Genomic DNA, 86400 nt, shown 5'->3' on the forward strand with positions numbered 1-86400 from the left:
GCGAATACCTCTGACTGCTTCGCCCGCTCTTATCTGGATGCGCGGCAAAAATTTCTTGGCGCTGCCAGCACTGCCGGTGCGCAACTGGAAGCGATCCGCTTGCCCGGATATCAGGGCCGCGATGGCGAAGCGCTGTATCTCGATGTGGCGCTGCTCGGCAATGCCGACGCCGCGCGCCTGCTGCTGGTGACGTCGGCCACGCACGGTGCCGAAGGTTATTGCGGTTCCGGCGGTCAGGTCAGTCTGCTGGCCGACGACAGTATCCGCGCGCGGCTGGCGCAAGCCGATACGGCGATGCTGCTGGTGCATGCGGTCAACCCTTACGGCTTTTCGCATTGTCATCGGACCAACGAAGACAACATTGATCTCAATCGCAATTGCATTGATTTCAGCGCCGCCAGAAAGGCCAATCCCGGTTATGCCGGGTTGCATCCGCTGTTGTTGCCGGCGAGCTGGCCGCCGACGCCGGCCAACGTGGCGCAGTTGCAGGATTGGATTGCCGCCCATGGCGAGTTGACCTATCAGGCCACGGTGGTCGGCGGCCAATATGATTTTCCGGATGGCCTGTTCTATGGCGGCACGCAAGCCAGTTGGAGCAGCAATACCTTGCTCGATGTGATGACACGCTACAGTGCCGGGCGCGAACAACTGGCGTGGATCGATATCCACACCGGCCTCGGCGCGCGCGGCCATGGCGAAAAAATCTATGCCGGCCGGCAAGATGCGGCAGAGCTGGCGCGTGCCAAGGCATGGTGGGGCGCGGATGTATTCGCGCCGTTCGACCCCGGCTCCGGTTCCAGCTCGACCGAGATCGCCGGGCCGGTCTCGGGTCTGGCGTATCGTTTGCCGCGCTGGCAAGCCGGGCAACTGGCCGTGACGTCGATGGCGCTGGAGTTCGGCACCGTACCGTTACCGGAGATGTTGCACGCCTTGCGCGGCGATAACTGGTTACGCCAATTTCCGGCCGCGGCCAGTGCGGCCGATGCCCACACCATCCGGGAAGCCATGCTGGCGGCATTTTATTGCGATCAGGAGGACTGGAAGGGCATGATCGTCGGCCAGCTCAAGACTTCGGTGGTGCAGGCGCTGGCCGGTTTGAAGGCCACGCCGGCGTCGCGCTGACGCGGCGCATTTCACGTCACTTATTTTATTTTTATCAAGACAAGGAAACACCATGCTGGAAAATCTGCAGCCCGCCGCCGGCGATGCGCTGATTGCGCTGATGGGCCAATTTCGTGCCGATGCGCGCAATGACAAGATCGATGTCGGCGTCGGCATCTATCGCGATGAGCACGGCCGCACGCCTGTCATGCAAGCCGTCAGGCAAGCCGAGCAACGCTTGTTCGATGAACAGCAAACCAAGGCTTACGTGGGGCTGGCCGGCGATCTGCGATTCAATGCGGCGACGGCCGATCTGGTATTCGGCGATGCCGTGGCACGCCAACAGGATCGGGTACGGGCGGTGCAAACCACTGGTGGTTGCGGTGCCTTGCGCGCGCTGCTGGATCTGGTCGCGGTCAGTCGCCCGGACGCCACCGTCTGGCTGAGTGACCCGACCTGGCTCAATCACTATCCGCTGGTCAATGCCGCGCGCCTGAAGGTAGCGGTCTATCCGTATTTTGACGCTGTTACGCAAACGGTGAATATCGATGCCATGCTGGCTTGCCTGTCCCAACTGGGACCAGCCGACGTGGTGTTACTGCACGGTGCTTGCCATAATCCGAGCGGGACCGATCTCAGCGATGAGCAATGGTTGCAGGTGGCAGAGCTGGCAGCGCAACGCGGTTTCCTGCCGTTCGTCGATCTGGCCTATCAGGGGTTGGGGCGCGGTCTGGATGCCGATGCATTCAGCGTGCGCAGTCTGGCGGCGCGAGTGCCGGAATTGCTGGTAGCAGTGTCGTGTTCAAAGAACTTCGGTTTGTATCGGGAGCGCGTCGGGTGCGCCATGATCGTGCATCAGCAGGCGGCGACGGCACAACTGGCGATGGAACATTTGCTGGTGGTCTTGCGCGGCAATTATTCGATGCCCCCCGATCACGGTGCGGCGGTGGTCGCCACGATACTGAGCGATCCGGCCTTGCGTCAGTCATGGGAGCAGGAATTGCACGGCATGCGCGCGCGCATCACGGATTTGCGGCAGGCAGTAACGGCAGGGTTTCAGCAACAGTTGGGGCACGACAAGTTTGCACACATTGGCCGTCAGCTCGGCATGTTTTCCTTGCTTGGATTGAGCAATGCCCAAGTGCAGGTACTGCGTGAACAACATGCGGTCTATATGCCGGGCGACAGCCGCACCAATATCGCCGGTTTGCAGCACAGCCAGATTGCGCGTTTTGTGGAAGCCGTGGCGGCGGTTGCCAGATAAGCATCGGCGTGTGTCATGCGCCACCTTCAATGGCCGGCGCATGACACCGCATCTGCCTTAAAAGCCTTTGCGTCAGAAGCCGGTATTGCTGGCGCCCTTCAGCTTCAGCATTTCACGCGCATCGTCCGGGGTTGCCACTTCCAGCGACAAGGCTTCGATCACGGTACGAATGCGCTTGACCTGGTCGGCATTGCTCTTGGCCAGTTGACCCGGACCATCCCACAGTGAATCTTCCAGGCCCACGCGCACGTGACCGCCGATGGCCGCCGACATGGTGGCGATCGGAATCTGACCACGGCCGGCACCCAGCACCGACCAGTAATAGTCTTCGCCGAACAGACGGTCGGCAGTGCGCTTCATGTGCATCACATCTTCCACGTCATTGCCGATACCGCCGCGCAGACCGAATACCGATTGAATCAGAAATGGTGGTTTGATCAGGCCGCGGTCGATGAAATGCGCCGCGGTGTACAGATGGCCGATGTCATAGCATTCGATTTCGAAACGCGTCTGATTGGCGCTGCACGATTCGAGGATGTAAGCGATGTCCTTGAACGTGTTGCGGAAAATACGGTCGTCGGATTCGGCCAGGTAGGGCTTTTCCCAGTCGTACTTGAAGTCCTTGAAACGGTTCAGCATTTCATACAGGCCGAAGTTCATCGAACCCATGTTGAGCGAAGCCACTTCCGGCTTCAGTTGCAGTGCCGGTTGCAGACGTTCTTCCACGCCCATGGTCGGCGCGCCGCCGGTAGTCAGGTTGATGACGACATTGGACGCGGCCTTGATCGCCGGCAGGAATTTGCGGAACTCGGCCGGGTCTTGCGTCGGTTTGCCGTTGACCGGATCGCGTGCGTGCAAGTGCACAATCGAAGCGCCGGCTGCGGCTGCGCCAAGGGCTGCATCGCGGATTTCATCGGGCGTGACCGGCAGGTACGGCGACATCGATGGGGTGTGGATGGCGCCGGTGACGGCGCAGGTAATGATGACTTTTTTGGGCTTGCTCATGCGGTTCTCCTGGTGATGATCTGGGTATGAATCGATAGTCGATATTTGTTATTCGTGAAACGTGAATGCTAGACCGGTTGCTTGCGCTTGTGGCCGACCAGCGCCATCAAGCGGTTATCGCGCCAGCGTGCGCGCGCTTCCAATTGACCGGCGCTTAGTACTTCCCGCCGCTCATTTTCAATCTTTTGCAAAGTTTCTGCTTGCCACGCGTTCGGCAACTGCGTTTTCGCGACATCGCGATAGGTGTGGCCATAACGTTTGGCATAATCGAGCACGCCATCCGGCGCGTTCAGATCAATGGTTTCGAACGGGCCCATGAACGACCAGCGCAAGCCGAGACCATCCTTGAGCACGGTATCCAGATCTGCCACCGAGGCATAGCCGTTTTCATACAGATTCAAGGCTTCGTTCAACACCGCGCCCTGAATCCGGTTCAGCAGGAAGCCGGTGATTTCTTTTTTCAGCAACACCGGCGACTGGCCGGCGCGGGCATAGATATCGCGTGCGCGCTCCACCACTTCAGGCGCAGTCCACGGCGCCGGCGCCAGTTCCACCAGCGGCACCAGATACGGCGGGTTGACCGGATGCGCCACCAGCATGCGATGGCGGCCGGGCAATTCAGCCGAGAAATCGGAAGTCGGAATCCACGAGGTGGAGCTGGTCAGGATGGTATCGGGGCCGGCCAGTTTATCCATCTCGGCAAAAATGGCGCGTTTGACTTCGACGGTTTCCTTGACGTTTTCCTGCACCAGCGCTGCGCCTTGCAAGGCTTCGGCCAGACTGCCGGCAGTGCTGATGCGCGCCAGCACCACCTCCGGCGTTTCGCTGATCAAACCTTGCTGCGCCAGATCGCTGATGTTTTCATGCAGCAGCTTGCGGCAATTGGCCAGCGCTTCCGGCAGCGCGTCGTAAATCGCTACGCTGCAACCGGCGCGGGCAAACACGATGGCCCAGGCGCGGCCAATCAGGCCGGCGCCGACCACTGCAATTTTTTCATTCATGGCTGGCATCTGTGCCTCCTATCCCAAGTGTTCGACATTACCGCAGACCGACAGGCTTTGGCCGCTGATGGCAGCGCCGGCCGGCGAGCAGATGAAAATGATCTGGTTGGCGATATCCTGCGCCGTCACCATTTGTCGCATCGATACCTTGGACAACAGGCGTTCGCGCATTGCTTCATGTTCGATGCCATACGATGCCGCCTTGGCGGCGATCACGCGTTCTTGCCGTTCACCGGCGACGATGCCGGGCAGGATGGCATTGACGCGAATCTTGTCCGGGCCGAGTTCCATGGCCCAGCTTTCGGTCAGGCCGATGACGCCGAATTTGGAAGCCGAGTAGGGCGTGCGCAGCGGGAAACCGAGCCGGCCGGCCGCCGATGAAATGTTGACGATGGCACCACCGCCGGCACTCTTGAGCAGCGGCACTGCACGGCGGGTGCACAGGAACGGGCCGGTCAGGTTGACGGCAATGGTCTGGTCCCACGCCGCGAGGTCGGTGTCTTCCACCTTGGCGGTCGGGCCGGCAATGCCGGCATTGTTGACCAGCACGTCAAGGCCGCCCCATTGTTGCTTGAGATCGGCAAACATGGCGTCCACTTCTTGCTCATTGGCGACATCGGTACGGCTGATGCTGACGCGGTCGGCAGGGAATTGCTTGCGGGCGCTGGCCAGAAAATCATCGCTGACGTCGCAGATATGCACCAGCGCGCCAGCTTCGACGAACGCAGTGGTGATTGCCAGGCCGATGCCTTGTGCGCCGGCAGTGACCACGACGCGTTTGTTTTTCAAACCGATATCCATGTTTCTGTGTCCTTATAAAAGTTCTGTAGAGAAGAAGGGCTGGTTACAGCCAGAGAATCTGTTTGCGATAGGTCAGGTCGGTCAGCAGCGGCTGTGCCGGTCCGGTATGGAATACCGCACCGCGTTCCAGCGCGAACACGCGGTCGGCCAGTGCCAGCACCAGATCCAGATTGTGTTCAACGATGATGATCGAGACTTCCTTGCGTAATTGATCGAAGACCGTGAACAGTTCTTGCACCACCGCTGGTGCCAGACCTTCGAACGGTTCATCCAGCAACAGCAGTTTGACGTTGCCGGACAGCGCGCGCGCCACTGCCACCATTTGCTGTTCGCCGCCGGACAGGAAATCGGCAGGCGTGTGCAGGCGTTCTTTCAGTCGCGGGAAGTAGTGCAGGATTTTTTCCTCACTCCACACGGTGCCGTTGCTGCCGTCGGTCTTGCGTGCCAGTCGTCCCAGCGACAGGTTTTCTGCCACGCTCATGCCGGCAAACAAACCGCGTCCTTGCGGCACATAACCGATGCCGAGGCGGGCGATATCCGGCGCACCCATGCCGGCGATGTCGCGGCCGCCATAAATAATGGTGCCGGAAGCCGGTTTCAGCAAGCCGGTCAATGCCTTCAGCAAGGTTGATTTGCCGGCGCCGTTGCGACCGAGCAGGGCGACGATTTCACCTTCGCGCACTTCCAGCGTGGCGTCGTTGAGAATGTGGCTCTTGCCGTAAAACGCATTGACCTTTTCGAACGACAGCAATTGTGGCCGGTCTTGCGCATCACCGGCGACGCGTCCGGTGACCGGCGGTGTGCCGGTGCCGGTATAGATTTCCTGCACGCGTTGATCGGCACGTGCCTGATCGGGCGTGCCGGCCATCAGCACGCTGCCCTGATTCATGACCGTGACTTGCTGCGAGAAGCCGAGCACGCGGTCGATATCATGCTCCACAATCAACACCGGAATGTTGCTGGCAATGGTCGTCACCAGCCGCGATACGCGTTCGCGTTCAGCCGCTGCCAGGCCGGCCAGCGGTTCATCCATCAGCAAGACGTGCGGTTTGGAACCGAGGGCGATGCCCAGATCCACCAGACGCTGACCGCCGTAAGACAAGGCGCCGCCTTCGATGTGGTCGATCCCTTCGAGACCGAGGAATTTCATCAGCTCGGCCGTTTCGGCGTGCACTTGCGGATAGCTGTCGATGTCGCGCCACATGTTGAATCGTCCGGCATGACGCGCCTGCAATGACAGCCGCAAATTTTCATAGATCGACAAGCCCTTGAACAGATTGGTGATCTGGAACGAGCGCGCCAGACCTTGCTGGCAAATCTGCGCCGGCGACATGCCCTGGATTTCCTTGCCGTTCAGCTTGACGGTGCCGCGCTGCGGTTTGAACATGCCGGAAATCAGATTGAAGGTGGTGGTCTTGCCGGCGCCGTTGGGGCCGATCAGGGCATGGATTTCACCGGCATGCAAATTCAGTTCAGCTTTTTGTACGGCCTGAATGCCGCCGAAGCTGATCGCCACATCCTTGACTTCCAGTACCAGGCCATCTTGCGTTGTCGGGCGCAGGAAAGCCGGCAGCGGCAAGCCGTCATAAATCTTGCGACCGCTCATGGCGGCACCGACTTCTTGCGGCGGTTGCAGGCGACGCTTGATTTGTTGCCAGATGCCGACCAGCCCGGTAGGCGAGAACAGGATGAAGCCGACGAACGCCAGACCGAACCACAGCAACCAGTTTTCGGTCCAGATCGACAGGCATTCGCGGAACAGGATGTAGAACAGCGCACCCAGCGCCGGCCCCAGGAAACTGCGCATGCCGCCGATCACCACGATTGCCAGCAATTCACCGGAGAACGCCACGGAAGTCGGTTCGGCTGAAGCGAAGCGATGATGGAATGCCAGCAAGCCGCCGGCCAGACCGGTGACGCTGGCCGACAGGATGAACATCGCCAGCTTGTACAACACCGTGCTGTACCCCTGGAAGCGGGCCCGTTGTTCATTTTCACGAATGGCAACGATAGTGTGGCCGAACGGGGAACGGATCACGCGCAGCAACACGAACAGCACCACCATCGCAATCACGCTGACAAAGCCGAGATAGGCCAGATCGCTGTCCAGCTTGATTGCGCCGATATCGGGACGGACGATGCCGCCCAGCCCGGATTCACCGCCGGTGAAATCGGTCCAGCGGTACGCGATGGCAAAGGTCAGCGCCGACAAGGCCAGCGTCAGCAGTGAGAAGTAGACCCCGCGCCGGCGCAGGATCAGAAAGCCGACCAGCGCCGCAACGAAGGCGATGAACACTACCGTGAACAGCAATGGCAAGACAATCTGATCCGGGAACCAGTACTTTTGTGACAGCGCTGCCGCATAGGCGCCGACACCGAACCAGGCGCCGTGACCGAAGGACGTCAGGCCGGTATAACCGACCATCAGATTCAGACCCATGGCGGCAATCGCGTAGATCACGACATCGGTGGAAGAAGTCAGCGTCAGGCCCAGCCCCTGCAACAGGAACGGCACCACCACCAGCGCCAGGGCGCCGATCCACAACGGTTGATATGAGGAATTGAATTTATTTTTCAGCACGATACATCCTTATTCGAAGCGCTCGATGCGTTCGCCCAGCAAACCGCGCGGACGGAAGATCAATACCAGCAACATCAGCAGATACATTGATGCTTCACCTGCCGGCGCATAGAACTGCACGGTGATGCCGCGCACCACGCCAACCAGCAAGGCGGCCAGTACCACTCCCCAGAAACTGCCGAGACCACCGATCACCACCACCACGAATGCGGCGGTCATGATTTCCGCACCCATTGCCGGATGCACGCCGGAGATCGGTGCGAACAACACGCCCGCCAAGCCGGCGAGGCCGACGCCGAGTACCACGATGGCGGTCATGTAGGGTTGCAGGCGAATCCCGAGCACTGCCACCATGTCCGGCTTTTGCACCCCGGCACGTACCACGCGGCCAAAGGCGGTCTTGTTGAGCAACAGCCAGATCGCGATCAGCGCCACGATCACGGTCGCCAGCATCAGCAAGCGATATTTGGAATACAGGAAATCACCGACCGCGATCTGTCCTTTGAAGGCAGTCGGGATCGATGCCGGCAGCGGCGACGCACCCCAGATGATGCGGATCACTTGTTCCGCCACCATCGCCAGGCCGAAGGTCAGCAACAGACCCAGAATCGGATCGGCCGAGTAGAAACGGCGCAGCAGAAAGCGTTCAAAGAAAATGCCGAGGATGCCGACCAGCAGCGGCGTGATGATCAGGGCGCCGGAGAAGCCGAGATGCTTGGTGATTTCGACGGCGATGTAGGCGCCGATGGCATAAAACGCACCATGCGCCAGATTGACGATGCCGCCGAGGCTGAAGATGAGTGACAGGCCGAGCGCGATCAGCAGGTAATAACCGCCGACCAGCAAGCCGTTCAGGATTTGTTCCAACAGGAAAACTATTTGCATTACTGCTCCAGAAGGGGCGGGAAGAAAACATGCCGGTGTCGTGGCTGCAACGCTGGCGGTGGCAGCCCCGGTTCAGGAACGCATCCTGAACCGGGAGCAGGGCTAAAGCTGAATGCTCAAGCCGGGCGCTACGGCACAGTAATGGTCAGGTGCTGGCGAAGGTGCAGGCGTTTTCTTCTTTGGTCGGCGCCAGCACTTCGAGCGACTCGTTGGGTCCGGGTACGGCCGGGCCGAGCAGCATGAAGTCCCACTTGTCCTTGATCTGGGCTTTGGGTTTCGGGGTAACGGTGTACATCTCTTGCAGCAATTGGTGATCCCAGGCGCGGTAAGTCCCTTTGCGGGCCTTGAGGATATCGAGCTGGGCACCCTTTTCGAAGTACTCGATCAGCTTGGCGGTATCGAGCGTCTTGGTTTCGGTGACGGCCTGCACGATTGAGCGGAATGCCACATATTCGCCCCATGCCTGATTTTCAGGCGGCTTGCCATACTTCTTGATGAAGTTGGCGACGAAGGCTTTCGACGACGGCGCATTGACGTCGTGGTGCCAGGTAGTCGGCCAGGTGCCGGCGAAGTTGTCGGCACCGGCACCCCATGCCACGGCGGTATCGAAACCGAAACCGGCAATCGGGTAGGGCAGACCGAACTCGGAATATTGCTTGATGAAGTTGGTGATCTGGTTACCGGCCAGATTGGAAATCACCAGATCCGGTTTGGCCTGGCGAATCTTCAGCAGGTACGGGCTGAAATCGGTGGCGTCGGTCGGCACCAGTTCATCGTTGGCGATGGTGCCGCCACCCGCGGTGACAAAGGATTTTGCCGCGCGCAGCAAGTCATGGCCGAACGCATAGTCAGCGCTCAAGGCGTACAGCTTCTTGCCCTTGATCAGTTTGTCATGCACCAGCGAACGGCCGCAGGCTTTGACGTAAGTCGAGTTGGCAGCTTCGATATGGAACATGAACTTGTTACAGCTCTTGCCGCGCAATTCATCGGAATTGCAGCCGGTATTCATGAACAGTTTGCGATTGCGGGCGGCGACCTGCGCGATACCGAGCGCCGAGGCGGAGGAAATTTCACCGATCAGGACGGCGGCACCGTCGCGTTCCAGCAAGCGTTGCGCCTTGGACGACGCGGTCGGCGGGTTGACCGAATCTTCCGAAATCAATGTCAGTTGACGCCCGAGCAAGCCGCCGGCCTTGTTCACTTCTTCCACAGCCATGGTGATGCTCATCACGGCATATTCGCCGAGCGGACCGAGAAAGCCGGTGCGCGGTGTCAGGTGACCGATGATGATCTTGTCCGACTGGGCGCGCACGATGGCGGGGAAACCGAGGGCCGAAGCGCCGGCCAGACCTGCTCCTGCTTTCAGAATGGTGCGGCGTTTGGATGATAGAACCTTGTCTTGCTCCATGGTGCAATTCCTCCTGATGTCCGGCGAACCGGATTGTCTCTGTCGTGAATGCCGCCTCGGGCCAGCAGGCGACCTGGGTGGCGAAAGGCTAGCTGGGTGCTGGCTCGGTCCGCCGGTCCGTTCTGCGAAGCAACACTTCGCGTTCGGTTTCTCATGCTTATTTTTGGTTCATGTCATTTATTTGACATGTGATCAAATGTATCCGATAGAATTGGAGCGTGTCAACCCACAACGCAATCGGATGAAAAGATCAGCCAGTCGCCAGCCAGGCATGTGTGCCGGCGGCAAGAGCGATCGCCCGGCTGCTATAATCCGCCACACTTTGGGTGCCTCTTCATTATGGAAAACGTCTTGTTAGCCGATCTCTCGCAGATGCGAAAAATCACGCACGCCACGCTGTCGCAGCGGGTGTATGAAGATTTGCGCGAATTACTGCTGGCCGGTCAGGTACGGCCCGGACAAAAGCTGACGCTCAAGAGTTTGTCGGAAGCGCTCGGCACCAGTCCGATGCCGGTCCGCGAAGCCATCCGCCAGTTATCGGCGGAAGGAGCGCTGGAAATTCTGCCGAACCGGGCGGTGCGGGTGCCGCTGATGACCAAGGACAAATTCCGCGAATTGCTCAAGATCCGGCTGGCGCTGGAAGGGCTGGCAGTCGAACATGCCGCCACCAACATCTCGCCCGCAGGGTTGCAGGAAGTCGCCGGTCTGCACAACACGCTGTGCGTGGAAATGCACCGCAAGAAACCGGATGTCGATCTGATCATCCGTCTCAACAAGCAATTGCACTTCGCCGCTTATCGCGGTTCCGGCATGGCCACCCTGATTGCGCTGATTGAAAGCCTGTGGTTGCAAGTCGGTCCGGTGATCAACCTCGATTTGCGGGCCGGCTCGCGCCGCTTGTCGGAAGCACCGGCGCTGGTGCACCATGCGGCCTTGCTCAAAGGGTTGCAAGAAGGTTCGGCGGAACAGGCGCGCGCCGGTTTGTCGGGCGACTTGCTCAGTGCGGCGCAAATGATCCTGGCCGGTGACGGTCTGCCGGATTGACTTTTTCTTTGCTGATCAATCTCGCCGGCAGCCCGCAACTTATCGTCAACCCAGCAAGATCGAGATCGGAATGATCACCAGGCCGACCAGCACCAGTGCCAGAATATAAAAACCGCTATAAATAAACCAGTCCAGTCTGTTCATGTTGTTCTCCCTTGATTGCATGAAGAGAGTATCGGCCACGAGACGCACCGACTTGCGGGCGGTTTCAGTAAAGAAACGTAAGTTTGTGTCAGGTGTTTTTTTGCAATATGCAGGGCGCCGCTGGCGGCCTTGGTACAATGCGCGTTTTATTCACTCAAGCGCGCGCCATGGATTTCATCCTGTTTCTGATTGATTTCGTCATTCACATCGACCGTCATCTGGCCGAGCTGGCAACAGCCTATGGTCCCTGGCTGTTCCTGATCCTGTTCCTGATCATTTTTTGCGAAACCGGCCTGGTGGTGACGCCAATCCTGCCGGGCGATTCATTGCTGTTCGTGACCGGTGCGATTGCCGCTACCGGTGCTTTCGATATCCATCTGATGGTGATCGCGCTGATCGTGGCGGCGATTCTCGGCGACAGCGTCAATTATCAGATCGGCAAGGCAGTCGGACTGAAAGTTTTCGACAATCCGAATTCGCGCATCTTCAAGCGCGAATACCTGGACAAGACCCATGCCTTCTATGAACGTCACGGCGGCAAGACCATCATCATCGCGCGCTTTGCGCCTATCGTGCGCACCTTCGCGCCATTCGTGGCCGGCGTCGGCGCCATGACCTATCCGAAGTTCTTTGCCTATAACGTGGTCGGCGGCGTGCTGTGGGTCGTGAGCTTTTCGTATGCCGGTTACTTCTTCGGCAACCTGCCCATCGTCAAACAAAACCTCAGCCTGCTGATCGTGGCGATTGTGGTGATTTCGATTTTGCCGGGCGTGATCGGCTTCATTCGCCAGAAACGCGGCGGCGCCGGCAAGTAAGCCAGCTACTTCTGCTGCACACGTAAAAATGCCAGTCCGCAGACTGGCATTTTTCATGGCCGATACCAAACGCGGGATCAATCCAGTTCGGTACCGTAATTGATATCTTCGCGCAGCGGTGTCTTGCTGGAAGCGGCACGCACATACTGCGGCGGCCATGGCGCCTCGTGCCGCAAGGTGGCGGCGGCATGCAGCGGCCAGTAAGGATCGCGCAACAGTTCGCGCGCCAGCAACACCAGATCGGCTTGCCCGGTGCGCAATACATGCTCGGCCTGCACGGCATCGGTAATCATGCCAACGGCGCCGCTGGCGACATCGGCTTCCTGTTTGACGCGGGCAGCAAAAGCGGTCTGATAGCCGGGACCGGTCGGGATCACCGCAGTCGCCGCATTGCCGCCGCTGGAAACGTCGATCAGATCGACCCCGAGGTCGCGCAACAGACGCGACAGCGCCACGGTTTCATCAGGCGTCCAGCCACCATCTACCCAGTCGGTCGCCGACAGCCGCACCAACAATGGCAATTCCTGCGGCCATGCGGCCCGCACGGCAGTCACGGTTTCCAGCAGGAAGCGCACGCGGTTGTCGAACGAACCGCCGTATTCATCGGTACGCTGATTGCTCAGCGGCGACAGGAATTCCTGCAACAGATAACCGTGGGCAGCATGCAGTTCGATGACTTTGAAACCGGCCTTCAGCGCCCGCTTGGCAGCGTCAACAAACGCCTGCACATGATCGGCGATCTGCGCCACGGTCAGCGGCACCGGGGTGGCAAAGCTGGCATCAAAGGCAATCGCCGACGGGCCGACGGTAGGCCAGCCACCCTGATCCGCCGGCACGGTGCCGGCCTCTTTATCCCATGGACGATGCACGCTGGCCTTGCGACCGGCATGCGCCAGCTGGATGCCGGCCACCGCGCCTTGTTGTTCGATGAAGCGGGTGATGCGCTTGAGCGGCGCGATATGCGCATCTTTCCAGATGCCGACGTCAGCCGGCGTGATGCGGCCTGCGGCCAGCACTGCCGCCGCTTCCACAATCACCAGCCCGGCGCCGCCGACGGCGCGGCTGCCCAGATGTACCAGATGCCAGTCATTGACGAAGCCGTCCTGGGCCGAGTACTGGCACATCGGCGATACCGCGATCCGGTTGGGCAAGGTCAGACCGCGCAAGGTCAACGGCGAAAACAGTTTGCTGCTCATCAGATAACTCCCGCTTGTTCAGGAAAAACAGCAGTCTATTTTATTTTTCAGTTTCGCGTGCGAGCACGCCGGATTCCGGGCCGGCAGCCTCAGGCCGGTTCCGCGATGGTATTGAATTGCAGCGCTGCCAGGCTGGCATACAAGCCGTTGGCGGCAATCAGCGATGCGTGGGTACCGGTTTCAACGATGCTGCCATGCTCCAGCACGATGATGCGATCGGCGCGCTGTACGGTCGCCAGGCGATGGGCGATCACCAGCGTGGTACGACCGACCATTGCCACTTCCAGTGCGCTTTGCACCAGTCGCTCGGATTCGGCATCCAGCGCGCTGGTGGCTTCATCGAGTAACAGCAGCGGCGGATTCTTGAGCAGGGCGCGGGCAATCGCAATGCGCTGACGCTGACCGCCGGACAAACGTACGCCGCGTTCGCCGAGGAAAGAGTGATACCCCTGCGGCAAGCGTTCGATGAATTCATGCGCGGCAGCCATTTTGGCGGCGGCGATCACTTCCTCATCGCTGGCGTCGGCACGGCCGAAGCGGATATTCTCCATCGCGTTTTCAGAAAAGATCACCGTATCTTGCGGCACGATGCCGATGGCGTTGCGCAATGTGCCAAGCTCCAGAAAACGGATATCGACGCCATCCAGAAAGATGCTGCCTTGCTGCGGATCATAAAAACGCAGCAGCAACTGAAACAGGGTAGTCTTGCCGGCGCCGGACGGACCGACCACGGCAATCGTTTCGCCGGCACGGATATCCAGTGAAAACTGCTTGAGCGATTGTGTGTCGGGACGCGACGGGTAATGAAACTCGACATCCTGCAAACGCAGCGCCGCGCCGTTTTCCGTCCGCGGCGGCAATTTCTCCGGCAGCAACACCGATTGCACCGGCGACCGCGCCGCCAGCAAATCCAGCAGGCGCTCGGTAGCGCCGGCAGCACGCTGGGCATCGCCCAATACTTCCGACAAGGCACCGACCGAACCGGCCACCAGCGTCGCATAAAGAATGAACTGACCCAAGGCACCGCCGCTCATCGTGCCCTGCACCACGGCATGGGCACCGAGCCACAGCACAAATACAATCGCACCGAACACCAGCAGGATCGCCATCATGGTCAAGATCGAACGGGCCCGGATGCGCTGCATCGCGGTGGCAAACGCCCGTTCCACGGTAGAACCGAAACGCCGCGCCTCGATCTCTTCATGGGTAAATGCCTGCACGGTGGGCATGGCATTGAGGATTTCCCCGGCCAGTGCCGATGCATCCGCCACCCGGTCCTGCGACTCGCGCGACAACGTGCGCACGCGGCGGCCATAAAACACGATAGGCAACACCACCGCCGCCAGCATCACGATGATGATCGACGACAGCTTGACGCTGGTCACGAACAACATCACCAGACCGCCGGCGAACAACAGCGCATTGCGCAAGGCCATCGAAATGCTGGTGCCGACCAGCGTCTGAATCAGCGTGGTATCGGTGGTCAGTCGCGACAAGACTTCGCCGGTCTTGGTGGTTTCAAAAAACTGCGGACTTTGCGTCACCACATGGGCATATACCGCGCTGCGCAAATCGGCGGTCACACGCTCGCCGAGCCACGACACCATATAAAAGCGCGCCGCCGTCGCCACGCCAAGAATGCAGGCGACCCCGAACAAGGCCAGGAAATACAGATCGATATGCGTGATGTTCTTGCCGCCGGCATCGCCGGTAAAGCCGAGATCGATCATTTGCCGGAACGCATAAGGAATCGCCAGCGTCGCGCCGGCCGCCACAATCAGCGCCAGCCCGGCCAGCAAGAACTGGCGTTTATAAGGACGTAAAAACGGAAACAGACCGAGCAGGGTGCTGAGACTGCCCTTGACGGGTTCTTTATCGGTGCTTGATGGCATGTGTCGATTTATTCAATGGAAAGCAGTGGGCATGAGTGTGCCGCGATGGGAGTGAAATGTTTCTTTACTGGCAACATCGGCTGGCGGTGACATGCAAGCGCATTAGTATAGGCGTTGTGGGGATTGGTTACCTGATAAGTGGTGTGGGATTGGGGGATTGGTGAATGTAGCGCCGGGACATGGTGTGATATTTCTGAAATTTTGTTTCCCGATTTGCCGGTACACAGAGGAGCTGACTTTCACTATATTTTCGTTGCCTGAGTCAATTGGCAAATTTACGATAAGGAAAGTCATGATGAACATCAATAAAAAAACAGTCCGGCAATCGAAGTCAACAGCGAAACCTCAGAGTACAGTTCTTCCTGGCAAAACCGTGAAAGAACCAAATGGTAATCCGTCACAGAAACCCAAGACGCCGTGGACAATCGATGCGCAAAAGCGAATTCATTCTCATGAGGCTATTGCAGGTGGTGGCAAGGTTGGTAAACACTCTCTGACAGCGCATGTTATGGCACGTGTTGCCGAAAAGAAGACGAAGACATAATTCCTGACCGACATCCAATGTATGAAATTCGAAAAAGAACAGTCTCTATGGGGCTATCCGTCAGTTGAATCCCTAATATTCGGTTTCATCAAAGTGAGCCAGCTGGTTCCAAAGGAAAGCACGCTTTACAGCGATGTAAAACAGCTTTCCGATGGAAGGCGGCGTCTTTTTAACCTGTCTCATTTAGACGACTCATCCTCAATGAAGGCACATGGCTTATCTGGTGTCTTGACGCAACTGGAAAAAAAATTGGGGGAGGAATGGGCGTCGCCTGAAATCGCATTCGCAATAAGAGAGCGGCTGGGAAAGATAATGGCTGACTATGTCGGATTCTATGTTCTTGAAATCTCTGCTGCCGTTCTCAAAAAAGATCAGGTTGTTTCAAACCTCCGATGCTTCTACTTTGCGCAGCGTATTGCGGTGACGTTAGCATGGTTAGAGCAGCGATGGGGCATTGGATTCTTGGGCAAATTCGCAAGCGAACCCGCGAAATCCAATCTTGTAGGGAGATGTCTTCGCTGGATTCGAAGATTGGAAGGGTTGGACGTACAGAGAGCGGCAATGAAAGTTGGTATAACCGAATTCGATGAATTCGGTAAACAAATGTATCGATGGGAAAGTGGAAGGCATGCGCCGCGCAGAGATTCCTATCCGCAAATTCGCCAGGCGTATGGATTGGATCAGAATCCGATTTATGGACTTTGGTTTTGGATTGCCATTGTTCTTGATAATTGCGATAGCGCGTTTAAGAAGGAAATCGCCGCGGGTGTAGGTAAGGGGTTCGATAAAGACGCGGCGCGGGAGACTTTCATTTCCATGAGCAATCAAGCCATCTTGGACCGGGAGGTTCCACAGTGCTATCTCATCTTGAATAGACTTTTGTGTACACAAGCCTCAAGGGAAGACGGTGACTACGAGCTGGCACTGAAATGTTTGCAAGAATTTGAAGAGCACGTGGACGCTCATGACGGGTGCGGGAAATATCACCTCTATTCGTTCCAGGCCAGAATGGCAGTATTCACGGGGCGGCCTAAGATAGCGCGAGACCTGTTCATGAAAGCCATCGAGTTGGCACGTTATTCAGAACATACAGCGGCAGAGAAATTCTTGCGTGCATTTGCAGCATTGTGTGCTTACGAAAAATTTGTTGTTCCGCTTAAAGATGTGACGGACAAACAGTGGTTATTCGGTATGCATCCGGTTCAGAAAAGAAAACCTGACATGTGGACAGATGAAACTGAGGAAATGGTCACCTCCGGTAAACGAGCTTTTGATTACTTCAGGTACTTTCCGCCGCAATCTTTTTTTGGAAAGCAGCGAGTCGTCGTCTTGACGCAAAAACTATAGTGCCCTCGCATGACAAGTTATGCCAACTGCATTGTAGTTTGTATCGTTCGAAAATTATTCTTTCAGAAGCCAGGCTCATTGAACCGGACTTAATCTCTGCCCGAAGATGCCAGGTGTCTGGTGTCTGGTGATGGCAGGATTAATATCTGATGCCACCATGTTCTCTGCTCTGATAGGTGCAGCAGAAGGTTGGGGTGTTGCAACCTTAGTTTTTCGTCTGCAATTCCCGCTCAACCCGATTCCGCCCGCCATGCTTGGCCTTGTACAACGCCGCATCAGCACGCGCATAGGCATCTTCAAAATCGCTGTGCATGGCGCTCCAGGAAACGCCGAAGCTGGCGGTGACCGGACGCGAGGGCAGGCAGGTGAACAGTTCTTCGGCGATGGCGGCTCTGACTTTTTCTGCCAGTGTCACGGCATCGGCGAGTGATACTTCGCGCAGCAGTATGGTGAATTCCTCGCCGCCGACGCGGCCGATTTCTCCCTTGCCGTTGAGCGATTTGCGCAAGCGATTGACCAGCTCGCGGATGACGGCGTCACCGGTCGGATGGCCGAACTCATCGTTGATGCGTTTGAAGAAGTCGATGTCGAGCACGATCAGTGACAGTGCCGAATCCTTCAGGAAATGATGCGCGCGTTCGAATACTGCGCCGCGATTGAGCGCGCCGGTGAGGTTGTCATGCCTGGCTTTATGGTCGAGTTCGTCACTGAGTTGTTGCAGTCGCGCGTTGAGCAGATTCAGTTCACGCTCGGTGCGGTCACTGCGCGCGATCAGGCGCCGGCTTTCGCGCATCAGGCGGCCATAGCTCTGCACCAGGTCGGCCAGCGCCAGGCGATATTGCGCGGGTTCGGCGGCTGCGCTGGATAAAACTTCGGTGCTGCGCGCCAGAATGGCGGTTTCGTCCTCAAACAGATCGACTTCGGTCATTGGTTTTTTACCGCTTGATCGTGGAACACGAGGTCAGGGAAGTCTTCTTGCAGCTCCTGACCGAACTCGAAAATGGTGTCGTCTTCTTCGTCGTGGTACCAGTTGAGAATGATCTCGCTGCCGGACCTGGCTTTTTCATTCAGGGCGCCGAACAGCGAAAACAGCATTTTGGTACTGGAACTGTTGAAATAGGAAAGCGCCACATTCACCGTGAGTGCAGCCGTGTCGCCATCGTGTGCCAGAAACTGGCGCAGGGAGCTGATGATGTCGCCCCAGAATTGCGCCGCGTTTTCCGGGTAGGATTCACCCTTGATGGATAGTTGCCGCTCGCTGAAGCGAAAATCCACTTCAGGAGAACTTGGGCTTGCCGCTATAAATAGATTATCCATATGCTCATTCTTGATATTCAGACAGACCATGCGGTGCTGCCGTGACGCGTTGTCAGATAGTCGCTCGCAGATAAAACATTGATGTGCCATCGGCGTTCGGGGGCGAGAATTCGAACTCCAGCGGTGCGCTTGCATCACGTGCCATGGTCAGGAATCCGAGGCCGGCGCCCTTGCTGTCGGCCGGCGTTTCGGCCCGCAGCGTCTCTTTGTATTCCAGCTTGATCTGTTCAATCGTCAGCGAGCGCAAATGCTCCAGCTTCTCGCGCAGCTTTTCGGCGACATCGGCATTCACCGGGTTGGCGCAGTAAAGATAATAGCGCTCGCCGGTGAGCGAAATGAATACCGCGCCATGCCGCATCGATGGCGCGGTGTGGCCTTCGCCGGCGTAGGAGTCGGCCGAGTAGTGCACGATGTTTTGCGCCATCTCGATAAACGAAGAAAACAGTTTGCGGCGCGTCTGCGCCACTGCGCCGACGTGTTCGACCCGCAACTTGACGGCGTCTGCCATCGCCGCAATGATGGTTTGCGAGAAATAACCGACATAATAAAAAATGACATCACGCCGCTCGACATAGCTGTGAAAATCATCCCATTGCCGCTGAATGCCATTCATATTCTGATTCATGCTCATTGGTCGCTGCTGTTGCTGGTTGATTGCTGTTGATCGTTGTTAATCAGTGTTAAGCGCTGCCTGCAGGCGGAAGCCGAAAAAAGTCAGGTCGTCGCGCCGTCGCTGCTGACCCTGATAGCGCTTTTGTTCTTCCATGATCTTTTTCCCCAGTGCCGGCATCGGCATATGCCGGTGTGCCAGCAGTGCCTGGCGCAGGCGCTGATTGCCGAAGGCAATGTTCTTCGGGCCGCCGATCTGGTCGATGATGCCGTCGGTGGCGATCAGCACGATGGCGTCCTCGGTCAATTGCACGCAGCGATTGGTCCATTGCATGTGGTCCGGGGTGTCGACGTAGCCGACGCCGGTGCGTTCGCCATTGAATGTCTGTACTTCGGCGCTGTCGGGCAGCAAGGTCAGCAAGGCCATCTTGGCGCTGGCGCAGGTGAGCTGGCGGGAGGCGGTATCGAACCAGAAGAAGCAGGCGTCCATGCCGTCGTCTGATTCCGACAGTTGTTCTGCGGTGGCGTGTTGTCCAAGCACCTGCTTCATGCTGCGGTTGACTTCGCCCATGACCAGCGCCGGATCACGCGGGCCGTGCAGTTCCAGCGCTTGCTTGATCGAGGATGAGGCAATCAGCGTCAGGAAGGCGCCCGGGACGCCATGGCCGGTACAGTCAGCTACCGCTGCAAACCAGCCGTCGGCAAAACATTCGAGGTGGTAAAAGTCGCCGCCCACCACATCGCGCGGCTCCCATATCAGGCAGGCATCGCTGAGGGCTTGCGACATGGCCGTGCGCGAAGCGCTCAGCATGGCGCGCTGGATGACGCTGGCGTAGTCGATGCTTTGCATGACCTGGCGGTTTTTCTCGGCTTGCAGGGCTACCAGCATGCGCATCAGTTCGAGGCCCGACCCGAGGCCGGCAAACTTGCCCTGATTCACGATCAGGAAGCCATCGGCCAGGGTTTTGTCACCTGATTCGACTGCCAGTGCGCCGAGCGTTTCTATCGGCGTATCGGCTTCGACAATCAGCGGGTCTTTATCCATGAACGCGATGCAACTCTTTTTCTCGTACAACTCGCGATGGTAGGGCCTGGACATTTGCGACATGAAAATATTGCGGCTGATCAGCCCGATCGGCTGGTCGTTTTCCAGCACCGGCAGGCTGATCAGTTCGCGATGTCGACCGAACACTTCCAGCACCCTGGCATTGTTTTCGTCAAAGGTGATGACCGGGACGCTGACCGCCAGCGCGTGCGCCGTCGGCTGCTGCAGATGGCGGCCCATCACAGGGGTAAGACTGAAATCCGTGTGCGCTTGGTTCATGCCCCGGCTGAAAAGGTAATGTTTAACCCGCAATTCTAGTCAGCTTGTGTGACCGCGCTGTGACGCTCGCCGGCGATGGCCAGCGGTGCGTGCGAAAGCAGGGTGGTGCCGGTATGTTTCCCGACCGCCGGCTCCGGTAGGTCCGATACGACATTGTGGGCTGGCGGGAGTGTAGGGAAGTATTTTGACGCGCAGATGACGTGAATGCCGGTGGCAATGGCGGCGCTGAAAAAATGCAGAGGGTTGCACTGGACGAGGTATTGCGGGTGGCGAACGAGCGTGATCAATAACGCATCTGAAGCAAAATCTGTTTTGTAATCAATGACATAAGCCGGATGAGCACATGTTATCCACAAGCCTGCCCACAAAATCCGGGGATAAGTGGCTGCCGCAGGCGGCGCTTGCCCCCGCTTCATTTCGCGTGCAGAGGAAGAATTTTGTTTGCAATCAACGACATAGCCGGGATGCCAACATCTTATCCACAAGCCTGCCAACAAAATCCGGGGATAAGTCGGCATCGGGCAAGATGCCGGCACCGGTTTTCATGTCATGTGCAAGAAGATAATCCTGTTGTTAATCAAGGACATAAGTCAGATGCAAACACCTTATCCACAAGGCTGCCAACAAAATCCGTGGATAAGTTCATTGCTGCAAGGTATCCGCAGGCGGCATTTTTCCTTTTTGAGAGCAGTGCAACAATCTGCCGTGAAATCAAGGGGATAGGCCGGATGCCAACATCTTATCCACAAGTCTGCCAACAAAATCGGGGGATAAGTCGGTGTGGATAACGCTACGCCGCCGGTGTGCACTTTCCCGAACTGCGCACCGGGGTCGTTTGTGATGCGGGAGGTTGCGGTCAGCCGGTGTTTCCTGCTTTTGGTGCAGAGCAAGAATATGCTTTGCAATCAAGGGCATAGATCAGATGCCAACATCTTGTCCACAAGCCTGTGAACAAAAAACGGGGATAAGTCGGTGACCGCAGACAAGGGCTGCTGCCATGCATTTCACGTGCAACGCAATAATCTGCTTTGTAATCAACGATATAGTCTGGATGTGAACATCTTATCCACAAGCCTGCCAACAAAATCCGGGGATAAGTCGGCGCTGCCGGGATGAGATTGCGCGTCTGGTTTCACTTTGAGAGCAAGATCGCAATTGTCTTTGCGATCAATGACATAGGTCGGATGCCAACATCTTATCCACAAGCCTGTGAACAAAAAGCGGGGATAAGTTGGTGCGCTTGCGTGGAGCTCGGGAGAGGGGCGGTGGATAAGCGCCGCAGCGCCGCAATAAAAGAGGCAGGGCAACGGTCCGGGCAAGGACCGGCCCGCTTATCCGCGCGCGCATAAAAAAACCGCCGGCAGGGTATGCCGGCGGCGGTACGGATGGGACGCTGGTAAGCGAATCCGGATCAGGCAGCTTGCGCGGTTGGCGCGGCGGCTTGATTGACGCTTTGGTCAATCGCGATCTGGCGATTGATGGCGCTTAATACGGCTTTGAACGAGGCGGTGACGATGTTGGCATCGATGCCGACACCGAAGCCGGTCGGCGCTTCATTGAGGCGCAGTTCGATGTAGCTGGCGGCTTGTGCATTGGCGCCGGCGCCGATCGAGTGTTCGTGGAAGTCCATCAGCTTGATGTCGAGTTGCAGCGCATTGACGAAGGCATCAATCGGACCGTTGCCGGTGCCGCGCAGGGTCACTGGCTTGCCATCGCGGTTGATGTCGACTTCGATCTTGATCGATTGCTCGTGGGCGGTATCTTCACTCATGCGATGGGCACGATAGGCATACGGCGCCTGACGTTCCAGATACTCATGCTTGAAGATGGCGTGGATGTCGGCGGCGGCGATTTCCTTGCCGCTGGCATCGGCTTCACGCTGGATCGCGCGGCTGAATTCGATTTGCAGGCGACGCGGCAAGGACAGGCCATATTCCTGTTCCAGCAAGTACGCCATGCCGCCTTTGCCGGACTGGCTGTTGACGCGGATCACGGCATCGTAGCTGCGGCCCAGATCGGCCGGGTCGATTGGCAGGTAAGGCACTTCCCAGATGGCGTCGGCTTTCTGTACCGCGAGACCCTTCTTGATGGCGTCCTGATGCGAACCGGAGAAGGCAGTGAAGACCAGATCACCGACATACGGATGACGCGGATGGACCGGAATCTGGTTGCATTCTTCGACGCACTTGCGGATCGAATCGATATCGGAAAAGTCGAGGCCGGGATGCACGCCCTGGGTATACAGATTCAGGCCGAGCGTGACCAGATCGACGTTGCCGGTGCGTTCGCCGTTGCCGAACAGACAGCCTTCGACGCGCTCGGCGCCAGCCATCACCGCCAGTTCGGCGGAGGCGACGGCGGTGCCGCGGTCATTGTGCGGGTGTACCGAAATGATGGCGTGGCTGCGTTGCTTGAGGTTGCGGTGCATCCATTCGATCTGGTCGGCGTACACGTTGGGTGTGCTGCATTCGACGGTCGATGGCAAATTCAGAATCACCTTGCGGGTCGGCGATGCCCCCCAGGTTTCACAGACGGCGTCGCAGATGTCGCGCGAGAAATCGAGTTCGGTGGTGCTGAACGATTCCGGCGAGTATTCATAGCGCCATGCGGTTTCCGGACGGGCATCGGTCAGTTCCTTGACCAGGCGGGTGCCGCTGACGGCGATTTCCTTGATCTGATCGCGGCTCATGTTGAACACGATCTTGCGGAATGCCGGTGCCACCGAATTGTAAAGATGGACGATGGCTTGCTTGGCACCTTGCAGCGAGTCGATGGTACGGCGGATCAGTTCTTCGCGCGACTGCGTCAGTACGATGATGGTGACGTCGTCAGGAATGCGGTTTTCTTCGATCAGCTTGCGCACGAAGTCGAAATCGGTTTGCGAGGCGGAAGGGAAGCCGACTTCAATTTCCTTGAGACCGATTTGCAGCAGCATGTCGAAGAAGCGCAATTTGCGTTCCGGGCTCATCGGTTCGATCAGGGCCTGGTTGCCGTCGCGCAAGTCGGTGCTCATCCACATTGGTGGCTTGGAAATGAACTGATTGGGCCAGGTACGGTCGGACAAGTCGATTGTCGGGAAGGCGCGGTATTTTGTTGCCGGGTTGCTTAACATCATCGTAAACCTCTGCTCTGTAAAATTGTAAATTCAGTACTGTGTCTTTCAGTCAATCTTGTGGCGCGAAGGCTGCCTGACTGCCACTAACGCAAGGCCAGGCAACCGATCGGTAGTTTTAGCAGTGCAGCTTGCAACAGCGCCAATGCACGCGCGGCAGCGGTCACGGCGTGCAACACGCGGGACACGGCATCGGCGGAGATTGACTTGAAATGCATGAACGGCTTTTCAGAAAATGGATTCGGTTTTAACTTTGCTGCATTTACCGGTTGCGTGGATTGCGCCACGGTCGGATTCGGATAAATGCCAGCCTGGACCTGCAGGGGAAACTTGGATCAGCGCGCGGCTGGTAGTAGCGACACCAGTTGCAACGCTAGCAGGGCGCCAGCGATGTGCAATAGTGATAGGGAGAAATGTGGTGCGGAAGTCATTGGGCAACTTTAGAAGATTGGCGCGGTCATTGTCAAGTCTTATCTGGCCGCCGCGACAAAATCTTTGCGCCGGGCGTAGGTAAGCCGTGGCGCTGTTGTTATGTTGTTAGAATTCTTTTTTTCATCCCGATTGCCATGATGCATGAACGACCCGATCTGATCGTCTGCGAAGAATGCGATGCGGTGTACAGCAAACCGGTACTGCGGGAGCGCGAGATCGCCCGCTGTCAGCGTTGCGGCGCCGAGCTCGAACGCGATACCGGACGCCAGGTGGAACGTCTGCTGCCATTGACGGTAGCCAGCCTCATCATGTTCGTGATTGCCAACTGTTTTCCGATTGTCGAGATCGAATTGCAGGGCCTGACCAGCCAGACCACCCTGATGGGCGCGGTGGTTTCGCTGAGCCGCGACGGCATGTCGCTGGTGGCGGTGCTGGTCCTGGCGACCACCATCTTGTTTCCTCTGGTGCAACTTTTCGTGCTGTTGTATCTGCTGGCGCCCGGTGCGCGCCGCAGCGACCCGCCCGGCTTCAAACCGTTGTTGCGATTGTTGCAACTGGTGCGGCCGTGGGGCATGGTCGAAGTCTTCCTGCTGGGAGTGCTGGTGGCGCTGGTAAAACTGTCCAATATGGCAACAGTCTTGCCCGGCGTTGCATTGTGGGCGTTCGCGGCGCTGACCATTCTGCTGACGGTGGTGGTGTCATTCAATCCGCGCTATCTGTGGCGCACACTGATTGATGCCGAACAGGAGCGGATTTCATGAGCAGCGACGGCCTGAACGATCACGGCAGCCAACGCCCCGGCGCTGCCAGCGCGGCGGCATTCAGCGCGGCCGATGACGATGACGACGAGGTGTCGCCGGTCGCCGTCCACACCGCCGCCGAAGTGGGCGTGATCGGCTGCCATCGTTGCGGAACGGTCTGGCAGGATGCGCAGCGCGGTGATCGCTGCGCGGTGTGTCATAGTCGCCTCCATGTACGCAAGGCGGACAGCCTCAATCGCACCTGGGCCTTTCTGATTGCGGCTTGCATCATGTATATCCCGGCCAATCTGATGCCGGTCATGATCACCAGTACCTTGCTCGATGAGCAGCGCGACACCATCATGAGCGGCATCATCTATTTCTGGGTTTCCGGCTCGTGGGAGCTGGCGATCATTGTCTTCATTGCCAGTTTTCTGGTGCCCTTGTTCAAGCTGGTGTCGCTGATCTTGCTGGCCGTGATGGCGCGCCGGCGCAGTCGCTGGCGGCGCTTTCAGCGTGCGCGGCTGTTCCGCCTGGTGGAAGCCATCGGGCGCTGGTCGATGCTGGATGTGTTCGTGGTATCGCTGCTGGCCGGACTGGTGCAGATTGAAGGTTTTGCAAAAATAACGGCCGGGGTCGGTGTTGCGGCATTCGGCTCGGTGGTGGTGTTGACCATGCTGGCGTCGCTCAGTTTCGATGCGCGCCTGACCTGGGATGATGTGGAAAAGGAAAATGATGACTGAACAAAACGAAACTCCTTTGCCGGAACCCAGGCGGGCCAAGGCGCGCAATTGGTTGCCGTCGCTGGTATGGCTGATCCCGATTGTGGCGGCGGTGGTGGGGTTGACGCTGGTGGTCAAGATCCTGGTTGAGCGCGGCCCGCAAATTTCCATTGTGCTGAGTTCGGCGGAAGGCCTGGAAGCCGGCAAGACCAAGGTCAAGTACAAGGATGTCGATATCGGCGTGGTACAGGCGATCTCGCTGAGCCAGGATCTGTCGCACGTCAAGGCCAGCGTGCAACTGACCAAGGAAGCCGAGAAATTTACCGCTGCCGATACCCGCTTCTGGGTGGTGCGTCCGCGCGTTGCGGCCTCCGGCGTGTCGGGCTTGAGCACCTTGTTGTCGGGCGCCTACATCGGTGCCGACGCCGGCAAGTCGGAAGAAACCAAGAAGGAATTCAACGGCCTGGAAGTGCCGCCGATCATCACCGGTGATTCCTCCGGCAAACAGTTTGTGCTGCATGCGGCGGATCTCGGCTCGCTCGATATCGGCTCGCCGGTGTATTACCGTCGCATCAAGGTGGGGCAGCTGGCGGCTTATGATCTGGATAAAGATGGCCGCGGCGTGACCTTGCGGATTTTCGTCAATGCGCCGTATGACAAGTTCATCGGCATGAACAGCCGCTTCTGGCACGCCAGTGGTTTCGACATGCAACTCAATGCCAGCGGCTTCAAATTGCACACGCAATCGCTGGCGACGGTGGTGCTCGGCGGTATCGCGTTTGCCGCACCGGACGACGATACCGGCACGATTGCCAAGGAAAATACCAGCTTCAAGCTGGCCGCCGACGAAGGTGAAGCGCTCAAGGCGCCGGACGGTCAGCCGCAAACGGTGCTGATGTATTTCAATCAATCCTTGCGCGGCCTGACACCGGGCGCGACGGTGGACTTCCGTGGCGTGGTGCTGGGTGAAGTGAAATCAATCGGCATCGAATACGATCCCAAGACCCGTGAATTCCTGATGCCGGTGGTGGTGCAGTTGTATCCCGAACGGCTGGGGCGCACCTTCAGTCTGGAAAATCAGCAGTCACGGTATACCGCCGGCCAGCGCCTGCGATACATGGTGGCGCATGGCTTCCGGGCGCAGTTGCGGACCGGCAACCTGCTGACCGGACAGGTGTATGTGGCGCTCGATTTCTTCCCGAAAGCGGCGCCGGTGCAGATCGATCTGGACAAGCTCCCGTTTGAATTCCCGACCGTGCCGAACAGTCTTGATGAAATCCAGTCGCAGATTGCGGAAATTTCACGCAAGCTGAGCAAGGTGCCGTTCGATCAGATCGGCACCGATCTGCAAAAGACGTTGGGTACGCTGAACAAGACGCTGACCAGCGCCGAGCAATTGACACAGCGTCTGAACAATGATGTGGCGCCGGAAATCATGGCCGCCATGAAGGACGCACGCAAGACCCTCAATGCAGCCGAAAACACGCTGTCGGGCGACGCGCCATTGCAGCAGGATATCCGTCAGACCATGCAGGAACTGACACGCACGGCAGCCTCGATCCGGGTGCTGACCGATTATCTGCAACAACATCCGGAAGCATTGATCCGCGGTAAACAGGAGGGCAATTGATGCGCTTGCAATCATCTTATTTTTCGGCGGCGGTGCTGGCGGTGCTGCTGACCGCATGCGGGACCACCGGTCCGACACGTTTCTATACGCTGGCGGGGCCGGTGGCGGCTACTGCCACTGCGCCGGCGTCACAGCCGGCCCGGCAGCGGTTGTTGATCGAGGTGTTGCCGGTCAGTGTGCCGGAGCGACTGGCGCGACCGCAGATCGTGGTGCGTACCGACGATGCGCGGGTCGATATTCTGGAGCAGGACCGCTGGTCGGCACCGCTCAATAACGAATTGCGCGACGCACTGGCGAGCGGTATTGCCAACCGGCTCGGCGCCATCGACGTCACCCGCAGCGGGCGTCCGGCCAATCAGCCGGCGTACCGGATTGCAGTGGAGTTGCGACAACTGGATGCGGTTCGCAATGGCAACGTGCAGGCCGGATTTTCCTGGACCATTACGCGTACCGATGATGCCCGCACTGCCACTTGCAGCCTGACGCTGGTGGAGCCGGTCAGCGGCGGCGGTGTCGATGCGCTGGTGCTGGGCATGCGCAAGGCAGTGGACCGCGCGGTGGAGGCAATTGCTGCCAATGTGGTGCGCGTGCAGGATGGCAAGAGCGGCGGCTGCAGTACCTGAATCAACCGGAGCAGTGCAACCGGCGTGCGCCGTTTGCACTGGCATCGTCCATGAAAAATGCCGCTTCAGTTTGCACTGAAGCGGCATTTTCATTGTTCACTGTTGTCGTACTGCGCAACAGGAAGAGCCGGAATTAACGGTCGCCGTAAGAGCGACGTGCACCGCTGTCGCCCGAACGTGCGCCCTTGTAACCACCACCATCCGGACGCGAACCTGCGCCTGCTGGCTTGCCGCTGAAGTTGCGACCACCACCGGCGCCGGTCGGACGTGCGCCGCCACGGTTATCGCCTGGACGCCAGCCGCCTGGCTTGCGATTGCTGCGTGCCGGTACTGCCGACTTCTTCGGCTCGAAGCCTTCGATGACGTCGACCGGAATCGGTTGCTTGGTGAAACGTTCTATACGCTTGACGTGCATGCCTTCAGCATGATTGACCAGCGAGATCGCAACGCCGTTGCGACCGGCACGGCCGGTACGGCCGATACGGTGCACGTAATCTTCCGGGAATTTCGGCAGATCGTAGTTGAACACGTGGGTGATGCCTGGCACGTCGATACCGCGGGCGGCGACGTCAGTAGCAACCAGAACCCGGACCTGGCCGCGACGCAGGCTGTCCAGTGTACGGTTGCGTGCGCCCTGATGCATGTCGCCATGCAATGCGGCAGCAGCGAAACCGGCGATGTTCAGACGGTCGGCGATGGTGTCGGCATCACGCTTGGTAGCGGTGAAGACAACTGCCTGATCCATGGTCACGTCGCGCAGCAGGTGATCGAGGATACGGTTCTTGTGCGACAGATCGTCAACGAAGTGAACCCGTTGCGAAATGTTTTCGTGCTTGGTTGCCGAGCCAGCGATCTGGATCACTTGCGGATTGTTGGTGATGCGCTTGGCCATGTTGCCGACGACGCCATCCAGCGTAGCCGAGAACAGCATGGTTTGACGAGTGGCCGGAGTGGCGCCGACGATCTTTTCGATATCGTCGATGAAACCCATGTCCAGCATGCGGTCGGCTTCGTCAAGCACCAGAATTTCCAGTTGCGAGAAGTCGATCTTGCCGGAATCCATATGGTCGATCAGACGACCTGGTGTTGCCACTAGAATTTCAGGATTGCGCGACAGCAATTGCATTTGCTTCGGATAAGGCATGCCGCCCAGAATCGACACTGCCTTCAGGCGACGCATGTGAGCGCAATACTTGTCAGTGGCCGTAGTCACTTGCAATGCCAGTTCGCGGGTTGGTGTCAGCACCAGCATCTTTGGCTGTGCCGGACGGAAACGTGGACGGTCACCGCGGGCACGTGCGGCCTGGGTTTCCTGGTTAGGTGTCTTGGCGCCGACCGGTGCTGGCGGCAGCGAAGCGAATTTGTGCAGGGCTGGCAGCATGAAGGCGGCAGTCTTGCCCGAACCGGTTTGCGAGGAAACCAGCAGATCCTTGCCAGCGATGGCGGCAGGGATGGCCTGTTCCTGCACCGATGTCGGCTGGGTATAACCAGCGTCAGTCAGGGCTTTGATAATGGACGCGTGCAGGCCTAGTGATTCAAAAGTCATGTTCTCTTTCGTAAATTGTGAGCGTCTGGCAAATGCAGAGCCGCGCAGCGGGTTTGACAACACGCACGCAGACACAGAACAGTTGCGATAAACGCAATAAAGCAACGCCAACCAACGAAATGACTATGAAAAAAATACAAAGAAATTTCGGCACAAAAGCTTTGCGCCGGGACGGTGTCTCGTCAATGAATCAGGGACACACAAGGCGGGAGGGCTTTTACTACTTACTGTCGCATTCGACAGGTTAAGGCTTGCGAAGCTGCTTGATGCTATATAGAGCTACTGCTGTAGCAGCCAGAGCGTGCGCTGTATTGCAACGCACAAACCGGATGATACAGTAAAACGACGGCTTTGGCACGCACTCTGTGTCCCTATTTCGTCGTTTTGCTGCTTTGCTCCGGTTTGCCCGCTTACTCGCTGATGCCGCCCACCACGCGCGAAAAGCCGCCGTCGACGTAAGTGATTTCACCGGTAATGCCGCCGGCCAGATCGGATAACAGGAAGGCCGAGGCATTGCCGACATCTTCAATCGTTACGTTGCGGCGCAGCGGCGCATTGGCGGCGACGAACCCGAGGATCTTGCCGAAGCCTTTGATGCCGCTGGCGGCCAGCGTCTTGATCGGACCGGCCGAAACGCCATTGACGCGCACGCCCTTGGGGCCGAGCGATTCGGCCAGGTAACGCACACTGGCTTCGAGCGAGGCCTTGGCCAGACCCATGGTGTTGTAGTTGGGCACGACGCGGTCGGCGCCGAGATAGGTCAGCGTCAGCAGGGCCGAGTTCGGGCGCAGCAGCGGCAATGCCGCTTTGGCCATGGCCGGAAAGCTGTAGGCCGAAATATCGTGGGCGATCTTGAATCCTTCGCGCGACAAGCCTTCCAGGAAATCGCCGGCAATGGCTTCATTGGGCGCGAAACCGATGGCGTGCACCAGGCCGTCGAGCTGCTCCCAGGATTTGCCGAGGTCGGCAAACAAGGCATTGATCTGCGCATCGTTGCCGACGTCGCAATCAAAGATCAGTTCACTGTCGAATTCCCTGGCGAAATTGGTGATGCGCTCCTTGAAACGTTCGCCGACATAGGTGAACGCCAGCTCCGCGCCTTCGCGCTTGCACGCCTGGGCGATGCCGTAGGCGATGGAACGGTTCGACAACAAGCCGGTGATCAGGATTTTTTTGCCTTGCAGAAATGCCATGTGGACTCCGAGTGATGCGCGCCGCCTGAGGGGCGCGATGAAAATGCGAGCGTTATATTGATGATTTGCGAAGATTCGCCGCTGAACTGGACAAGATTGTAGAAGCTTGCCGTCATGGCGGCAACTTTTCGGCGCAAATGCCGATTGTCTTGCCATAGAGTCACTTCTATTGGGTAGAATAGGGCGCTGCCGCAGGCGGCACGGCATCCGGCCGCGGCATGCCGGCAAATGGCTCAATCCCTATTTGTACAGGACGCATGCATAAACTCATTTCTTCCGTATTCCAGCTGAGCGTGCTGCTGGGTTTGCTCGGCGCCAGCGCAACAGCCTCGGCGGAGCACGCATTTTCCCTGTACGACACGCCCAAGTATCCCGCCTCGTTTACCCATTTCGATTACGTCAATCCGGACGCGCCCAAGCGCGGCACCTTGCATCTGGCCAATCCCGACCGTCGCAGCAGTTTCGATAAATTCAATCCGTTTTCGCTCAAGGGCGTGGCCGCTGCCGGGGTCTCGACGCTGATGTTCGAGTCGCTGACGGTTGCGTCGTCGGACGAAGTGGCGACCATGTACGGTTTGCTGGCCGACGATATGCGTCTGGCGCCGGACCGCATGGCGATCACTTTCCATCTGCACCCCAAGGCACGCTTCAATAACGGCGACAAGGTCACGGCCGCTGATGTCAAATATTCCTTCGATACCTTGATCGCCAAAGGCGCGCCGCAATTCAAGTCGATGTTCGCCGAGGTAAAGCAATGCGTGGTGGTCGATGCGCAAACCGTGCGTTTCGAGTTCAAGACCCAGAATCACGAATTGCCGCTGATCGTCGGCGCGGTGCCGGTGTTTTCCAAAAAGTGGGCGGCCGGCGTCGCGTTCGATGCCATCGCGCTGCAAGCGCCGGTCACCACCGGACCGTATGTGATCGAAAAATACGATCTCGGCCGCAGCATCAGCTATAAACGCAACCCGGATTACTGGGGCACCGATATCCCTTCACGCAAAGGCATGTACAACTTCGAACGGGTGGCCTATCGTTTTTACAAAGACGATGTGGCGCGGCTGGAAGCATTCAAGGCTGGCGAGTTCGATGTGGTGGTGGAATACAGCGCCAAGAACTGGGTGCGCAATTACAACGGGCCCAGGTTTCGCAGCGGGGAAATCATCAAGCGCGAGCTGGTCCATTCCAATGGCGCCGGCATGCAGGGCTTCGTGATGAATCTGCGGCGCGAGCAGTTTCAAGACATCCGGGTGCGTCAGGCATTGGCGCTGGCGCTGGATTTCCAGTGGATGAACCGGCAACTGTTTTACGGTCAGTACAAACGGATTTACTCGTTCTTCAGCAACAGCGATCTGGCCGCCACCGGCGTGCCGCAAGACGAAGAGCTGAAGCTGCTGGAATCGATCAAGGCGCGCGGCGGCAAGATCGATCCGGCCGTATTCGGGTCAGCGCCGGTTCCGCCTGATACCGATCCGCCCGGTTCGCTGCGCGCCAACCTGTTGCAGGCGCGCGAACTGTTGCGCCAGGCCGGCTGGGAATATCGCGACGGCGCACTGCGCAATGCCAAGGGCAAGGTGCTGACGTTTGAAATCATCGACGACCAGTCGGCCTTGTCGCGCGTCATCAGCATCTATATCCGCAACCTCCGGAAACTCGGCATCGAAGTCACGCAACGCACGGCGGACTACGCACTGATCGCCAAGCGCATGGACGAGTTTGACTACGACATGACCAGCATCCGCTTCCCCGATGTCAGCAGCCCGGGCAATGAAATGTTCGACATGTTCGGTTCCAAGGCGGCCGATGAAAAGGGTTCCAGCAACGTCTGGGGTCTCAAGGATCCGGTGGTCGACAAGCTGGTGGAGGCGCTGGTGGCGGCCGATACCCGCAAGGATCTGGTGGCGGCGGCACGCGGTCTGGACCGGGTCTTGCTCAACAAATACATCGTGGTGCCGCAGTGGTATTCATCCACGCACCGGATCGCCTATCGCAACCGCTTCGGCATGCCGGCGCAATTGCCTTTGTATTACCAGGCCGACCCTTATCTGATTTCAATCTGGTGGGAAGCGAAACCGAAATGAAACCGAACTGCATCCCGTCTCGCAAGGTTGGCCGTCAATCAAGGGGTTTGACACCATGAATATCTGGTCCTACATTCTCAAGCGCATCTTGCTGATGCTGCCGACGCTGTTCGGCGTGGTGGCGATTACCTTTGCCGTGGTGCAGTTTGTACCGGGCGGTCCGGTCGAGCAAGCCTTGACCGAGATGAAAGGCTTGCGCGCCGGCGGCGAAGCATCCGGCGGCGGCGCTTCCCAATATCGCGGCCGCCAAGGCGTCGACCCCGAACGCGTCAAGGAAATTCAGGCGCTGTACGGTTTCGACAAACCACCGCTGGAACGTTTCTGGCAAATGCTCAAGGGCTTTGCCACCTTCAATCTGGGCACGAGTTTTTATCATCACGCGGATGTCTGGACGCTGGTCAAATCCAAGTTGCCGGTATCCATCTCCATCGGCTTGTGGACCTTTTTCCTGACCTATCTGATTTCGGTGCCGCTCGGCATCGCCAAAGCGGTGCGCGAGGGGAGCCGCTTCGATGGCTGGACCAGCGCGCTGGTGCTGATCGGTTATTCGATTCCCGGCTTTGTGCTCGGGGTGTTCTTGCTGGTGGTGTTTGGCGGCGGCAGTTTCCTGCAATGGTTTCCGTTGCGCGGCCTGACTTCGGATAACTGGGATACGCTCAGCACCATGGGCAAGATCACCGATTATCTGTGGCACATCACCTTGCCGGTGCTGGCGTCCGTGGCCGGTGCGTTTGCCATCATGACCATGCTGACCAGGAATACCTTTCTCGACGAAGTACGCAAGCAGTATGTATTGACCGCGCGCGCCAAGGGCCTGAGCGAGCGCAAGGTGCTGTACAAGCATGTGTTTCGCAATGCGCTGATTCCACTGGTCACCGGTTTTCCGGCCGCGTTTGTCGGCGCTTTCTTTACCGGCAGTCTGTTGATCGAAACCTTGTTCTCGCTCGACGGCCTCGGCTTGCTGTCGTATGAGTCAGTGATACGGCGCGACTATCCGGTCGTCATGGGCACCCTGTACTTGTTTACGCTGATCGGATTGGTGGTCAAGTTGCTTGGCGACTTGTGCTATGTCTGGGCGGACCCGCGGGTCCAGTTTGAAAGTCTGGCGCAATGAACGTTTCTGTCGAGACCCCTGTCGTTGACGCGGCGCCATTGCCCGCTGCCGGGCCGGCACCGGCGCCGTCGATTTCTCCATGGCGTCGCCTGTGGCTGCGCTTTCGCCAAAACCGGCGCGGCTACTGGAGCCTGATCATCTTTCTGCTGCTGTTCGTGATCAGTCTGGGCGCCGAGCTGCTATCCAACGACAAGCCGCTGGTGGCCAGTTATAACGGCAAGTTGCTGTTCCCGATTGTGCATGACTATTCGGAAAAAGCGTTTGGCGGCGATTTCGAATCACCCGCCGATTATCTCGATCCGTTCATCCGCGACCAATTCCGCAAGCCCGGCAACTGGGCCATCTATCCGCTCAATAATTACCGTTTCGATACCCTCAATTATTTTGCCAAAGCGCCCAATCCGGCTCCGCCATCTTCCGAAAACTGGCTTGGCACCGATGATCGCGGACGTGACGTGTTTGCGCGTTTGTTATACGGCTTTCGCATTTCGATTCTGTTCGGGTTGGCGCTGACGCTCACCGGTGTCGTGCTGGGGCTGATCACCGGCGCGATTCAGGGCTACTTTGCCGGCCGCACCGATTTATTGTTCCAGCGCTTCATGGAAATCTGGAGCTCGATGCCGGAGCTGTATCTGCTGATCATCTTTTCATCGATCTTCGAACCCAGCCTGGGTTTGTTGTTGCTGCTCTTGTCCTTGTTCGGCTGGATGGGGTTGTCGGATTACGTGCGCGCCGACTTCCTGCGCAACCGTCATCTGGAATATGTGCAGGCCGGACGCGCGCTGGGTTTGTCGAATCTGCAAATCATCTGGCGTCATGTGTTGCCGAACAGCCTGACGCCGATCGTCACGTTTTTGCCGTTCCGCATGAGCGCCGCGATTCTGGCACTGACCAGTCTCGATTTTCTGGGACTGGGCGTGCCGCCGCCGACGCCGAGCCTGGGCGAGTTGCTGGCGCAGGGCAAGGATAATCTCGATGCCTGGTGGATTTCCTTATCCACCTTTATCGTGCTGACCGTGACCCTGCTGTTGCTGACCAATATCGGTGATGGTTTGCGCAATGCCCTGGATGTCCGGAGGAAAGCATGAATCTGCTCGATGTCCATAATCTGACGGTGCGCTTCGGCAGCACTGTCGTGGTCGATGATGTCAGCTTCTCGGTCGCCGCCGGTGAAAAATTTGCGCTGGTCGGCGAGTCCGGTTCCGGCAAGACCGTGAGTGCCTTATCGATTTTGCGTCTGAATCAGGATGCGCACTACGACGGTCGCATTCTGTTCAATGGCGATGACGTTTTGCAGAAGTCGGAAAACGCCATGCGCCAGGTGCGCGGCAATGATGCTGCCATGATTTTTCAAGAGCCGATGACGGCGCTCAATCCCTTGTTCACCATCGGCAATCAGATTGCCGAAGTGTTGATGCAGCACGAAGGATTGAGCACCAGGGCGGCGGCGCAACGTACTGTCGCCTTGCTGGAAAAAACCGGTATTCCGGAACCGGCGCGGCGGGCGCTGGCATACCCGCATCAATTGTCGGGGGGCCAGCGCCAGCGCGCGATGATCGCCATGGCACTGGCATGCCGCCCCAAGCTGCTGATCGCCGACGAGCCGACCACCGCGCTTGATGTCACGATTCAGGTGCAGATACTGGAATTGCTGAACCAGTTGCAGCGCGATGAAAACATGGCGGTGCTGATCATTTCGCATGACCTCAATCTGGTGCGGCATTTTGCCGACCGCGTCGGCGTCATGGAAAAAGGCCGGCTGGTGGAAGTCGCCGATACCGGGCAATTGTTCTCGGCGCCGCAACAGCCGTACACCAAAAAGCTGCTGGCCAGTCAACCGCGCCGCAGTGTCGACGACCTGCCGGCGCAGGCACCGCTGTTATTGCAGGCCGGGAAATTGCGTTGCACCTTTGCCATCGACAAGGGCTGGTTCCGCAAGCAAGCGTTTGTCGCCGTGGATGATGTCGATCTGCAATTGCACAAAGGTGAAACGCTGGGCATCGTAGGTGAATCGGGCTCTGGCAAGTCGACCTTGGGCATGGCGTTGTTGCGCTTGTCGAGCGCGACTACCAGCGGCCATATCGGCTTCGACGGCCAAGTCTTGAGCAATATGTCGGCCGCTGCCATCAGGCCGTTGCGCTCGCGCATGCAAGTGGTGTTTCAGGATCCCTATGCCTCGCTGTCCCCACGCCGCACCATTGAGCAGATTGTCGGTGAAGGACTGGCCTTGCATCAGCCGCAGCTCAGCGCTGCCGGGTTGCGCGCGGCGGTGGTCGCCGGACTGGAGGAGGTCGGCTTGTCGACCGATATGCTGAGCCGTTATCCGCATGAATTTTCCGGCGGCCAGCGCCAACGTATTGCGATTGCCCGCGCGCTCGTGCTCAAGCCCGAACTGATCTTGCTCGATGAACCGACCTCGGCGCTGGACGTCACTGTACAGCAGCAAGTCTTGCAATTGCTGGCGCAGTTGCAGCGCAAGCATGGTCTGGCCTATCTGTTCATCAGTCATGATCTGGCCGTGATCCGCGCCATGGCGCATCAGGTGCTGGTCATGAAAGATGGCAAGGTGGTGGAAAGCGGCAGCGCTGTCACGGTACTGGAACGTCCCAGCCACGGCTACACCCAGCGTTTGCTGGCGGCGGCTACCTATGCGGATGCCGGGGTGCCGGGCTGAGGATCGTGCGGACCTGCACCGTGACCTGCGGCTCCGTGTCAGACACCGGCAGACTATTTTCTACACGCCGATTACGGGAAATGCTATAAAGCAGTACAAATTCCGTTGCAATTCGATATTGTCTGAAAGATAACAATCATCAAGCTCAATGCGTGGTCTGTATCTGCATTGCCGCCTTGCCGGCAATCGCACTGATCAGGGCCGGCGCATTCAGATACAGGCATTGATGCGGCAACCCGCAGCACCGACCGATTTTCCGTCTACATCACCAGATATTGCAGCGACAGCATAAGGAGCACGGCTCTTATGGAACAGCAGCGTATGGCAGCATATGGCGACCTCAGCTTTTTGACCACTTCGCCGGCAACCCGCAGCGGGCGCAGACTGGCGCTGGCTGTCATGGTGCTGTCGGCGATGGTGTTTGCCGTTGCGCTGCCATTCGTAAAAATGCCATTGGGCGTAATACCGTCTTTCATACCGGCGTATCAGTCGGCGCTGATTGTCATCGATCTGACCACCGCAGTCCTGTTGTTCGGCCAGGTCGGCATTCTGCGTTCGCGGGCGTTGCTGGTGCTGGCCAGCGGTTATTTGTTCGCGGCATTTGCGGCGATTGCCCATGCCCTGAGCTTTCCCGGTTTGCTGGCCGAGTATGGCGTGCTGGGCGGCGGCAGGCAAACCACTGCCTGGCTGTACATGCTCTGGCATGGCGGCTTTCCGTTGCTGGTCATGTTCTACGCGCTGTTCAAAGACAATACCGTCAAAGTATGGTCGCATCGCAGCACGCTCACGGTCATCACTTTCTGCATCGCTCTGGTGTTGCTGACGGTCGTCGGTTCGACGTGGGCCGTGATCGCCGGGCAGCACTATTTGCCGGAAATCATCATCAACAATCTTTACACGCCGAACATGCTGGCAATCGTTGGCATCGTCTGGGGACTCAGCATTATCGCGCTGCTGCTGATATGGCGACGGCTGCAAACGGTATTGGATCTGTGGCTGATCGTCGTGATGTTTGCCTGGATACTGGATGTGGCGCTGTCGGCCGTGTTCAATGGCGGTCGTTTCGACCTCGGGTTTTATGCCGGCAGAATTTACGGATTGCTGGCGGCCAGTCTGGTGCTGATCGCCTTATTGCTGGAAAACGGCATGCTGTATGCGCGCATGGTTGCCTTGCGCGAGAGTGAGCGCGGCGTGGCACAAGCCTTGTTCGAGGCGAAGAGTGCGGCAGAAGAAGCGACCCAGGCCAAATCGATGTTCCTGGCCAACATGAGTCACGAAATCCGCACGCCGATGAATGCCATTATCGGCATGTCGTATCTGGCGCTCAAGACGGAACTGACCGCGCGCCAGCGCGATTACCTGTCCAAGATTCACAATGCCGGCGCGTCGTTGCTGGGCGTGATCAACGACATCCTCGATTTTTCCAAGGTCGAAGCCGGCAAGATGGATATCGAAAGCATCAACTTTTCACTCGATGAAGTGCTGGACAAGGTATCGGCGCTGGTGGCGCAAAAAGCCACCGACAAAGGCCTGGAATTTTTGTTCGACAGCGGCGAGGACGTACCGCACACGTTGATTGGCGATCCGCTGCGGCTGGGCCAGATTCTCACCAATCTGGTCAACAACGCCGTCAAGTTCACCGAGCATGGACAGATTCTGATTGCGGTACGCGAACTGGAACGCGGCGGTGACATGGTGCGCTTGCGCTTCGAGGTCCGGGATACCGGCATTGGCATGACCGCAGAGCAGATGGCGCGGCTGTTTCAGGCCTTCACCCAGGCCGATGGTTCGACCACCCGGCAATATGGCGGCAGCGGTCTCGGCCTCACCATTGCCCAGCGTCTGGTGGAATTGATGGGCGGGAAAATTCAGGTCAATTCAGTGCCGGGGCAGGGCAGCACCTTCAGTTTTACTGCCTGGTTCGGCCTGAGCAAGGCGGCCGTCACGCGGCGCAAACCGCTGCCCGCAGAAATGCGCGGCATGCGCGTGCTGGTAGTTGATGACAACGCCTCGGCGCGCGATATCCTGTCAGAGCAATTGCGCTGGCTGGGTTTTTCCGCCAGTGCGGTGGCATCGGGGGCTTCAGCGTTGCAGGCGATTCGGCAGGCGGCGCTGGATCACCCGTTCGATGCCGTCTTCGTGGATTGGAAAATGCCGGTCATGGACGGCACGGAAACCGTCCGCAAAATCCGGCTGGAGCGACATCCGCCCCGGCTCATCATGGTCACCGCATTTGGTCGCGAAGAAATCCGCAAGGAAGCAGAAGAAGCCGGGGTGGATGCCTTTCTGGTCAAGCCGGTGAGCCAGTCATCGTTGCTCGACGCGACGTTGCGCATCTTTGGTCCGCAAGCTTGCATCACGCCGGTATCGCTACCGGCGGCTCAGCAATCGCCGGTGTTGCAGGGCTTGCGCGTATTGCTGGCAGAAGATAACGAAATCAACCAGCAGATCACCTCCGAGTTGCTGCACGGCAGCGGCGCCCTGGTCACGGTCGTCAGCGACGGCCAGCAAGCGGTGGAGCGCCTGCTCACCGATGGCCCGTCGGCCTACGATGCGGTGCTGATGGATGTGCAGATGCCGATACTGGATGGCGTCGAAACGACCCGCATCATTCGTACCGACGCCCGATTCGATGGCGTGCCGATCATTGCGATTACCGCGCATGCGCTGGCCGAAGAACGCGAACGATGCATTGCGGTCGGCATGGCCGATCATGTCTCGAAACCGATTGAGCCGCAGGCCTTGTTCGAAACGCTGGCACGCTGGACCGGCCGCGCACTGGAGGAAGCCTATCCGGTGGCACCGCTGGCCGAAGATGATCTCGGTTTTCTGGAGGTGGCCGGACTCGATTACGCCACCGGCCTCAAGCGGGTGGCCGGCAACCGGGTGTTATACCTGCGCCTGTTGCGGCAATTTTGCGAGGAAGAAGCCGATGCTGCCACGCGCATCACGGTCGCGCTGGATGCCGATGATCTGGTGACCGCCGAACGTGTGGCGCATACCCTCAAAGGCGTGGCCGGCAGCATCGGCCTGGTGCAGTTGCAAGCCGCGGCGGCGTTGCTGGAAAAAGCCATCAAGGAAAGTCACGGCCACCAGGCGGCGTTGCCTGCATTTGCACAGGAATTGCGGCAAGCCGTGGCTCGCTTGCACCAGGTGCTGGGCACTGAACATCCGCGTCACGCCGCAGCATCGGATGCGACGTCCGGCTACTTGGGACATCTGGCCTCGCTGCTGGCGGCAAGCGACGGCGAGGCGGTCGAGTATTTTCTCGATCACGCAGCGACCCTGCGCACGCTGTTTGCGAACGGCGACTATATGAAATTCGAAAAGGCAGTAATCAATTTTGATTTCGTGGCTGCGCTGGAACAATTGCAACGGGCGGCTGCGGCAAGCGGTGTCCATTTGTCGGAGATGAAATCATGAGCAATGTTCATGGGGATGAAAACCGTCAGACCATTCTGGTGGTGGACGATACGGTGGAGAACCTGAGCGTGATGAATGGTTTGCTGGCAAACGACTATCACGTCAGGATCGCCAACAGCGGCGAGCGGGCGCTGCAGATCCTGAGTGGCGACAGTTTGCCGGACCTGATTCTGCTCGATGTCATGATGCCCGGCATCAGCGGCTTTGACGTTTGCCGCCGCCTGCACAGCGATCCCAGAACGGTCAAGATCCCGGTCATCTTTCTGACGGCAAAGGCCGAGATCGAGGATGAGCAGATCGGCTTCGACGTCGGCGCGGTGGATTACATCGTCAAGCCGATTTCGCCGCCGATCGTGATGGCGCGCGTCAGAACGCATTTGAAGCTGAAAGCGGTGGCCGATTTTCTGGAAGACAAGAACCTGTTTCTGAAGCAGGAAGTGGAGCGCCGCACGCATGATCTGCAATTGATTCAGGATGCCACCATCATGGCCCTGGCGTCGTTGGCAGAAACCCGCGACAACGAAACCGGCAACCATATCCGCCGCACCCAGCAATATGTCCGTTTGCTGGCGAAGCAATTGCAGTCGCATCCGAAATTTGCCGCCGTGCTTGATGACGATACGATACAGATGCTGTTCAAATCCGCGCCGCTGCACGATATCGGCAAGGTCGGCATTCCCGACCGGATTTTGCTCAAGCCGGGCAAACTGACGACGGAAGAATTCGACATCATGAAAACCCATACGACACTGGGACGTGATGCCATTGCCGCCGCCGAGAAGGTACTCGATACGCCCAGCAGTTTTTTGCGACTGGCGCGGGAAATCGCCCATTACCATCAGGAGCGTTGGGATGGCAGTGGTTATCCTGAAGGGCTGGCCGGGGAAAACATCCCGTTGTCGGCGCGCCTGATGGCATTGGCCGATGTCTATGATGCGTTGATATCGCGCCGCATCTACAAGCCGCCATTCCCGCATGACAAGTCGGTCGACATTATCCGGCAGGGACGCGGCCAACATTTTGATCCGGATATCGTGGATGCTTTTTTGCACATCCAGAATGAGTTTCTGGCGATCGCGGAACGCTATTCAGACAACGAAGCCGACTTTACTCGCTGACTGGTGATTGCTGATTGCAGGCGGGCGCTGACCTGGTCTTCCGATGGCAACGTCTGGCGCAAGACACAAAAAAGCCCCGCGACACAACATCGCGGGGCTTTTTACGATTACTACCGGTATCGTTCGTGTTGCTGGTGTTTTACTGTTTTCGCGTGCCGCGTTCGGAAGCCAGCGTGATCGGCGCCGTGGAGGCTTTCTTGATCGTTGTATTGCGGTTGTTCTTGGCAATCACCGGTGCCTTGCGAATCGGTTTGGCAGGCGAATGCACGACCTGACGCACGCGTACCGGACCGGCGGCTGCCGTGTTGGCAACCTGCAATTGCAGGCTCTGACCATTGGCCAGAACATCACGATGCAAACCATTCCATTGCTTGATCTGCGCCACGCTGACGCGGTAGCGTCCGGCAATCGACGCCAGCGTATCGCGCTTGCCGGCCTTGACGTAGATGCGGCGGGTATCCGGCACATCCGGCGCAATCGCCATGCGGGCGTTGTCGGCGACTTCCTGGGTGATATCGTTTTCCGCCAGCGCCTCGGTCTTCGGTACCAGAATCGTGGAGCCGGCCTTGAGCACCATCCGTGGCGGAATCTGGTTGACGCTGCGGATCACGTCCGGCGTGGTGCCGAACTTGCTGGCGATGGTTTCGATGCGCTCGCGGGCGCTCGATACGGTGTGCGCAGTCCATGACGACAGTGTCTGGGTCCACTTGCCGATATTGGCCTTGAATTTCTCGGCATTGCTTTCCGGCAGCAGAATCTTGGTATCGTCGCCGCCGATGATCACCGGACGGTTGAATTGCGGATTGAGCGCCTTGAATTCATCGAGCGACAGTTCGGCCAGTTGCGCGGCGACCTTGACGTCGATATTGCGGGTCTTGCCGATGGTCACGAAGTACGGCTGGTTATCGACCTTGGGCAGATCGATGCCGTATTCGCCGGGGGTGGCGATGATGTTCTTGACTGCCTGCAGCTTCGGCACGTAATTGCGGGTTTCATTCGGCATCAGCGCCGACAGGCTGTTGAAGTCGATCGGCAGGCCGGCTGCCAGGTTCTTGTTGATGGCGCGCTGTACCGAGCCTTCGCCCCAGTTGTATGCCGCCAGCGCCAGTTGCCAGTCGCCGAACATGCCATACAGCTTTTGCAGATAGGTCAGTGCGGCATCGGTCGAGGCCAGTACATCGCGGCGCTCGTCGGTGAACATGTTTTGCTTGAGGTTGTAATCACGCCCGGTAGAGGGAATGAATTGCCACATGCCGGCGGCTTTGGCGGTCGAATACGCTTGCGGATTGAACGCCGATTCGATGAACGGCAGCAGTGCCAGTTCGGTCGGCATGCCGCGCTTTTCCAGTTCCTGGACAACGTGGAACAGATAGCGCGAAGCGCGCACGGTCGTGCGTTGAATATAGTCGGGACGCGAGCTGTACCACTGGGTTTGCGAATCCACCAGCGGATTTTCCAGATCGGGAATGGCAAAACCCTTGCGAATGCGGGCCCAGACGTCGATATCTTGCATGCCCGGCAGGGCGGAAGTCGGATCGTTGGGATTGATGGCGTTGAACGGCGCGGGGTAAATCGAAATGTCGTTGGCGTGGACGAGGAGCGGGGTACCAAGAGAGAAGAGTGCGGCAATAGCCAGTTTCTTGAATGTTCGCTGCATGGATGCGGGGTCCTGTGCCTGAGGCCTGATAAGTTGTTTCAGTTCAATATCGCGGCACTTCCGAAGCGGGTTGGAAGTGTGCTGTCCGGCTTGCAGCGCCTGTGGCGCCGCGCCCATTGCTGCTGAAACAGCCTGTAAGCCAATGAAGAAAGCCGATGAAGATTTGAAAATAATGATGGAGTGTACGTAAGCCCCTTTTGCCCAGTCAAGTAAAACTTGATGCTTGTTACAAAGCTTAAGCCCTTGATTCGCTTGAGATTTGTGTGGCAAAGATGGCAAGCAGGATGCAACTGGCGGGACAATGCATATTATTTATAGACATTCTTCCATTCGCGCAGCGCCGCCAGCGCTGCCACCGGTCCGGCTTCGGCCAGCCGGCCGGCGGCCTGCAGGCGGGCAATCACGGCCGCTTCGGTCGCACGCAGAAACGGATTGGTCTGCTGCTCCAGCGCAATGGTGGAGGGCACGGTGGGCTGGCCGCGATCACGTTTGGCTTGCTCGTCGGCGATGCGTTGTGTCAGCAGCGGGTTGCCGGGTTCGACTTCACGCGCAAAGCGCAGATTCGACAGGGTGTATTCGTGGGCGCAATAGACTTTGGTGGCGCCCGGCAATGATGCCAGTTTGGCAAGAGAGTTCAGCATCTGCGCCGGCGTGCCCTCAAACAGGCGGCCGCAGCCGCCGGCAAACAGGGTGTCGCCGCAAAACAGCCAGTGCTGCTCAGCGGCAACATAGGCAATGTGGCCGCGCGTGTGGCCGGGCACATCAAGTACCGACAAGGTCAGCGCCAGTTGCTCGATATATACCGTGTCACCTTCGCCGAGGGGTACCGTGACGGTCGCGATATTTTCATGGGCCGGCCCATAAACAGGGACTTTGGCGTGTTTCAGCAATTGCGGTACGCCGCCGACATGGTCAGCATGGTGATGAGTCAGTAGAATAGCGACCAGTGACAAGCCATGTGCTTCAAGGGCGGCCAGGATCGGTCCGGCATCGCCGGGATCGACCACGGCGGCATGAACGCCATCGTGAATCAACCACAGGTAGTTGTCGTCGAATGCCGGAACGGTCAACACACTTAATGAATTTTTCGGGAAGGCTGGCATAGGGCTCGCGATGGATGCAATGTCGGAAAAATCAATTATAGCCCTCGATACCTGGCTGCAAACGCCAATGGGTAGTTACGTCCGCACACGTGAGCAGAGTTTGCTCAATTCCCTGACGGCCGATATTTTCGGCTTCAATGCGGTGCAGATCGGTTTGCCGCAGATCAACGCGCTGGAAGCCAACCGCATGCCCTATCGCTGGCTGACCGATACCTGTGTGCCGGCGGTGGCGGTGCCGGGGCGCGAGATTCCGATGGTGGTGGCGCATGACTTCACGGAATTGCCGTTCGCCAGTCAGAGTCTGGATCTGGTGGTGCTGCCGCACGTACTGGAATTCATTGCCGAGCCGCATCAGGTATTGCGCGAGGTGGAGCGGGTGCTGATTCCGGAGGGGCAGGTTATCATCTGCGGTTTCAATCCCACCAGCTTGTGGGGCATGCGCCAGGCCGCCGGCCGTTTGACCGGCGCGCACTTTTTGCCGCAGAACGGTGAGTTCATTCGCCTGCCGCGCCTGAAAGACTGGCTCAAGTTGCTGAATATGGAAGTCAATCGCGGGCATTTCCTGTGTTATGCACCGCCACTGGCAACCGAGGCATGGCTGGAGCGCTTCAGTTTCATGGAACCGGCCGGCGATCGCTGGTGGCCCTATCTGGGCGCGGTCTATATGGTGCAGGCGATCAAGCGGGTGCAGGGCATGCGCCTGATCGGACCGGCCTGGAGCAAACAAAAGATCAAGGCCCCGAAAGGGGTGCCGGCCACCAACAAAATACACAAATCGGAGTAGAAGCAAGCATGGATGAAGTAAAAGAAATCAGCAGCGACAAAGTAGTGATTTATGCCGATGGCGCCTGCAAGGGCAATCCCGGCACCGGCGGCTGGGGTGCGCTGATGATTGCAGGCGGCCACGAAAAGGAATTGTGCGGCGGCGAACGCAATACCACCAACAACCGCATGGAACTGAAGGCGGTGATTGAGGCCTTGAATGCATTGACGCGGCCGTGCGACGTCACGGTATTCACGGATAGCCAGTATGTGCAAAAGGGCATCAGTGAATGGATTCACGGCTGGAAGGCGCGCGGCTGGAAAACCGCTGCGCGCGAACCGGTCAAGAATGTCGACCTCTGGCAGGCGCTGGATGCGGCGCAGGCGCAGCACAAGATCGAATGGCGCTGGATCAAGGGTCATGCCGGTCACGCCGGCAATGAGCGCGCCGACCAGTTGGCCAATCGCGGTGTGGAGCTGGCGCCGCGGCAATAAATACCGCTGCCGGTCAGTGCCGGCCGCGGCAGCAAAGCAAGCAACAAAGCAAGCAATAAATAAAGGCAGAGTGTTATGCGACAAATCGTTCTCGATACCGAAACGACCGGACTGAATGCGCGCAGCGGCGACCGCATCATTGAAATCGGCTGTGTTGAGTTGCTCAACCGCCAGGTGACCGGCAACAATCTGCACCTGTACATCAATCCCGAGCGCGATTCGGAAGAAGGCGCGCTGGCGGTGCACGGACTGACCACCGAATTCCTGAGCGACAAACCGAAGTTCGCGCAAATCTCGAACGAGTTCATCGAGTATGTGCGCGATGCGGAAATCATCATCCACAACGCCACCTTTGACGTCGGCTTTCTCGACGCCGAATTCAAGCTGCTCGGCTTGCCGCCATTCAAGGAGCACGTCAGCAATGTGATCGACTCCCTGCAAATGGCCAAGGAAATCCATCCCGGCCGCCGCAACTCGCTCGATGCGCTGTGCGACCGCTACGGTATTTCCAACGCCCACCGCACCTTGCACGGCGGTTTGCTGGATGCCGCCTTGCTGGCAGAAGTCTATCTGGCGCTAACGCGCGGCCAGAATTCCCTGACCATGGACCTCGGCGACAGCGACGAAGACGGCGCTTCACTGGCAGAACTGGCGCTGACCCCGCTGGCCGATATCATCGTCAAGCCCGCCGGCGAAGAAGAGATCGGTTTGCACGAAGCCTTGCTGGACGGGCTCGACAAGCAGGTCAAGGGCGCTTGCGTATGGCGTGCGGTACCGGCGGAAACAGAAAATAGTTAAGTGCGTGTCGAGAGGCTTGTTTATTTCGATTGTTCTGTGAGATAATTCGGGCCGCTTCACGGCGCAGCAGTTTTTCTGCAACGCGGTCGGCGCAAGAGGAAATAAAACGAGAAACAAAACGGAAGGTTAGCTCAGGGGTAGAGCACTGCATTCACACTGCAGGGGTCGCAAGTTCGAAACTTGCACTTTCCACCAGAATTTAGTTAGTGCAATCAAGCACTTACAGCGAACAAAGCCGACTCTTAGAGGTCGGCTTTTTCGTTTGTGGACTTTCTGTGGACTAATTGGGCGGTGTTGTTTAGATGCTCATCAATCTGTAGGGATTTAACAGCAGCGCAAATGTCCTGTTGGTGTACAGAACGACGTCTTGCTGGCCTTCACGGTTTTCGTAGAGATCCGCAAACAGCAACAGCGCAGCCGATTTCACCGGTGCCGGCACGTCTTCCCCGACAGGAAAGGCGCGGCCAAGGTAGTTTTCAATGTGCGCTTTGGCAGTTGCAATCATATCCAAAATTTGCAAATCCTCCCGATCCATATCCTCATCCACGCGAGTGTGTGCTTTGGCTTCTTGCAGGGTAATCATTTCAATCTCCATGTTTGTGACGGGGCGACGTCACACAAAAGTAAATTCATAGTCGGTAAATACGGTTTCTCCGGCATCCACACCCAGTCGGCCCAGCGCCATGATGGCGGCCACAATGCCGTCGATGCGCTCTGTGGATTTCGCCTTGCTTGGCTTGGTGTTGCCGGCAGCGTCCATTTCCACCGCGACATTGGAAGCCATCCAGCGCAGGACAGGATTGCCGCCGTGGTTGACCTCGGCGGCCAGTACGCGCTTTTCGAGTTCCTTGGTAGGGCTGCTCATTGACGCGAAGCCTTGGCCAAACCCAATCATTTCAAACCCGTCGCCGGTAAGCTGGGTCGAAAGCTGGGCGGCGTTCCATCGATCGATCGCAACTTCCTTAATCTGGTACTGCTCGGCCAATTCGTTGAGTTTGGCCCGGATATAGTCGTAATCGATGACGGCGCCTGGGGTGGCGATAATATGGCCTTGTTTGATCCAGAGGTCATACGGCACGCGGTCACGCTCCGAACGCTTCTTAACGCCATCCTCAGGGACAAAGAAGAATGGCAGCAGATGCACTTTTGCACCAATCCCAAAAGCCAGCACAAGGGCGCTAATGTCGGTCGTGGTCGATAGGTCGAGGCCAGCGTAGCAACTCATGCCGGTCAAGTCTGGCAGATCGCCAGCGCATTTGTCCCAAGCGTCCATCGCAAGCCAGCGAGTGGCCTGCTCAGTCCATTGGTTCAGCATCAGGCGCCGGAAAGTATTTTCGTAGGCTGGCATCTGCTTTGCCTTGAGGCATTCAGCAGCCAAGTATTCTTCGCGGACGGATGTTCCCAAACCCGGATGGGCTTTGTACCAGGTCTCAGGCTTTTGCCAGTCGTCGTCTTTTTCTGCTTCATACACGACGGGCAAAAATGAATCATCGATCAAAATGCCGTCGCGCACCTTGCAGGCGTGTGAATAGAGTTCGTAGCAGATCGAGTGTCGATCATATCCAGCTGTGGTGATGGCCACGGTCAGCGGCTGGCGGCGCGCTCCGGTACTGGTGGTCAGCACGTCCCATAATTCCCGGTTTGGTTGCGCGTGGAGCTCATCGAAAATGATGCAGGAAGCGTTCAGGCCGTGTTTCGTATAGGCGTCGGCAGACAGCACTTTGTAGCTGCTGGCGGTCGATTGCACTACGATGCTGCGCTTGTACGACCGCACACGGCTGCGCAAAGGCGGGCTGGCGTCTGCCATCTGCTGGGCCATTTCGAACACAATGGCCGCCTGCTCACGGTCAGCGGCAGCGCTATACACTTCCGCGCCAGCCTCACCATCGGCCAGCAGGCAATACAAAGCAATGCCGGCAGACAGCGTGGACTTGCCAGCTTTGCGCGGAATTTGGATATAAGCGGTGCGATAACGGCGGGTACCGTCGGCACGTTTCCAGCCAAAAAGCGGCTTGATGATCTTCTCTGATTGCCACTCAGAAAGCACCAGCGGCTGGCCGGCCCATTCGCCTTTGGTGTGCGTCAGGCATTTCTCGAAGAATTCCACGGCACGATCTGCCGCCACGGCGTCGTACCAGAATTCCCGCTCCGACTTATTGGGCAGTGATTTTTTATTGGAAGAATTTTTCGGTGTCGTCATTGCCGCCTTTCTTCGGGCTTTGTAGTTTGGCGCGCGCCGCTGGCGTCAGGCCAAGCTCACATGCGTAGGCGCGCATCTGTCCCAACAGCGCCGATTTAAGTGGTTCGCCGGCCTTCACCGTAGCCACAATTTCGCCATAGGTTGCGCAATGACCGATCAGCACCGAGTTATCGACGCAGGTCAGCACGCCGAGACGGTCCAGTTCCGGCACAATGCGGTTCCATTCTTCGCGTGCGTCGCCCACAAGCCAATCCGGACAGTCAGGCGCGCCGGTCGTTGGCTCGATCTCGGAATCGTTCATGGGACGCTTTCCGGGATTGCCTGCCAGCTTCTTTATCGCGGTAGGGGTTGGTCTATTCGCCATCGGATCCTGAAATGCTCAACTGCGGATGCGTGCGTGAAGGGAAGCAGACGGTTCGGGGCGCTCAGTTGCTGGTGATTTTTTGTTCCAGTGGTGGTGCGGGTCGAGCGGCATGCCATCCGCATCGCAGCCCTTCATCCAGTTGCCGTGCTGATCATGCTGTGTCTTGAGAGAGTGGCAGGCGTGACACAAGTTCTCAAGATTGCAACGCTCGTTATTGGTGGCGTCGTTGTCGATATGGTCTACCTCATTGCCTTGCTCGATGCGGCCCTCGCGCTGGCACTGCGCGCACAATGGCTGCTCTGATATGACCAAGGCACGCAGGCGGCCCCAAGCCGCGCCATTGAGCGCCAATGTGCGTCCGTTTGCTTGCTGCTTGACCTTGAGGTTACGCTGGCCTGTGGTGCGAACCACGGCCGACGCTGGCTTATGTCGCTTGATTGGGCTTGGCATCATCTATTCCTTTCACTGCTGGCAAGTTCTCCAGGCGACGGGCTTCGCTGCGCAACAGCCAGCCGGCATCAATGCCCTTGTCGTAGAAGTCCGCTCGGTTGGTGCTATCGCCACGCAGCAAACCCTCAACGCTATGCTCTGCGAACAATTGCTTGCGGGCTGCCGAGGTCAGTAGCTGAGTGCTGATGGCCTGTTCCCAGCAGACCAGATGGCGGCGCAGGGTGTGGGTGACAAAGGCGCGGTTCATCTCCACGCTATTCGAATAGTTACCATGACGCAGGTCGCCGATGACGGTCGGTGGTACGCGGAACAGACGCGCTATTTCCTCAACCGAGAATTGACGTGATGCCAGGTACTCGCTGTCCTCCATGCTCATGCTGACGGTCTGGTATTCCACTCCGTTATCGAGAATCGCAGTCCTGCCAGCATTGGCCGCACCAGCATGCTGGGTATCCCATGAAGCCTTGAGGCTGTCCCGCTGCTCCTTCTTCAGTTGCTGAGGGAATTTCAGAATGCCGGAAAGCTTGGCGCCGTTGGCAAACGTTGCCGTGCCGTGGTCGCGCTCAACCAGTGCCAGCTCGATAGTTTCGCGGCTGGCGGTCAACGGGCTGATGCCTGTTTTTCCATTCTCGCTGCGGTGGCGCAGATGGAATACTTCTTCCTGAAGCAAGCGGCGGATCTTGCCGCGTTGGGTCACGTCATAGGCCAGCCGGCCAGAGTCCAATTCCAGAACGGTGATCTGCTGAAGTGGCTCCAAGGCGATCACCTGGCCGGCACCGTCGCGGATGATCTCAGCATACGCATTACCTCGCAGCAGAACGGCGGCTTGCATCATTTCCCGAAATTCCATAGCGGTCTGTAACGGGTTCGCCTGATACTGCAGAACGTCGTACAGCGGATGATCGCTGGCGCGTACACGGTCGCCGTCAGCCGTCTCTCGATACAGGTGCAAGGGCAGACTGCCGATCGTCTCGCTGATGGCCGATACGCAGGCATACACGGCGCTAATCGATTGCGCCTGCCCGGTCCTGCCATTACCCAGCAGCGCCACCGCATCCCAGCTTGGATCACTGCGCTGCTCGGGCTTGATCAAACCCAACACTCGTTTTATCAGGCTCATTCGTAGGCCCGTATGATGTAAGTGGACAAGTTGTCTAGGTAATCCTGTGTGCGCCATTCGCCCATGCTGCGCAAGGCAACGCTGGTATCTCGATAAGCTGGGTCCGCAGTGATACTGATTTCAGACAAGGCAATGTCGGTCAGGTCGCGGGTCAACTGGCCATTGCGCATTTCCCAGCGCTGGCCACCCGGATTAACCTTAAACCCGAAGCTCACACCGGCAATGTCGCCTCTCTCCACCAATACGCTTAAATCACGTGCGTATGTGACGTCGGGCAGGGACATTTCGAACTGGATCCCTTTGGTATTTTCGGTCAGCGCGAGAGTGCCACTGCCGACGCGGGCCAAGATGCGCTGGGCATCATGTTCGTATAGCGCCCGTATGTTGTCCGGCTGTGAAAGCGAACGTTTCACGGCGCCGGGCATAACTCGTTCAACAAACCCGCCCAAATCTTGGGACAGCGAGTTATACAGGATCGCGTAGCCGGCCAGCTTGCCGGGCGAAATGGCGCGTAATTGGCCGCCACTTCGTATTTCAAAGCTATTCATCAAGCTTGATCCTCCGCGACAATACCCGCAGAAATCACCGATGAACCAATCATCAGGCGTCCGTATAGCAACCCGACTGCCTTGCCTTGCGCACTGGTATTGACCGGGCCATTGAAGTTATAGCTTGCCCCGTTTTCAACGTTGTCCCTGGTTGAGATTCCACGCTGTTGAGGTGATAGCATTTGCACAATGCCGCCTGCCATCATGGCAATTCCAAATCCTATTAAAGGTGCGCCAGAACCAGGGGCGGGAACATTCATAATTGCGCCAACAACAATCAGCACCGCGCCCAAAACCGTTTGCAGCAGACCGCCGCGCTTGCTACCCTGGATCACCGGTGCAATACGAATATCATCATCGCCGACAGGATCTTGCAGGTGATCTCGACCGATATTTCTTTTGCCGAGAAATACTGCGAATGTGATACCTCGGCTGCGTCCGCTCATCAAAGCTCGCTCGAAGCCAGGTAACATAATTCGGAGCGCGTGTACCGCTTCTGCTGCGCTACGCACAGCAAGGCGATGTACACGCCCGCAAGTAGTGCCGAGCGTGCCATACAGGCGAATGGTTCGCATTTTTTCGCTCATAGCGCCCCCGATATTTACGCGATGTCGGAAGCGACAACAAACGCTTCTTCATGGCGAACATTCACATCGGCAGTCATCATGGCGCGGACCATCACGCCGCCGCGCTTGTATGCGGTTTCAGCGTATGGGTTGACCAGCAGATCGACTTCACCCCACAAACCCAGCAGCATTTGCGAAAAGTCGCCCAAGATGATTTGTCCTTTACCGGCCTTGAGCGGCACCTGCTTGGTGACATTGAGTGGCAGATCAGCCATCTGACCACCAGTGGCCAAGTAGGTCGAGCCGGCAGTTTCGGACTTGAGCGTACCGCGCAGCTTCGTTGCTACCGTAGGGAGGGTAAGCCAGCTATTGGCGGAAACATTCACGTCTTCCAGCTTTTGTACCAGCGTCAACACAGCGTCCCATGTAGGAACTGCCAATGTGCCAGATTGCAGGCCTGGGCGATTCAACAAGCCCAGCGGCTCTTTTACACCGTCGCCAATCAACATAGCGCGGTCCAGAGCTTCGGCCATGACGTATGCCAGATCGTCGCGCACGAGTTGTTCGATGCTTGGATCGCTTTGCTGGAGCAACTGGCGGGACATTTCAGTGAGTGCGCCAACGTGGCGCGGCTTCATGCCGATGTCTTCGAAGCTCATTCCGGATTCAGGCAGTGCTTCGTTTTCAGAAACCCAGCCAGCGGACATACCTGATTTGTATTTCGGGATGGTCAGATCACCACGCAAGCCGGACAACACGCGAGCACCGAGCTTTCGCATCAGCAGCGAATTGCGCAGCGGGCCGATGAACTGATCAGCGCGGAAATCACCTGGCACGATGCCGGCGGCGGTAGTGGTCGTTTGGGCTCGGGATTCAAACACCGACATCGGGACGTAGATACCCTCGGCTGCCCGGCCATTTGAGCGAGTGGCTTCTTGCTGGAACTCAGCCAGAGCACCATCGACGCGGCCGTCGCGCATCTGGCTACGGATTGCGTCCAGCAGGTTGATGCGGCTTTCGAGCGCTGCTGATTGACGGTCCACCGGCTGGCCTTGTTGGCGGCGCTCGGCTTCAGCCAGGAACAAGGCGCGGGATTCGTCGGCTTCGAGGTCTGCAATCTTGGTTTTGAGGGCTTCGAACTTCGCTACTTCGTCGCCGGTCAGGCTACGCTTTTCAGTTTGTGCGGTTTCGACTAATTTACGCAGTTCTGCGACGGCTTGAGCGCGCTGCTCTTTGATTCGATGCGGCATGGGTGGTCCTTTGCAAAGGGGGAGGGAATAGCCTCTTATAGCAAAGGATGTCAGCCGGAATAACGTGCTACGAAAGTTAATACTTCCATACACTTCAACGTACAAATGCCGTGGTAAAGTTGCACCGTCCAACAACAATAATCAGTGAAAGGTCGGCATGAAAAGGGATTGGGATTTAATTCGAAAACAACTGACCGACATCGAAGAAGAAAGCGATGTCTTTGCTGAGCTACCTAAGAAGCAGGTTCAATGGCTCGACGGTGAAACTGAAGCAGACTTTCTCAAGAAGCAAAAGGAATATGACGAAATAGTCGGTCGTATCCTCGGTCATCTTGAGTTGCTCGTTGAGGCTGGATATGTCGAAGGTATCAGCGTTAAAAGAGGGGCATCGGGAGATCTTTATTACAGCCGTTCCAGTCCGCGTTTAACGATGGATGGTCATGATTTGCTCGATACCATGCGCTCGGCGACAATCTGGAATGCGGTTAAAGAGACGGCAAAGAAAAAAGGTCTTGAGCTGACCTTTGATGCCATTAAGCTTTTAGCGGGGGCGGCCCTGAAGCAAGTTGTCGGCGGCTAATTTCCACAGAAGTAGTGACACGTTCTGTTACAGAGTCTGTGGGGCATATGTAAACAGTTCCGAATTCGGAACTGTTCCAGTGCTGCGCTAGTTACAGTGTGCCTGAGAGTACTGCTTTCAAGTGGCGCTGAAGACCTTCTTCAACTTTTGCCTTCCCGTTGATCGTGTTGTCGTAGAAAATCGTTCGAAACCCCGATATATCGAATGGTAATTTCGTGCCACGTTGAGCTAGAAGGATAGTTGGTTTTCGTAGAGCATGCGCATAGCCAACCTCATAGAAAACGTTGGCGTTCATTGGTGTAATGTCTGCAATTATTAAGCTTGATTCGACAATCTGTTTCTGTATATCTGTCAGGATTGATCCTGGGCCATATCTTTCGTCTGCCCGTAATGTTTCCACCGAAAATTGTTCACATATTGGTTTTATAACTTGTGCGTACAAGTCGTTGAACGACTCCGTAAATTCCATTACTACAAAGGCGGTTGCGCTCACTGAGGATACACGAAAGTCTCGAAAATCGATTTCGTCTTTGGAGAAGAACCAGGCTCCGAGGGTGTACTTTGGGACGCTGTATTTTAAATCTGTGTTGATAAGTTGGACTCCATCTAGCACCACTACGACGCGAGATCCTGTAACCGAGACTTCAAGATGGTAATCGTGATTTTCAAGAAGGCTGGTTGCACTACCTACGGCGCCGTAGTCTGTCCAAGTTGGTGTGGCGCCTGTTGATCCATTTTGGCTAGAAATGCCAGGCCACATGCGTACACTACACAGAGGGCCAGACCCTAGTATTACGCTCAAATGCGCCCCAAGCTCTGGGTTCGCCATCAACGTAATCCCAGCAGCAAGTCGTTCTGATATCTTTTTAAAATTTATTGTGGCACTTACTTTTCCGCCACTAAATCGAGCATCCGAGAGCATTTGTGCGACTTTTGCACCATCGTGCTTTATTTCGCCTTCTTCGGTTGTATACGTAGACGTACCCCCTGGAAATCGGAGGTGATTCGGACTTTCAACTGAAGCCTCACCAGAAACAGGCACCCAACGAAATTGCATACTCCCTCCAATAGTTATTATCTTATCCCAGTGCTAAATTAGCATGTTTTAGCCGGCAGCAAACCCCATACCCTGGCAATATATAAAAGGAGTTCAGATATTGAACAGGGAGAATTTTTTTTGGACTTGTGTAAAATCACATGCGAAATTCATATTTCATGCGGGTTTTCAGCTTGTTTTTGGAATTCTTCCAGTGTTCAAATTTTGAACTGGAAAGTTCGCTACCTGTTCAGATTCTGAACTGAGAAAAGTCCCTTTCAGTTCATATTTTGAACTGGAACAGTTCAGATTTTGAACAGGGGGGATTTTTTTCGTCAGTTGTTTTTTCTTTCCCTCTTCTTGAAGTTCGCTGAATCGCTCCACTAGGGCGCGCTCAGCGTCTCGTACAGTCTCATACCGTAAATAATCGTTACTAGCAGGCATGGACTGGATACCGATCTTCGGCTGATCTAGAACGGGCAGGTCAGTGAACCGATAAAGGGATGGTGTGCGCTGACGTTGTTTGAGGCCACCCTCTACCGTAACTGCAATAAATCCCATTGCTCTGAGCTCGTACAGGGCCTTTGCGAGTGTGGCGGAGGCGGTCCAACCCTTATGCCTCATATCGCCTAATGTGGCACTTATATTTCCATTATTCGTGCCAGTGATTTTTTCTCGCAGGTCAAAGAACAGTGCTTTTGCGGCAAATCCAATGACTCTGTACGCCGGGCTGTTAAGCAGCGATGCGTACACCCGAATATGGCGTCCTTGAGGGTCTTGATACTTGGGCTTAGCCATACCGCTTCCGCATCATTACTTGAATATCGCAGTCGAGCAAAATCCGACGCCTTGCAGTCTCTGAAAACTCATCGAGGCGAATAATCGTTTCAAAAACTGTCCAGAAATGGACTACGCCATTTAGCTTTATGGTGAAAAAGCAATCCTCATCGCTCTCTCCGAGGCCGAGATTGCCACCACAGTAAAGAGGGCTAGATTGGTGTTGATTTTGCGAGGGGACGAGCGTGATCGTACTAGGCATGGTGACCTCCTTTGTCGGCAGTGATGCCGCGCCCCGCTCTCAAACGGGGTGGGCGGCAGATAGCAGGGTTGAGAGACCGGTGACAAAGGAAACCGGCAGGCCGAAGCCTCCCCACCACCACCGCCCATAGAAGGATCAGCATGGTTCGGACGAAAAAATACCGCTTGGCAGCGGCTGTCCGCCTTTGTCGTTTCTGGCTCTCACCCCAGGTCCCTTTTTTCTCAGGGACGTGTCGAGAATACTCCGGCAGTAAACCGGCGTCAATAGCTTTCGTTGCGGTGATCAAGATGCAACTCCGGCGAAGGTGTAACGCTTTACGCGAGTTTCCCCGAAGCGCGTAGGCACCCATTCCCAGGTGTCACTAAACAGATTCCCTTTGCTGCGCAGGGTGGAAATTGTGGAGTGAAGGCAATGATCGCCCAAGCGCTCAGCTTCAAACCGATTCAGGCTCTGCCCGGAACGCATGATCGCCAGGATCATCGTTTCCTTGTTGTGCTGGCCATCCACGATCAAACCCCGGCGACGGTTTGTTCTGTTTGTGCTTCCATCTTGGCGCGCCACTCTGCGGCCGCCTCGATGCTGATCATGGTGCGACGTCCGATCTTCATCAGGCGCGGTCCTTTTCCCTCATTGACTAGCTTGTGAAAGAAGCTGCGGGAGATATTGCCGTGGCCGGCGCAGAAGTCGGCGATAGTGAGAGATTGCTTGTTCATGAGTATCCTTATCAGTGGTTACGAAGCCGCTGGCTAGCGGTGTGATAAGGATTCTCTGTTGGATTAAAAAAATATCAAAAACGGCTAGACGGAATAAATCTGTTTATCTCGGCAATGGTCTGACGGAATAACGCGGTTTATTCCGTCAGGGGGTTAAAGAACAGTTCCGGATGCTCTAAATATCCTCGTGCCGTTTTAAGGGCTGATTCCGCTAACTGCTTTGGTTCTCCGAATAGGCCGGGGATCACTTTTCCGTCGAATTCAAAATCATTTTTCCCGGCTAAACACCACGCTAAATTGATCGATCGGTTTGCATCGTGATATTGTCGAATAGTATTTTCGGAAATGCTGAAATGATCTGCTAATTGTTTAACAGCATTCCGTCTAAATTTCTCCATTTTTTGTCTAATGTCGATTACTTCAACGCCTATTTCATCAGCTAGCTCGTTTGCAAAAATCAGTACAGTTTGTGTCTCGACATAAACATTTTCTAAACCGGCTCTGATTTGTTCTCGATCTTTTCTTGTGACCTTAGAGTTTGATTTTCCCCTCCGATCGGAGAGTTTTACATCGCCTAATACAATGCGCGCCAAGAAGGCGCGGGCTATGGGCGGGATGGGCTTGTCGCTGCGGAGCAGGCCTGCCAACTCGTCAGGATCGCCGCCTTCTTGGTAGTGAAGTGCCGCTCCCATCCATTCAATTTCCGATTTTCTATCTTCGTAAGTTTTTTCCATTAGATAACCCTCATCAATTTTTGTACAGCCGCGGCTTTATGTTCTGGGGCCAAATGTGCGTATCGCAGAGTCATTTTCAGATCAGAATGCCCCAATAATTCACGCACTGTATTGAGGTCGACCCCGGCCATGACGAGCCGGCTTGCGAAGTGATGCCGCATATCATGCCAGCGAAAACCGGTAATTTCAGCGTTTCGCAGGAGATTGCGCCAGGCAGTCTTAATTTCAACCAGTGGCTTACCCCCTTTGCCGGGAAATACAAGGCCCTTCAAAGCCCCTTCGGAGGGGTGTTGCTTTATCCATTGCGATAGGACGGCTTGAGCCTCGTCGTTGAGAGGTACATGGCGTCCCTTGTTGCTTTTCGCGGTGGCGCCACGGATGAAGATATACGGATCATTTTCCAGATTCACATCGGCGATACGCAGCTTGAGCATTTCGCCCTGGCGTACTCCGGTATTGATCGACAAGAGGACGGCAGGCTTCAGATAGTCCAGATATTGGGCTTCGGTCAAATGTGGGAGCAGTTCGTAATGCCGCGCAGATCGCCAAATATTCGCCCTTGCGCGGCCTTCACGCTCTCGCGTTTCTCGCATGTCTAGTGCGGCGCGCAGGCGTTTTTCTTCGTCACTGGATAGAAACCGCACGATAGGATCAGCGTTGCTCTTGAGCGCCTTTATCGACTTCATCGGGCTTTCTGCCAGCAGCTTCCAATCAACCGCACGCGAGAAGACAGGGCGCAAGGCCCCAATGTCTCGGTTCACTGTAGATGCGGCCTTGCCGGCTTTGATCCTGTTTGCCCGCCATCTGGTGATAGATAGGGTATCGACCTCGGCCAAACCCTGGTCCTTGAAAGTCGCAAAGCACTTTTTCAGCCTTGCTATGGTTGCCTCGGCAGACTTGGATTTGCTCCGCAGATGTTCGCCGTAGTCACCGTCAATGAACCCGAAGAGAGTGAGCTTCCCGGCCAAACGGACTTTCTTGTCATCAGCAGGGTTCTCGCCGGCGGCAATTCTACCTAGCAGGATGCGGGCGGCCTCTCGCGCCTCGCTAACGCTGGTGCTGGGATAATTCATCCCCAAGGAGTAGCGCTCTTGTCTGCCGCTCTTGCCGGAATATCGGATCGCGAAATTTGCCGCACCGCTCGGCGTCAATCTGACCAGAAAACCTTTAACGTCCGTATCCATGATATCGAGCGTTTTTTCTGTCGTTTTTGTGTCGCGGAGCAATTCGCGGGTGATCTTTGATTTCATGCCTTTTTCTGCCGTGGACTTTCTGTGGACTATTTCGGCAATGTATCAGCATGAACAATCAACAACAACAAAATACCTAAGTATTTGATTATTATGAATAAATAAAACTTCTATGGACTTCCATAAACACCCCTTATCGCTTTCACACTGCAGGGGTCGCAAGTTCGAAACTTGCACTTTCCACCAGAATTCAAAAAGCCAGCCTTGTGCTGGCTTTTGTCATTTCTGCGTCATCCATTTTGCTCCATCCATTGTCCCTCAGGGATTTTCCGGAGCGGCGATCTCCGGCCACACCGCGTTGCCATCTTCACTGTGCAGGTCCATCAGTTCGGGATGAATGAACAATTTGTCCTTGCCCGGATCCGGCTCGCGCATGTCAATTCTGAAGCATTGCATTTTCACTTACTGCACCGTCATTTGCGCCAGATCGCGAAGGGCGGAGATTGTTGCCGTGGTCCGCTGCGCCGTTTCTTTTGCCGCCTGCCACATAGGTGGCTCCCTTTTGATCATGACCGCTGCCGGCATGTATTTCTATTGGGAAACTAAATGCCGGCATGGATTGATATTCAATGAACAATAATGGATGCATCGATTTCTGATGCGTGTTGTTCGCCGTGCAGATCTCGGATTTATTTGGTGAAAAGTGAGATGAAGGGGCAAGTTGCCAGCGATTTCTCTGCAATAATGGAGTGCCACCGGGAAGACGAACGACGAACAAATACCGGCACACAAGTCAGAAAATAAAGCAGATAAGTACCAGGTGACGCGCATTCAACTGCCGTCCAAGAGCGTGTTCAGGGAAAAGAAAAATGAAAAAAAGTGTTGGCCTGTCCGTGCCTCTGGCATATCGGGCAGGAGAAGCCGGGGGCGCTCGATCTGTTTTTGCGCGTCACTTGCTCGCGGTTACGCTGACCGCAGGCGCAATGCTGCTGGCGCCGGGGTACGCAAACGCCGCAGCATCCGATCCCGATGCGGTCTATTTCGATATCAACCGATTCGATGTGCGTGGCAACACCATGCTGCCGGCAGACAAAATCAATGCGCTGCTGGCGCCCTATACCGGCAAGCAGCGCGAGTTCGCCGACGTCGCGGCGGCGCAGGAAGCCTTGCAACTGGCTTATCGTGAAGGCGGCTTTCCGCTGGTGAATATTGAAGTGCCGGAGCAGGAGCTGGATCAGGGCGTGGTGATATTGACCGTGACCCCGGCCCGCATCGGCAGCGTCAAGGTTGAAGGCAATCAGCATGTCGATCAGGCCAATATCCGTCAATCGCTGCCGGGGCTGGTGGAAGGGCAGGCGCCGAATCTGAGCGCGATTTCCAAAAGTCTGAAACTGGCCAATGAAAATCCGGCCAAGAAAACCATTATGAGTTTGCAGAGCGGCGAGCAGGCCGATCAGGTGGATGTGCGGCTGGCCGTGACCGATGAATCGCCATGGAGCGTTGCCGTCAATCTTGACAACACCGGCAGCCAGCAAACCGGCCGCACACGCGCCGGGGTCATTTTGCAAAATGCCAATCTGTTCGGACGCGATCATGTCTTGAATCTGGGCTACAGCACCACGCTGGAAAAACCCAATCAGGTCAGTGTATATAGCGTCGGGTATCACATTCCCTTGTATGCGCTCGGCGATTCGCTGGATTTCTTCGGCGCCTATTCGGATGTCGATGCCGGCACCGTGACAGCGGGTTTGCTCAACCTCGGCATCAGCGGCAAAGGGTCGATATACGGCGCACGCTATAACCAGAATCTGACGGCCGGTGCCAATTATGAATCCAAGCTGGTGTACGGGCTGGATTACAAGGCGTTCAAGAACAGCGTGCAAGTGCTGGGCGTGGATATCGGCAACAGCGTTACCGTGCATCCGGTCAGCGTCGGCTATCAGGGCAACTGGACCCATGCCAGCGGTGCGGTCGGTTTGGCACTGACCTTGCTGCACAATATTCCCGGCGGCGAGCGAGGCAACCAGCAAGACTTCGACATTGCCCGCCTCGATGCGCGCGCCGATTACAATATCCTGCGTTTCGGCGGCAGCGTGACGCAAGCGTTGCCGGCAGAGTGGCAAGTGCGCGCCATCATCAATGGTCAATACACCAGTGACGCACTGATTTCCGGTGAGCAGTTCGGCGCCGGTGGCGCGACCTCGGTGCGCGGCTTTGACGAGCGTGAAATTTCCAACGATTCCGGCATCAACGGCAATCTCGAACTGTACTCGCCGCAGTTGTGTCGCAACGGCGACTGGCAATGCCGCGTGCTGGGCTTTTACGACATGGCGCGCGCCACCCGCAATCAAGCCTTGCCGGGTGAATTGAAACTCATCACGATCAGCAGTATCGGCGTCGGTGCCCGCGTCGCCTTCCGCAAGAATGTCGATCTGCAAATGGACATCGGCCATGTACTGCGCGCCGAGGCCACGGCCACGCAGCGCGGCGACAATCGTTTGCATGTGCGTCTCAGTCTGACGTTTTAGGAATACCATGAAGATCAACACCGATTCACTGTTGCAGTCACGACCCGGCCTGGCCGGCAGCCGGTGTACTTTGCTGGCGTTGTCGCTGGCGCTCTGCTTTGGCGTCAGCGCGCCGGTACGCGCCAATCCGAGCGGCGCCACCGTGGTCAACGGCAACGTCACATTTTCCCGGCAAGGGAATGTGTTCACGATTACCAACAGCCCGAATGCCATCATCAACTGGTCGAATTTTTCGATTCAGGCCGGCGAAGTCACGCGTTTCATCCAGCAAAACAGCAGCAGCGCGGTGCTCAATCGCATTACCGGACAAGATCCGAGCCGGATTCTGGGCGCCTTGCAATCGAATGGCCGGGTATTCCTGATCAATCCCAATGGCGTCATGTTCGGTGCCGGCGCTCAGGTCAATGTGGCCGGTCTGGTGGCATCGAGTCTGGCTATCAGCAATACCGATTTTCTGGCCGGGAAATATAACTTTACGGCCGGCGCTGTCGCTGGCAGCGTCGTCAATCAAGGCGCGATCACCACGCCGTCCGGTGGCCAGGTGATGCTGATTGCGCCGGATGTCAGCAACAGCGGCATCATTACGTCCCCCAAAGGTGAAGTCTTGCTGGTTGCCGGACGCAGCGTACAACTGGCCGATTCGGCCGATCCGGCGATGCATGTGGTGGTATCGGCACCGACCGATCAGGCACTCAACCTCGGTGACGTGATTGCACAGGGCGGCAAGATCGGTATCTATGGCGCGCTGGTGAATCAGCGCGGCCAAATCAATGCCAATAGCGCGGTGGTCGGCGAGAACGGGAAAATCGTATTGAAGGCCAGTCGCACTGCGTTGCTCGAAGTCGGCAGCAGCACCAGTGCCACCAGTGTCGATGGCGGTGGCGAAATTCAGGTGCTCGGTACCCAAGTCGGTTTGATGGATAACGCCCGCGTCGATGCCAGCGGTCAGAATGGCGGTGGCACGGTCCTGATCGGCGGCGATTATCAGGGCAAGAACACGGCGCTCATGAATGCGCAGCAAGTCTATGTCAGCAAGGATGCGCAAATCGCCTCGGATGCCGTGGTGCAGGGCAATGGCGGCAAGGTGATTGTGTGGGGGGACCAGACCGCACAAGTGTATGGCGCGATCTCTGCACACGGCGGCGCGCACGGTGGCGACGGCGGTTTCATTGAAACCTCCGGACATCATCTCGATGTGGCCGGCATTCGTGTCAATGCCGCGGCGGCCAAAGGTAAGGCCGGACAGTGGTTGCTTGATCCCTACAACATTACGGTGGAATTTCCCGGCGATGATCGTCCGTTATCCGAGATGGCAGCTTTCGCCAATGTGGCTGACGGCGTAACCTCATCGGTCAACGGCTTGCAACTCTCGGGCGCGCAGGCTAATGTCACCTTGCAGGCACGCCATGATATCAACTTCAATACCGCAATCGACATTGCTGCGGCCAACGTCGGATTGACGGCGCAAGCGGGCAACAACATCAATGTCAATGCCAGCATCACTACCCACGGCGGCGCACTGCTCTTGTCGGCCAATGACAAAGGCGGCGGTACTGCCAGCGGCATGGGACGGGTTATCCGGTTGGCGGCGTTGAACACCAATGGCGGGGCACTGACCATCACTGACGTGATGACACAGATATTGAGCCAGACATCGACTCAGATATCGACGCCGATAGCGCAGGCGCTCAATACGACCGTCAATATCATCAACACTGCGTTACCGGTTTTGCCGGGGACGGGTTTTATTGCCACCCTTGTCAGCAGCCCCAAGGGAGAGGCCACGGCACCGGCATCAGATATCAAAAAAGACGACAAAACCGCGACCTCTAATCAACCAGCGAGCTCAGGACCCCTAACCAATGCGCCAATCAAAAAACTTTACTGTAATTAAGTTCGCGCTGTGCTCGGCGTTGCTGTCTTTCGCAGCGCTGGCACATGCCGCAGAAACCATCGGCACGGTACTGCTGCTGAGCGGTCCCTTGCTGGTCAAGAAGGCCGATGGCAAAAGCCGGATTCTGGCGCGCAACTCGGTCTTGTCCGAAGGGGACACGCTGGCCACGCGCAAGGACAGCTACGCGAAACTTCATTTCAGCGATGACAGTGAAATCATCTTGCAGCCGGAAACCACCTTGCGCATCGAGAAATTTTCTTTCGATGCCAGCCAGCCGCAGCAGGATCAGGCGCGTTTTGCGCTGGTCAGCGGCGGCCTGCAGGTCACGGCCGGACTGCTCGGCAAACGCAGTCCCGAACGCGCCATCCTGATGACCCCGCAAGGAGAGGTCAATATCGGCGGCGCCACTGCCATCATTGAATATCGCGAGGCCGATGTGGCAGCACAAGCGATGCTGCGCTCATTTCTGTTTGCCAGTACAGCGGTGCTTGATATCGCTGATGCGGCGGTGCGTACCGATGCGCCGGCGTTGTCCGTGAGCGCGCCATTGTTGCTGGCGCAGCTGCTGATACCATCACCAACGGCGACACGTGCTCCCGGTCTCTATGTACAGGTGCTGGACGGACTGATTCATGTCACCAATCCGGCCGGCACATCGAACTTTAGCGCAGGTCAGTTCGGCTTTACGCCGAGTGTGAAGACGCCGCCTGTCATGCTGCCGGTCAACCCCGGGATGCAATTTACACCGCCGCCTGCATTTTCTGCGCCGACTTCTGCCGTCGGATCCGGCGGCACCACACCTGGAATGGTCGACTGCGTGGTGCGATAGATTTACCGGCGGTGCATGCGCCGCCGTCTTCGCTCTTGGTACCGGGAGTGCACAACGACATCGTTGCGCTGCTGCCATAGCCAACACTCTTTTGCACGACAAATCTCCTCCCGCCTTGCAATGCACCATTGCGGATGCGGCATCGCAGCATCCGCAATGGCGCCAGTTCATTGTCGATGTCATCGAATAAGTCATTGTTTTCAATCATGATTTATTTGAAAAAATGACTTAACGCCAAGCAAAGCCCCCCTTCCAAAAATACGAATTGTGTCGCCTGCCGGCCCGCATCACACTGTGACCGCTGGTAAATCAACGCGTCTGTCGGTGCCCTGTGCCGATCATGCGTGATGCTGAAAATAACAACGCAGGAGACTTCATTGTCAGGTGTGGAACAGGCGCAATCGTCATGCGGTGCTGCGCCTGCTTCGGACCGTAGCAGGCGCAAGACGTACACAAAACGCAAAACCAACACCGGAGCTGTCGCGCTGGTGGAATGGCAATTCGGACTATCGATTTTCCTGGAGGAGATATGTTTACAACAAAAATGTCACGTTTGATTCTGGCTACCGTTTCTGCAGTGGCGGTCATGTCCGCCACTGCAAGCGGCAGCGCGCAGGCACAAAATGCCAAACCGGCCGAACTGAAGATCGGCATCACCACCTTCACCTCGGGGCCGGCTTCGGTATTCGGGGTGCCGGCCAAGCAGGCAGCAGAAATCTATATCGATGACCTCAACGCCGCTGGCGGTATCAATGGTGTCAAGGTGGTGCCGACCTTCATCGATGAAGGCGTCGGTGGCGACAAGCTGTTGTCGGAGTATCGCCGCGTGGTGCAGGAGCAGGGCGTGAAGGTCATGTTCGGCGCCATCTCCAGCGGCAGTTGCAACATCATCGCGCCGGTCGCGGAAGATTTGAAGGTGTTGAATATCCTGTGGGATTGCGGCACCGAAAAAGTGCTCGAAGAAAAACGCTATCGCTACGTGGTCCGGACTCAGGCCAACGCCACTACCGAAATGGTTGCCAGCGTGTTGTATCTGCTGCGTCAAAAGCCCAACTTCAAAACCATTGCCGTGGTCAACCAGGACTATGCCTGGGGCCGCGATTCATGGGAATTGTTTTCGCATACGCTGAAGGTGCTCAAGCCGGATGTCAAAGTAGTGGCCGAGTTGTTCCCGAAATTCGGCGCGTCCGATTTCTCGACCGAAATCAGCCGCTTGCAGGCATTGCGTCCGGACGTGATTCTGTCGACATCATGGGGTGGCGATCTGGATACCTTCGTGCGGCAATCGGCACAACGCGGTCTGATCAAGAATTCGCAATTCGTCTTGCCGCTGGCGGAAAGTTCGCTGGAGCGTCTCGGTACCACCTTGCCGGACGGCGTGATCGTCGGCGCTCGCGGTGACCATTACTTCCTGCATCCGGAATTGAAAGATGATCCCAAGCTCAAGAATTTCGTGCAGAAGTTCAAGGCCAAGACCGGTTCTTATCCGATCTATTCGGTGTATCACATGATTCAGGCGCTGGATGGCATGGTGTCCGGTTACGACAAGGCGATCAAGGCCAACAAGGGGCAATGGCCAAGCACCGAGCAACTGGCTGATGCCATGCACGGCCTGAATTTCCGCGGCCTGACACGGGAAGTGAAAATCCGCGCCGATGGTCAGGGCCTGGAAGATCAGTTGCTGGGCATTACCAAGAAAACTGCCGCGTACCCATTCCCGATTCTGGACAAGGTGGAAATCTATCCGGCTGAACTGATCACGGCGCCGGTCGGCCAGAAGTCGGTGGATTGGGTCAAGACCATCAAGCCGGAAATTCTGCGCGATCCGAAGATCAAGACTTTCCCGGCGCTGGCCAACTAAGTCGCCGCCATGAATCAGGAATTGTTCTTACTCGCCGTCCTCGACGGCGTGTCATACGCAGCGCTGCTGTTTCTGGTGGCGCTGGGCATGACACTGGTGTTCGGGGTGATGCGCATACTCAACATGGCGCACGGCAGCATGTACGCCTTCGGCGGTTATTTTGCAGCCACGCTCGGCATGTGGGCGGTGGCGGCAAAATTTTCACCGGCGTGGTCGTTTCTCTGGTTGCTGATCGCCGCCGTGGTGGTGGGCGCGATCCTCGGCGCCGTGATGGAGATTTTTCTGTTGCGCCGGATCTATCACAAGGAGCAGATACTGCAATTGCTGGTGACCTTTGCCGCCTTCATGATCTTCGAAGACTTGCAACGCATGATCTGGGGTTCGCAGCCGTATTTTGTTTCGGACATCGTCACCTATCTGGGCGTGGCCGACGTGCTGGGCATCACCTATACGCGTTATCAGCTGATGGTGTTGCCGGGCGTGGCGCTGATCGTGTTCATCGGCTTGCGCTACTTTCTCAAGTCCAGCCGTACCGGACGCCAGATCGTGGCAGTGGCGCATCACCGCGAAGTGGCGATGGCCATGGGTATCGATGCCAAGCGCATTTGTCTGCTGACCTTCATCTTCGGTTCCATGCTCGGTGCACTGGGCGGCGCGCTGGCCTCGCCGACCACCTCGCTGGTACCGGGAGTCGGCGCCGAAATGATCGTGCTGTCGTTCGCCGTGGTGGCCACGGCCGGACTGGGGCAGATCGAAGGCACGCTGATCACGGCGCTGCTGATTGGTCTGGCGCGGTCGTTCGCGGTGTATCTGCAACCGGAAATGGAAGTGCTGGTGCCTTATCTGATCATGGTGCTGGTCTTGCTGTTTCGTCCTCAGGGTTTGTTTTCCGTGGCCCAGGCGAGGAGAGTGTGATGTCGAAAATAAGAATTGCAGGTGTGGTGCTGGTATTGCTGGCACTGCTGGCGCCGGTCATGTGGCCGTGGCTGAAAACACCGATCGTGATTGCCACCAGTTTCGGCATTGCCGCACTTGGTGTCTCCATCCTGATCCGGGCCGGGCAACTGTCGTTCGGACATGCCATGTTTGCGTGCGCCGCCGGCTATGCGGTGGCGTTCGTGGCCCGGGCCTGGCCGCAACTCGACAGTGCCTTGCTGATCTTGCTGGGTACCGTCTTCGGTGCCGTCATGGGCATGATCATCGGTTTGTTCGTGGTGCGTTACCGGGCGATTTTCTTTGGCATGCTGAATCTGGCGTTGTCGATGGTGCTGTTTTCCATTCTCGGCAAATTCTATAGCCTGACCGGCGGCACCGACGGCATCCGTCTGGCCCGTTCCACCTTCTTCGGCATGCAGCTGGAGCGGGATGGTTTCGAAACCGCTCTGCTGATTGTGGCAGTGGTGCTGGCGGTGGCACTGGCCTGGGCCGTGCAGCGTTATCTGAACTCGATTGCCGGCCAGGCCCTGGCGGCGGTCAAGACCAATGAAACGCGACTGGAGTATGTCGGCTTGTCTGCCAATCGGGCCTTGTGGATCGGCTATGTGATTTCGGCCGGCTTGTGCGGTTTGTCGGGGGCGATGTTCGCCCTGATGCAAGGCCTGGTGACACCGGAAATGGGCTACTGGGTGCGTTCCGGCGAGATCGTGTTCATCTCGATTCTGGGCGGTATCGGCCATCCGGTCGGCGCCTTCCTGGGCGCGGTGGTGTTCGAATTCGTGAAGCTGTATTCAGCGGCGCTGTTCACCGGCGCCTGGCAAATGGTGCTGGGTTTTGTCTTGATCGGGCTGGTGTTTTTCGTACCGACCGGCTTGTCCGGCCTGCTGTTCAAACAAGGCGGACGGCGCGAGGAAAAACCATGACGCAAGCACTGTTACAAACCAAGGGATTGCAACTGGCGTTCGGCGGCGTGGTGGCCGCCGACAACATCGACTTTGAACTGCACGAGGGCGAACGGCTGGCAGTGATCGGCCAGAACGGCGCTGGCAAGACCACCTTCATCAATATCTGCACCGGCTTTATCCGGCCCAGCGGCGGCAGTGTCAGTTTCGATGGTCGCGACATCACCCGGCTGACACCGCGGGCGATCGTACAGCGCGGCATCAGCCGTTCATTCCAGTTGCCGCAATTGTTCCTGGAACACACGGTGCGTGATTGCATCCGCCTGGCGGCAGCCGGTCGCAGCGGCAAATTGCGCATCTGGACGCCGCTGGGAAAAGTGATTCCGGAAACCGAGATCGATCACATTCTGGAGCTGGTCAATCTGCGTGAGCGCGCCGATGAATTGTGTTCGTTGTTGCCGGAAGGGCAGCGCAAGTTGCTCGACATTGCCATGGCATTGGTGCTGCGACCCAAACTGATGATCATGGATGAACCTACCAGCGGTGTCTCTACCGATGAAAAACATGGCCTGATGGCGATCATCATGCGCGTGCTCGATGAACAGAAAATCACGTCCATCTTTGTCGAACATGATGTCGATATCGTGACCAGATATGCGACCCGCGTAGCGGCCTGGATTTCCGGTCGCATCGCTGCCGATGGCAAGCCGGATGAGGTATTGAACAATCCGGAAATCCGCCGCAACGTGATTGGAGAGTAGATTGGAAAACCTATGCTGAAGATCAAGAAGATCAGCGCCAAAATCGCCGGCATCACGGTCTTGCGTCAGATCGAAACCGAGTTCCGTTCCGGCAGTCTGCTGGCGGTGGTGGGACGCAACGGCGCCGGCAAGACCACCTTGCTACGCGCCATCATGGGCCTGATTCCGCTGCAGGAAGGCAGCATCGAATTCGATGGCCGCAATCTGGCATCGGTGCCGGAACATGGCCGCGCCGGTCTCGGTATCGGTTATGCGCCGGAAGACCGGGTCATGTTTCCGACCTTCACGGTTGAAGAAAACCTGCGCCTGCCGTGCGATGTGTTGCGCTTGTCCAAGGCAGAGATTGACCTGCGTCTGGAAAAGGCATTGGTGGTGGTGCCGCAACTGAAAGAAATGCTGCCGCGCTCGGGGGCCGCCTTGTCCGGCGGTCAGGGCAAGATCGCGGCACTGGGCCGGGCCTTGATGGCCGGCACCCGGCTGGTGTTGCTGGATGAACCATTCCAGGGGCTGGCGCCGGTACTGGCGACCCAATACGGCGAGTCGCTGCGGCGGCTGCGCGAAATCGACAGCGAAGTCTGCGTCGTGGTGACCGAATCCAATCGCAGTCTGTTGCGCGATTTGCCGGATGACACGCTGACGCTGGAGCGCGGCGAGCTGATGCATGACGTGGCCGGCGCGCACTGACTGCAGAACACATTCAAACTCATATGGAGAACAGCATGAAAACGATTTTGATCGGCGGTCGCTGGCAAGCCGCACAAGATGGCCAGACCATTGATGTGATTGATCCCAGCAACGCCAAGGTATTCACCTCGATCTCGCGCGGCGGCAAAGCCGACATCGATCAGGCAGTGGCAGCAGCGCGCGCCGCACTGAGCGGCGAGTGGGGCCGTCTGACGGCAACCGAGCGCGGCCGTCTGCTGCAAAAGCTGGGACAACTGATTCTCGACCACACCGAAGAAATTGCGCAACTGGAAGCGCGCGACACCGGCAAGCCGATTACCGTGGCCCGTAACGATGTCAAGGTAGTGGCGCGGTATTTCGAATTTTATGGCAGCGCTGCCGACAAGATTCATGGCGAAACCATTCCTTACCTGGAAGGTTATAACGTCAGTCTGGTGCGCGTGCCGCACGGCGTGACGGCGCACATCATTCCATGGAATTACCCGGCCCAGATGTTTGGCCGTTCGCTGGCGCCGGCGCTGGCGATGGGTAATGCCACGGTGCTGAAGCCATCGGAAGATGCCTGCCTGAGCGGCATCAAGATCGCCGAACTGGCACTCGAAGCAGGCTTCCCGCCGGGAGCGCTGAATCTGGTGACCGGTTACGGCCATGAAGCCGGCGCGGCGCTGACGGCCCATCCCGGCATTGATTTCGCCACCTTCACCGGTTCGCCGGAAGTCGGCATCATGGTGCAGGAATCGACCGCCCGCAATCATATTCCCTGCGTACTCGAACTCGGCGGCAAGTCGCCGCAAATCGTGTTTGAAGATGCCGATTTCGAAAAGGCGCTGCCGGTGATCGTCAAGGCCATCACGCAGAATGCCGGCCAGACATGCTCTGCCGGCAGCCGCTTGCTGGTGCAGGAAAGCATCTACGACAAATTCACCGCGCTGGTGGCCGAGCGGTTCCGCGCGGTCAGGGTCGGTACGCCCGAGATGGATCTCGACTGCGGTCCCATCGTCAACAAGAAACAATACGAACGGGTGCGCAAGTTCATTGCCGAAGCCGTTGAGTCGGGCGTGCCGCTGCTGGCGCAGGGAACGCTCGGTGACGGTTTGCCGGCCGATGGTTATTTCGTCAGGCCGGCCTTCTTCGGGCAGGTGCCGCGCGATCACCGGCTGGCTTGCAAGGAAGTGTTCGGCCCGGTGTTGTCGGCGATTCCATTCAAGGATGAGGAAGATGCGATTGCCTTGGCCAATGCCACCGAATTCGGTCTGGCGGCCGGGGTCTGGACCGAGAATGGCAGCCGTCAGGCACGCGTGGCGCAACGGGTGCTGAGCGGTCAGGTGTTCATCAATTGCTATGGTGCCGGCGGTGGCGTCGAATTGCCGTTCGGCGGCGTCAAGAAGAGCGGTCACGGCCGCGAAAAAGGGTTGCTGGCGCTGGAAGAAATGAGCACCACCAAAACCATTGTCCAGTATTACAAATAAGGAAGTCCACATGTCGCAACTGCAAAACAAAGTCGCCATCGTCACCGGCGCCGCCGGCGGCTTTGGCGCGGAAATCGCGCGGGCATATGTACGTGAGGGCGCCAAGGTCATCATCGCCGATATCAATCTGACGGCGGCGCAAAAGCTGGCGCAGGAACTGGGGCCGAGCGCCACGGCCGTATCGTGCGACGTCACTGATGCAGCGCAAGTGAATGCCGCCGTCAGATTGTGCGTCAGCAAGTATGGCGTGCCCGACATCGTGGTCAACAATGCCGGCACTACGCACAAGAATCAGCCGTTGCTGGATGTCGATGAAGCCACGTTTGACCGCGTATTTGCGATCAACGTCAAATCGATCTATCACATGACGCATGCGGTGGTGCCCTTGTTGCGCGAGCGCAATCTGCGGCAACCCGGCAAGGGCGGCGTGATCCTCAACGTCGGTTCCGTGGCCGGCATTCGGCCGCGTCCGGGACTGACGTGGTACAACAGCTCCAAGGGCGCGGTCAACATGCTGTCAAAATCGATGGCGGTGGAATTGGCGCCGGACCGCATCCGGGTCAATGCGATTTGCCCGGTAATGGGCGCGACCGGTTTGCTGGAGCAATTCATGGGCGTACCCGATACGGCCGAAAGCCGGGCTCGCTTTATCGCTACGATTCCATTGGGCCGCATGTGCGAAGGTACCGACATTGCCAATGTGGCCGTATTTCTGGGCACTGATGCGTCGCATTTCCTGACCGGGCTGGAAATGCCGGTCGATGGCGGACGCGTGATCTGACAAGGAGCAAGACATGAAAATCCAGGCCGCCGTATTGCGTGAAATGACGACCGTGCAACCGTTTGCACAAAGCCAGCCGCTGAAGATCGAAGAGCTCGATCTGGCGGCGCCGGGAGCGGGCGAAGTATTGGTCAGGATGCGCGCCGCCGGGCTGTGCCATTCCGATCTGTCGGTGATCACCGGCGTGCGTCCGCGGCCGGTGCCGATGGCGCTCGGGCATGAAGCCTCCGGTGAGGTAGTGGAAGTCGGCGCCGGTGTGACCGACCTGCGCCCCGGCGATCTGGTGGTGCTGGTGTTCGTGCCGAGCTGCGGTCATTGCATGCCCTGCATGGAAGGCCGGCCGGCGCTGTGCGAACCGGGGGCGGAAACCAATGGCAAGGGGCAATTGTTGTCGGGGGCAATGCGGCTGCAAAACAAACAACAGCATATCCATCATCACATGGGGGTATCGGCGTTTGCCGATCACGCCGTGGTATCGCGCCGTTCCTGCGTCAAGATCGAAGCCGATATCGATCCGATTGAAGCGGCCTTGTTCGGCTGTGCGGTGCTGACCGGGGTCGGTGCTGCGGTCAATACCGCTGAAGTCAAGGCTGGCACCACTGCGGCGGTGCTCGGTCTGGGCGGCGTCGGTTTGTGCACCATGCTCGGCGCACTGGCGTCCGGCGCGCGCGAAGTGATTGCGGTCGATTTGCACGACAGCAAACTGGCGCTGGCAAAATCCCTGGGCGCAACAGCCACCATCAATGCCCGCGATCCCGATGCCGTCGAAAAGGTCAAGGCGCTGACCAAGGGCGGGGTCGACTATGCGTTTGAGATGGCCGGTTCGGTACAGGCAATGGAAGCGGCATTTCGCATGACACGCCGGGGCGGCATGACGGTCACCGCCGGTTTGCCGGCACCCGATCAGAAATGGGCCTTACAACAAGTGGCGCTGGTGGCGGAAGAACGCACGGTGAAAGGCAGCTATATCGGCTCTTGCGTGCCGCTGCGCGACATTCCGCGCTACATCGGTTTGTATCAGCGCGGCCGTTTGCCGATCGACAAGCTGATGGGACAACGTCTGAGCCTGGCCGAGATCAACAGCGGTTTTGACCGGCTGGCATCGGGCGAGGGCTTGCGGGATTTGATCGAGTTTTGATTGGTCCCGCAGTTGCCGGCAGCAGGAAAAGCGCACTTCAGGCATGCCGTGAAGTGCGTTTTCTTTTGCCGGTGCTGGCTGACCAGCGGCATCGGCAGCGATTGCCCGGCGCCGGGGAACTCGCTGCGGTCAGTCTCATCAGAACTTGATTGCAACCGTATTCAGACATTTCCCCATTTTTGACCGAAGAAAGGATTTCCCATGCTTGCCCTGAAGAATCCCGCGTTGTTTCGCCAGCAATGTTATATCGATGGTGTCTGGACCGATGCTGACGATGGCGCTGCCGTGGCGGTGAATAATCCTGCCACCGGCGATATCCTTGGCACCATTCCCAAGATGGGCCGCACCGAGACTGCGCGTGCGATTGCCGCCGCCAATGTGGCCTGGGGCGAGTGGCGCAAGAAGACCGCGAAAGAACGGGCGCTCATCATGCGCCGCTGGTTCGATCTGATGCTGGCCAATGCCGATGACCTGGCGCTGATCATGACTTCTGAACAAGGCAAGCCGCTGGCCGAGTCGAAAGGTGAAGTCACCTATGCCGCATCTTATCTGGAATGGTTTGCCGAAGAAGGCAAGCGTGCCTATGGCGACACCATTCCGCGCGCCTCGGGCGAGACCCGGATTGTGGTGATCAAGGAACCGATCGGCGTGTGCGCCGCCATCACGCCATGGAATTTCCCGGCCGCCATGATCACGCGCAAGGTCGGTGCCGCGCTCGGCGCCGGCTGTCCGATTGTGGTCAAACCGGCAACCCAGACACCGTTTTCCGCCCTCGCGCTGGCAGTACTCGCCGAGGAGGCCGGCGTGCCCAAAGGCGTATTTTCGGTGGTGACCGGTGCCGCTGCGGCGATTGGCGCCGAGATGACGGAAAATCCGACGGTGCGCAAACTGAGCTTTACCGGTTCCACCGAAGTCGGCCGCAAGCTGATGGAGCAGAGCGCGGCCACCATCAAGAAGGTATCGATGGAACTGGGCGGCAATGCGCCGTTCATCGTATTTGACGATGCCGATCTCGATGCCGCCGTCGTCGGTGCGATTGCCAGCAAATTCCGCAACACCGGCCAGACCTGTGTGTGCGCCAACCGCATCTATGTACAGGATGGCGTGTATGACGCTTTCGCCGCCAAACTGGTGGCAGCGGTGCAGAAACTGAAAGTCGGCAGCGGTATCGACAAGGATGTCACGCAGGGACCATTGATCGACGGCAACGCCGTGCGCAAGATCGAAGAACATGTGGCCGACATCATCGCCAAGGGCGGCAAGATCGTCACCGGCGGCAAACCGCATGCGCTGGGCCAGACCTTCTTTGAACCGACCGTGGCGCTCAATGCCACGCAGGACATGCTGGTGGCGAAAGAAGAAACTTTCGGACCACTGGCGCCGCTGTTCCGTTTCCATAAGGATGAAGAGGTAGTGGCGTTCGCCAACGATACCGAATTCGGACTGGCCAGTTATTTCTATACGCGCGATATCGGCCGCGTCTGGCGCGTGGCGGAAGGACTGGAATACGGCATGGTCGGCATCAACACCGGCATCATCTCGAATGAAATGGCGCCGTTCGGCGGCGTCAAGCAATCGGGACTGGGGCGGGAAGGTTCGCGCTACGGTCTCGATGATTATCTGGTGACCAAGTATTTATGTATCGGCGGCATTTGAACATCAGCTGGAGATGACGAAAAAAACCCGGGGACAGCACATTGCTGTTCCCGGTTTTTTCATGCATCACGCCGCAGATGCGATACCAGCAATTTGGCCGCCACCGGCAGTGCGTCATAGGCGCGCACGCAAATGCGCAATTCGCGCCGGGCCCAGGTTTCGTTGAGCGTGATGATGCGAATCGCCAGATTCTTGGCGTGATGACTGGCGACGGCGGCTGGCAGCAAGGCCACGCCGAGACCGGAATCGACCATCAGGCACAAGGCGTCGTAGCTGGTGACTTGTATCCGCAGTTTGAGCGGCAGGTTGAGATCGTTGGCATGTTGCAGCAACATGCGATTGATCGCGCTGCCGGTATGCAGGCCGACGAAATCATACGCCAGCGCTTCGCGCAAACGCAGACTGCTGCTGCCCGCCAGCGGATGTTCGGCGGGCGTGATCAAGACCAGCTTGTCTTCGTGATACGGAAAATCTTCCAGCCCCAGGCCGTGCGGTTCCATCGTGAAAATGCCGATGTCGGCTGAATTTTCTGCCACCGCCTTGGTGATCACGGTACTTATTTTTTCTTCCAGATGCACCTGCACTTGCGGATATTGTTCGAGAAATGACTTGATCTCGCCCGGCAAGAATTGCGTGATGGCGGAGATGTTGGCAAACACGCGCACATGCCCGCGCACGCCGCTGGCATATTCCTGCATCTGTACGGAAATCTCATCGAGCTCATGCAACACCCGGCGCGCCATGGTCGACAAGGCCAGGCCGGCGGCGGTGGCACTGATGCCTTTATTGGTTCTGACCAGCAATTGCGTACCAAGCTGGGCTTCGATTTCGCTCATGCGTTTGCTCACCGCAGCGGCGGCGATATGTTCGCGTTCGGCGGCGGCGGCAATCGTGCCTTCTTCCAGCACGCTGATGAATAATTTGAGAGAGATCGGATCGAGTCTCATGCGGTGACCTCGCTGCCATGCCGCTGTGAGCGGGGCAGGGCTGGGTGTGAAAGTGGGCGAAAGCGGCATCGGTCAGCCGCGGTTCCGATGAGAGAAACGGCGGCTTCGATTGCCCGCAATTATAGCGGTCATTGATTTTTTTCACCGCGTGCAGCTTCAATGCGAAAAAAATGCGAAGCACAGCTTGCCGGTTTTTCCGTTATTTATCCTGCGTCGCAACATCGCCGCAAACACTGATGCCGTCTGGGTTTTTGATCGAAGACCAGGATTCCATATTTTGGACGTCGCCAATCACGATGGCATCCTCGCTATTTACTTCTTTAGTTGAACGTGTCGAAAAATTAGTATCCGCTCTCATAAGAATAATGATCAGAGCATCGCGGTTTATCGACTGGCTCAAGGAGACAAATGTTGCCGGCAATGCAGCGGCACGCAGTATGTTCGTTCTCTCAGGTTCCTCTCGTTGCTGCGGTATCCGATCATTCTCACGATACAAGAATGGCGCGCTGTCGGGTGCCGGTAACCTTAGAGATGAATCGTTGCGGCAATGAAAACACTTGCAGAAAATCAGTCCAGCTCGCTTGCTGGCGTTAAAGTCGTGGAACTCGGCACCCTGATCGCCGGCCCTTATGCCGCGGGCCTGCTGGCGCAATTCGGCGCTGATGTGATCAAGGTCGAATCACCGACCGATGGCGATCCGTTGCGCAAATGGCGCAAGCTGCACAACGGCACATCGCTCTGGTGGTACTCGCAGAGCCGCAATAAAAAATCCCTGACACTGAATCTGAAATCGGAAGCCGGACAGCAGATCGTGCGCGATCTGGTCAAGGATGCCGACATCGTGATCGAAAATTTCCGTCCCGGCACGCTGGAATCGTGGGGACTCGGTTGGGATGCCTTGTCGGCCATCAATCCGAATCTGATCATGGTGCGGGTCTCCGGCTATGGTCAGGATGGCCCGTATCACAAGCGTCCCGGCTTCGCCGCGATTGCCGAATCGATGGGCGGGCTGCGCAATCTGATCGGCTTTCCCGACCGGCCGCCGGTGCGGGTCGGCGTCAGCATCGGCGATACGCTGGCGTCGCTGTATGGCGTGATCGGCGCGTTGATGGCGATGCATCACCTGAAATGTAACGGCGGCCAGGGGCAGTTCATCGATATCGCCTTGTATGAAGCCGTGTTTGGCGTGATGGAAAGCCTGATCCCGGAATACGCCCGGTTCGGTCTGGTGCGCGAACGCGTGGGCGCCAGCCTGCCCGGCATTTCACCCTCCAGCACCTATCTTTGCAAAGACGGCAAGTACGTCATCATCGCCGGCAATTCCGACAGCATTTTCAAGCGCCTGATGAAGGCCATGGGACGCGACGATCTCGGCAATAACCCGGATCTGGCGCGCAATGACGGCCGGGTGCAGCAAAACGACATGATCGACGCCGCGATTACCAACTGGACCACCAGCCTGCCAATCGAGGAAGTGCTGGCGGCGCTGGAGGTGGCAGAAGTGCCGAGCAGCGGCGTGTTCACCGCCAAGGACATTTATGAAGATCCGCATTACCGCGCGCGCAACATGATTGAAGAGCATGCCTTGCCGGATGGTCAGCGCATCGATTTGCCGGGCGTGGTGCCGAAGTTGTCGGCGACCCCGGGCAAGACCAAATGGGTCGGTCCGCAACTGGGTGAACACACCGAAGAAATTTTGCTGGCACTGGGTCGCGATGCTGCGGAAATTGTGCGTTTGCGTGACAGCGGCGTGATCTGACGTCACCCATCAAGAAGTATCGAAGAGAGAACAACATGTTGTTTGCCAAAGCAGAAAAACGCGTTTATGTGAATGATGTCGCCGTGCGCGACGGCTTCCAGAGCGAGCCGGAGTTTGTGCCGACCGAAGAAAAGATCGGACTGATCAATCGCCTGTCGCGTACCGGCTTGCGCAAGATCGAAGTGACTTCGTTCGTGTCGCCGAAGGCAATTCCCAATCTGCGCGATGCGCAAGAAGTGATGGCCGGGATTGAGCGGGTGGCAGGTGTTACTTACGTGGCGCTGGTGCCGAATGAACGCGGCTGCGAACGGGCGCTGGAAAGCGGCGTTGACGAAATCAATCTGGTGATGTCGATTGGCGAGAGCCACAACCTGGCCAACATGCGCATGACCTGCGAGCAATCGCTGGAACAGTTCCGGCGCGTGATGGAGCTGGTGCGCGGCAGTGAAGTCAAGGTCAACGGCACCGTTGCCACGGCGTTTGGTTGCCCGTTCGACGGCGACCAGCCGGTATATCGCGTGCTGTGGGCGGTAGAGCAATATCAGGCGCTCGGCATGCACAGCGTGACGCTGGCTGACACTACCGGCATGGCGCATCCGCGCCAGGTGGCGGAATTGTCGGCGGCGTATATGGATTTGTTTTCCAAGCTGCCGGCGACGCTGCATTTTCACAATACGCGCGGCATGGGGCTGGCCAATGTCATCGCCGGCGTCGATGGCGGCATCAACAGTTTCGATGCCTCGCTCGGCGGTATCGGCGGTTGTCCGTTTGCGCCCGGCGCGACCGGCAACATCTGTACCGAAGACATGGTGCATATGCTGGAATCGAGCGGCTTCGACACCGGGGTCGACCTTGACCGGCTGCTGGCGATCGCGCGCGATCTGCCACAGATCGTCGGCCACGATGTACCGGGAAATCTGATCCGCGCCGGCAAGCGCGATGAACTGCATGCCAGACCGGCAACGGCCTGAACACCTGATTTGAGCAACATCATCTGATGGCTCAGGGATCAAACGAGGATAAAACGATGCAATTACAAGATCAGTCGCTGTGGCGGCAACAAGCGTATATCGGCGGTGAGTGGTGTGATGCCGCCGGTGGCGCGGTCATCGCCGTCAACAATCCGGCCGACAACAGCCCGCTCGGCAGTGTGCCCGACATGGGGGAAGCCGAGACGCGGCGCGCGATTGCCGCCGCCGATGCGGCCTTGCCGGCATGGCGCCGCAAGACCGGCAAGGAACGCGGGGCGATTCTGCGGCGCTGGCATGAACTGATTTTGCAAAATATCGACGATCTGGCGCTGATCATGACGCTGGAAAACGGCAAGCCGTTGGCCGAGGCACGCGGTGAAGTGCACTACGCGTTGTCCTTTGTCGAGTGGTTTGCGGAAGAAGCCAAGCGCATCTATGGCGATGTCTTGCCGAATACCCGCAGCGACCAGCGCCTGATGGCAATCCGTCAGCCGATTGGCGTATGCGCCGCCATCACGGCCTGGAATTTTCCGTGTGCGCTGGTGACGCGCAAGGTTTCGCCGGCATTGGCCGCAGGTTGCACGGTGGTGCTGAAACCGGCCGAATTGACGCCGTACTCGGCGTTGGCGCTGGCTGAGCTGGGGCGGCGTGCCGGCATTCCGGATGGCGTGTTCAATATCGTCACCGGCAATCCGGTGGCCATCGGTCGCGAGCTGAGCGGCAGCAGCATTGTCCGTAAATTGACTTTCACCGGTTCGACCGCTACCGGCCGTCTGCTGATGGAACAATGCGCATCGAATATCAAGAAGCTGTCGCTGGAACTTGGCGGCAATGCGCCGTTCATCGTGTTTGACGATGCCGATATCGATCAGGCCGTCGACGGCCTGATGTTTTCCAAATTCCGCAATGCCGGCCAGACCTGTGTCTGCGCCAACCGGGTCTTCGTGCAAGAGAACATCGCCGCCGAATTTTCTGCACGTCTGCAACGGAAGGTCAATGCCCTGCGCGTCGGCAATGGTTTGCAGGATGGTGTCGAGCAGGGGCCGCTGATCAATGCCGCCGCCATCGACAAGGTGCAGCGTCTGGTGGCCGATGCCATCGACAAAGGCGCGCAAGTGCTGACCGGCGGTGCGCTGCACGCGCTGGGCGGCTTGTTCTACCAGCCGACCGTGTTGTCCGGCATTACACCGGCGATGACGATTGCACACGAAGAAATCTTTGGCCCGGTGGTGGCCTTGAGCACCTTCACTACCGAACAGCAGGCACTGGACATGGCCAACGACAGCGCCGCTGGCCTGGCTGCGTATTTTTACGCCGGCAATATCGACCGCGTCTGGCGCGTGATGGAGCAACTGGAATACGGCATGGTGGGTGTCAATACCGGCATGATTTCGAATGAAGTCGGACCGTTTGGCGGCATCAAGGAATCGGGTGTCGGGCGCGAAGGATCGCGTTACGGCATGGAAGAGTTCATGGAACTGAAATACGTCTGCATGGCCGGCAAGTTGTAATGCCGGTACGACGGACAGGCAAATACGTTTTTAAAATCTGAAGAGGAGACTGCAATGTTATCTATTTTTCGTACATCAAAACTGATCCCGGTGGCTGCCGCAGCCATTATGAGCATGGCATCGTTGTCGGCGATTGCCCAGGAAATCAAGATCGGCTACAACAGCGATATGTCGGCCAGCGGTTCGGCTGAATTCGGTCTGTCGGCGCTGTGGGGCGCGCAACAGGCGGCCGACGAACTCAATGCCGGCGGCGGCGTGCTGGGTCGCAAGCTGGCAATCGTGGCGCGCGATGACGTGGCGCAACCGCCGAAGGCGATCCAGAATACCAATGAATTGCTGGACAACGAAAAGGTCGTGGCACTGATCGGTTCGGCCAACTCCGGCAACGTGATGGCCTGGCTGCATCTGCCGCAACAAAAGAAGATTCCGGTGATTTCGCCGATTGCGACTGCTACTGACATCACCAAGCGTTATGAAAGCAGCGGCGAGAATTACATCTTCCGCGTCTCGATGATCGACCGCGACCAGATCGCCTTGCTGGTGGCGTATGCAGTCAAAGCGACCAAGAACAAGAAGATTGCCTTCATCGCCGACTCTACCGGTTACGGTCAGCAAGGCCTGAAGGATTTGAATCAGGTGCTGGCATTGCACGGCATGAAGCCGGTGGCGGAAGAAAAGTTCGGCGGCAAGGATACCGACATGACTTCGCAACTGAGCAAGATCAAGGAAAGCGGCGCGGACACGCTGATCATCTACGGTCTGGCCGATGCCAACGCCTACGTGTTGCGCAGCATGGAAAAGGTCAACTACTTCCCGGTGACACTGGGTTCGTGGGCCAACGTCAATACCCCGATGATTCAGCTGGCCGGCCCCAAGCTCGGCGAAAAGCTGATCTTCACCGCATCGACCACCGAAACCAGCACGCCGAAGGCACGCAAGCTGAATGCCGATTTGTTGAAAAAGCACCCGAAGATGACGGCCTTCGTGACTGCCGCCCAATCGTATGACTCGGTGATGTTGCTGGCAGCAGCGATCAAGCAGGCCGGCACCACCGACGGCGCCAAAGTGCAAAAGGCACTGGAAAACCTGCCGCGTACCGAAGGCGTGGTCAAGACCTATGAAAAGCCATTCAACAAGACCAACCACGAAGCCTTGTCGGTAACCGACTTCCACCTGGCGCAATGGAAAGATGGCCGTATCGTCAGCTATGACGACGACATCACCAAGGCCTTGAAGCCGGCTGATCTGAAGAAGTAAGCGAGACGATGCCATCGCGGCCGGCGGTAGCCGGGACGGGATGGTTATCAGATGGAGCGGAAATGAACCGTGCGTGGCCCGGGATCTGGATCCCGATGCCGCGCACGGTTTTTGAAACAGGCGCGCTGCCGGTTTGAGGCGGCGCCAGCCTTGCAATTTGGAGTAACAAGATGACAGAAGCCTTGTTTCAGGCCCTTTTCAGCGGACTTGCGCTGGGCGGCGCGTATGCGCTGGTGGCGCTGGGATTCAGCATTACCTTCACGACCACGAAGACGCTGAATTTTTCGCACGGAGATTTCGTTTCCGCCGGATCCTTTATCGGATTTACGGCGATGCTGCTGCTTACCGGGGCGCCGCTGGGCAGCGTCATCGATGTGCTGGCAGTGCACGGCAGCGAGCAATTGATTGCGGTCTTGCTGGCAGTTGCGGTGATGGGCGTGCTGGGCATTGTGCTGTATCTGAGCGCGGTGCGGCCATTCGCCGGCAAGCCCGGTATGGCCTGGGTGATGAGCACGATTGGTTTTGGCATCATTTTGCAAAGCGTCGGACTGGCGATCTGGGGACCGGCACCGGTCAAGGTACCGGCCCCGCTTGGGGAAGACGTGATCCGCATTTTCGGCGCCGGCGTCCGCTCGCAGGAATTGCTGCTGATCGCGGTGGCGCTGGTGATCATGGTGGTGTTTGACTGGGTCATGCGCAAGACCATGATCGGCAAGGCCATGCGCGCCGTTGCCCATGATCGCAACATCGCCAGCCTGATGGGGATCAATGTCAACGCCATCATGCTCGGCGCATTTTTCATCAGCTCCGGCCTGGCCGGACTCAGTGGTTACCTGTTGGCGCCGATTGCTTCGGCGTCATTGTTCATGGGACTGGGCATTGCGCTCAAGGGTTTCTCCGGCGCCATGGTTGGCGGCCTGACCAATCCGCGCGGCTGCGTGATCGGCGGTTTCATGATGGGCATTCTGGAATCGATGATCAATCTGTGGCAAGCCCAATGGCGCGAGATCGTGCTGTTCGGGCTGGTGATTCTGGTGCTGGCATTCCGTCCGAATGGTTTGTTCGGCAAGAAACTGGTGGAGAAAGTATGAGCAAGCAATCCGTATCCCTCGCTGCGGCACGCCAGGCAGCACCGGTGAGTACGCTGAGCGTGACCGGCAAGCCGTTTCCGACGCATCTGCTCGGGGTGCTGGTGATCGCCGCGATTGCCGCCGTGCTGGCGGCGCTGGCCAGCAATGATTATTACCTGCGCATTCTGTTCATGATTTGCGTGTACTTCATGTGCGCCACCGGCATGAATGTACTGGTCGGCTTTGCCGGCCAAAAGTCGCTGGGCCAGGCCGGACTGTTCGCCGCCGGTGCCTACACGGCCGCGATCCTGACCGTCAATTTCAATTGGTCGCCATGGCTGGCGATGGCTGCCGCCGGCGTCGTCGCCGGTGTTTGCGGGGTTCTGATCGCATTGCCGTCGCTGCGCGTCAAGGGACCGTATCTGGCGATGGTGACACTGGCATTCGGTACCGTGATCGAAAAGATCGTTACCGAATGGGATGACATCTTCGGCGGCGCTGCCGGCATCTATGGCATCAAGCCGCTGAGTCTGGGCGAAGCGCCGTTGAGCAATGTGCAATGGGTCTGGTTCGGCATTGCCTTGTGCGCCGTCACGCATCTGCTGTTGCGCAATGTCTTGCGCGGCCGTCTGGGACGCTCGCTGTTGTCGTTGCAAGCCGATGAAATTGCCGCCGCATCGGTCGGCATCAAGGTCTATCGCGCCAAGGTACTGGCTTTCGTGATCGCCGCCGTGACCTGCGGCATCGCCGGCGCCATGGTGGCGCAGCAAAATCAGTACATCAATTCCGACTTCATCAACTTCAATCTGTCGGTCTTCATCCTGTTGCTGGTGCTGTTCGGCGGTGCCGGGTCCACTCTCGGCCCCTTGCTCGGAGCGGTATTGCTGACCGTGATTGACGCCATGCTGTCGCGCTGGCCATCGGCCCAGCATTTTGTCTATGGCGCATTGCTGCTGTTTGCACTGTATGCGATGCCGCAAGGCGTGGCCGGATTGCTGGCGCCGTTGTTGCGCAAGCTGGGTCTGGTGCAGCGCATCGGCTTGCCGGCGACACCGGTGGCATTGCAACAGCAACGTCCGCACAGCGATACCGATTTGTTGTTGGCGGTGACCGGCGTCTGCAAGGCCTACGGTGGCGTCAAGCCGGCGCAGGATGTCTCGTTCGAATTGCGCAGCGGTCATATCCATGCGCTGATCGGCCCCAACGGCGCCGGCAAGAGCACCATGATCAACATGCTGACCGGCATCGTGACGCCGGATCAGGGCAATATCGCACTCAGCGGCAACGTGATTTCGGGCACCCAGGTGCATGCGATTTGCGAGCGCGGCATTGGCCGCACGTTCCAGAACCTGCGCCTGTTCGGTGAATTGTCGGTGCTCGACAATGTGCTGGTCGGACGTCACAGCCGCATGCGCAACGGCTTCTGGTCATCGTTTTTCAATTTGCCGCAGGCGCTGAAGCAAGAAGCCGATGCCCGCGCGCATGCGATGGCGATTCTGCAATTTGTCGGATTGGCGGAGCAGGTTGACATTCCGGCCGGCAGTCTGCCTTATGGTTTGCAACGCCGGGTCGAACTGGCCCGCGCGCTGGCCACCCAGCCGCAACTGATGTTGCTGGACGAACCGGCGGCCGGTCTGAATCCGCAGGAAACCGCCGAACTCGGACAGTTGCTGCTGCGCGTGCGGGAACTCGGCATCACGATTCTGATGGTGGAACATCACATGGATCTGGTGATGAGTATTTCCGATCACGTGATCGTGCTTGATTACGGTATCAAGATCGCCGAAGGCAAGCCGCAGGAAATCCAGCAGAACCCGCGCGTGATCGAAGCGTATCTCGGCGCCGAGGTGCCGGCATGAACAAGGCAGATATGAGCAATGTAATTCTGAAAATGGATAACGTGTCGGTATCGTATGGCGCAATTGAAGCCGCGCGTAATGTATCGATTGAAGTCAAGGCTGGTGAAATCGTCACCATCATCGGCGCCAACGGTGCCGGCAAGAGCAGTTTGCTGAAAAGCATCGCCGGTCTGGAACCGTTGTCGGGCGGCAGCATTGCCATCGGCGGTCAGGATATCAGCAACATGCCGGCGCACAAGCGTCTGGGTCTCGGTCTGAGCATGTCGCCGGAAGGGCGCGGCGTCTTTCCCGATCAGAGCGTGCGCGACAATTTGCTGCTCGGTGCTTACAGCCTGAAACTCAAGCCGGCCGGGCTGGAACAAAGCATGGAATACGGCTATCAACTGTTTCCGCGTTTGCGCGAGCGCCAGCAGCAAATGGCGGGGACCTTGTCCGGCGGCGAACAGCAAATGCTGGCGATGGCGCGCGCCATGATGAGCAAGCCGCGCTTGCTGTTGCTGGATGAACCGTCGCTGGGACTGGCGCCGCTGGTGATTCGCGATATCTTCCAAAGCATCAAGACCTTGCGCGACAATGGCCTGACCATCTTGCTGGTGGAGCAAATGGCCAATCAGGCGCTGGCAGTGGCGGACCGCGCTTACGTATTGGAAACCGGCCGCATCACCTTGCAGGGCAGCGGCCAGCAATTATTGAGCGATCCCAAGATACGGGCTTCGTATCTGGGCGGGCATTGAATTTCATCAGGCTGAACCAGGCTGAACCGAGCCGATTCGGCAGCAACACATAACCGGACGCCGCAGGCGTCGCAAATGGCGGATGGCAGACATGAGTACGAACAGTGCAGCAATGGGAAACAGCGGCAAAGTGAGCGGCGCGGTCGATCACTTTGATTATGTAATCGTCGGTTCCGGCGCCGCCGGCGCGATTCTGGCAAACCGGCTGTCGGAAGATGGCAAGACCACGGTCTGCCTGCTGGAAGCGGGGCCGTCGGACTGGCATCCGTTTTTGCATATTCCGGCCGGTTTCATCAAGACCTTGTTCAACCCGGCATTCACCTGGCAATTCCAGACCGAAGCCGGGCCGATGACCAATGGCCGCCGCATCCCGGTGCCGCAAGGCCGCACGCTGGGTGGTTCGACTTCCGTCAACGGTCTGGTCTACAACCGTGGCCAGCATGCCGATTTCGACGGCTGGGCGGCGCTCGGCAACGACGGCTGGAGTTTCGCCGATGTGCTGCCGTACTTCAAACGCATGGAAAAACGTATCGGCGGCGAGGATCAGTATCGCGGCCGCAACGGCGAATTGCCGGTGACCGACATCGACTGGATTCATCCGCTGTGCGAAGCATTCATCAAGGGCGCCACCGGCCTCGGCATGCCGCGCAATCCCGATTACAACGGCGCGGATCAGGCCGGCGTCGGTTACTTTCAGCGCACCATCGACAATGGCTGGCGCATGAGTACCGCGCGTACCTTCCTGACGCCGGTGAAGTCGCGCCTGAATCTGACCATCCGCACGAATGCCCGCGCCACCCGCGTGTTGCTGGAACAAAAGCGCGCGGTCGGGGTGGAATATGTACTCGGCAACAATGCCGGCAATCTGCGCCGCGTCATGGCCCGGCGCGAAGTGATCCTGAGCTGCGGCGCGATCAATACACCGCGTCTGTTGCAGTTGTCCGGGATCGGCAATGCCGGGCATCTGAAGGCTGCCGGGATTGAAGTGCAACATCATTTACCGGGCGTCGGCGAACATCTGAGCGATCACTATTCGATTCGCCTGGTGGCGCGCGTGAAAAACTGCGTCACCATCAATGAGCTGGCGCGCGGTCCGCGACTGGCGTTGCAGATTGCACGCTGGATGCTGAAAAAGCCGAGCATCATGGCGCTCAGCCCGTCGCTGGTGCATTACTTCTGGAAATCCCGTCCCGACCTCGATGCGCCGGATTTGCAGGGCGTGTTTGCGCCGGCCAGCTATCGCGAAGGTTACGTCGGCATGCTCGACAAGTACCCGGGGATTACCGCCGGCGTCTGGCAGCATCGCCCGGAAAGTCTGGGATATGTGCGGGTGCAATCCAATGATCCGTTCGCCGATCCGGTCATTGAGCCGAATTATCTGCAACACGAAAATGATCGCAGGGTATTGATCGACGGCGCGCGGCTGGCGCGCAAGTTGTTGCAGACGCCGGAACTGGCGCCGTATGTGGAACAGGAAACCTTGCCGGGCGTGGCCATTGACAGCGATGACGAATTGCTCGATTTCGCGCGTCGTTACGGGGTTTCTTCTTACCATCTGAATGGCACTGCCCGCATGGGACCGGCCACCGATGCCATGGCGGTGGTGGACAGCCAGTTGCGGGTGGTCGGCTTGCAAGGCTTGCGTATCGCCGATTCGTCGGTGATGCCGAAAATGCCATCGGCCAACGTCTGCGCCACCACCATGATGATCGGTGACAAGGCTTCCGACCTGATTCGCGGCAAGTGATTTTTGCGGCGCCGGCGCGCGTTCAGGCTTCGATGAACAATCGCACCTGATCGCGGCCGGCAGCCTTGGCCATGTACATCGCCTGATCGGCATTCTCGATCAGGGCATCGGCAGTATCATCACGCTCGACCACGTCAAAGGCGCTGACGCCGATGCTGATGGTCACCGATCTGCCCGGACTGGCGCTGTGGGCGATGCCCAGATTGCGCACCGCCTGACACACATTGCGTGCAACAATCGTCGCCCCGGCACGATCCGTGTCCGACAGGATGACGGTAAATTCTTCGCCGCCGTAACGTGCTGCCAGATCGCCGGAACGTCGCTCGAACGATTTCAGGGTATTGCCGATCTGGCGCAGGCAGGCGTCGCCGGCCTGATGACCATAGATATCGTTGTATTGCTTGAAATGGTCGACATCGATCAGGATCAGCGCCAGCGAGCCGCGATTGCGCTTGGCGCGATTCAGTTCATCTTCGATCACGATGTCGAACTGGCGGCGGTTGGCGAGCCGCGTCAGACTATCCTGCAACGCTAGTTTCTCCAGCGTCTGGTTCAGTTTTTCCAGTGTCACGCGTGCTTCCAGTGCATCGCGTTCGGCACGGATGCGCAGCCGCAACTGTGCCACCAGACGCGAACCCAGTACTCCCAGCACACTTGCCAGCACCAGTACGCCGGCAGAATGCAGGTAAGTGTCGGCCAGCCACGGCGCCAGCACTTCTTCCTTCGACAGCGCGGCGGCAACATACATCGGATAGCCGTCGAGATGACGGTAACTGACAATCCGTTCAACCTCGTCCTGCGAGGAGCGGATCAGGATGGTGCCGCTCTTGCTGTGGGCAATGTATTCGCGGAAGGCCGGCGCATTGCTGATGTCCTTGCCGACCGAGTCATTGCGCAATGGCCGCCGCGCCAGCACGATGCCTTTGTCGAGCGCGAAATAGATCATGCCGTTGCGGCCGATGTCGAAGCTGTCGTAAAACTGCTGAAAGTGCCGGATATCGATATTGGCCAGGGCAACACCACCGAAGCTGCCATCCTTGAGTTTGATCGTGCGCGACAGCGTGATGATCCAGCCGCCGGCGGTTTTGCTCTTGATCGGTACGCCGATATAAGGACCGGTATCGACGTGGTCGCGATGATGGATGAAGTATTCCTGATCGGCGCCGTAACGCGGTGCCGAAATCGAGGTTTGCGAATCCACCAGAAGGCGTCCGTAACGGTCGAATACCGACAGGCTGTGCAGTTGCGCAACGCTGGCCACGCGGCTGCTCAGAAAGCCGCGCAGGCGATCAATGGCCGGCGGTTCGGCGCCATCGACGCCAACCCGTTCCACCAGCCCGATCAGAATGCTGTCGACTTCCTTGAGTGTGGCTTCGGCATGTTGCGCCAAGGACCAGGTCATGTTGGAGGTCGACATCTCGGCCTCGCTCAGGCGACGCTCTTTGGCTTCCCAACTGCGCATGCTGTCGATGAACAACAGCAACAGGCAGACCAGGACAACAAATACGGTTGCCAGCCGGGTACTGTAAAAGCCGGGCAAAACTCTCGGTAATGGCATGCGAATTGACAATCCTCATGTAATGGATGACGACGACACGACACCGGATGCGCGATACGGATGTTGCAATAGTTATAACATTTCAGGTGGTGATGGAATAGCGAATAAATTGATATTTCCGGCCATTTCTGCAATCGGTGGCAGAGAGGCCGGCAGGGCATCGGGCATGTGTTTTTTTCAGGGAGGCGTTGCCGAACCGGTTTTTCGGCGAATCGATAAAGCAGAGGCAGGCGGGAATTTTTATGCAAGCGACGCTGCGG

The 86400-nt window shown here is 57.7% G+C and carries 78 protein-coding genes and 1 tRNA gene; 42 read left to right on the top strand and 37 right to left on the bottom strand.

Features of this window, described 5'->3' with window-relative positions; all coding sequences use genetic code 11:
• Positions 1-1122 (top strand): M14 family metallopeptidase (locus AKL27_RS18635; RefSeq protein WP_269749253.1); only part of this gene is annotated, 1122 nt, incomplete at its 5' end.
• 52 nt (positions 1123-1174) lie between these two features.
• The gene (locus AKL27_RS18640) at positions 1175-2365 is read left to right on the top strand and encodes an amino acid aminotransferase (RefSeq protein WP_050464366.1); all 1191 of its coding nucleotides are present in this window, start codon (positions 1175-1177) and stop codon (positions 2363-2365) included.
• A gap of 72 nt (positions 2366-2437) precedes the next feature.
• On the opposite strand, the gene AKL27_RS18645 is transcribed toward AKL27_RS18640, so the two are convergent.
• The 6 genes from AKL27_RS18645 to AKL27_RS18670 all read right to left on the bottom strand — a co-directional run bounded on the left by AKL27_RS18645 (position 2438) and on the right by AKL27_RS18670 (position 10046).
• Entirely contained in the window at positions 2438-3370 is a 933-nt protein-coding gene (locus tag AKL27_RS18645; protein ID WP_050464367.1) for a BKACE family enzyme, read from the bottom strand.
• 68 nt (positions 3371-3438) lie between these two features.
• Positions 3439-4371 (bottom strand): 3-hydroxyacyl-CoA dehydrogenase, encoded by a 933-nt coding sequence (locus AKL27_RS18650; RefSeq protein ID WP_050464422.1) that lies wholly within the window; start codon positions 4369-4371, stop codon positions 3439-3441.
• Between the two features lie 18 nt (positions 4372-4389).
• Positions 4390-5172, bottom strand: coding sequence for an SDR family oxidoreductase (locus AKL27_RS18655; protein WP_050464368.1), 783 nt, complete (start codon positions 5170-5172; stop codon positions 4390-4392).
• 43 nt (positions 5173-5215) lie between these two features.
• Positions 5216-7753, bottom strand: coding sequence for a branched-chain amino acid ABC transporter ATP-binding protein/permease (locus AKL27_RS18660; RefSeq protein WP_232311027.1), 2538 nt, complete (start codon positions 7751-7753; stop codon positions 5216-5218).
• A gap of 9 nt (positions 7754-7762) precedes the next feature.
• On the bottom strand, positions 7763-8638 hold the full coding sequence (locus tag AKL27_RS18665) for a branched-chain amino acid ABC transporter permease (protein ID WP_050464369.1): 876 nt from the start codon (positions 8636-8638) through the stop codon (positions 7763-7765).
• Between the two features lie 145 nt (positions 8639-8783).
• Complete coding sequence (locus AKL27_RS18670) at positions 8784-10046, bottom strand: ABC transporter substrate-binding protein (RefSeq protein ID WP_050464370.1); 1263 nt, start codon at positions 10044-10046, stop codon at positions 8784-8786.
• A gap of 339 nt (positions 10047-10385) precedes the next feature.
• Between AKL27_RS18670 and AKL27_RS18675 the strand changes: the two genes are divergently transcribed.
• A complete protein-coding gene (locus AKL27_RS18675) occupies positions 10386-11090 on the top strand; it encodes a GntR family transcriptional regulator (protein ID WP_050464371.1) in 705 nt (234 codons plus the stop codon).
• Positions 11091-11401: 311 nt separating this feature from the next.
• Positions 11402-12049, top strand: coding sequence for a DedA family protein (locus AKL27_RS18680; RefSeq protein ID WP_050464424.1), 648 nt, complete (start codon positions 11402-11404; stop codon positions 12047-12049).
• A 77-nt stretch (positions 12050-12126) separates the two neighbouring features.
• Here AKL27_RS18680 and AKL27_RS18685 read toward each other — a convergent pair whose 3' ends face one another.
• Both AKL27_RS18685 and AKL27_RS18690 read right to left on the bottom strand, forming a co-directional pair.
• Positions 12127-13245: an NADH:flavin oxidoreductase/NADH oxidase gene (locus AKL27_RS18685; RefSeq protein ID WP_050464372.1), complete on the bottom strand. Its 1119-nt coding sequence runs from the start codon at positions 13243-13245 to the stop codon at positions 12127-12129.
• 89 nt (positions 13246-13334) lie between these two features.
• Positions 13335-15137, bottom strand: a complete 1803-nt coding sequence (locus AKL27_RS18690) for an ABC transporter transmembrane domain-containing protein (RefSeq protein WP_083439152.1) — start codon at positions 15135-15137, stop codon at positions 13335-13337.
• A 292-nt stretch (positions 15138-15429) separates the two neighbouring features.
• On the opposite strand from AKL27_RS18690, the gene AKL27_RS27845 reads away from it, so the two are divergent.
• Both AKL27_RS27845 and AKL27_RS18695 read left to right on the top strand, forming a co-directional pair.
• Positions 15430-15681, top strand: coding sequence for a hypothetical protein (locus AKL27_RS27845; RefSeq protein WP_157057003.1), 252 nt, complete (start codon positions 15430-15432; stop codon positions 15679-15681).
• 21 nt (positions 15682-15702) lie between these two features.
• Complete coding sequence (locus AKL27_RS18695) at positions 15703-17028, top strand: helix-turn-helix domain-containing protein (protein WP_050464374.1); 1326 nt, start codon at positions 15703-15705, stop codon at positions 17026-17028.
• 205 nt (positions 17029-17233) lie between these two features.
• Here AKL27_RS18695 and AKL27_RS18700 read toward each other — a convergent pair whose 3' ends face one another.
• The 7 genes from AKL27_RS18700 to AKL27_RS28655 form a co-directional block, all read right to left on the bottom strand.
• On the bottom strand, positions 17234-17956 hold the full coding sequence (locus AKL27_RS18700) for a GGDEF domain-containing protein (RefSeq protein WP_050464375.1): 723 nt from the start codon (positions 17954-17956) through the stop codon (positions 17234-17236).
• Positions 17953-18345 (bottom strand): DUF1987 domain-containing protein, encoded by a 393-nt coding sequence (locus AKL27_RS18705; protein WP_050464425.1) that lies wholly within the window; start codon positions 18343-18345, stop codon positions 17953-17955. Before AKL27_RS18705 ends, AKL27_RS18700 begins: the two co-directional genes overlap by 4 nt.
• 52 nt (positions 18346-18397) lie before the next feature.
• Positions 18398-18958 (bottom strand): SiaB family protein kinase, encoded by a 561-nt coding sequence (locus tag AKL27_RS18710; RefSeq protein WP_050464426.1) that lies wholly within the window; start codon positions 18956-18958, stop codon positions 18398-18400.
• 57 nt (positions 18959-19015) lie between these two features.
• Positions 19016-20278, bottom strand: coding sequence for a SpoIIE family protein phosphatase (locus AKL27_RS18715; RefSeq protein WP_050464376.1), 1263 nt, complete (start codon positions 20276-20278; stop codon positions 19016-19018).
• A 35-nt stretch (positions 20279-20313) separates the two neighbouring features.
• Positions 20314-20796 (bottom strand): hypothetical protein, encoded by a 483-nt coding sequence (locus AKL27_RS18720; protein ID WP_157057004.1) that lies wholly within the window; start codon positions 20794-20796, stop codon positions 20314-20316.
• 893 nt (positions 20797-21689) lie between these two features.
• A complete protein-coding gene (gene leuA, locus AKL27_RS18725) occupies positions 21690-23393 on the bottom strand; it encodes a 2-isopropylmalate synthase (RefSeq protein WP_050464378.1) in 1704 nt (567 codons plus the stop codon).
• Positions 23394-23476: 83 nt separating this feature from the next.
• The gene (locus tag AKL27_RS28655; protein WP_269749254.1) at positions 23477-23608 is read right to left on the bottom strand and encodes a hypothetical protein; all 132 of its coding nucleotides are present in this window, start codon (positions 23606-23608) and stop codon (positions 23477-23479) included.
• Positions 23609-23959: 351 nt separating this feature from the next.
• Between AKL27_RS28655 and AKL27_RS18730 the strand changes: the two genes are divergently transcribed.
• From AKL27_RS18730 to AKL27_RS18745, 4 genes are read left to right on the top strand one after another with little or no spacing between them, the layout of a single operon-like run.
• Positions 23960-24583 carry a paraquat-inducible protein A gene (locus tag AKL27_RS18730; protein WP_050464427.1) on the top strand — a complete coding sequence of 208 codons (624 nt, stop codon included), beginning with the start codon at positions 23960-23962 and terminating at the stop codon, positions 24581-24583.
• Entirely contained in the window at positions 24580-25305 is a 726-nt protein-coding gene (locus AKL27_RS18735; RefSeq protein WP_083439153.1) for a paraquat-inducible protein A, read from the top strand. The genes AKL27_RS18730 and AKL27_RS18735 overlap by 4 nt, the downstream gene beginning before the upstream one ends.
• Entirely contained in the window at positions 25295-26914 is a 1620-nt protein-coding gene (locus tag AKL27_RS18740) for a PqiB family protein (RefSeq protein ID WP_408609778.1), read from the top strand. The genes AKL27_RS18735 and AKL27_RS18740 overlap by 11 nt, the downstream gene beginning before the upstream one ends.
• Positions 26914-27537 (top strand): PqiC family protein, encoded by a 624-nt coding sequence (locus AKL27_RS18745; protein ID WP_157057005.1) that lies wholly within the window; start codon positions 26914-26916, stop codon positions 27535-27537. The genes AKL27_RS18740 and AKL27_RS18745 overlap by 1 nt, the downstream gene beginning before the upstream one ends.
• 133 nt (positions 27538-27670) lie before the next feature.
• On the opposite strand, the gene AKL27_RS18750 is transcribed toward AKL27_RS18745, so the two are convergent.
• On the bottom strand, positions 27671-29083 hold the full coding sequence (locus AKL27_RS18750; protein WP_050464380.1) for a DEAD/DEAH box helicase: 1413 nt from the start codon (positions 29081-29083) through the stop codon (positions 27671-27673).
• Between the two features lie 410 nt (positions 29084-29493).
• Positions 29494-30276, bottom strand: a complete 783-nt coding sequence (gene fabI / locus AKL27_RS18755; RefSeq protein ID WP_050464381.1) for an enoyl-ACP reductase FabI — start codon at positions 30274-30276, stop codon at positions 29494-29496.
• 257 nt (positions 30277-30533) lie between these two features.
• Between fabI and AKL27_RS18760 the strand changes: the two genes are divergently transcribed.
• The 6 genes from AKL27_RS18760 to AKL27_RS18785 all read left to right on the top strand — a co-directional run bounded on the left by AKL27_RS18760 (position 30534) and on the right by AKL27_RS18785 (position 40683).
• A complete protein-coding gene (locus AKL27_RS18760; RefSeq protein ID WP_083439154.1) occupies positions 30534-32354 on the top strand; it encodes an extracellular solute-binding protein in 1821 nt (606 codons plus the stop codon).
• 55 nt (positions 32355-32409) lie between these two features.
• The gene (locus AKL27_RS18765) at positions 32410-33468 is read left to right on the top strand and encodes a microcin C ABC transporter permease YejB (RefSeq protein ID WP_050464382.1); all 1059 of its coding nucleotides are present in this window, start codon (positions 32410-32412) and stop codon (positions 33466-33468) included.
• Entirely contained in the window at positions 33465-34556 is a 1092-nt protein-coding gene (locus AKL27_RS18770) for an ABC transporter permease (RefSeq protein WP_050464383.1), read from the top strand. The genes AKL27_RS18765 and AKL27_RS18770 overlap by 4 nt, the downstream gene beginning before the upstream one ends.
• Positions 34553-36142: an ABC transporter ATP-binding protein gene (locus tag AKL27_RS18775; protein WP_050464384.1), complete on the top strand. Its 1590-nt coding sequence runs from the start codon at positions 34553-34555 to the stop codon at positions 36140-36142. The genes AKL27_RS18770 and AKL27_RS18775 overlap by 4 nt, the downstream gene beginning before the upstream one ends.
• Before the next feature lie 306 nt (positions 36143-36448).
• On the top strand, positions 36449-39565 hold the full coding sequence (locus tag AKL27_RS18780) for a response regulator (RefSeq protein WP_050464385.1): 3117 nt from the start codon (positions 36449-36451) through the stop codon (positions 39563-39565).
• Positions 39562-40683, top strand: coding sequence for an HD-GYP domain-containing protein (locus tag AKL27_RS18785; RefSeq protein WP_050464386.1), 1122 nt, complete (start codon positions 39562-39564; stop codon positions 40681-40683). Before AKL27_RS18780 ends, AKL27_RS18785 begins: the two co-directional genes overlap by 4 nt.
• A gap of 139 nt (positions 40684-40822) precedes the next feature.
• Here the strand turns inward: AKL27_RS18785 and AKL27_RS18790 are convergent, their stop codons facing one another.
• Together AKL27_RS18790 and gloB are read right to left on the bottom strand one after the other, a co-directional pair.
• Positions 40823-42340, bottom strand: a complete 1518-nt coding sequence (locus tag AKL27_RS18790) for a transglycosylase SLT domain-containing protein (protein WP_050464431.1) — start codon at positions 42338-42340, stop codon at positions 40823-40825.
• Positions 42341-42648: 308 nt separating this feature from the next.
• Positions 42649-43443 carry a hydroxyacylglutathione hydrolase gene (gene gloB, locus AKL27_RS18795; protein ID WP_050464387.1) on the bottom strand — a complete coding sequence of 265 codons (795 nt, stop codon included), beginning with the start codon at positions 43441-43443 and terminating at the stop codon, positions 42649-42651.
• Between the two features lie 10 nt (positions 43444-43453).
• Between gloB and AKL27_RS18800 the strand changes: the two genes are divergently transcribed.
• From AKL27_RS18800 to AKL27_RS18815, 4 genes are all read left to right on the top strand, one after another.
• Positions 43454-44227 (top strand): class I SAM-dependent methyltransferase, encoded by a 774-nt coding sequence (locus tag AKL27_RS18800; RefSeq protein WP_157057006.1) that lies wholly within the window; start codon positions 43454-43456, stop codon positions 44225-44227.
• Positions 44228-44235: 8 nt separating this feature from the next.
• On the top strand, positions 44236-44700 hold the full coding sequence (gene rnhA / locus AKL27_RS18805; protein WP_050464388.1) for a ribonuclease HI: 465 nt from the start codon (positions 44236-44238) through the stop codon (positions 44698-44700).
• A gap of 75 nt (positions 44701-44775) precedes the next feature.
• Positions 44776-45498 (top strand): DNA polymerase III subunit epsilon, encoded by a 723-nt coding sequence (dnaQ, locus tag AKL27_RS18810; RefSeq protein ID WP_050464389.1) that lies wholly within the window; start codon positions 44776-44778, stop codon positions 45496-45498.
• Positions 45499-45618: 120 nt separating this feature from the next.
• A tRNA-Val gene (locus tag AKL27_RS18815) sits at positions 45619-45693 on the top strand.
• Positions 45694-45796: 103 nt separating this feature from the next.
• On the opposite strand, the gene AKL27_RS18820 is transcribed toward AKL27_RS18815, so the two are convergent.
• The 8 genes from AKL27_RS18820 to AKL27_RS18855 all read right to left on the bottom strand — a co-directional run bounded on the left by AKL27_RS18820 (position 45797) and on the right by AKL27_RS18855 (position 51996).
• On the bottom strand, positions 45797-46081 hold the full coding sequence (locus AKL27_RS18820) for a head-tail connector protein (protein WP_050464433.1): 285 nt from the start codon (positions 46079-46081) through the stop codon (positions 45797-45799).
• A gap of 30 nt (positions 46082-46111) precedes the next feature.
• Positions 46112-47698, bottom strand: coding sequence for a terminase large subunit (locus AKL27_RS18825; RefSeq protein ID WP_050464390.1), 1587 nt, complete (start codon positions 47696-47698; stop codon positions 46112-46114).
• The gene (locus AKL27_RS18830; protein ID WP_050464391.1) at positions 47670-47999 is read right to left on the bottom strand and encodes a P27 family phage terminase small subunit; all 330 of its coding nucleotides are present in this window, start codon (positions 47997-47999) and stop codon (positions 47670-47672) included. Before AKL27_RS18830 ends, AKL27_RS18825 begins: the two co-directional genes overlap by 29 nt.
• Before the next feature lie 78 nt (positions 48000-48077).
• Positions 48078-48512 (bottom strand): HNH endonuclease signature motif containing protein, encoded by a 435-nt coding sequence (locus AKL27_RS27850; protein ID WP_198156016.1) that lies wholly within the window; start codon positions 48510-48512, stop codon positions 48078-48080.
• On the bottom strand, positions 48487-49632 hold the full coding sequence (locus tag AKL27_RS18840) for a phage portal protein (RefSeq protein WP_050464393.1): 1146 nt from the start codon (positions 49630-49632) through the stop codon (positions 48487-48489). Before AKL27_RS18840 ends, AKL27_RS27850 begins: the two co-directional genes overlap by 26 nt.
• Complete coding sequence (locus AKL27_RS18845; protein ID WP_050464394.1) at positions 49629-50180, bottom strand: HK97 family phage prohead protease; 552 nt, start codon at positions 50178-50180, stop codon at positions 49629-49631. Before AKL27_RS18845 ends, AKL27_RS18840 begins: the two co-directional genes overlap by 4 nt.
• On the bottom strand, positions 50180-50767 hold the full coding sequence (locus AKL27_RS18850) for a tail assembly protein (protein WP_050464395.1): 588 nt from the start codon (positions 50765-50767) through the stop codon (positions 50180-50182). The genes AKL27_RS18845 and AKL27_RS18850 overlap by 1 nt, the downstream gene beginning before the upstream one ends.
• A 14-nt stretch (positions 50768-50781) precedes the next feature.
• Entirely contained in the window at positions 50782-51996 is a 1215-nt protein-coding gene (locus tag AKL27_RS18855) for a phage major capsid protein (protein WP_050464396.1), read from the bottom strand.
• A gap of 157 nt (positions 51997-52153) precedes the next feature.
• On the opposite strand from AKL27_RS18855, the gene AKL27_RS18860 reads away from it, so the two are divergent.
• A complete protein-coding gene (locus AKL27_RS18860) occupies positions 52154-52576 on the top strand; it encodes a DUF2513 domain-containing protein (RefSeq protein ID WP_050464397.1) in 423 nt (140 codons plus the stop codon).
• Positions 52577-52667: 91 nt separating this feature from the next.
• Here AKL27_RS18860 and AKL27_RS27855 read toward each other — a convergent pair whose 3' ends face one another.
• The 8 genes from AKL27_RS27855 to AKL27_RS27860 form a co-directional block, all read right to left on the bottom strand.
• Positions 52668-53633, bottom strand: coding sequence for a TIR domain-containing protein (locus AKL27_RS27855; RefSeq protein WP_157057007.1), 966 nt, complete (start codon positions 53631-53633; stop codon positions 52668-52670).
• Positions 53634-53801: 168 nt separating this feature from the next.
• Positions 53802-54410 (bottom strand): hypothetical protein, encoded by a 609-nt coding sequence (locus AKL27_RS18870; protein ID WP_232311028.1) that lies wholly within the window; start codon positions 54408-54410, stop codon positions 53802-53804.
• On the bottom strand, positions 54403-54651 hold the full coding sequence (locus AKL27_RS18875) for a hypothetical protein (protein ID WP_050464399.1): 249 nt from the start codon (positions 54649-54651) through the stop codon (positions 54403-54405). Before AKL27_RS18875 ends, AKL27_RS18870 begins: the two co-directional genes overlap by 8 nt.
• Positions 54652-54933: 282 nt before the next feature.
• Positions 54934-55131, bottom strand: a complete 198-nt coding sequence (locus AKL27_RS18880; RefSeq protein ID WP_050464434.1) for a helix-turn-helix domain-containing protein — start codon at positions 55129-55131, stop codon at positions 54934-54936.
• A 29-nt stretch (positions 55132-55160) separates the two neighbouring features.
• Positions 55161-55364 (bottom strand): hypothetical protein, encoded by a 204-nt coding sequence (locus AKL27_RS18885; protein WP_050464400.1) that lies wholly within the window; start codon positions 55362-55364, stop codon positions 55161-55163.
• A 137-nt stretch (positions 55365-55501) separates the two neighbouring features.
• The gene (locus tag AKL27_RS18890) at positions 55502-56098 is read right to left on the bottom strand and encodes a hypothetical protein (protein ID WP_050464401.1); all 597 of its coding nucleotides are present in this window, start codon (positions 56096-56098) and stop codon (positions 55502-55504) included.
• A complete protein-coding gene (locus AKL27_RS18895; protein ID WP_157057008.1) occupies positions 56098-57348 on the bottom strand; it encodes a site-specific integrase in 1251 nt (416 codons plus the stop codon). Before AKL27_RS18895 ends, AKL27_RS18890 begins: the two co-directional genes overlap by 1 nt.
• A gap of 376 nt (positions 57349-57724) precedes the next feature.
• Entirely contained in the window at positions 57725-57937 is a 213-nt protein-coding gene (locus tag AKL27_RS27860; protein ID WP_157057009.1) for a hypothetical protein, read from the bottom strand.
• Between the two features lie 220 nt (positions 57938-58157).
• On the opposite strand from AKL27_RS27860, the gene AKL27_RS18900 reads away from it, so the two are divergent.
• From AKL27_RS18900 to AKL27_RS18955, 12 genes are all read left to right on the top strand, one after another.
• A complete protein-coding gene (locus AKL27_RS18900) occupies positions 58158-59816 on the top strand; it encodes a ShlB/FhaC/HecB family hemolysin secretion/activation protein (RefSeq protein ID WP_232311029.1) in 1659 nt (552 codons plus the stop codon).
• Positions 59817-59823: 7 nt separating this feature from the next.
• Complete coding sequence (locus AKL27_RS18905; RefSeq protein WP_050464402.1) at positions 59824-61710, top strand: filamentous hemagglutinin N-terminal domain-containing protein; 1887 nt, start codon at positions 59824-59826, stop codon at positions 61708-61710.
• Complete coding sequence (locus AKL27_RS18910) at positions 61679-62539, top strand: FecR family protein (RefSeq protein WP_050464403.1); 861 nt, start codon at positions 61679-61681, stop codon at positions 62537-62539. Before AKL27_RS18905 ends, AKL27_RS18910 begins: the two co-directional genes overlap by 32 nt.
• 586 nt (positions 62540-63125) lie before the next feature.
• A complete protein-coding gene (locus AKL27_RS18915; RefSeq protein WP_050464437.1) occupies positions 63126-64400 on the top strand; it encodes an ABC transporter substrate-binding protein in 1275 nt (424 codons plus the stop codon).
• A 9-nt stretch (positions 64401-64409) separates the two neighbouring features.
• Positions 64410-65315: a branched-chain amino acid ABC transporter permease gene (locus tag AKL27_RS18920; RefSeq protein WP_050464404.1), complete on the top strand. Its 906-nt coding sequence runs from the start codon at positions 64410-64412 to the stop codon at positions 65313-65315.
• The gene (locus AKL27_RS18925; protein WP_050464405.1) at positions 65315-66259 is read left to right on the top strand and encodes a branched-chain amino acid ABC transporter permease; all 945 of its coding nucleotides are present in this window, start codon (positions 65315-65317) and stop codon (positions 66257-66259) included. Before AKL27_RS18920 ends, AKL27_RS18925 begins: the two co-directional genes overlap by 1 nt.
• Positions 66256-66999 (top strand): ABC transporter ATP-binding protein, encoded by a 744-nt coding sequence (locus AKL27_RS18930; protein WP_050464406.1) that lies wholly within the window; start codon positions 66256-66258, stop codon positions 66997-66999. The genes AKL27_RS18925 and AKL27_RS18930 overlap by 4 nt, the downstream gene beginning before the upstream one ends.
• 12 nt (positions 67000-67011) lie before the next feature.
• A complete protein-coding gene (locus AKL27_RS18935) occupies positions 67012-67683 on the top strand; it encodes an ABC transporter ATP-binding protein (RefSeq protein WP_050464407.1) in 672 nt (223 codons plus the stop codon).
• A 35-nt stretch (positions 67684-67718) separates the two neighbouring features.
• A complete protein-coding gene (locus AKL27_RS18940) occupies positions 67719-69152 on the top strand; it encodes an aldehyde dehydrogenase family protein (RefSeq protein ID WP_050464408.1) in 1434 nt (477 codons plus the stop codon).
• 10 nt (positions 69153-69162) lie between these two features.
• Positions 69163-69933: a glucose 1-dehydrogenase gene (locus tag AKL27_RS18945; RefSeq protein WP_050464409.1), complete on the top strand. Its 771-nt coding sequence runs from the start codon at positions 69163-69165 to the stop codon at positions 69931-69933.
• A gap of 13 nt (positions 69934-69946) precedes the next feature.
• On the top strand, positions 69947-71071 hold the full coding sequence (locus AKL27_RS18950) for a zinc-dependent alcohol dehydrogenase family protein (protein WP_050464410.1): 1125 nt from the start codon (positions 69947-69949) through the stop codon (positions 71069-71071).
• Between the two features lie 201 nt (positions 71072-71272).
• On the top strand, positions 71273-72727 hold the full coding sequence (locus tag AKL27_RS18955) for an NAD-dependent succinate-semialdehyde dehydrogenase (protein WP_050464411.1): 1455 nt from the start codon (positions 71273-71275) through the stop codon (positions 72725-72727).
• A 59-nt stretch (positions 72728-72786) separates the two neighbouring features.
• Here AKL27_RS18955 and AKL27_RS18960 read toward each other — a convergent pair whose 3' ends face one another.
• Positions 72787-73674 (bottom strand): LysR substrate-binding domain-containing protein, encoded by an 888-nt coding sequence (locus tag AKL27_RS18960; RefSeq protein WP_050464412.1) that lies wholly within the window; start codon positions 73672-73674, stop codon positions 72787-72789.
• A gap of 547 nt (positions 73675-74221) precedes the next feature.
• Here AKL27_RS18960 and AKL27_RS18970 point away from each other — a divergent pair.
• The 8 genes from AKL27_RS18970 to AKL27_RS19005 all read left to right on the top strand — a co-directional run bounded on the left by AKL27_RS18970 (position 74222) and on the right by AKL27_RS19005 (position 84582).
• Positions 74222-75433 (top strand): CaiB/BaiF CoA transferase family protein, encoded by a 1212-nt coding sequence (locus AKL27_RS18970; RefSeq protein WP_050464414.1) that lies wholly within the window; start codon positions 74222-74224, stop codon positions 75431-75433.
• 35 nt (positions 75434-75468) lie between these two features.
• Positions 75469-76404 carry a hydroxymethylglutaryl-CoA lyase gene (locus tag AKL27_RS18975; protein WP_050464415.1) on the top strand — a complete coding sequence of 312 codons (936 nt, stop codon included), beginning with the start codon at positions 75469-75471 and terminating at the stop codon, positions 76402-76404.
• 56 nt (positions 76405-76460) lie between these two features.
• Positions 76461-77915 (top strand): NAD-dependent succinate-semialdehyde dehydrogenase, encoded by a 1455-nt coding sequence (locus tag AKL27_RS18980; RefSeq protein ID WP_050464416.1) that lies wholly within the window; start codon positions 76461-76463, stop codon positions 77913-77915.
• A gap of 54 nt (positions 77916-77969) precedes the next feature.
• Entirely contained in the window at positions 77970-79172 is a 1203-nt protein-coding gene (locus AKL27_RS18985) for an ABC transporter substrate-binding protein (protein ID WP_050464417.1), read from the top strand.
• A 170-nt stretch (positions 79173-79342) separates the two neighbouring features.
• Positions 79343-80263 (top strand): branched-chain amino acid ABC transporter permease, encoded by a 921-nt coding sequence (locus AKL27_RS18990; protein ID WP_050464418.1) that lies wholly within the window; start codon positions 79343-79345, stop codon positions 80261-80263.
• The gene (locus AKL27_RS18995) at positions 80260-82101 is read left to right on the top strand and encodes a branched-chain amino acid ABC transporter ATP-binding protein/permease (protein WP_083439157.1); all 1842 of its coding nucleotides are present in this window, start codon (positions 80260-80262) and stop codon (positions 82099-82101) included. The genes AKL27_RS18990 and AKL27_RS18995 overlap by 4 nt, the downstream gene beginning before the upstream one ends.
• The gene (locus tag AKL27_RS19000; RefSeq protein WP_408609779.1) at positions 82098-82835 is read left to right on the top strand and encodes an ABC transporter ATP-binding protein; all 738 of its coding nucleotides are present in this window, start codon (positions 82098-82100) and stop codon (positions 82833-82835) included. The genes AKL27_RS18995 and AKL27_RS19000 overlap by 4 nt, the downstream gene beginning before the upstream one ends.
• 91 nt (positions 82836-82926) lie before the next feature.
• Positions 82927-84582, top strand: coding sequence for a GMC family oxidoreductase (locus AKL27_RS19005; RefSeq protein WP_232311030.1), 1656 nt, complete (start codon positions 82927-82929; stop codon positions 84580-84582).
• Between the two features lie 22 nt (positions 84583-84604).
• Here the strand turns inward: AKL27_RS19005 and AKL27_RS19010 are convergent, their stop codons facing one another.
• Positions 84605-86140, bottom strand: a complete 1536-nt coding sequence (locus tag AKL27_RS19010) for a sensor domain-containing diguanylate cyclase (RefSeq protein WP_050464420.1) — start codon at positions 86138-86140, stop codon at positions 84605-84607.
• On the opposite strand from AKL27_RS19010, the gene AKL27_RS28480 reads away from it, so the two are divergent.
• A partial coding sequence (locus tag AKL27_RS28480; protein WP_232311031.1) for a hypothetical protein occupies positions 86139-86400 on the top strand: 262 nt, incomplete at its 3' end. The genes AKL27_RS19010 and AKL27_RS28480 overlap by 2 nt on opposite strands.

The sequence above is a fragment of the Herbaspirillum autotrophicum genome (assembly GCF_001189915.1).
GTDB lineage: Bacteria > Pseudomonadota > Gammaproteobacteria > Burkholderiales > Burkholderiaceae_D > Herbaspirillum > Herbaspirillum autotrophicum.

What these genes read in the sequence shown, in the direction of transcription:
- AKL27_RS18640 (WP_050464366.1), top strand. Translation starts at nt 1,175, where the DNA reads ATGCTGGAAAATCTGCAGCCCGCCGCCGGCGATGCGCTGATTGCGCTG.
- AKL27_RS18645 (WP_050464367.1), bottom strand. Translation starts at nt 3,370, where the DNA reads ATGAGCAAGCCCAAAAAAGTCATCATTACCTGCGCCGTCACCGGCGCC.
- AKL27_RS18650 (WP_050464422.1), bottom strand. Translation starts at nt 4,371, where the DNA reads ATGAATGAAAAAATTGCAGTGGTCGGCGCCGGCCTGATTGGCCGCGCC.
- AKL27_RS18655 (WP_050464368.1), bottom strand. Translation starts at nt 5,172, where the DNA reads ATGGATATCGGTTTGAAAAACAAACGCGTCGTGGTCACTGCCGGCGCA.
- AKL27_RS18665 (WP_050464369.1), bottom strand. Translation starts at nt 8,638, where the DNA reads ATGCAAATAGTTTTCCTGTTGGAACAAATCCTGAACGGCTTGCTGGTC.
- AKL27_RS18670 (WP_050464370.1), bottom strand. Translation starts at nt 10,046, where the DNA reads ATGGAGCAAGACAAGGTTCTATCATCCAAACGCCGCACCATTCTGAAA.
- AKL27_RS18675 (WP_050464371.1), top strand. Translation starts at nt 10,386, where the DNA reads ATGGAAAACGTCTTGTTAGCCGATCTCTCGCAGATGCGAAAAATCACG.
- AKL27_RS18680 (WP_050464424.1), top strand. Translation starts at nt 11,402, where the DNA reads ATGGATTTCATCCTGTTTCTGATTGATTTCGTCATTCACATCGACCGT.
- AKL27_RS18685 (WP_050464372.1), bottom strand. Translation starts at nt 13,245, where the DNA reads ATGAGCAGCAAACTGTTTTCGCCGTTGACCTTGCGCGGTCTGACCTTG.
- AKL27_RS18690 (WP_083439152.1), bottom strand. Translation starts at nt 15,137, where the DNA reads ATGCCATCAAGCACCGATAAAGAACCCGTCAAGGGCAGTCTCAGCACC.
- AKL27_RS27845 (WP_157057003.1), top strand. Translation starts at nt 15,430, where the DNA reads ATGATGAACATCAATAAAAAAACAGTCCGGCAATCGAAGTCAACAGCG.
- AKL27_RS18695 (WP_050464374.1), top strand. Translation starts at nt 15,703, where the DNA reads ATGAAATTCGAAAAAGAACAGTCTCTATGGGGCTATCCGTCAGTTGAA.
- AKL27_RS18700 (WP_050464375.1), bottom strand. Translation starts at nt 17,956, where the DNA reads ATGACCGAAGTCGATCTGTTTGAGGACGAAACCGCCATTCTGGCGCGC.
- AKL27_RS18705 (WP_050464425.1), bottom strand. Translation starts at nt 18,345, where the DNA reads ATGGATAATCTATTTATAGCGGCAAGCCCAAGTTCTCCTGAAGTGGAT.
- AKL27_RS18710 (WP_050464426.1), bottom strand. Translation starts at nt 18,958, where the DNA reads ATGAATGGCATTCAGCGGCAATGGGATGATTTTCACAGCTATGTCGAG.
- AKL27_RS18715 (WP_050464376.1), bottom strand. Translation starts at nt 20,278, where the DNA reads ATGAACCAAGCGCACACGGATTTCAGTCTTACCCCTGTGATGGGCCGC.
- AKL27_RS18720 (WP_157057004.1), bottom strand. Translation starts at nt 20,796, where the DNA reads ATGCCGACTTATCCCCGGATTTTGTTGGCAGGCTTGTGGATAAGATGT.
- leuA (WP_050464378.1), bottom strand. Translation starts at nt 23,393, where the DNA reads ATGATGTTAAGCAACCCGGCAACAAAATACCGCGCCTTCCCGACAATC.
- AKL27_RS28655 (WP_269749254.1), bottom strand. Translation starts at nt 23,608, where the DNA reads ATGCATTTCAAGTCAATCTCCGCCGATGCCGTGTCCCGCGTGTTGCAC.
- AKL27_RS18730 (WP_050464427.1), top strand. Translation starts at nt 23,960, where the DNA reads ATGCATGAACGACCCGATCTGATCGTCTGCGAAGAATGCGATGCGGTG.
- AKL27_RS18735 (WP_083439153.1), top strand. Translation starts at nt 24,580, where the DNA reads ATGAGCAGCGACGGCCTGAACGATCACGGCAGCCAACGCCCCGGCGCT.
- AKL27_RS18740 (WP_408609778.1), top strand. Translation starts at nt 25,295, where the DNA reads ATGATGACTGAACAAAACGAAACTCCTTTGCCGGAACCCAGGCGGGCC.
- AKL27_RS18745 (WP_157057005.1), top strand. Translation starts at nt 26,914, where the DNA reads ATGCGCTTGCAATCATCTTATTTTTCGGCGGCGGTGCTGGCGGTGCTG.
- AKL27_RS18750 (WP_050464380.1), bottom strand. Translation starts at nt 29,083, where the DNA reads ATGACTTTTGAATCACTAGGCCTGCACGCGTCCATTATCAAAGCCCTG.
- fabI (WP_050464381.1), bottom strand. Translation starts at nt 30,276, where the DNA reads ATGGCATTTCTGCAAGGCAAAAAAATCCTGATCACCGGCTTGTTGTCG.
- AKL27_RS18760 (WP_083439154.1), top strand. Translation starts at nt 30,534, where the DNA reads ATGCATAAACTCATTTCTTCCGTATTCCAGCTGAGCGTGCTGCTGGGT.
- AKL27_RS18765 (WP_050464382.1), top strand. Translation starts at nt 32,410, where the DNA reads ATGAATATCTGGTCCTACATTCTCAAGCGCATCTTGCTGATGCTGCCG.
- AKL27_RS18770 (WP_050464383.1), top strand. Translation starts at nt 33,465, where the DNA reads ATGAACGTTTCTGTCGAGACCCCTGTCGTTGACGCGGCGCCATTGCCC.
- AKL27_RS18775 (WP_050464384.1), top strand. Translation starts at nt 34,553, where the DNA reads ATGAATCTGCTCGATGTCCATAATCTGACGGTGCGCTTCGGCAGCACT.
- AKL27_RS18780 (WP_050464385.1), top strand. Translation starts at nt 36,449, where the DNA reads ATGGAACAGCAGCGTATGGCAGCATATGGCGACCTCAGCTTTTTGACC.
- AKL27_RS18785 (WP_050464386.1), top strand. Translation starts at nt 39,562, where the DNA reads ATGAGCAATGTTCATGGGGATGAAAACCGTCAGACCATTCTGGTGGTG.
- AKL27_RS18790 (WP_050464431.1), bottom strand. Translation starts at nt 42,340, where the DNA reads ATGCAGCGAACATTCAAGAAACTGGCTATTGCCGCACTCTTCTCTCTT.
- gloB (WP_050464387.1), bottom strand. Translation starts at nt 43,443, where the DNA reads ATGCCAGCCTTCCCGAAAAATTCATTAAGTGTGTTGACCGTTCCGGCA.
- AKL27_RS18800 (WP_157057006.1), top strand. Translation starts at nt 43,454, where the DNA reads ATGGATGCAATGTCGGAAAAATCAATTATAGCCCTCGATACCTGGCTG.
- rnhA (WP_050464388.1), top strand. Translation starts at nt 44,236, where the DNA reads ATGGATGAAGTAAAAGAAATCAGCAGCGACAAAGTAGTGATTTATGCC.
- dnaQ (WP_050464389.1), top strand. Translation starts at nt 44,776, where the DNA reads ATGCGACAAATCGTTCTCGATACCGAAACGACCGGACTGAATGCGCGC.
- AKL27_RS18820 (WP_050464433.1), bottom strand. Translation starts at nt 46,081, where the DNA reads ATGATTACCCTGCAAGAAGCCAAAGCACACACTCGCGTGGATGAGGAT.
- AKL27_RS18825 (WP_050464390.1), bottom strand. Translation starts at nt 47,698, where the DNA reads ATGACGACACCGAAAAATTCTTCCAATAAAAAATCACTGCCCAATAAG.
- AKL27_RS18830 (WP_050464391.1), bottom strand. Translation starts at nt 47,999, where the DNA reads ATGAACGATTCCGAGATCGAGCCAACGACCGGCGCGCCTGACTGTCCG.
- AKL27_RS27850 (WP_198156016.1), bottom strand. Translation starts at nt 48,512, where the DNA reads ATGCCAAGCCCAATCAAGCGACATAAGCCAGCGTCGGCCGTGGTTCGC.
- AKL27_RS18840 (WP_050464393.1), bottom strand. Translation starts at nt 49,632, where the DNA reads ATGAGCCTGATAAAACGAGTGTTGGGTTTGATCAAGCCCGAGCAGCGC.
- AKL27_RS18845 (WP_050464394.1), bottom strand. Translation starts at nt 50,180, where the DNA reads ATGAATAGCTTTGAAATACGAAGTGGCGGCCAATTACGCGCCATTTCG.
- AKL27_RS18850 (WP_050464395.1), bottom strand. Translation starts at nt 50,767, where the DNA reads ATGAGCGAAAAAATGCGAACCATTCGCCTGTATGGCACGCTCGGCACT.
- AKL27_RS18855 (WP_050464396.1), bottom strand. Translation starts at nt 51,996, where the DNA reads ATGCCGCATCGAATCAAAGAGCAGCGCGCTCAAGCCGTCGCAGAACTG.
- AKL27_RS18860 (WP_050464397.1), top strand. Translation starts at nt 52,154, where the DNA reads ATGAAAAGGGATTGGGATTTAATTCGAAAACAACTGACCGACATCGAA.
- AKL27_RS27855 (WP_157057007.1), bottom strand. Translation starts at nt 53,633, where the DNA reads ATGCAATTTCGTTGGGTGCCTGTTTCTGGTGAGGCTTCAGTTGAAAGT.
- AKL27_RS18870 (WP_232311028.1), bottom strand. Translation starts at nt 54,410, where the DNA reads ATGGCTAAGCCCAAGTATCAAGACCCTCAAGGACGCCATATTCGGGTG.
- AKL27_RS18875 (WP_050464399.1), bottom strand. Translation starts at nt 54,651, where the DNA reads ATGCCTAGTACGATCACGCTCGTCCCCTCGCAAAATCAACACCAATCT.
- AKL27_RS18880 (WP_050464434.1), bottom strand. Translation starts at nt 55,131, where the DNA reads ATGATCCTGGCGATCATGCGTTCCGGGCAGAGCCTGAATCGGTTTGAA.
- AKL27_RS18885 (WP_050464400.1), bottom strand. Translation starts at nt 55,364, where the DNA reads ATGAACAAGCAATCTCTCACTATCGCCGACTTCTGCGCCGGCCACGGC.
- AKL27_RS18890 (WP_050464401.1), bottom strand. Translation starts at nt 56,098, where the DNA reads ATGGAAAAAACTTACGAAGATAGAAAATCGGAAATTGAATGGATGGGA.
- AKL27_RS18895 (WP_157057008.1), bottom strand. Translation starts at nt 57,348, where the DNA reads ATGAAATCAAAGATCACCCGCGAATTGCTCCGCGACACAAAAACGACA.
- AKL27_RS27860 (WP_157057009.1), bottom strand. Translation starts at nt 57,937, where the DNA reads ATGCATCCATTATTGTTCATTGAATATCAATCCATGCCGGCATTTAGT.
- AKL27_RS18900 (WP_232311029.1), top strand. Translation starts at nt 58,158, where the DNA reads ATGAAAAAAAGTGTTGGCCTGTCCGTGCCTCTGGCATATCGGGCAGGA.
- AKL27_RS18905 (WP_050464402.1), top strand. Translation starts at nt 59,824, where the DNA reads ATGAAGATCAACACCGATTCACTGTTGCAGTCACGACCCGGCCTGGCC.
- AKL27_RS18910 (WP_050464403.1), top strand. Translation starts at nt 61,679, where the DNA reads ATGCGCCAATCAAAAAACTTTACTGTAATTAAGTTCGCGCTGTGCTCG.
- AKL27_RS18915 (WP_050464437.1), top strand. Translation starts at nt 63,126, where the DNA reads ATGTCCGCCACTGCAAGCGGCAGCGCGCAGGCACAAAATGCCAAACCG.
- AKL27_RS18920 (WP_050464404.1), top strand. Translation starts at nt 64,410, where the DNA reads ATGAATCAGGAATTGTTCTTACTCGCCGTCCTCGACGGCGTGTCATAC.
- AKL27_RS18925 (WP_050464405.1), top strand. Translation starts at nt 65,315, where the DNA reads ATGTCGAAAATAAGAATTGCAGGTGTGGTGCTGGTATTGCTGGCACTG.
- AKL27_RS18930 (WP_050464406.1), top strand. Translation starts at nt 66,256, where the DNA reads ATGACGCAAGCACTGTTACAAACCAAGGGATTGCAACTGGCGTTCGGC.
- AKL27_RS18935 (WP_050464407.1), top strand. Translation starts at nt 67,012, where the DNA reads ATGCTGAAGATCAAGAAGATCAGCGCCAAAATCGCCGGCATCACGGTC.
- AKL27_RS18940 (WP_050464408.1), top strand. Translation starts at nt 67,719, where the DNA reads ATGAAAACGATTTTGATCGGCGGTCGCTGGCAAGCCGCACAAGATGGC.
- AKL27_RS18945 (WP_050464409.1), top strand. Translation starts at nt 69,163, where the DNA reads ATGTCGCAACTGCAAAACAAAGTCGCCATCGTCACCGGCGCCGCCGGC.
- AKL27_RS18950 (WP_050464410.1), top strand. Translation starts at nt 69,947, where the DNA reads ATGAAAATCCAGGCCGCCGTATTGCGTGAAATGACGACCGTGCAACCG.
- AKL27_RS18955 (WP_050464411.1), top strand. Translation starts at nt 71,273, where the DNA reads ATGCTTGCCCTGAAGAATCCCGCGTTGTTTCGCCAGCAATGTTATATC.
- AKL27_RS18960 (WP_050464412.1), bottom strand. Translation starts at nt 73,674, where the DNA reads ATGAGACTCGATCCGATCTCTCTCAAATTATTCATCAGCGTGCTGGAA.
- AKL27_RS18970 (WP_050464414.1), top strand. Translation starts at nt 74,222, where the DNA reads ATGAAAACACTTGCAGAAAATCAGTCCAGCTCGCTTGCTGGCGTTAAA.
- AKL27_RS18975 (WP_050464415.1), top strand. Translation starts at nt 75,469, where the DNA reads ATGTTGTTTGCCAAAGCAGAAAAACGCGTTTATGTGAATGATGTCGCC.
- AKL27_RS18980 (WP_050464416.1), top strand. Translation starts at nt 76,461, where the DNA reads ATGCAATTACAAGATCAGTCGCTGTGGCGGCAACAAGCGTATATCGGC.
- AKL27_RS18985 (WP_050464417.1), top strand. Translation starts at nt 77,970, where the DNA reads ATGTTATCTATTTTTCGTACATCAAAACTGATCCCGGTGGCTGCCGCA.
- AKL27_RS18990 (WP_050464418.1), top strand. Translation starts at nt 79,343, where the DNA reads ATGACAGAAGCCTTGTTTCAGGCCCTTTTCAGCGGACTTGCGCTGGGC.
- AKL27_RS18995 (WP_083439157.1), top strand. Translation starts at nt 80,260, where the DNA reads ATGAGCAAGCAATCCGTATCCCTCGCTGCGGCACGCCAGGCAGCACCG.
- AKL27_RS19000 (WP_408609779.1), top strand. Translation starts at nt 82,098, where the DNA reads ATGAACAAGGCAGATATGAGCAATGTAATTCTGAAAATGGATAACGTG.
- AKL27_RS19005 (WP_232311030.1), top strand. Translation starts at nt 82,927, where the DNA reads ATGAGTACGAACAGTGCAGCAATGGGAAACAGCGGCAAAGTGAGCGGC.
- AKL27_RS19010 (WP_050464420.1), bottom strand. Translation starts at nt 86,140, where the DNA reads ATGCCATTACCGAGAGTTTTGCCCGGCTTTTACAGTACCCGGCTGGCA.